The 115,343-nt window shown below is 40.7% G+C and carries 115 protein-coding genes and 1 pseudogene (2 of these 116 running past the window's edge); 72 read left to right on the top strand and 44 right to left on the bottom strand.

The window, feature by feature from the left end; translation table 11 throughout:
- From GYM62_RS10625 to GYM62_RS10535, 19 genes are all read left to right on the top strand, one after another.
- On the top strand, positions 1-3,796 hold the 3' portion of the coding sequence (locus GYM62_RS10625) for a CusA/CzcA family heavy metal efflux RND transporter (RefSeq protein WP_219956391.1). It extends 581 nt beyond the left edge of the window; the window shows 3,796 of its 4,377 coding nt (coding positions 582-4,377); the start codon falls outside the window, past its left edge; its stop codon occupies positions 3,794-3,796.
- Positions 3,797-3,811: 15 nt separating this feature from the next.
- A complete protein-coding gene (locus tag GYM62_RS10620) occupies positions 3,812-5,014 on the top strand; it encodes an efflux RND transporter periplasmic adaptor subunit (protein ID WP_219956390.1) in 1,203 nt (400 codons plus the stop codon).
- A 14-nt stretch (positions 5,015-5,028) separates the two neighbouring features.
- Positions 5,029-5,445 (top strand): Fur family transcriptional regulator, encoded by a 417-nt coding sequence (locus tag GYM62_RS10615; protein ID WP_219956389.1) that lies wholly within the window; start codon positions 5,029-5,031, stop codon positions 5,443-5,445.
- 94 nt (positions 5,446-5,539) lie between these two features.
- Positions 5,540-5,875, top strand: a complete 336-nt coding sequence (locus tag GYM62_RS10610; RefSeq protein ID WP_219956388.1) for a YnfA family protein — start codon at positions 5,540-5,542, stop codon at positions 5,873-5,875.
- 10 nt (positions 5,876-5,885) lie between these two features.
- The gene (locus tag GYM62_RS10605) at positions 5,886-6,191 is read left to right on the top strand and encodes a hypothetical protein (protein WP_219956387.1); all 306 of its coding nucleotides are present in this window, start codon (positions 5,886-5,888) and stop codon (positions 6,189-6,191) included.
- Positions 6,192-6,208: 17 nt separating this feature from the next.
- Positions 6,209-6,826 carry a hypothetical protein gene (locus tag GYM62_RS10600; protein WP_219956386.1) on the top strand — a complete coding sequence of 206 codons (618 nt, stop codon included), beginning with the start codon at positions 6,209-6,211 and terminating at the stop codon, positions 6,824-6,826.
- Positions 6,827-6,839: 13 nt separating this feature from the next.
- Positions 6,840-8,792, top strand: coding sequence for a heavy metal translocating P-type ATPase (locus tag GYM62_RS10595; protein ID WP_219956385.1), 1,953 nt, complete (start codon positions 6,840-6,842; stop codon positions 8,790-8,792).
- Positions 8,793-8,832: 40 nt separating this feature from the next.
- The gene (locus GYM62_RS10590; RefSeq protein ID WP_219956384.1) at positions 8,833-9,291 is read left to right on the top strand and encodes an RteC domain-containing protein; all 459 of its coding nucleotides are present in this window, start codon (positions 8,833-8,835) and stop codon (positions 9,289-9,291) included.
- Entirely contained in the window at positions 9,260-9,682 is a 423-nt protein-coding gene (locus tag GYM62_RS10585) for an RteC domain-containing protein (protein WP_219956383.1), read from the top strand. Before GYM62_RS10590 ends, GYM62_RS10585 begins: the two co-directional genes overlap by 32 nt.
- Positions 9,683-9,771: 89 nt before the next feature.
- Entirely contained in the window at positions 9,772-10,053 is a 282-nt protein-coding gene (locus GYM62_RS10580; RefSeq protein ID WP_219956382.1) for a helix-turn-helix domain-containing protein, read from the top strand.
- Positions 10,054-10,203: 150 nt separating this feature from the next.
- The gene (locus GYM62_RS10575) at positions 10,204-10,830 is read left to right on the top strand and encodes a hypothetical protein (RefSeq protein ID WP_219956381.1); all 627 of its coding nucleotides are present in this window, start codon (positions 10,204-10,206) and stop codon (positions 10,828-10,830) included.
- The gene (locus tag GYM62_RS10570) at positions 10,742-11,476 is read left to right on the top strand and encodes an AAA family ATPase (RefSeq protein WP_370627620.1); all 735 of its coding nucleotides are present in this window, start codon (positions 10,742-10,744) and stop codon (positions 11,474-11,476) included. Before GYM62_RS10575 ends, GYM62_RS10570 begins: the two co-directional genes overlap by 89 nt.
- A 132-nt stretch (positions 11,477-11,608) precedes the next feature.
- A complete protein-coding gene (locus GYM62_RS10565; protein ID WP_084121506.1) occupies positions 11,609-12,703 on the top strand; it encodes a Fic family protein in 1,095 nt (364 codons plus the stop codon).
- A gap of 3 nt (positions 12,704-12,706) precedes the next feature.
- A complete protein-coding gene (locus tag GYM62_RS10560) occupies positions 12,707-13,159 on the top strand; it encodes an HNH endonuclease signature motif containing protein (RefSeq protein ID WP_219956380.1) in 453 nt (150 codons plus the stop codon).
- Positions 13,134-13,388 (top strand): hypothetical protein, encoded by a 255-nt coding sequence (locus tag GYM62_RS10555; RefSeq protein ID WP_219956379.1) that lies wholly within the window; start codon positions 13,134-13,136, stop codon positions 13,386-13,388. The genes GYM62_RS10560 and GYM62_RS10555 overlap by 26 nt, the downstream gene beginning before the upstream one ends.
- Positions 13,366-13,842 carry a hypothetical protein gene (locus GYM62_RS10550; RefSeq protein WP_219956378.1) on the top strand — a complete coding sequence of 159 codons (477 nt, stop codon included), beginning with the start codon at positions 13,366-13,368 and terminating at the stop codon, positions 13,840-13,842. Before GYM62_RS10555 ends, GYM62_RS10550 begins: the two co-directional genes overlap by 23 nt.
- Before the next feature lie 72 nt (positions 13,843-13,914).
- Positions 13,915-14,160, top strand: coding sequence for a hypothetical protein (locus GYM62_RS10545; protein ID WP_219956377.1), 246 nt, complete (start codon positions 13,915-13,917; stop codon positions 14,158-14,160).
- A 953-nt stretch (positions 14,161-15,113) separates the two neighbouring features.
- On the top strand, positions 15,114-15,731 hold the full coding sequence (locus GYM62_RS10540; RefSeq protein WP_219956376.1) for a hypothetical protein: 618 nt from the start codon (positions 15,114-15,116) through the stop codon (positions 15,729-15,731).
- Positions 15,732-15,989: 258 nt separating this feature from the next.
- Positions 15,990-16,412: a hypothetical protein gene (locus GYM62_RS10535; protein WP_219956375.1), complete on the top strand. Its 423-nt coding sequence runs from the start codon at positions 15,990-15,992 to the stop codon at positions 16,410-16,412.
- Between the two features lie 64 nt (positions 16,413-16,476).
- On the opposite strand, the gene GYM62_RS10530 is transcribed toward GYM62_RS10535, so the two are convergent.
- The 4 genes from GYM62_RS10530 to GYM62_RS10520 are packed head-to-tail and all read right to left on the bottom strand — an operon-like array spanning position 16,477 to position 18,098.
- A complete protein-coding gene (locus tag GYM62_RS10530; RefSeq protein WP_084121501.1) occupies positions 16,477-16,686 on the bottom strand; it encodes a hypothetical protein in 210 nt (69 codons plus the stop codon).
- Positions 16,679-16,909 (bottom strand): hypothetical protein, encoded by a 231-nt coding sequence (locus GYM62_RS21010; RefSeq protein ID WP_084121500.1) that lies wholly within the window; start codon positions 16,907-16,909, stop codon positions 16,679-16,681. Before GYM62_RS21010 ends, GYM62_RS10530 begins: the two co-directional genes overlap by 8 nt.
- Positions 16,906-17,313: a DUF5675 family protein gene (locus GYM62_RS21005; protein ID WP_084121499.1), complete on the bottom strand. Its 408-nt coding sequence runs from the start codon at positions 17,311-17,313 to the stop codon at positions 16,906-16,908. The genes GYM62_RS21010 and GYM62_RS21005 overlap by 4 nt, the downstream gene beginning before the upstream one ends.
- An 11-nt stretch (positions 17,314-17,324) precedes the next feature.
- Positions 17,325-18,098 (bottom strand): hypothetical protein, encoded by a 774-nt coding sequence (locus GYM62_RS10520; protein WP_084121498.1) that lies wholly within the window; start codon positions 18,096-18,098, stop codon positions 17,325-17,327.
- Between the two features lie 764 nt (positions 18,099-18,862).
- On the opposite strand from GYM62_RS10520, the gene GYM62_RS10515 reads away from it, so the two are divergent.
- On the top strand, positions 18,863-19,096 hold the full coding sequence (locus GYM62_RS10515) for a GIY-YIG nuclease family protein (RefSeq protein ID WP_219956374.1): 234 nt from the start codon (positions 18,863-18,865) through the stop codon (positions 19,094-19,096).
- Positions 19,097-19,421: 325 nt separating this feature from the next.
- Here the strand turns inward: GYM62_RS10515 and GYM62_RS10510 are convergent, their stop codons facing one another.
- The 5 genes and pseudogenes from GYM62_RS10510 to GYM62_RS10490 all read right to left on the bottom strand — a co-directional run bounded on the left by GYM62_RS10510 (position 19,422) and on the right by GYM62_RS10490 (position 24,807).
- Positions 19,422-20,342, bottom strand: a complete 921-nt coding sequence (locus GYM62_RS10510; RefSeq protein WP_219956373.1) for an IS1595 family transposase — start codon at positions 20,340-20,342, stop codon at positions 19,422-19,424.
- A gap of 122 nt (positions 20,343-20,464) precedes the next feature.
- Positions 20,465-21,390: pseudogene (locus GYM62_RS10505) on the bottom strand (IS1595 family transposase).
- Positions 21,391-21,975: 585 nt separating this feature from the next.
- Positions 21,976-22,998, bottom strand: a complete 1,023-nt coding sequence (locus GYM62_RS10500; protein WP_219956372.1) for a hypothetical protein — start codon at positions 22,996-22,998, stop codon at positions 21,976-21,978.
- A gap of 342 nt (positions 22,999-23,340) precedes the next feature.
- A complete protein-coding gene (locus GYM62_RS10495) occupies positions 23,341-24,501 on the bottom strand; it encodes a DUF4221 family protein (RefSeq protein ID WP_219956371.1) in 1,161 nt (386 codons plus the stop codon).
- Between the two features lie 66 nt (positions 24,502-24,567).
- Positions 24,568-24,807 (bottom strand): hypothetical protein, encoded by a 240-nt coding sequence (locus GYM62_RS10490; protein WP_219956370.1) that lies wholly within the window; start codon positions 24,805-24,807, stop codon positions 24,568-24,570.
- A gap of 1,538 nt (positions 24,808-26,345) precedes the next feature.
- Here GYM62_RS10490 and GYM62_RS10485 point away from each other — a divergent pair.
- From GYM62_RS10485 to GYM62_RS10470, 4 genes are all read left to right on the top strand, one after another.
- Entirely contained in the window at positions 26,346-26,798 is a 453-nt protein-coding gene (locus GYM62_RS10485) for a hypothetical protein (protein ID WP_255590330.1), read from the top strand.
- Positions 26,791-27,747, top strand: a complete 957-nt coding sequence (locus tag GYM62_RS10480; RefSeq protein WP_219956369.1) for a nucleotidyl transferase AbiEii/AbiGii toxin family protein — start codon at positions 26,791-26,793, stop codon at positions 27,745-27,747. Before GYM62_RS10485 ends, GYM62_RS10480 begins: the two co-directional genes overlap by 8 nt.
- Before the next feature lie 755 nt (positions 27,748-28,502).
- Positions 28,503-29,300, top strand: a complete 798-nt coding sequence (locus GYM62_RS10475) for a hypothetical protein (RefSeq protein ID WP_219956368.1) — start codon at positions 28,503-28,505, stop codon at positions 29,298-29,300.
- A complete protein-coding gene (locus tag GYM62_RS10470) occupies positions 29,300-32,461 on the top strand; it encodes a DEAD/DEAH box helicase (protein WP_219956367.1) in 3,162 nt (1,053 codons plus the stop codon). Before GYM62_RS10475 ends, GYM62_RS10470 begins: the two co-directional genes overlap by 1 nt.
- Before the next feature lie 372 nt (positions 32,462-32,833).
- Here the strand turns inward: GYM62_RS10470 and GYM62_RS10465 are convergent, their stop codons facing one another.
- Entirely contained in the window at positions 32,834-37,114 is a 4,281-nt protein-coding gene (locus GYM62_RS10465; protein WP_219956366.1) for an NACHT domain-containing protein, read from the bottom strand.
- Between the two features lie 1,297 nt (positions 37,115-38,411).
- Between GYM62_RS10465 and GYM62_RS10460 the strand changes: the two genes are divergently transcribed.
- From GYM62_RS10460 to GYM62_RS10445, 4 genes are all read left to right on the top strand, one after another.
- Positions 38,412-38,759 carry a hypothetical protein gene (locus GYM62_RS10460; RefSeq protein WP_219956365.1) on the top strand — a complete coding sequence of 116 codons (348 nt, stop codon included), beginning with the start codon at positions 38,412-38,414 and terminating at the stop codon, positions 38,757-38,759.
- 194 nt (positions 38,760-38,953) lie between these two features.
- Positions 38,954-41,851, top strand: coding sequence for a class I SAM-dependent DNA methyltransferase (locus tag GYM62_RS10455; RefSeq protein WP_219956364.1), 2,898 nt, complete (start codon positions 38,954-38,956; stop codon positions 41,849-41,851).
- Positions 41,805-42,458, top strand: a complete 654-nt coding sequence (locus tag GYM62_RS10450; RefSeq protein ID WP_219956363.1) for a hypothetical protein — start codon at positions 41,805-41,807, stop codon at positions 42,456-42,458. The genes GYM62_RS10455 and GYM62_RS10450 overlap by 47 nt, the downstream gene beginning before the upstream one ends.
- Before the next feature lie 11 nt (positions 42,459-42,469).
- The gene (locus GYM62_RS10445; RefSeq protein WP_219956362.1) at positions 42,470-43,036 is read left to right on the top strand and encodes a hypothetical protein; all 567 of its coding nucleotides are present in this window, start codon (positions 42,470-42,472) and stop codon (positions 43,034-43,036) included.
- Between the two features lie 158 nt (positions 43,037-43,194).
- On the opposite strand, the gene GYM62_RS10440 is transcribed toward GYM62_RS10445, so the two are convergent.
- Positions 43,195-43,428 carry a helix-turn-helix domain-containing protein gene (locus tag GYM62_RS10440; RefSeq protein ID WP_219956361.1) on the bottom strand — a complete coding sequence of 78 codons (234 nt, stop codon included), beginning with the start codon at positions 43,426-43,428 and terminating at the stop codon, positions 43,195-43,197.
- Between the two features lie 842 nt (positions 43,429-44,270).
- Between GYM62_RS10440 and GYM62_RS10435 the strand changes: the two genes are divergently transcribed.
- From GYM62_RS10435 to GYM62_RS10425, 3 genes are read left to right on the top strand one after another with little or no spacing between them, the layout of a single operon-like run.
- Positions 44,271-46,217 (top strand): thioredoxin family protein, encoded by a 1,947-nt coding sequence (locus GYM62_RS10435; protein WP_219956360.1) that lies wholly within the window; start codon positions 44,271-44,273, stop codon positions 46,215-46,217.
- Complete coding sequence (locus tag GYM62_RS10430; RefSeq protein WP_219956359.1) at positions 46,214-49,435, top strand: SusC/RagA family TonB-linked outer membrane protein; 3,222 nt, start codon at positions 46,214-46,216, stop codon at positions 49,433-49,435. The genes GYM62_RS10435 and GYM62_RS10430 overlap by 4 nt, the downstream gene beginning before the upstream one ends.
- A 36-nt stretch (positions 49,436-49,471) precedes the next feature.
- Positions 49,472-50,833 (top strand): RagB/SusD family nutrient uptake outer membrane protein, encoded by a 1,362-nt coding sequence (locus GYM62_RS10425; RefSeq protein ID WP_219956358.1) that lies wholly within the window; start codon positions 49,472-49,474, stop codon positions 50,831-50,833.
- A gap of 115 nt (positions 50,834-50,948) precedes the next feature.
- On the opposite strand, the gene GYM62_RS10420 is transcribed toward GYM62_RS10425, so the two are convergent.
- Together GYM62_RS10420 and GYM62_RS10415 are read right to left on the bottom strand one after the other, a co-directional pair.
- Positions 50,949-51,200, bottom strand: coding sequence for a hypothetical protein (locus GYM62_RS10420; protein ID WP_219956357.1), 252 nt, complete (start codon positions 51,198-51,200; stop codon positions 50,949-50,951).
- Positions 51,201-52,793: 1,593 nt separating this feature from the next.
- Entirely contained in the window at positions 52,794-53,174 is a 381-nt protein-coding gene (locus GYM62_RS10415; protein ID WP_219956356.1) for a MauE/DoxX family redox-associated membrane protein, read from the bottom strand.
- A 292-nt stretch (positions 53,175-53,466) separates the two neighbouring features.
- Here GYM62_RS10415 and GYM62_RS10410 point away from each other — a divergent pair, with 292 nt between their 5' ends.
- The 10 genes from GYM62_RS10410 to GYM62_RS10365 all read left to right on the top strand — a co-directional run bounded on the left by GYM62_RS10410 (position 53,467) and on the right by GYM62_RS10365 (position 59,362).
- Entirely contained in the window at positions 53,467-54,054 is a 588-nt protein-coding gene (locus GYM62_RS10410; protein WP_219959369.1) for a Crp/Fnr family transcriptional regulator, read from the top strand.
- Positions 54,051-54,947 carry a hypothetical protein gene (locus tag GYM62_RS10405; protein WP_219959368.1) on the top strand — a complete coding sequence of 299 codons (897 nt, stop codon included), beginning with the start codon at positions 54,051-54,053 and terminating at the stop codon, positions 54,945-54,947. The genes GYM62_RS10410 and GYM62_RS10405 overlap by 4 nt, the downstream gene beginning before the upstream one ends.
- 11 nt (positions 54,948-54,958) lie before the next feature.
- A complete protein-coding gene (locus tag GYM62_RS10400) occupies positions 54,959-55,153 on the top strand; it encodes a hypothetical protein (protein ID WP_219959367.1) in 195 nt (64 codons plus the stop codon).
- Between the two features lie 342 nt (positions 55,154-55,495).
- Positions 55,496-56,140 (top strand): DUF6266 family protein, encoded by a 645-nt coding sequence (locus GYM62_RS10395; RefSeq protein WP_219959366.1) that lies wholly within the window; start codon positions 55,496-55,498, stop codon positions 56,138-56,140.
- Between the two features lie 124 nt (positions 56,141-56,264).
- Entirely contained in the window at positions 56,265-57,014 is a 750-nt protein-coding gene (locus GYM62_RS10390) for a hypothetical protein (protein WP_219959365.1), read from the top strand.
- 125 nt (positions 57,015-57,139) lie between these two features.
- Positions 57,140-57,442: a hypothetical protein gene (locus GYM62_RS10385; protein ID WP_219959364.1), complete on the top strand. Its 303-nt coding sequence runs from the start codon at positions 57,140-57,142 to the stop codon at positions 57,440-57,442.
- A complete protein-coding gene (locus tag GYM62_RS10380) occupies positions 57,418-57,645 on the top strand; it encodes a hypothetical protein (RefSeq protein ID WP_219957383.1) in 228 nt (75 codons plus the stop codon). Before GYM62_RS10385 ends, GYM62_RS10380 begins: the two co-directional genes overlap by 25 nt.
- 34 nt (positions 57,646-57,679) lie before the next feature.
- Positions 57,680-57,931 (top strand): hypothetical protein, encoded by a 252-nt coding sequence (locus tag GYM62_RS10375; protein WP_219957382.1) that lies wholly within the window; start codon positions 57,680-57,682, stop codon positions 57,929-57,931.
- A gap of 234 nt (positions 57,932-58,165) precedes the next feature.
- Positions 58,166-58,663 (top strand): N-acetylmuramoyl-L-alanine amidase, encoded by a 498-nt coding sequence (locus tag GYM62_RS10370; RefSeq protein ID WP_219959363.1) that lies wholly within the window; start codon positions 58,166-58,168, stop codon positions 58,661-58,663.
- 417 nt (positions 58,664-59,080) lie between these two features.
- Positions 59,081-59,362, top strand: a complete 282-nt coding sequence (locus tag GYM62_RS10365) for a hypothetical protein (protein ID WP_219959362.1) — start codon at positions 59,081-59,083, stop codon at positions 59,360-59,362.
- A 512-nt stretch (positions 59,363-59,874) separates the two neighbouring features.
- On the opposite strand, the gene GYM62_RS10360 is transcribed toward GYM62_RS10365, so the two are convergent.
- The 3 genes from GYM62_RS10360 to GYM62_RS10350 all read right to left on the bottom strand — a co-directional run bounded on the left by GYM62_RS10360 (position 59,875) and on the right by GYM62_RS10350 (position 61,736).
- Positions 59,875-60,336 (bottom strand): IS30 family transposase, encoded by a 462-nt coding sequence (locus tag GYM62_RS10360; protein WP_219959361.1) that lies wholly within the window; start codon positions 60,334-60,336, stop codon positions 59,875-59,877.
- Between the two features lie 44 nt (positions 60,337-60,380).
- Positions 60,381-60,695 (bottom strand): helix-turn-helix domain-containing protein, encoded by a 315-nt coding sequence (locus GYM62_RS10355; RefSeq protein WP_219959360.1) that lies wholly within the window; start codon positions 60,693-60,695, stop codon positions 60,381-60,383.
- Positions 60,696-61,292: 597 nt separating this feature from the next.
- Positions 61,293-61,736 (bottom strand): DoxX family protein, encoded by a 444-nt coding sequence (locus GYM62_RS10350; protein ID WP_144605312.1) that lies wholly within the window; start codon positions 61,734-61,736, stop codon positions 61,293-61,295.
- Positions 61,737-62,179: 443 nt separating this feature from the next.
- Here GYM62_RS10350 and GYM62_RS10345 point away from each other — a divergent pair, with 443 nt between their 5' ends.
- From GYM62_RS10345 to GYM62_RS10325, 5 genes are all read left to right on the top strand, one after another.
- Positions 62,180-63,016, top strand: a complete 837-nt coding sequence (locus GYM62_RS10345; protein ID WP_219959359.1) for an alpha/beta hydrolase — start codon at positions 62,180-62,182, stop codon at positions 63,014-63,016.
- A 103-nt stretch (positions 63,017-63,119) separates the two neighbouring features.
- Positions 63,120-63,620, top strand: coding sequence for a hypothetical protein (locus GYM62_RS10340; protein ID WP_219959358.1), 501 nt, complete (start codon positions 63,120-63,122; stop codon positions 63,618-63,620).
- Positions 63,617-65,437: a M64 family metallopeptidase gene (locus tag GYM62_RS10335; protein WP_255590673.1), complete on the top strand. Its 1,821-nt coding sequence runs from the start codon at positions 63,617-63,619 to the stop codon at positions 65,435-65,437. The genes GYM62_RS10340 and GYM62_RS10335 overlap by 4 nt, the downstream gene beginning before the upstream one ends.
- A 356-nt stretch (positions 65,438-65,793) precedes the next feature.
- Entirely contained in the window at positions 65,794-66,492 is a 699-nt protein-coding gene (locus GYM62_RS10330; protein WP_219959356.1) for a response regulator transcription factor, read from the top strand.
- Between the two features lie 12 nt (positions 66,493-66,504).
- The gene (locus GYM62_RS10325) at positions 66,505-67,953 is read left to right on the top strand and encodes a HAMP domain-containing sensor histidine kinase (RefSeq protein WP_219959355.1); all 1,449 of its coding nucleotides are present in this window, start codon (positions 66,505-66,507) and stop codon (positions 67,951-67,953) included.
- A gap of 79 nt (positions 67,954-68,032) precedes the next feature.
- Here the strand turns inward: GYM62_RS10325 and GYM62_RS10320 are convergent, their stop codons facing one another.
- Genes GYM62_RS10320 through GYM62_RS10305 form a run of 4 tightly spaced genes read right to left on the bottom strand, consistent with a single transcriptional unit; the run spans position 68,033 to position 70,441 of the window.
- Positions 68,033-68,479, bottom strand: a complete 447-nt coding sequence (locus tag GYM62_RS10320) for a DM13 domain-containing protein (protein ID WP_219959354.1) — start codon at positions 68,477-68,479, stop codon at positions 68,033-68,035.
- Positions 68,476-69,102, bottom strand: a complete 627-nt coding sequence (locus GYM62_RS10315) for a Crp/Fnr family transcriptional regulator (protein WP_219959353.1) — start codon at positions 69,100-69,102, stop codon at positions 68,476-68,478. The genes GYM62_RS10320 and GYM62_RS10315 overlap by 4 nt, the downstream gene beginning before the upstream one ends.
- Entirely contained in the window at positions 69,095-69,988 is an 894-nt protein-coding gene (locus GYM62_RS10310) for a hypothetical protein (protein WP_219959352.1), read from the bottom strand. Before GYM62_RS10310 ends, GYM62_RS10315 begins: the two co-directional genes overlap by 8 nt.
- Before the next feature lie 3 nt (positions 69,989-69,991).
- Positions 69,992-70,441 carry a DM13 domain-containing protein gene (locus GYM62_RS10305; RefSeq protein ID WP_219959351.1) on the bottom strand — a complete coding sequence of 150 codons (450 nt, stop codon included), beginning with the start codon at positions 70,439-70,441 and terminating at the stop codon, positions 69,992-69,994.
- A gap of 183 nt (positions 70,442-70,624) precedes the next feature.
- Between GYM62_RS10305 and GYM62_RS10300 the strand changes: the two genes are divergently transcribed.
- Positions 70,625-71,008: a DUF4174 domain-containing protein gene (locus tag GYM62_RS10300; RefSeq protein WP_219959350.1), complete on the top strand. Its 384-nt coding sequence runs from the start codon at positions 70,625-70,627 to the stop codon at positions 71,006-71,008.
- Between the two features lie 75 nt (positions 71,009-71,083).
- Here GYM62_RS10300 and dinB (GYM62_RS10295) read toward each other — a convergent pair whose 3' ends face one another.
- Positions 71,084-72,274: a DNA polymerase IV gene (dinB, locus tag GYM62_RS10295; RefSeq protein WP_219959349.1), complete on the bottom strand. Its 1,191-nt coding sequence runs from the start codon at positions 72,272-72,274 to the stop codon at positions 71,084-71,086.
- Between the two features lie 364 nt (positions 72,275-72,638).
- Here dinB (GYM62_RS10295) and GYM62_RS10290 point away from each other — a divergent pair, with 364 nt between their 5' ends.
- The 7 genes from GYM62_RS10290 (at position 72,639) to GYM62_RS10260 (ending at position 79,051) form a co-directional block, all read left to right on the top strand.
- The gene (locus GYM62_RS10290; protein ID WP_219959348.1) at positions 72,639-73,037 is read left to right on the top strand and encodes a four helix bundle protein; all 399 of its coding nucleotides are present in this window, start codon (positions 72,639-72,641) and stop codon (positions 73,035-73,037) included.
- 201 nt (positions 73,038-73,238) lie between these two features.
- Positions 73,239-73,937, top strand: a complete 699-nt coding sequence (locus GYM62_RS10285) for a LexA family transcriptional regulator (protein WP_219959347.1) — start codon at positions 73,239-73,241, stop codon at positions 73,935-73,937.
- A 100-nt stretch (positions 73,938-74,037) separates the two neighbouring features.
- Positions 74,038-76,689, top strand: coding sequence for a PQQ-dependent sugar dehydrogenase (locus GYM62_RS10280; RefSeq protein WP_219959346.1), 2,652 nt, complete (start codon positions 74,038-74,040; stop codon positions 76,687-76,689).
- A 174-nt stretch (positions 76,690-76,863) separates the two neighbouring features.
- On the top strand, positions 76,864-77,874 hold the full coding sequence (locus tag GYM62_RS10275) for an IS30 family transposase (RefSeq protein WP_219956726.1): 1,011 nt from the start codon (positions 76,864-76,866) through the stop codon (positions 77,872-77,874).
- Between the two features lie 69 nt (positions 77,875-77,943).
- Positions 77,944-78,303 carry a DUF2116 family Zn-ribbon domain-containing protein gene (locus GYM62_RS10270; RefSeq protein WP_219959345.1) on the top strand — a complete coding sequence of 120 codons (360 nt, stop codon included), beginning with the start codon at positions 77,944-77,946 and terminating at the stop codon, positions 78,301-78,303.
- A gap of 45 nt (positions 78,304-78,348) precedes the next feature.
- Positions 78,349-78,768 carry a VOC family protein gene (locus tag GYM62_RS10265; protein ID WP_219959344.1) on the top strand — a complete coding sequence of 140 codons (420 nt, stop codon included), beginning with the start codon at positions 78,349-78,351 and terminating at the stop codon, positions 78,766-78,768.
- Position 78,769: 1 nt separating this feature from the next.
- Positions 78,770-79,051, top strand: a complete 282-nt coding sequence (locus GYM62_RS10260; protein WP_219959343.1) for a GNAT family N-acetyltransferase — start codon at positions 78,770-78,772, stop codon at positions 79,049-79,051.
- Here the strand turns inward: GYM62_RS10260 and GYM62_RS10255 are convergent.
- Positions 79,048-79,305, bottom strand: a complete 258-nt coding sequence (locus tag GYM62_RS10255; protein WP_219959342.1) for a hypothetical protein — start codon at positions 79,303-79,305, stop codon at positions 79,048-79,050. The genes GYM62_RS10260 and GYM62_RS10255 overlap by 4 nt on opposite strands.
- 28 nt (positions 79,306-79,333) lie before the next feature.
- Between GYM62_RS10255 and GYM62_RS10250 the strand changes: the two genes are divergently transcribed.
- The 4 genes from GYM62_RS10250 (at position 79,334) to GYM62_RS10235 (ending at position 83,894) form a co-directional block, all read left to right on the top strand.
- The gene (locus GYM62_RS10250) at positions 79,334-79,741 is read left to right on the top strand and encodes a GNAT family N-acetyltransferase (RefSeq protein WP_219959341.1); all 408 of its coding nucleotides are present in this window, start codon (positions 79,334-79,336) and stop codon (positions 79,739-79,741) included.
- A 47-nt stretch (positions 79,742-79,788) separates the two neighbouring features.
- Positions 79,789-81,072: an amidohydrolase family protein gene (locus GYM62_RS10245; protein WP_219959340.1), complete on the top strand. Its 1,284-nt coding sequence runs from the start codon at positions 79,789-79,791 to the stop codon at positions 81,070-81,072.
- Positions 81,073-81,271: 199 nt separating this feature from the next.
- Positions 81,272-82,789: a S10 family peptidase gene (locus GYM62_RS10240; RefSeq protein WP_219959339.1), complete on the top strand. Its 1,518-nt coding sequence runs from the start codon at positions 81,272-81,274 to the stop codon at positions 82,787-82,789.
- A gap of 13 nt (positions 82,790-82,802) precedes the next feature.
- The gene (locus GYM62_RS10235; protein ID WP_219959338.1) at positions 82,803-83,894 is read left to right on the top strand and encodes a serine hydrolase; all 1,092 of its coding nucleotides are present in this window, start codon (positions 82,803-82,805) and stop codon (positions 83,892-83,894) included.
- 4 nt (positions 83,895-83,898) lie between these two features.
- Here the strand turns inward: GYM62_RS10235 and GYM62_RS10230 are convergent, their stop codons facing one another.
- The 3 genes from GYM62_RS10230 to groES all read right to left on the bottom strand — a co-directional run bounded on the left by GYM62_RS10230 (position 83,899) and on the right by groES (position 86,403).
- Positions 83,899-84,294: a response regulator gene (locus GYM62_RS10230; RefSeq protein WP_219959337.1), complete on the bottom strand. Its 396-nt coding sequence runs from the start codon at positions 84,292-84,294 to the stop codon at positions 83,899-83,901.
- Positions 84,295-84,459: 165 nt separating this feature from the next.
- Positions 84,460-86,088 carry a chaperonin GroEL gene (groL, locus tag GYM62_RS10225; protein WP_091655178.1) on the bottom strand — a complete coding sequence of 543 codons (1,629 nt, stop codon included), beginning with the start codon at positions 86,086-86,088 and terminating at the stop codon, positions 84,460-84,462.
- Positions 86,089-86,124: 36 nt separating this feature from the next.
- The gene (groES, locus tag GYM62_RS10220; RefSeq protein WP_091655179.1) at positions 86,125-86,403 is read right to left on the bottom strand and encodes a co-chaperone GroES; all 279 of its coding nucleotides are present in this window, start codon (positions 86,401-86,403) and stop codon (positions 86,125-86,127) included.
- A gap of 221 nt (positions 86,404-86,624) precedes the next feature.
- On the opposite strand from groES, the gene GYM62_RS10215 reads away from it, so the two are divergent.
- A complete protein-coding gene (locus tag GYM62_RS10215) occupies positions 86,625-87,335 on the top strand; it encodes a hypothetical protein (RefSeq protein ID WP_219959336.1) in 711 nt (236 codons plus the stop codon).
- An 11-nt stretch (positions 87,336-87,346) separates the two neighbouring features.
- Here the strand turns inward: GYM62_RS10215 and GYM62_RS10210 are convergent, their stop codons facing one another.
- From GYM62_RS10210 to GYM62_RS10170, 9 genes are all read right to left on the bottom strand, one after another.
- Complete coding sequence (locus GYM62_RS10210) at positions 87,347-88,276, bottom strand: sterol desaturase family protein (protein WP_219959335.1); 930 nt, start codon at positions 88,274-88,276, stop codon at positions 87,347-87,349.
- A 145-nt stretch (positions 88,277-88,421) separates the two neighbouring features.
- Positions 88,422-88,781: a preprotein translocase subunit SecG gene (secG, locus tag GYM62_RS10205; protein ID WP_091655182.1), complete on the bottom strand. Its 360-nt coding sequence runs from the start codon at positions 88,779-88,781 to the stop codon at positions 88,422-88,424.
- A 10-nt stretch (positions 88,782-88,791) separates the two neighbouring features.
- Entirely contained in the window at positions 88,792-89,538 is a 747-nt protein-coding gene (locus GYM62_RS10200; protein WP_219959334.1) for a hypothetical protein, read from the bottom strand.
- Positions 89,539-89,569: 31 nt separating this feature from the next.
- Positions 89,570-90,109 (bottom strand): LptE family protein, encoded by a 540-nt coding sequence (locus GYM62_RS10195; RefSeq protein ID WP_219959333.1) that lies wholly within the window; start codon positions 90,107-90,109, stop codon positions 89,570-89,572.
- On the bottom strand, positions 90,093-91,388 hold the full coding sequence (locus tag GYM62_RS10190) for a sigma-54-dependent Fis family transcriptional regulator (protein ID WP_219959332.1): 1,296 nt from the start codon (positions 91,386-91,388) through the stop codon (positions 90,093-90,095). Before GYM62_RS10190 ends, GYM62_RS10195 begins: the two co-directional genes overlap by 17 nt.
- Positions 91,385-92,863, bottom strand: a complete 1,479-nt coding sequence (miaB, locus tag GYM62_RS10185) for a tRNA (N6-isopentenyl adenosine(37)-C2)-methylthiotransferase MiaB (RefSeq protein ID WP_219959331.1) — start codon at positions 92,861-92,863, stop codon at positions 91,385-91,387. The genes GYM62_RS10190 and miaB overlap by 4 nt, the downstream gene beginning before the upstream one ends.
- An 85-nt stretch (positions 92,864-92,948) precedes the next feature.
- Positions 92,949-94,049, bottom strand: a complete 1,101-nt coding sequence (dinB, locus tag GYM62_RS10180) for a DNA polymerase IV (RefSeq protein ID WP_255590671.1) — start codon at positions 94,047-94,049, stop codon at positions 92,949-92,951.
- The gene (locus tag GYM62_RS10175) at positions 94,039-95,274 is read right to left on the bottom strand and encodes an anthranilate synthase component I family protein (RefSeq protein ID WP_219959330.1); all 1,236 of its coding nucleotides are present in this window, start codon (positions 95,272-95,274) and stop codon (positions 94,039-94,041) included. Before GYM62_RS10175 ends, dinB (GYM62_RS10180) begins: the two co-directional genes overlap by 11 nt.
- A gap of 56 nt (positions 95,275-95,330) precedes the next feature.
- On the bottom strand, positions 95,331-96,053 hold the full coding sequence (locus GYM62_RS10170) for a YceI family protein (RefSeq protein WP_219959329.1): 723 nt from the start codon (positions 96,051-96,053) through the stop codon (positions 95,331-95,333).
- 125 nt (positions 96,054-96,178) lie between these two features.
- Here GYM62_RS10170 and GYM62_RS10165 point away from each other — a divergent pair, with 125 nt between their 5' ends.
- From GYM62_RS10165 to GYM62_RS10135, 7 genes are all read left to right on the top strand, one after another.
- Positions 96,179-96,700: a gamma carbonic anhydrase family protein gene (locus tag GYM62_RS10165; RefSeq protein ID WP_219959328.1), complete on the top strand. Its 522-nt coding sequence runs from the start codon at positions 96,179-96,181 to the stop codon at positions 96,698-96,700.
- Between the two features lie 81 nt (positions 96,701-96,781).
- The gene (locus GYM62_RS10160; protein WP_219959327.1) at positions 96,782-97,303 is read left to right on the top strand and encodes a hypothetical protein; all 522 of its coding nucleotides are present in this window, start codon (positions 96,782-96,784) and stop codon (positions 97,301-97,303) included.
- A gap of 105 nt (positions 97,304-97,408) precedes the next feature.
- Positions 97,409-98,122, top strand: coding sequence for an esterase family protein (locus GYM62_RS10155; protein ID WP_219959326.1), 714 nt, complete (start codon positions 97,409-97,411; stop codon positions 98,120-98,122).
- A gap of 19 nt (positions 98,123-98,141) precedes the next feature.
- Positions 98,142-99,098: a RimK family alpha-L-glutamate ligase gene (locus GYM62_RS10150; protein WP_091655190.1), complete on the top strand. Its 957-nt coding sequence runs from the start codon at positions 98,142-98,144 to the stop codon at positions 99,096-99,098.
- 18 nt (positions 99,099-99,116) lie between these two features.
- A complete protein-coding gene (locus GYM62_RS10145; RefSeq protein ID WP_219959325.1) occupies positions 99,117-100,235 on the top strand; it encodes a carboxylate-amine ligase in 1,119 nt (372 codons plus the stop codon).
- Positions 100,236-100,277: 42 nt separating this feature from the next.
- Complete coding sequence (locus GYM62_RS10140; protein WP_255590670.1) at positions 100,278-101,108, top strand: type 1 glutamine amidotransferase; 831 nt, start codon at positions 100,278-100,280, stop codon at positions 101,106-101,108.
- 4 nt (positions 101,109-101,112) lie between these two features.
- The gene (locus tag GYM62_RS10135; RefSeq protein ID WP_219959324.1) at positions 101,113-102,303 is read left to right on the top strand and encodes a hypothetical protein; all 1,191 of its coding nucleotides are present in this window, start codon (positions 101,113-101,115) and stop codon (positions 102,301-102,303) included.
- Positions 102,304-102,419: 116 nt separating this feature from the next.
- On the opposite strand, the gene pyrE is transcribed toward GYM62_RS10135, so the two are convergent.
- Entirely contained in the window at positions 102,420-103,064 is a 645-nt protein-coding gene (pyrE, locus tag GYM62_RS10130; protein WP_091655192.1) for an orotate phosphoribosyltransferase, read from the bottom strand.
- Between the two features lie 96 nt (positions 103,065-103,160).
- Between pyrE and GYM62_RS10125 the strand changes: the two genes are divergently transcribed.
- Positions 103,161-103,838: an NUDIX hydrolase gene (locus tag GYM62_RS10125; protein ID WP_219959323.1), complete on the top strand. Its 678-nt coding sequence runs from the start codon at positions 103,161-103,163 to the stop codon at positions 103,836-103,838.
- On the opposite strand, the gene coaD is transcribed toward GYM62_RS10125, so the two are convergent.
- Genes coaD through GYM62_RS10105 form a run of 4 tightly spaced genes read right to left on the bottom strand, consistent with a single transcriptional unit; the run spans position 103,835 to position 106,265 of the window.
- Positions 103,835-104,290: a pantetheine-phosphate adenylyltransferase gene (coaD, locus tag GYM62_RS10120; protein WP_091655194.1), complete on the bottom strand. Its 456-nt coding sequence runs from the start codon at positions 104,288-104,290 to the stop codon at positions 103,835-103,837. The two genes, GYM62_RS10125 and coaD, sit on opposite strands and share 4 nt — an antisense overlap.
- Positions 104,291-104,292: 2 nt before the next feature.
- Positions 104,293-105,111 carry a DUF3822 family protein gene (locus GYM62_RS10115; protein ID WP_219959322.1) on the bottom strand — a complete coding sequence of 273 codons (819 nt, stop codon included), beginning with the start codon at positions 105,109-105,111 and terminating at the stop codon, positions 104,293-104,295.
- A gap of 13 nt (positions 105,112-105,124) precedes the next feature.
- Entirely contained in the window at positions 105,125-105,706 is a 582-nt protein-coding gene (locus tag GYM62_RS10110; RefSeq protein ID WP_219959321.1) for a hypothetical protein, read from the bottom strand.
- A gap of 49 nt (positions 105,707-105,755) precedes the next feature.
- Positions 105,756-106,265: an NUDIX domain-containing protein gene (locus tag GYM62_RS10105; RefSeq protein WP_091655197.1), complete on the bottom strand. Its 510-nt coding sequence runs from the start codon at positions 106,263-106,265 to the stop codon at positions 105,756-105,758.
- Positions 106,266-106,279: 14 nt separating this feature from the next.
- Here GYM62_RS10105 and GYM62_RS10100 point away from each other — a divergent pair, with 14 nt between their 5' ends.
- From GYM62_RS10100 to GYM62_RS10080, 5 genes are all read left to right on the top strand, one after another.
- The gene (locus tag GYM62_RS10100) at positions 106,280-107,719 is read left to right on the top strand and encodes an ATP-dependent RecD-like DNA helicase (protein WP_219959320.1); all 1,440 of its coding nucleotides are present in this window, start codon (positions 106,280-106,282) and stop codon (positions 107,717-107,719) included.
- Positions 107,720-107,844: 125 nt separating this feature from the next.
- A complete protein-coding gene (locus GYM62_RS10095; protein WP_091655199.1) occupies positions 107,845-108,240 on the top strand; it encodes a DUF1573 domain-containing protein in 396 nt (131 codons plus the stop codon).
- A 72-nt stretch (positions 108,241-108,312) separates the two neighbouring features.
- Entirely contained in the window at positions 108,313-109,062 is a 750-nt protein-coding gene (locus GYM62_RS10090; RefSeq protein WP_219959319.1) for a TerC family protein, read from the top strand.
- Positions 109,063-109,108: 46 nt separating this feature from the next.
- Positions 109,109-110,854 (top strand): ABC transporter ATP-binding protein, encoded by a 1,746-nt coding sequence (locus GYM62_RS10085; protein ID WP_219959318.1) that lies wholly within the window; start codon positions 109,109-109,111, stop codon positions 110,852-110,854.
- An 81-nt stretch (positions 110,855-110,935) separates the two neighbouring features.
- Positions 110,936-111,448 carry a UpxY family transcription antiterminator gene (locus tag GYM62_RS10080; protein WP_219959317.1) on the top strand — a complete coding sequence of 171 codons (513 nt, stop codon included), beginning with the start codon at positions 110,936-110,938 and terminating at the stop codon, positions 111,446-111,448.
- 26 nt (positions 111,449-111,474) lie between these two features.
- On the opposite strand, the gene GYM62_RS10075 is transcribed toward GYM62_RS10080, so the two are convergent.
- The 5 genes from GYM62_RS10075 to ligA all read right to left on the bottom strand — a co-directional run.
- Entirely contained in the window at positions 111,475-112,179 is a 705-nt protein-coding gene (locus GYM62_RS10075) for a hypothetical protein (RefSeq protein ID WP_219959316.1), read from the bottom strand.
- A gap of 125 nt (positions 112,180-112,304) precedes the next feature.
- On the bottom strand, positions 112,305-112,493 hold the full coding sequence (gene xseB / locus GYM62_RS10070) for an exodeoxyribonuclease VII small subunit (RefSeq protein ID WP_219959315.1): 189 nt from the start codon (positions 112,491-112,493) through the stop codon (positions 112,305-112,307).
- Positions 112,490-113,803 (bottom strand): exodeoxyribonuclease VII large subunit, encoded by a 1,314-nt coding sequence (xseA, locus tag GYM62_RS10065; RefSeq protein WP_219959314.1) that lies wholly within the window; start codon positions 113,801-113,803, stop codon positions 112,490-112,492. The genes xseB and xseA overlap by 4 nt, the downstream gene beginning before the upstream one ends.
- Before the next feature lie 2 nt (positions 113,804-113,805).
- Positions 113,806-114,669 carry a 4-hydroxy-tetrahydrodipicolinate synthase gene (gene dapA, locus GYM62_RS10060; protein ID WP_219959313.1) on the bottom strand — a complete coding sequence of 288 codons (864 nt, stop codon included), beginning with the start codon at positions 114,667-114,669 and terminating at the stop codon, positions 113,806-113,808.
- A 72-nt stretch (positions 114,670-114,741) separates the two neighbouring features.
- Positions 114,742-115,343, bottom strand: the end of a protein-coding gene (ligA, locus tag GYM62_RS10055) for an NAD-dependent DNA ligase LigA (protein ID WP_219959312.1). The gene runs 1,852 nt beyond the window's last position; only the last 602 of its 2,454 coding nucleotides appear in the window; its start codon lies off the right edge, out of view; it ends in the stop codon at positions 114,742-114,744.

The following is a 115,343-nucleotide window of genomic DNA, read 5'->3' as shown; positions in this document are numbered from 1 at the left end:
CATAGACCCGGACAGGCTCAAGGCCATGAACGTCTCCATTGCAGATATTTTTCAGGCTTTGGAAGAAAACAATGAAAACACCGGAGGTGCTTATATCGAGAAAAACCTCAATGCCTACTTTATCCGAAGTGAAGGCTTGGTGGGCGACTTGGACGACATCCGAAACATGCTTGTTAAAAGCAATGAAGATGGTATCCCTGTCCTCATAAAAGATGTGGCCAAAGTACAGCTTGGTAGTGCCGTTCGATATGGAGCTACTACCCGCAATGGTGAAGGCGAGGTAGTTAGTGCCATTGTGATGATGTTGAAAGGAGAAAACTCAGCTGAAGTTATCGAGAACGTAAAAAGCCGGATTGCGGAAATCCGCAAAACATTGCCGGAAGGCGTTACAATAGAACCATTTCTCGACCGCACCAAACTGGTCGATACCGCCATAGGGACGGTAACCAAAAACCTGACTGAAGGGGCTTTAATTGTGATTTTCGTACTGCTCTTGTTGTTGGGCAACCTCCGGGCAGGTCTCATAGTTGCTTCGGTCATTCCCCTTGCGCTCATCTTCGCCTTTGGCATGATGAACCTCTTTGGCGTGTCGGGTAATCTGATGAGCCTCGGGGCAATTGACTTTGGCCTCATTGTGGACGGAGCGGTGATCATTGTTGAAGCCACACTGCACCACTTAGGTTTGCTAAAGCTGGGCAGGAAACTCACCCAGCAGGAAATGGACATGGAAGTGTATCAATCTGCCAGCAAGATCCGAAATTCAGCCGCATTCGGGGAAATCATCATTTTAATCGTTTATCTCCCCATTTTGGCTTTAGTGGGTGTAGAAGGCAAGATGTTCGGCCCAATGGCGCAAACCGTAAGCTTTGCCATTCTTGGGGCTTTTATTCTTTCACTCACTTATGTGCCCATGATGTCAGCACTTGTACTAAGCAAAAAAACTAAATACAAGCCCAATATTTCCGATAAGATCATGGCCTTTTTTCACCGCCTCTACGATCCTGCCATCCGATGGGCCATGCACAAACGACCACTGATGTTAGGTGTTGCACTTGGATTGTTTGGGGTATCGCTTTGGGTATTTTCCAATATGGGCGGTGAGTTTGTACCTACCCTGGAGGAGGGCGACTTTGCCGTTGAGACCAGGGTAATTACCGGAAGCTCTCTTCAAAATACCATACAGGCTACTACCCAGGCAGAGAAGATTTTATTGGAACAGTTTCCCGAAGTGAAGCAGGTGGTCTCAAAGGTTGGCGCTGGTGAAATCCCTACCGATCCTATGCCCGTGGAAGCTGCTGACATGATGGTGATTCTGAAAAACAAAGATGAATGGGTTTCAGCCTCTAACCGGGAAGAATTGGCCAACAAAATGGCCGAAGCATTGGAGGTCATTCCGGGTGTTACTTTCGGATTCCAGCAGCCCATCCAGATGAGGTTCAATGAGTTGATGACAGGTGTGCGCCAGGATGTAGCTGTGAAAATTTACGGGGAAGATCTCAACGAGCTTTCGGAATACGCCCAACAAATCGGCCGGCTTGCTTCAAATGTAGAAGGCGCAGAGGATTTGTATATCGAGGAGGTAACAGGTGTTCCGCAAATCGTCATCAGCTACAAAAGAGAGCAATTGGCCAAATACGGACTAAGCATCCGGGATGTAAACCGCTCGGTGCAAGCGGCCTTTGCCGGGGCTTCCGCAGGCCTGGTGTATGAAAATGAAAGACGCTTTGACCTGGTGGTCAGACTGGATAAAACCAACCGGGAGGATGTGGAATCAGTTCGCAACCTGTATATCGCCCGTAAAGACGGTCACCAGATACCGCTCTACCAGGTGGCAGAAGTGGAAATTAAGGAAGGCCCTTACCAGATCCAGCGGGACGACACCCGCAGACGAATCATTGTGGCTTTCAACGTGCGTAACCGGGATGTTGAAAGCATAGTCACAGAACTTCGGCAGAAAATTGATGAGTCGGTGGTGCTTGCTCCGGGCTACACTGTAACCTATGGAGGCCAGTTTGAAAACCTGGTGGAAGCCCGTGAGCGACTCGCTTTTGCCGTACCGTTAGCCTTGCTGCTGATTTTTGTGTTGCTCTATTTCACCTTTGGTTCCATTAAGCAGGGCATCCTCATTTTTACAGCCATCCCACTTTCGGCCATAGGGGGTATTTTTGCCTTATGGTTCAGGGACATGCCTTTCAGCATTTCCGCGGGGGTCGGTTTTATTGCCTTGTTTGGGGTAGCCGTTTTGAATGGGATTGTACTCATCAGTGAGTTCAACCACCTGAAAAAGGACGGTATCACCGATATTTTCGAGCGGATTTACAAAGGCACGAGAGTGCGTCTGCGCCCGGTGATCATGACGGCAGCCGTGGCGTCCCTGGGCTTTTTGCCTATGGCGCTTTCCCAATCGGGCGGTGCGGAAGTACAACGTCCACTGGCCACTGTGGTAATTGGCGGCTTAATTACGGCTACCTTCTTAACGCTTGTGGTGCTGCCCATCCTTTACTACTATTTTGAAAGAGGAATAAAAGTAAAACCGGGAGCAGTAGCACCTTTGTTGATCATCGGCCTGCTTTTCTTCCAGTTTACGGAAGTAAAGGCGCAGGAATCACCGGCCAACTACCAATCGCTGGATGAGGCGATTCAAATAGCTATACAGAACAATCCTAACCTGAAAGCAGCAGACCTGCAAACCCAGCAGGAACGGGCGCTAAAAGGGGCAAGTTGGAATCTGTCTAAGACCAGTTTCAGCCTCACGCACGGGCAGTACAACAGTATTTACAATAATGACAACCAGTTCAATATTTCACAATCCATAGCCTTTCCAACGGTTTATACCAACCAAAGCAAGTTGGCCAAAGCGAGAATGGAAGCAAGCGAATGGCGAAAAAGTGCTACGCAAAATGAACTGGTGCAGCAGGTAAAGGCAACCTGGTATTTCCTCTGGCTGGAGAAAAGCAAAAGACAACTGTTACTGGAGCAGGACAGCATTTACCAACGCTTCGTAAGGGCTGCCGCCCTTCGCTACGAAACAGGGGAAAGCAACCTGTTGGAAAAGGCCACAGCCGAATCGCAGGTAGCTGAAATCAAGGCTATGTTACAGCAAAACCAGTCAGATATTGAAATTTACCAGACACAGCTGCAAACCCTGCTTAACCTGGAAAATCCAGTGGACATCACAGTTGGCAAGCTCGAAGTACGGGAAAGCACTGTCCTTCTTGATACCACAAGTATTGCCAACAACCCTACCCTGGCATGGTTCCGGCAACAAATAGAAGTAGCCGAAAGGGAAAAGTCGGTGGAAAAGTCAAGGCTGCTACCCGACCTGACAATGGGGTACTTCAATCAGTCGCTGAACGGCCCTAATCAAGATCTGGATGGCAATCCGGTCACTTTCTCTTCCAGCGACCGCTTCACAGGTTTTCAGGTGGGTATAGCCATTCCCCTTTTTGGAGCAAAGGCACAAGGCTCGGTCATCAAAGCTGCTGAACTCAGAAAACAGGAAAGTGAGGCAAGGCTGCAAGCTATAACCAATGAACTGCAAGGCAGATTCAGGTCGCTCTTTCAGCAGTACCAAAAGTTTCAAACCAGTCTGGATTATTACGAGCAAAACGCCCTGCCTCAGGCAGAGCTAATTCTTAAACAAGCGCAAAAGGGGTTTGAAAGCGGGGAAATTGGCTATGTGGAATATATTCAGGGACTCAATCGTGCTTTAACTGTCCGGTTTAATTACCTGGACATCCTCAACCAATACAATCAAACCATTATCGAGATCGAGTTCATTTCAGGTGTTCAATAAAAAAAGAAATCAACAATGAAAAATACATTCAAATACATTAGTAAAATTTCGATGGCCCTTCTCTTAGGAATGGCTATAACATCCTGTGGATCAAAAAATGAGGAGGCCACAGAAGAACATCACGAAGAAGGTGAAAATACAGTGGAACTGTCGCAGGCGCAATTTGAGCAGGCAGGTATTAAAATAGGAAAGGTAGAACAGCGGATTATTGGCTCAGAACTTCGGGTCAATGGAGTTATTGACGTGCCTCCGCAAAGCAATGTTTCTATCAATATGCCCTATGGAGGCTTTGTGAAATATACTGAGATGCTGCCCGGCACAAAGGTGAAAAAAGGGCAGTTGTTGGTGGTGATTGAAAACCCGGAGTTCATTCAATTTCAACAGGACTATTTGGAAAGCCTCGCCAACCGGGACTTTCTGAAAGCGGAGTTCGAACGTCAAGAGGAATTGTACAAGGAGAAAGTGGCTTCCGGCAAGAACTATCAGCAGGCGAAAAGCGACTATCTGGCCAATGAAGCCCGTATCAAAAGCATGGAGGAAAGGCTGAAATTAATCGGCTTCAGCATCCCCAAGATCAAAGAAGGTACCGTTTCTGCGTCCGTCAACATCTATTCTCCGGTAACAGGCGCTGTTCGTGAGGTGTTCACCAATGTGGGCAAATACATCAACCCACAGGACGTGATCATGGACATTACCAACTCGGAAGACCTGCACGTGGAACTCACCGTTTATGAGAATGATGTACCACGGGTCAAAGAAGGTCAGCGCATCCGTTTTGCCCTGGCGAATGCTCCCGATGAGTGGCGGGAGGCCGAAGTATTCCTGGTGGGCAGTGGAGTTAGGGAAGACCGTTCGGTAACTGTGCACGGACATTTGAAACAAATGTATGAAGATTTGAAACCAGGTATGTATGTGGCGGCCAAAGTGGAAACTGATAGCAATGAAGTCTGGGCTGTTCCGGAGGAATCCATTGTGCGGTTTGGTGGCAAGCAGTACGTTTTTTCATATGCGGGTAAGAAATCAGAGAACGGTGAAACCGTGCACGATTTTGAAATGCTGGAAGTCATCAAGGGATATACCGAAGACGGTTATACACAGATTTCTTTGGCCGATACAGCGGAGGACTTGAGCAACATTCAACTGGTCACCAAAGGTGCCTTCACCTTGTTGGCTAAAGCCAAAAATACCGAAGAAGAAGGAGGAGGACACGGGCATTAAAATGAAGGACACGTATGATCAAGGAACTCGAAAATAAACTCAAAGAAAAGGACATCCGGCCAACAGCCATGCGGCTGTTGGTACTGGAAGCCCTGTCCGGTCAGGAGGCGGCCATCAGCCTTTCCGACCTGGAAAAAGCATTTGAAAAATCGGACAGGGTGACACTATTCCGCACCCTGAAGACTTTCCAGGAAAACGGACTGGTACACAGCATCGATGACGGTACCGGAGCTCCTAAATACGCCCTCTGCGAAGAAGGCTGTGAATGCAATATTGAACGGGACTTGCATGTGCATTTCCATTGCCGGGTGTGCAGCGAGACCTTCTGTTTGCCCAAATACAAAATCCCGGAAATTAATCTACCGACCAACTTCAATGGAGAAGAAGCCAACTTGGTGGTAAAGGGGGGTTGCGGAAAGTGTGCAGGTTGAAAATTGCAATGACTGTGCATTGGGTTTACACGTATTTTCAGGTAAAGCACTTAACGAGATGAGATCCAATACAAACTATTAACAACAATAGAATATGATCGTGATCCTTAAATCAATCAGCATTTTCATACTGGCCGGGTTATGCGAAATAGGCGGTGGATACATGATCTGGCTCACCCTGAAGGAAGGCAAGCCTTGGTGGGTAGGAGCTTTAGGGGGCATCATCCTGGTTGGCTATGGTGTGGTGGCCACCTGGCAGCCGGCTCACTTTGGACGGGTGTATGCAGCTTATGGCGGCATTTTTATCATCATGGCCATTCTATGGGGATGGAAAGTAGATGGTATCGTGCCGGATAAATATGACCTGATCGGAGGAGCTGTTGCCCTCCTCGGGATGCTCATTATCATGTATGCTCCCAGGACTTCTTAAAACTAATACAATGGACGAAAATAAAATCAGTTGCAAGCTCGCTACTCCAGAACTGAGGCAAAGAAAAGCTACAGTGATTGCCTCATTAAAGGAGATGGTATTGGAAAAACAGGAACTAGTCAATGGGTTCATGTACAAGTTTGACGGCTCGGATCAAACACTGGACCTACTCAACGACTTCATCAAAACCGAACGGCTTTGCTGTGACTTTTTCACTTTCAGTCTTACGATTGCTAATCAGGATTCCCCGGTCTGGCTTGAATTAGCAGGCCCGGAAGGCGTAAAGGCATTTATCGAAAACGAGATTGAATTTTAGAATTTAACCAAGGAATCATGACCACCTTGCTCACCGGTACCATCATGCTAAGCCTCCTCCACGGACTGATTCCAAGCCACTGGTTGCCGGTGCTGGCACTGAAAGAAAAGTTTGGCTGGCAAGGTAGCAAGACGGTTCGCATTGCGGCTATGGCAGCTTTGGCTCATTCGCTGAGTACCTTTCTGCTGGGCGTGTTTCTGGGCTTATTCAGCCTTTCACTGGCAGAAACGCTTAACAGTTACACCCGTTGGGTCATTCCTGCTTTGCTCATTGCCATAGGGTTCTATTTCATCATCCAACACCACAGACACCATCATTTTCACTTCAATGAAAAGCAAAAGCTGGACCAGGCCGGAGCAACACAAGTAGTGACCTTGCTGGTATTTATGATGTTTCTTTCCCCCTGCCTGGAAATTGAAGCCTACTTTCTGATGGCAGGGACTCATGGATGGCCGATGATCCTGACCGTGGGCTTGCTCTACACCATCGTTTCCGTGTTAGGGATCACCTTTTGGGTGTACCTCGCCCAGAAAGGCCTGCACCGTTTCAACTGGCACAGGCTGGAGCATAATACCGGGCTGGTTTCGGGGTGCATCCTCATTGTCACGGGCATCATTTCCTTTTTCACACATTAAAACAGACAAGCGTATGACTAATACTAACAATATAGACAACAAAGCCTGCTGCAGCACCGACCAGCATCCGGACAAACCAAAAAAGCAGGAGGAAAAAACCTCCTCCAGTTTCCTGCAAACCTGGGGAAGTGGTATTGTAAGCCTTGTCATTCTGCTTGCAGGAATAGCCGCTGATCAATGGGGACAGCCTGCATTTTTCCAGGGATGGATCCGCATAGGCTGGTATGTGCTGGCCTATTTGCCTGTGGGTTGGCCGGTATTGGTCAAAGGCTGGAAGTCCATACTGAAAGGTGATGTGTTCACTGAATTTTTCCTCATGGGCATAGCCACTCTGGGAGCTTTTGCCATAGGCGAATATCCTGAGGCGGTGGCGGTGATGCTTTTCTATGCCATCGGGGAGCTGTTTCAGGATGCAGCAGTGAACAGGGCCAAACGCAACATCAAAGCCCTGCTGGACATACGCCCGGATTCGGCCTCTGTATATAGAAGCGGGCAAATGGTGTCCGTACACCCGGAAGAAGTACAAATTGGGGAAACCATACAGGTGAAACCCGGAGAAAAAGTACCGCTCGATGGGGAAATGATCAGTGAAAAAAGCAGCTTCAATACTTCCGCCCTGACTGGTGAAAGTAAACCTGCCACCTACAACAAAGGAGAAAATGTGCTGGCTGGGATGGTGAATCTCGACAGGCTGATTGAGCTGAAAGTAACCAGACGGTTCAACGAAAGTTCACTTGCCCGCATCTTGGAGCTGGTGCAGAACGCCACCGCCCGCAAGGCAAAAACCGAGCAGTTCATCCGTAAGTTTGCACGGGTTTACACACCCATTGTTACCTTTCTGGCAGTGGGATTGACCTTCCTGCCTTACTTTTTTGTAGAAAACTATGTGTTTGAAGACTGGCTTTACCGGGCATTAATCTTTTTGGTGATCTCATGTCCCTGTGCGCTTGTCATTTCTATTCCACTTGGTTATTTCGGAGGGATTGGGGCAGCTTCCCGCAAAGGCATATTATTCAAAGGTTCCAACTTTCTTGACCTCATGACCAGAGTGAACACCGTGGTGATGGACAAAACAGGTACGTTGACCAAGGGAGTGTTTGAAGTTCAGAAAGCCGTGACCATGGACGGAATTACTACAGATTGGCTTAGTCTGGCGGCTGCTATGGAAAGCAAATCCACCCATCCCATCGCAAAAGCCATTACAGAATATACTAAAAAGCAAGGCAAAGAAATTTCAGAACCCGAGCAACAGGAAGAAATAGCCGGGCACGGTCTGAAAGGAAAAGTAAATGGTAAGCATGTGCTCATCGGCAATCAAAAGCTGATGGACAAGGAGGGGATCGTTACCTGTGCTGATGCTGCCGGAGAGGTTAATACCGTCATCCATATAGCCGTTGACCAAAAATATGCCGGTTACCTGGTGATAGCAGATGAACTCAAAGAGGATGCCTCACAGGCCATAGAAGCCATACGCAAATCAGGGGTTCGGGAACTGATCATGCTGTCCGGAGATAAGGACGCTGTGACCCAGCAAGTGGCAAAAACACTTGGTATAGACAAGGCATTTGGCGACTTGCAGCCCGAACAAAAGGTACAGAAAGTGGAAGAATTGAAAAAAGACGCCAACCGTGTCATCGCCTTTGTGGGAGACGGCATCAATGATGCCCCTGTATTGGCACTGGCCGATGTGGGCATGGCCATGGGCGGCCTGGGCAGTGATGCCGCCATCGAGACGGCCGATGTGGTCATCCAGACCGACCAGCCTTCCAAAATTGCCACGGCCATCCAGCTCGGCAAGCAAACCAAACGGATCGTATGGCAAAATATCAGCCTGGCCTTTGGGGTGAAGCTCATTGTGTTGGCACTGGGAGCCGGAGGCCTGGCTACCATGTGGGAAGCTGTATTTGCCGATGTGGGTGTGGCACTGTTGGCGATATTGAATGCGGTAAGGATACAGCGAAACTAAGAATACTTTAAGCTATGAAAATAACAAACTCACTTTTTAAATGTCTGAAATTTACAACCACCTATTTGAAGATTTAGAGGACAAGCTTAGAATGATTGATCTGGAAGAAGACAACATTCTCAAAAAATCAGAGCAAAGTTTTCAGACAGCCCTTCAGGCCATCAACCAGTTGAGAGATGATTTGCAACAGAAGCCATTGGTTTCACAAAACGATGAAATCTCGTTTTTCAAGGAGATCAAACCCAAGTTCATCAGCAAGCTGATCTATCATCTGAGTGTGTTCAATATCGAAACTAACAAGCCCAATGGAGGAATCAAGGTTAGACGTAAGTATTATCAAAACGAACTGGACAAGCTCAAACGTTACTTTGATAACAACCTGGAATTTTACCGCTACTACCGCACCCACAGCAACTATCTGGATCACAAATACTTTGTCTGTGGCAAGCAAGATATACGGCTAACCCTTGATTCATTTTTTTTTCGAGACAGACCCTAATTTCTCCACCAGCCACGACTTTAAGGTCTCCAACATCCTGGCCAATGACTTACTCAACGTCTATTTGGAAGATGAACTGAATAAGCTTGACCTGAGAGATATGGCCAACGGAAAATCACAAGTTGAGCCGAAGGGGAAATTGGTTTGGACAGAATCCAAAGTCTCTCTTATCGAACTGATGTATGCCCTCCAGGCTCGTAGAGTGTTCAACAATGGCACTGCGGATCTGAAAGAAGTTGCAGCATTTTTTGAAGACACCTTTGGTATCGAATTGGGGCAATATCATCGTACTTTCCTCGAAATTCGCATCCGCAAGACCGGACGTACCAAGTTTCTGGACTCCCTCCAGGAAAGTATCATTCGTAGAATGGATGAAGCTGATGAAAAATAGGATATAATCTTTCCGAACTTCGGATTAGCTTGTGAATAAAACCCACTAAACGGGAACATCTTCGCTGTTCAATAAACATTTGTTAAGATATGGCAGCAGAAGTAATTACCACAGACGACCTGCGTGAGTTCAAGATCGAGCTCCTGGAAGACCTCAAAAGATTACTCAAAGAACATTCCGGTCAGCCTACAAAGAAATGGCTAAAATCCTATGAAGTCCGTAAACTCCTGGACATTTCGCCAGGCACCTTGCAGAACCTGCGGGTGAACGGCACATTGCCTTTTACCAAGATCGGGGGCGTAATCTACTATGACTATACCGACATTCAGTCCATGCTCCAGTCCAATAAGTTTCAGAACCGCTTGAGGTAAAGCACATGGCCGGGCATGAACTACATCAGGCACCTTTCCGCAGCGTTCCAGCAGATGGATGCAGATACCAGGCTCACGCCCTACCATATCAGTCTGTATATGGCCTTGTTCAGGCGGTGGAACCTCAACTTTTTCAAGAACCCGATATCCGTGTCGCGGGACGAGTTGATGAGGTTGTCAAAAATCGGTTCGGTGAACACCTACACCAAGTGCCTGAAACAGTTGGATCAATTCGGGTATATCCGTTATGAACCGTCATACAATCCGCATCGGGGCAGCCTCATTTACCTGTACAGTTTTGATAAAGGTGATGATAAGGGTACTGATACAGGCAGTGAAATAGCTGTGAGACCTTATACAAACAATACAAACCCTTTAAACAATGAAAACGAAACAAACTTGGGTAAGCGAGCTAAAAATTTTGAGACAAGTTCAAATGATTCGGAAATGAAGAAAGAGAAAAGTTCCGCTAAAAGAGAAAGAATGACCGGCTATGGCCCGGACATTCCACCTCTGGAAGAACATGTCAAAATCTACTTTGATGAAAAAGGATATCCTTCATTGGAGGCCGAGAAGTTCTACAACTACTTTCAGAGCAATGGCTGGCTGGTAGGTGGCCGTTCCAAAATGAAAGACTGGAAAGCAGCCGCCCGCAACTGGATGCTGAACGCCCAAAAATTTAATGCCTATGCAAAAGATCAGCGAAACCATCAGCCAGGTCCTAAACCCGGAAACCTCCACTCAGGAACCGGCAAAGACTATGGCGAGCCACTCTAAGTCTTGCTCAGAGAGTGTTCAAAGCAACATCATCCAATTCGACAAATGCCTTGAATTTATGGAGAAAGCAGGCAAGGCCTACACCAGTCCAAAATTCCGGATATGGAAGGAAGACCACTTGATTATATTCAAACTTCTGGTCTACTTCTACCAGGACAAACCCAATGCTGAAAAGCACGGCATTGACTTACACAAAGGCATCCTGCTGACCGGTCCGGTCGGTTGTGGCAAAACCTCCCTGATGACCCTGCTTCGCTTCATGCTCGCACCCAAAGAACAGTACATTATCAAATCCGCTCGTGACATCACCCTGGAATTCATACAGGACGGCTATCCAGTTATCAACAAATATTCTAAGTCAGCCTTTCAGCAAACAGGTGGAGAGCTGGCCCCAAAAGCGTTTTGCTTCGATGATTTAGGTGTAGAATCAAACATCAAATATTATGGAAATGAAACAAATGTGATGGCCGAGATTCTTTTGAGCCGCTATGATATGTTCATCAGCCGCCACATGCTCACGCATGCCACGACCAACCTTTCCGCCAGTGAGATAGAGAACTGTTATGGGAATAGGGTTAGATCAAGGATGAGGGAGATGATGAATGTAATAGCTTTTGAGAAGGAGGCCAAGGACAAAAGGATATGACGTGTCCCTTAGTGGTACATGTGCAGATTTTCATGTCCCGTTTTTAATGTTTTTGTCTCATGTCCCATCACGGTACATATAACTTGTTTCATGTCCCAATTTTTGTATTTTTGTCTCATGTAATTAATAGGAATGAAGAATATCGATCCATCGAAACCACTCAATGATTTGCCTCTTCTACCTCCTCCGGTGGAAAAAGTAGAGACTATCCAAATCCTCAAACAGGAGAGTAAAGCTGCTGTTGCCCTTGCAGAGCTGAAGGGATTGGCAAGGACCTTGCCCAACCAGGGTATTTTGATCAATGCCATTGTACTCAAAGAAGCACAGGCTAGCTCAGAGGTGGAGAACATCATTACCACGCATGACAAGCTCTATCAGGCTCTGGCAGCCAAGTCGATGACAATTGATCCTTCGACCAAGGAAGTCCTACGGTACAGGGAAGCCCTGCTCTATGGTTTTGAGGAGATTAAAAAGAAAGGCTTCCTAAACACCAATGGTATTGTCCGGATTCAATCCATATTGGAAGAGAATGAGGCCGGAATTAGACAACTACCTGGTACTTCCCTAAAAAACGATCTGACGGGTAAAACCATCTATACACCACCGGACGATAAAGAAACAATAGTCAGACTGATGAAAAATCTGGAAGACTTTATCAATGATGAACCCGATAGAATGTCTCCCCTGATCAGGATGGCCATACAACACTACCAGTTTGAGAGCATCCATCCATTCTATGATGGAAATGGCCGGACGGGCAGGATTATTAACGTGCTTTACCTCATCCTTCACAATCTGTTGGAAATACCCATGCTGTACCTCAGTGGCTACATTATAGGCCACAAAGGAGCTTACTACAAATTGCTACAAGAGGTGAGGACTAAAGACAATTGGGAAGGTTGGATATTGTTTATGCTTAAGGCCATTGAGGATACTGCGACAAAGGCCATTTCCCAGATCCATGGGATCAACAGCATCTTCAATGAGATTCAGGATAAGGTAAAAAATGAAGCCCCTAAAATCTACTCGAAAGACTTGATCGAACAATTGTTTGTTCACCCCTATACCAAAATAGAATATATCTCCAATGGGCTGGGCGTAGAAAGAAAAGCCGCTTCCAGGTACTTAAAGACTTTGGAATCCATTGGAATCCTAAAACTCGAACCTATCGGGAAAGAGAATATTTTCATCAACCAGCAATTGTACCAACTACTGAAGCAAAGTTAGACCATGGCCAAAGCTCGAAAATCCATACCCCAAAAAACGAAATCTCTATTACAACAAGAGGTTAATTCCCAGTGCCCAATCTGTGATGATCAGAATGTGGATCATTTTGAAATTCATCATATTGACGAAATTCCCGAAAACAATTCCCCTGACAACCTTTTGATGCTTTGCCCGATTTGCCATTCCAAGATTACAAAAGGTGATATTAGTGAGGAGGAGGTCAAACAAATCAAGAACTATCTTATGATTAAAGCTAAAGGCAAATCCAGTGCAAAGTCATCAAATACCATCAACATCAAAGGCAATGTGTCCAACTCTACAGTGGCCAATTCGATCAGTGCACAGACCATTGTTTATAAATCCAGAAGCAAACCAAAGATGGAATTCGCTGATGGTGCCATAGGTAAAAAAGCGGAATTGAAAAAACTATGTGAAGCATCTGATAGATCGATATAACGAATACAAGGAAGGCGATGTTGGTAAATCCAAAATGAACTATGCTGCCATTTGGGGCATCATCAAAAAGGAATTTAAAGCCAGTGCCTACCAAGTCCCAGAAGCCCAGTTTGAGGCTCTATGTTTGTTCCTCCAGCATCGCATCGACAATACAAAGCAAGGCAGGATCAACAGAGGGAAAGGCTTTAAGAACTATTCAACATTTGATGAAATCTATGGTGGAGAGTAAGCAGAGCAATCTTGATTGGCTGAAAAAAAGATGCCCAATTCGTCCTAAAAAGTGGCATACTGAAAAGGTTCTCAGAATAAATGAAATTGAGAACTATAGGTTCTATTCTCGGAATTCAACAAAGACTTACAGAGGAATCATTAGTCCGCTAGATATAAAAGGTATTCAATACGCCTATGCTTATAACGATGAGAGTGATATTACCTGGATTGACTTATTGAACAATTTGAAAAGGTTTAAGGATATTCGTCATTCAAACATGACTCATGAAGAGTTGATCGAGCACGCCCAAAGTGATTACAACGAATCCAGAACGGTTTCAAAGTTTGGCTCTCTTTATTTTACTACCACCGGTCAGCACAGAATGGCTTTGTGCAAATTTCTCGATTTGGAAAAAGTTACAGTCCAGATTAACGAGTATACCTTTGATCAAGAAAAATTTAATGCCTATTAGGCTAGAAAGAAATTTGTAAAACAGCTGTTAGATAGAGGTCTAATTTCTGAGGAATTATTAGAATCAGAAATAATGAGTTTTGAACACGGCATAAGCCTGAATATCCGAGGAGTTTTCATCATGATGGGAGACCAAATATTTGATGGGCTTATAAACCTTTACGATGGCCTTAGCACGAACAAAGTATTAATCACTTTTGAATCCTTGATTTATGGTAAGCCTTCTACTTTCAATAATGATGTCAGAAGCCAATCTGATTTACTTCAATTCAAGTACTTTTTAAGAAAGTGTAAAGCGGAATTACTGAGTGATGTCTAACATACATCATGATCTCCTTCAAAGAGAAGCGAATTAAGGTCAATCCCTTACCGAAGATAGTCTCTCCCCACACCCCTGTGCCTCCAGCCTGCTCATTCCGCTGCGCTGCACTCACAAGCTTCCAGCACCGCACAGCAAGAGTAGCCCGTTATTCCATTCCACTTCGCTCCATTCCATACCGTGCCACACTTGCTTTTCCCAACCCTGACCCCACGCAGGAAAAGCGGTGTTCGTCTTCCGCCCTCGGCATAGCATCATGCCAGGCCACCACAGCCCATTTTTTGAAAGGGTCTATTTTCTAAGGTCAAAAAATAAGCTGTGTTGCCTTACAGGTCTCCGCTAAAGCTCCGAGCCTGTCATGCTGCTTGCAACTCGGTTGTCATCCTCACGGCAGCCTACTCTGTCTTTTTTGCCGCTTCTCTTCGTTTCGTTGCGCTTGCCAGGCTTTGCAGGAATTGTTTAATTGAAAGCGGTCTGCTTCAGCTTGGCAGTGCTCACTGCACTTCGTTCAGCCGCAAAAAATCCACCGGCTGCCAGTGTTTTTGCTCGCCTGCGGGTCGCTGCGGGCTGCGGGACTGTCATGCTTTTTGCACCAACCCCGGTTCCCAACACACAGGTAATCGCTTATACCCGGCCAACGCTCAAAAGGCAAAAAATCACGCCAGCCCTTGTGTAGTTCCGTTCCATTCCGGGCTTTTGTGGAGGATCAAATTACAAAAGCCCTGCATTCCACTTCACACATAGCAAGCCCCCGCAGTGCGTACCTCACTGCTTTCCGGTCTAGCCCCCTTGCTCCACTCGCAGACGGCTCGCAAGCCTCCGCTCGTTCCTCTCTTCGGCTGGCTTGGCCGTTCGTCCATTACGCTGCGCTCCACAGCCTCCGTCCAGCCGTTTTGGTTTTCCTGCGTTCCCGCACTAAATTCAATTTCCACAGCTAACAATATTGATAATTTATGAATTGTAGAACCAGAAAAAGAAAGGAAGAACTCAACCGAAAATTTTATATTCAACCCGTTAACTACTTAAAACTTCTTAATGGTCAACACAAACAAGGCTGTTGTGGGGCATTGGATGACAAATACTACATCTTTTCGTATAGACCCAGGGGTGATTATGACGCTCAATCGAAATACTTTTTTGTCGGTACTCATTGTGCCAATGAATTTCTAGATATTATCAAACACGACCCACTTCCTCTTTTTAATCCTTTAATACATGAGCAGGGGAATCACTCTCCAGGCAACAGTAATTCTTCCGGATCCAAGGACAAAGCATTAATACATCCCTTCAATCGGGAGCTACTTACTGCTACTAATATGCTCTGTATTTCATGGAATATTATTCCTGAGACTCGCTTGGAAAGCTTTATCAGTTTTACACGAAGAAGACCAGATAACCCTAATTACAACGGCATAGAGATGTTTAATAGGATTGTGGCAAAAGATGCCAGAAAAAGAACCCTCAGAAAAATGATCGATGAATTAAGAGAAACCAATGACCTGAAGGAAATGAGATTTGACTTACTAAACCAACATCTTGACATGAATGGGATCGAAAATCATATTGGTTGACGAAACCGAACAAAAACAAAGAGTGCAGCTAATTTAGGCGGGCCCCGCAAGGCCAACCCTGATCAAGACCATCAAGGTCAAGCCCTCCGGGTTTTTGAAAAAATCTCCACCCTCTGGGTAGTATTTTTCCAAAAAACCTTGACTGCCCTGTCCATGCCCACCTGGCAAAAGGCTTTCTCTTTTCTTTTTTTCCCTTTTTTCTTTTCTCTTTTGAAATGTGTGCGAAGCGGAGCGAGCAAAACTTTAAATGCTCATATTATGCACACTTTTCAGATCAAAACTTATCGAAAAAACTCCACCAGCTCTAAGCCTCATTTCTTCATTCTTTCCAAAGGACTGAATGCGGGAAAGCCGCTCGAAACCCCTTGTCCCAATTGCTTCACCATCAACACAGAATCGGAGGAGGCACGGAACTTTTATTTCTGGCTCTCTTACGGTCTTTGGCAGGCACGGGCGTTCACGCCATACCTGACCGGTTCTGTTGTCCCATTCATCAGGATAGGTGATGCCAGGACAGTATTGCTGGCAGGGCAGGAAAAGGCTTTGAAAGACCGTAGGAAGTACCTGAAGTCCTTAGCTCTCCTTCAGGACTTTGAGAAGAAAGCCAAGATTCTCCAAAAGCAGGTGGAGCTTGTGAAGCAGGTAAAGAGAGCCATCATGTTTCAGATACTCCTGAAATGAAAAAAGGCCCCATGAGGAGGCCTTTTCAGTGAGAGGAACACAAACTTTCCCGACTTTGCGGGAATCACATCCCCTTCGGAGGTGGATGTTTTCTTTTGAACCGTTGGAATAGCACCTTTAGCAGAATGGACACGGTAAAGCTCACTACCGCTCCAACAGCAGCTAATACACAGGTGTGGAGGATATCCCCGGAGCTGATATTCACCAGGACACTCAGCAACGTGCCTCCGGCAGTTCCTGCCTTCGTGCCTCCTCCACTTACCAGGTTAGCCATCTTTCCTGTCCGCTTTTGCACCATCCTCTACAGTCACCTGACTGACTGCAGTCAGTACCGTCCCACCTACGGTGAGATAGCCGCCCAGGGCAACTATTCCGGCCGGTAAACTGATTGGTGCTGCCAACAGAGCGCCACCAGCTGCCGCTAGTGCCAAACCCACGTTTCGGAGCACTTTGAAAAACTTGGGTGTTGGGGCTTTCGCCCTTTCTATGATCGTCATACGCTTTTTGCTTTTTGAATATTGAGAAATACATTTTCGCCTCTTTCCATGGCCTCAAACACAAGTGTTTTCAGCCTGGAATCGGCAGTTTTGGAATCCGTCCCTTTACCTGGACCGATGACCTTTGAAACCGGGGCTATACAGCCCTTCAGTTCCTTCAGGGCGTCATTGGCAGGGTGAAAAAGGATGCCGCTTCTATTGGGTACATTTTTCACCAGCAAATGCCAGCCCCGTTTATCGGTGTATCGCTTTACAAGCTCATACCTCCCTTCCGGGATGCTCGATACCATCCGCTGGTTTTCCCTCCAGGGAAGCTCGATGGTGGAGCAGACCAGCTGCTCACCATCACGGAGCTTTCCGTTGGTTCCCTCCGGATAATAGCTTCTTGTGAGAATCAATTCCATCCGAACCAAAATTAGGTTTGCTGAACTGCAGGAGCACCATCAATAGCCACCAACGCCAGGGCGTTGTAGGAGCCGTTTTTTAGTGGGTAGAAGCTACCGTTCACTTCCTGATAGAACTCCACACCAAAAACCAGCATTAGTGCCTTGGTACTGTTTGCAGGCAAACCATTGGACAGGTTCACCGCAGCTTCCGCCTGTGGCCCGATTTCAATCTCTCCACTTTCAGAAGCAACCAGGGTGAAGTCATCGGCCTCAAAATCAATCTCCACCGCAGCAGATACAAATTTCAGGTGCGTAGCACCTTGAGGCGCAGCAATGGTATTTTGGGGAACAAAGCCCGGCACATTGACTACAGCTTCACCAGTAGCTCTGTCAATACTTGCGTCAAATGGCACATATATTGTAGCTCCCAGACGGCCATTTGCATTGAATTCAAAGCCCTGCAAAAGCTCCAGCTCACCATCGAGAACGTTCCGTTCTCCACGGGCACTGGTTGCATCCGCTTTGATCACCTTCACCATTTCTTTGGTCAGTCTGGAGGTCAACCGACTGTCAGAGGTACGCAGAAGTAGCGGCCTAAAGGCCGTTCTCAAAGTCCGTCCGGCTGCACCGGCACGGCCAAACTCAGCACCGTTTTCACGGGTACGCTGAAAAGCCGGATCATTCTGGATCCGGTCTTTGTCCACCCCACCCTTTTCCCGGGCCAGGTAGCCATCTTTCGTTTTGTAAAAGGACATGTCACCGACTTTGCCCTTCAACTTGATAATCCCAGCTTGTCTTGCCATATCATTTGAATTTTGATTTGTTGCTTCGTTGCAACTCTTCGAAAATCCGATAATTACGAAGGGCAGACAAAAAACAGGTTCCGGTTAGGAACATTGAATACCGTTTATTCCGAATGGTTCAAAATGAACTGCCAATGGCATTCCGTATATTTACAGTACACCAAAAGCATACATGAAGTATAGATAAAGTATGATCGAAACCAAACGAGCCTGTATTTATCCAAAAGACGTGCAGCGGATCACTGGCAAGAGTGAACGATACGGCAGGAAGCTCCTTAACAGGATTAGGGAGGAGCTTGCTAAAGAGTCACACCAGTTCGTGAGCGTAAACGAATTTTGCGAATTCACTGGCCTTGCACCGTCCATTGTAGAGCGCTACATCACCGATTGACCTTGCCAGATGAAGGCAGTCAAACGGCACTAAAATCTATCGCCAGTTACCAATAAAATTTAGCACTTTTTGCCACGATTTGAACCCAAAAAGCGGGCTTTTTTGTATATTTACAAAGGTTTCGGAGTTCACCAAATGCACTCAAACCAGTTCGAATAAATTGAGAACTGAACGGTGAACCCGCTGAAATTACGTTTTGTAACTTACTGATACATAAAGATTTGCACGGGGTGGTTGTAATCCTGACATCCCGACATTATAATTAGAAAGGCGGCGGTTAGCATGTCCTGACTATGGTCAGGATGGTCGTGCTAACAAAGTCAGGTTCACCTTGGCAATTTTAAAAAGTCTCTCTTTAAAATATTTTTTGTTTATGGAGTTTGTAGTCTACATACTTTTTTCAGAAAGGCTCGGCAAGTATTATGTTGGCCAGACATCTGATCTAGATAAACGATTAAAAAGGCATAATTCTGGAATAGAGCGATTTACCCGGTTAGGTACTCCTTGGGTTTTGGTTCACTCTGAATTGACTAATTCAAGAGCTGAAGCAATGAAATTAGAAAAGAAAATCAAAAATTTGGGTGCGAAGAGATATTTGGAATTGTAGAAAAGGCGGCGGTTAGCATGTCCTGACTATGGTCAGGATGGTCGTCCTGACAAAGTCAGGATCACCCCGACATAATAATTAGAAAGGTGGCGGTTAGCATGTCCTGACTCTGGTTTGAGAGGTCGTCATGACAAAGTCAGGATCACCCCGACAAATAGCTTTAGTACGGTTTTTCTAAAAAATTCAAAAAATCAAAAAAAAGCAGTCGTTCTGGCTGCCTTCTATTCTTGATAAACAGTAAAAGAAATTTTTACCAATTCGGATGCTTTTTCATCCAATAGTCTAGAGATACTCTTCCTGATCCGTAAAAAAAATATGACTATTTTTAATGTTGCACGTATGGATAGACAGCCGCGATAATCAGCCTGTCAAATAATTTTTCTCCAAAGTATCTTCTGTTGAGCTTGTAAGCAAATTCATCGAAGTAGTTCTGCAGGTATTTTTCTGAAACTATGTGATATATCCCGAGGAGATTTTTCTTCAGGTTACTTATTGCTGTGTGTACCCAATTGAGTGTTCCATTTGTTGAATCCTTGGAGGATTTCACTTTGATGTGCTCCTCTACCATTTTCTCCAGATCGACATATGCGGTGTTTTTGTCGGTAAATAAAACCGAGGACGAATCCACGGTGGTTTCCACAAACTGTTTCACCGAATCACTGGTCACATCCTTAAGTATTTTCATTTTGAAAAAGCCACAATGGCTTCCTTTCTTACCCGAATCAGGATCTTCCAAAGGAGTGGATTCGCAAGCTACTGCAACAATCGCCTGTTTCTGACTACCCTTTCCTCGCTTTAGCTGTTCCTGAACTCTTTTACGGGTTGCCTTTTCTACATAGGCCTCGTCGTATTCCACCATCCCCTTGAGCAAATAAAGACCATCCCGTTTGCCCATGACTACTCTAATCTTATTCATCAGACTGAATGCTGTTTGGTATCGTTTAAGTCCAAGTTGTCTTTGGAACTCCAAGCAAGAAAAGCCTTTCTTGGTAGCTGACATCAACAGAAACGCAGTAAACCAGGTATGCAGCGACAGGTTGCTGGGCTCCATCACCGTTCCGGCTTTTAAAGAAGTTCTCCTTCGACAAACACTACATTCGAAGAACTTCCTGCCCGAAAACCAATAGTGCTTAGGGAATCCCTTACAGATTTTGCAGTAAATCCCTGCTTTTTGACGATAGTTTTTCAGAAAGATCTCACAACTTTCCTCATTTGGAAAGTGATGGATAAAATCTATGATATTCATGGGCTTTTGTATTTTTACACAAGTACCGCTTATCTTAATGACTACGGAAACTAATGTCACTAACTGCCTAAGAATATTTGGCTACGTGCATGATTCCGAACAGTCATAAAAAAAAATTATGACTATTCGTAATGTTGCACGTATGGATAGACCGCCGCGATAATCAGCCTGTCAAATAATTTTTCTCCAAAGTATCTTCTGTTGAGCTTGTAAGCAAATTCATCCAAGTAGTTTTGCAGATATTTTTCTGAAACCATGTGATATATCCCGAGGAGATTTTTCTTCAGGTTACTTATTGCTGTGTGTACCCAATTGAGTGTTCCATTTGTTGAATCCTTGGAAGATTTCACTTTGATGTGCTCCTCTACCATTTTTTCCAGATCGACATACGCGGTGTTTTTGTCGGTAAATAAAACCGAGGACGAATCCACGGTGGTTTCCACAAACTGTTTCACCGAATCACTGGTCACATCCTTAAGTATTTTCATTTTGAAAAAGCCACAATGGCTTCCTTTCTTACCGGAATCAGGATCTTCCAAAGGAGTGGATTCGCAAGCTACTGCAACAATCGCCTGTTTCTGACTACCCTTTCCTCGCTTTAGCTGTTCCTGAACCCTTTTACGGGTTGCCTTTTCCACATAGGCCTCGTCGTATTCAACCATCCCCTTGAGCAAATAAAGACCATCCCGTTTGCCCATGACTCTCTAATCTTATGCATCAGACTGAAAGCTGTTTGGTATCGTTTAAGTCCAAGCTGTCTTTGGAACTCCAGGCAAGAAAAGCCTTTCTTGGTAGCTGACATCAACAGAAACGCAGTAAACCAGGTATGAAGCGACAGGTTGCTGGCCTCCATCACCGTTCCGGCTTTTAAAGAAGTTCTCCTTCGACAAACACTACATTCGAAGAACTTCCTGCCCGAAAACCAATAGTGCTTAGGGAATCCCTTACAGGTTTTGCAGTAAATCCCTGCTTTTTGACGAAAGTCTTTCAGAAAGATCTCACAACTTTCCTCATTTGGAAAGTGATGGATAAAATCTATGATATTCATGGGCTTGTGTATTTTTCCACAAGTACCGCTTATCTTCATGACTACGGAAACTAATGTCACTAGCTGTCTAAGAATATTTGGCTACGTGCATGATTCCGAACAGTCATAAAAAAAATATTTCGGTTTAGGTTTTAAGGAAATAGAAGAAAAAAATTTTTCCTTAAAATTGGAAGCGGTTTCAAAGGTCGTTCAGTCTTTGGCAATGGTAGCATTAAACTAGTAGCCACTCTTGTCTAAAACCAATGATCTGTGTGAAGAAGTCTTGCCTCTGTCACGGATGCTTATTTAGACAAATTTATCCCATTTTTGAAGAGGAGGTTTCGGATAAGCTTTATCTCATGACAAAAGGTTATTTTTTGGGTTGCTATGAAAAATTGGGATTTGAATTGGTGGAAAATAGAGTGCAATCCCCGGTCAAGAAAAAAATATGGTATCCATCCGACGAAGCCATATTTTAAATTACTATGTATGTTGGAAGGACGAATATCTTGTTCCTTATTAAATTCCTAAAATTCCAACTCTTATCCCAAAAAATTCGATTTTTGTATTTCTATGCCTTGTACGTAATTAATCTCATTTCCACTATTAATGTAATTTGATTTGATCAATATTTAAAAACTCTATTTTAGTTAGACCTATTGAGTCCTGAAATCTATAGGGATTGTTATATTGATCAAAAGCTACAATATCACGATTTAAAAATCCAGACCTTAATAAGGTTCCTGATAAAGTATAAATTGAAATGAAGTATTTAAATGAATGATTATCTTCTGATCTATTAAGTAATTTTGAAATTTTATAAATTTTGTCATCTAGAGCAAAAATTCTTTCTATCTTATTAGGAGAAATTATCGAATCTGTTTTTAGGGAATCTTTGTTTATTAAATTGTTATGAATGAGCTTTTTAGTCTCTATTTTTATCTTAAATGAATCGGAATTTTCAATACTTTTAAACTCTAAATCCTTTGTGTTTGAAGTAAGAATACTATAGTTGTTTTTAATTGACATAAGAAAGTAATCCTCAAATGAACCATTAAAAGTTATGGCATCTTGATTGAATAGCTTACATTCAGAAAAAATAAACCTATAAACCTTAAATGAATTACTTTGCAAATCATTATGACCGATTAATAGCTCACCATTATCTAAAAAAGTATGTTTAGTATTATGCATAAAAAATGAGGGACTATTAATACAACTTTTAGATTCCGTGAAATTGGATAAATTGAATTCCACAATTTCTTTATTAAAAAAAAGGAATAATTTGTCCTTTTTTTGCAATGAAAATAAACAAACATTATTTCTCGTTCTTATACCGTTAGATTCAGAAGAATTTGAGTATGATTTTTTGAAAATTTGCTCACCTTTTCTATTAAAAATCAAAATCATTGACTCGCCAGGTTTAAAAACAATTAAATTAGAGTTGTGAGTATAAAATTTTGGAAAGGAAATTTCGTTGATATTTTCCGTATTTGGAAAAACAGAATCGAAATCAAATAAATATTCATCGGATAGAATTTTTGGCTCATCACATGATACGCCTATAATTCCAAAGATAAGAATTCCCAAAATAAACGTTTTAAGATTTTTCATTCTAAAATGAGCCATTCACCTTCCTGAAATTTCAGAATTGATGAATTTAATATATTATAATTTAGTGAATTATTTGTAGAGTCATGAAAAATAGGCGTTGTTGTAGGAAAGGAGTTTTTAAATAGCTTAAATTTCACTTTATTTTTTGTGGAGACTAAAATGTTAATATCTTTTCCTGATATATAACTCTTTGAATATTCAACTGCCGACAAGAAACAATTTGAACAGGCATCTAGATCAATAAAAAGTATGTCATTTTTGTTTCCCATATTAAAATTTTCAACATAGTCAGTTAAAGAATTTTTATCTGGAACGGATGAACAGGAACTTATTATTAAAAAGCCATAAAAAAGCCATTTAAAATTCAAAGATATCATATTGGACATATTCATCAGAGAGACCTTCATAATCTTTGTTTGTAAGTGGGATATACAATCCATCAATTGCTACGAATGAAGAATAATGAAAATATTTATTTGAGGGAAATTCAACTTGTTTTATTAGATTGAAATTATTATCATAAACCAAGACTGCAAACTTATTTTTGCTATTATCTTTGGTAGATCGATCTTCTTCGGTTAGATTTCTTTGGATTATAAAAAATCTATAATAAACATCTCTATATTTATCGTAAAGTAATCTCGCGTAAGAATTTTGTGAAACTACAAATTTATATTGTTCATTAAATGGATTTCCAGGAGGAAGTTCAACAAATCCTTGAAAATCGGGTGTTCCACATAACCTTTTACTAATGAGTATATTGTTTGAATTATAGATGTAAATGGTATCTGAAAGTGGAAAGCTATAAATTGTTGAATCTCCCTTAATTGTTTTTAAGGTGAATGAGTGGTGAGATGTAGCAATTTTTGAAAAGTATTCATTAGGGTATTTAATATTAGAAATTGGACTTATTGTATCCGATTTCAAATCCCATTTGAAATTTGTAATCACATCCTTTGGTAAAGGATTATATATGTCGACATACATTTGAATAGTTGAAAAATATATATTTCCGTCTCTATAAAGGCTAGGATTTGAGGGAGAGGTAATATGATTTAAAATATATTGACCTTCTTGCGCCTCCTCTAAAACATCATAAATTTTCCCTTTTTCATCAACTTTTTTCCCAACATTGTTTATGAGCAAAGTTCCATTGAAATTATATTGAGGAAATATAAAAATCGAATCCTCATTATGGTAAAAAAAACTGTGAGCAATAAATCTCGTGTCTAGACTCAAATCATTAATACTTATCCTTTTTTCTAATTTTTTGTTGCCAAGATCGTAAAAATCAAGACTATTATATATTTTATTTAGATTTATCAGAAGTTCTCTATCATTTTCGTCTTCAATCACCTGTATCCAATTGAACTGATACGTCGATACGGAATCAAGGGAAATACTTATTGACTCTTTGAGATATTTTTTGTATTGGGAAGAATTTTCTGAATCTTTGTTAGTGGTGCAAGAATATATTAAAAATAATATAGTTATGTTAAGATATGTAGAAATTCTCATTTTCTATTAGGATTTGAAAAATTATGGAGATAGAAAACCTTCTATCTCCATTTAAATTTAGTCGACTTAGTTAGGATATGAGCCTTCACATCCTGTGTTTGGACCTGCACAACCTCCAAAATCAGTTTCTGTACTAAAAATATAAGTTCTTCCGTCACAAACGTATACATCTGGACCTCCAGGAGAATATGAGGCGTGACAGCTTCCCCCTCCTTCTCCTCCTATGTCTGCAAATCCTTGACTAAATCCAAAAATGGTTGTAAGTCCTAAAGCGAAAACTAGAGTTACTCTCTTAAAATGTTTCATAGTTTATTAAAATTAAGTTCACGGCAAAAATTGTTTTATTTTCAAATAAAAAAAACGTAAACGAATTTTTTTTTTATTTTTTTTCGGGGAAAATTTAATCTACTATTGCGAATAGGAGTTTCTTTTTTTGCTTTGAACTAAATCCAAGAAATTTGAATGATTATACCGACTCAGAGCTTTCTTTGTTTCGCTCATTTTGGCATTAGAAATTCTTTGTTTTTCTACAGGGACAGTCTGCATACGTTCAATCTTTCCGCTATTTTGGATTTCACCAGTTCTGGATATTTGTGGCTTAAACAGTGAACAATTGATATCATAGGTGAATTCTTCGAACTGTATTTTCATATAATTTGTCACCATTCACCAGTCAAAGGTGAATTTGACCCAATTAATAGTCATCAGTCCAATTATAACACCTCACTGAGGAGTAACTTTCACCCAACTTTCAGTCATTCCCATTTCCTGGTTTACAACATCAGCTTTCAGCCAGCCCACTATGTATATTAGAATCTACTTTTCTTTGGTATAGTTTTCTACTGCATCTAGAACCTCATCATAGGATATTTCTTTAAAGATTCCATTGATATCTATATCCAATACTCATCCTATTTTGCTGCATCACCTTATTGCAGACTGAATGGCCACTTTGGTATTCCGTATTGGCCGGTAACCTTTAGCTGTAGGTGAGAAAAGCCAGTAATACTATATGTTCCATTTAGATTTTGACCCCCTTTTATCCAACCCTTCTGACTATGAAACTGAGACACCCAAAATCAAAAGACGAACATTTTTGCTAGTTTTTGTTTGCCTTCGTTCAAAAGTAAAGTTTTTCAATTTTTTTTACCTGAAGATTTAAGTTGAATTTCAACGGTTTATATTCCGGATTCAAGGGGGGGTAGAAGGGGGGGGATGCAAATCCTACCCAGCATCCAATTGAACTTCAGAGATGATTGGGAAGAAATACGATAGTGGGGGAAAAGCCTAAATATTTTGCGACAGTCTTTTGATCCATGAATTGGTTTGTGTGGATCATCTTGAAAATTGCCTGTTAGGTAAAATTCCTTTCCAAGCCAAATCGTCCCCAACTCTAACCTAGTAGAAGTAGGAATACAGTCTTATATAAGACCAGTAACTAAAATGAAAAGGGGGGTTATCCTGTCTTAAACAAATTGGTTTAATAAAGAAGGGTTAAATGTCGATTTGGTTTCGTCCTGAAGGCCAAAATAACATAATGAGCCTCCTTGCTTTTTGAAGACAACATTCAATTTCAAGATTTAAATTGCTAATGTAACAGTAAAAATGCAGCTAACACGGAATGTAAATTAGTGGCTTTTTACTTTTTTATTTGCATGAATTTTTAATAAAAAAATTGACAAAAAGTCAGAACCGTGGTATATTTGGGCATTATGGATACCTTGCAAAAATTAAAGCGTCATTTGCGTCGGGGAAAGGTGTATCGCCGTTCTGATCTAGAACGGTGGTCTAGTTCTGTGGATCGTCATTTGAAACAACTTTTGAACAATGGGACTTTGCAAAAAATGTCGCAAGGGGTTTACTATTATCCAAAGGAAACGGTATTCGGTGCAGCTCCACCGGACGAGTCCGCTCTTGTTCGATCTTTCCTGAAGGATGATGAGTTCTTAATCACCTCTCCTAATGCCTACAATGCACTAGAGGTAGGTACTACACAGCTGTACAACAAGCGTGTCGTGTATAATCACAAACGTCATGGTGAGTTTGATCTTGGCGGGCGGAAGTTCTTTTTCCACATGAAGCCCCGGTTTCCAAAAAAAGTAACTCCTGAGTTTCTGCTGGTTGATTTAATCAATAATTTGGACACCTTAGCTGAAGACAAAATGGCTGTACTTTCAAGAGCAAAAGAAAGGGCAGCAAAGCTTGATCCTGTAAAATTGAAACGGATAGTTTATACTTACGGAGGCTCACGGGCAAAGAAAGTTTTTTTACCAATCGTAGAAGATCAACATGCCTGAACAATATCTGCATGAGCGCAAAGACTTTATTGATCTTCTGAGAATTCTTGAAAAAGAAACGGGCATCCAAATCCAATTGATAGAAAAAGATTATTGGATCATGCATGTACTGCATGGCCTCAAAAAGCAGGGATTTGAGTTCGAGTTAAAGGGAGGGACGTCCCTGTCTAAGGGGTTCCAGATTATTCATCGCTTTTCTGAGGACATTGATATCCATATCAAAGCTCCTGCTGATTTGGGAGTGAATGAAAACCCAAAAAGCGATAAGCCCAAAGCCATTCAATCGAGAAAGGATTTCTATGACTGGTTGGCCAAAAATATTTCGATAGATGGGGTCATTAATATCAAAAGAGATGCTGATTTTGACGATACCGATAAATACAGAAGTGGTGGAATCCGCCTGTTTTATGAAGCCCAGACAGGTTACTTAGAGGGTATAAAAGAAGGTATTCTACTGGAAGCTGGCTTTGATACCGTTACTCCAAATACTCAGCTTCTGATTAGCTCTTGGGCGTATGATAAAGCTTCGGAAAACTCTAAAGTTAAGATTATTGACAACAGGGCTTTTGATGTGGTTTGCTATCATCCAGGATATACCTTTGTTGAAAAACTCCAAACAGTAGCAACAAAGTATCGGATGGAACAAGAAACCGGAATTAAGAAAGCTAATCTGATGAGGCAATATTATGATTTATATTGCCTTTTAGAAGTTCCCGAAGTTTTGGAATTCATCGGCACTGAAGCTTATTTTGAGCATAAAAAAGCTCGCTTTCCTAAGAAAGACCTTGAAATTCCTATTTCAGAGAATGAGGCATTTCTTCTTATCAATCCTGATCAAAGATCTGATTTTGAGACACGGTATAAGGCCACAGAAGCCTTGTACTATAAGGGGCAACCGCAGTTTGGTGATTTGCTAGAAAGAATAGCTCAGAAAATTGAGAAGCTATAATTATTTTATATGGATATACGCTTTCTTACCAGTATTGATAAAAATACGGCCTATTGTTTGCTAAAAGGATCAGAATCCCGAAGCTTCGCCTGCTTTGGCTGGGTCTACTGTCTTCCTTCTCAATGAGTAAAGGAGATTTGGCCAATAGTAAGATTCCGGAAAATCATTTCCTATATCCCTCGCCAGATAATTAAAAAAATCTAATTTCAAAATGGTTGGATTGGGTAGGACACAATAGGCTTAAACCAGAAGAGGCTTATAGTCCCTATCCGGAGATGGGTATACCTTGTGATATTTACCCCTCTTCCTATTCAGCCATTGTCCGGATCAAGATCTTTTTCCCACATCAACTAAAAGTAAGATTCAACGAGATAGAATCCCAAGCTTGGATGTTTCCTATGTTGATAAAGTCAAAATTAATAGCGTTTTAACCTATGGAATTGATTTTTCCCCCAAAAAATACCCCATACAGGGTATTTTTTTTATATCCAAAAATCCTTTTCTTACAAAGGTCTTTTATTTCCTGAATGTAAGCCAACTCTTTTCTTGATCTTATCTTTCTCTACTTTCCCTCGGCTGTGAAGGAGGGAGGAGATCAACTATTAAATTTCACCAATTGACAATGAGTAAATCCTATCTCATTTTGTATTTGATTTTTAGATGCCTTAAGAAAGAGGTAAGTTTATGAGTTCTATCAGACAAAATAGAGATATTATCTAGAAAAACTTTATCAACACATTGGTAATTAGTGTTTTATGAATATACTTTTTGAAAACATTGAGAGTCTGAGTAGAAATTATCAAGGGATTGCCATAGAAGAGGAGGATTGTCGACAACACCTGCAGGGCCCCGTCATGGAGAACCTGCAAGACCGTGAGGAATGGCAAGATTCTTTAGATCGGTTAAGGGCGCTGAGGGATGAAACAGGGTTTGATGCAAATGAAGGGCTCATGGCTGATATTCAAGCATTAGAGAATGAAGAAATACAAGTTCAACAGTTCCGGGTTGGAGAAGCTTATGCGGAGGTAATTTTAGAACAGGAATTTGTTTGCCGTTTTCATTGGAATGAGAAACGGGATGCTAGAAATCCAAAGGGGAATAAAAACGGAGCAGACTTAGTCGGATTTATTGAAGTTGATAGTCAGGTTCTTTTCCTTTTTGGTGAGGTTAAAACTTCTTCCGAAACAGCCAATCGTCCCCCTCAAGTTATGACTGGATCTGGTGGTATAGAAGGCCAGTTGAGGGATATATACAATGACAGGCGCAAAAGGCAAATTTTGATCAGCTACCTTCAAAATAAAATGAGACATTTTCCGGCTGAACACCAATTCAGGACAGATTTCGATGCTAGTTTTAGAGCTTATTATAGTATGGATAATTACCATCTTGTTGGTGTTTTAGTCAGAGATGTGGAACATGATGAGAGGGATGTTTCCTTAAGCTATGGTAGGTTAAGAAGCCATGTTTTGGAACCTAAAGGCATAAAACTTTTGGCGATGTACCTTCCCATTCCCAAAGAGGATTGGGGGCAGATCATAAATAATAAAGATTAATGAGCATACAAGTGAAATATAACTATCTCGAACAAGCATACCCTGATATGCTTGAGGGGATCGGTATGCTCATTCAAAAAGGAAAGCTAGCCAATCGGTTTGATCAAGTAAACTTGACAGATGGGGATTTGGCACAGCTAGAGAAGGCCAAGGAATTATGCGAGTTAAGAATTATCGAGCTTTGGGATGTTCGGGACTCTGCTGAATTTAAAGCTTTGTGCTCCGTTTACTTCGATATTGCCAGTCAAATTCCGATAAATATTGAGAATGAATATTTTATACTTGGTCAGTTCAAGCTAATCGCATTCGGCTATTTGGGAGAGCATTGGCACTTTGTAAAGCAGTATCTCAAAGGACTTGACGGTCAAATCCAATCGCTGGAGCTTGGAGAAAGCTGGAACAATAGAATTTTGACGGTTTCCTTCAAGGCAATTGTTCATTTGGTCAAAAAAGAGAATTGGCGTGACATAAGTCAGGCAGTAGAGCTTATCAATCAATTAAGAAGTGAGCAAAACCAGTTTGAGAATAATTTTTTAGATCAGGTAAATGAGGAAAGCCGCCCTTATGGAGCTGCTGAACTGGTATCCTTGTATCACTTCGCCAAGAGTATTGATATCCTGGGACAGTATTTATTAGAGGGGCGACCCTTAGAGCCTGAAGATCAGTTGCGATACCATTTACAAATTTCTGGAGAGTACGCCCATAAATCAGGCAATATTAGTTTGGGCCTATTATATCAATTTTTTGAAGCATTTGCTGTTAAAATTGTTCGGAATACAATCTGGTACAACACCAGAGGGATCAACAATTGGGTAACGACCTTCAATCGATTCATCAGTCGGCAAGAACAGGGAAGGTTTGAATTGCTCTACCCACAGAAAGAGTCCATTTTGGAAGGGCAATTGCTCAATCCTGCACATCGGGCCATTGTTGTCAATCTTCCTACATCGAGCGGAAAAACCTTAATAGCGGAATACCGCATTTTACAGGCATTAAATCAATTTAGGGAGCATGGCGGTTGGGTTGCTTATGTGGTGCCAACAAAAGCATTGGCGAATCAGGTTTACAACCAACTCAAACGGGATTTAGGTAATATCGGCTTAAGGATTGAAAAAGCTAGCGGTGCCATTGAATTGGATGGTTTTGAGCAGCACCTCATTGAAGAGAGTGGAAATCAAACTACGTTTGATGTATTGGTAACCACCTACGAGAAAATGAACCTGCTCGTCAGGCAAGGTCTCGGCACCACCACTGTTCGCCCATTGGTTTTGACTGTGGTGGATGAAGCCCATAATATTGAAGAAAAGCAAAGGGGCTTAAACCTGGAATTTTTACTTTCCACAATTAAAAACGACTGTGAGGAGGCGAATTTCTTGTTGATGACTCCTGATATTTCCAACTCCGAGGATGTGGTAAATTGGCTCGCTGGTGATCGAGGACAGGTAATCAATTTGGAGTTGGATTGGTGGCAGCCAAATGAACGAGTGATCGGTGCCATTCAGGTAGAAGGAAGAGGAAGGGACTATGATTATCTTCTGAAGACCCTCCATACAGATAAGGGTACATATGAAGTTGGGGACGCTATTCCTTTAGGAAAAGGAGATTCTGCAGAAACAGCCTCAGAGGCGAGAGGGTCAAAAGTGAAAATCACGAAAGCTGTAGCCGCCAAATTTCTAAACCTTGATTCTCCAATTATTGTCTTAGCATCTGACCCCAACGAAACCTATAGTATTGCGGAAACTCTCTATGAAAAATCCATTGATGACTTTGCACAGGATGAGGATGTCGATTTATTGATGAAATTAGTTCAAAGTGAACTGGGGGATAATTTTCCCTTAGCTAGGTTTTTAAAAAGAAGGATTGCCGTACATAGCGCTGCATTGCCCGATGAGATTCGATTTCTGATTGAAGATTTGATGTCCAATGAGAAACTGCAGGCTTTGGTTGCTACTACCACCATTGCACAAGGAATCAATTTCCCTGTATCAGCTGTGATAATGGGTGCTTACAATTATCCATATTCAGGACCTATGCCAGTCCGTGATTTCTGGAATTTGGTTGGGAGAGTGGGTAGAGCCGGTCAAGACACTATGGGCTGGGTGGGGATGGCCGTTAGAAATGATAATGATTTACAAGAGGTTTCTACCTATATCACATCGGCCTCTGGGGCATTATTATCACAATTGGAGAAAGCTATCGACAATGCTTTAAGACATGCTGATTTTGGCTTTGAAAGGTGGCTTTTTGTTGATGAAAGATGGTCTGCCATCCTTCAATACATATCGCATCTCAGGAAGCAGATACAAAGTCAAGAACTCTTTTTAGCCCAATTAGAACAAAAGTTGCAGGGAACTTTAGGCTACCGGCAGTTGCCTATTGATAAGAAAAACTTTTTAAGAGATAATATTAGAAGATATGCGAGTTCTATTTCCTTAGCTGATGCAAAGATGTCAGATGCAACAGGTTTTTCATCAGTTTCAGTAAGGCAAATGATTGGCAAACTGGCTACATCAGGAATTTCTCCAAGTGATTGGAATAGAAATCAACTTTTTTCAGAGCAAAATCAAAGTATGCAGAAACTCGTAGGCATAATGTTAAGTACCTATGAAATAAAAAAATCAATAGAAGAACTAAGTTCCGGAGAAAGATCCTTAGACCAATCGAGTATTGCGAGAATGATCATAGATTGGGTTAATGGTCAGAATATATCAGCAATAGCACATAGGTTTTACCCAAATGAAGATATAAACATAGCTATTCAAATGGCGACCAAGGCTTTGTACAAAGTAGTGGCAAACTCAGCAACTTGGGGGCTAGCTGCTATGCAAAAAATGCCAACAAGCGGTGTGGATTGGGATAGTCTTTCTGAGGTTGATAAAAAACGGATGGCTAATCTCCCTGCTTACCTGCACTATGGTGTCAATACAGACGAAGGGGTGCTGATGAGGAAAAACAATGTCCCGAGAAGTATTGCCAACAGGATTGGTCAATTATATAATACAGCTGTAGAAGGGGAAATATTTTCTCAACCATCCGATTCTGTAAGCAATTGGCTGAGCAGTCAAAGTCTGGAAACATGGGAAAGTGTGCGACCTGCTGGATCAAGACTAAGCGGTCAAGAATATAAACGAGTTTGGGAAAAATTGAATGGTATAAATTGATGCTAAACTTAAATTAAGAAAACTAATTAGAGGAGAATATCTTCAAATGCTTTCTGTTTCCTTATCCTGAAAACAAGTCCGGATGGTCCAGAATTTCTGAATCTAATTTCGCTCGATCACCTTCTCCTTAAGGAAAAGGAGGGATGAGATAGGAAAGCCAATTACAAATGGGTAAGGATAGTAGGTGGGATTGTAAATGACTCCCAGTCCAATTTATGATTTGACTACTCCTAGATGGGAAGCCAATTGAATTTGGTTGGAAAATATGGGTGATATTACAAATCCTATCAAATCAAGTCAGAGGTTCGACTACGCTCGGATCGGAGGAGAATCCTCCCTTAATCCTAACATTTTCGCAGTGTTTTCTATATTTTAATTCAATACCTTTTCCATGGCTTCAAGTGCTTTATATCTTATTGAAGGAATACCAAGAAGTTTATCGAAACAGTCTAATGCCGTCTTTTGCTCTTCGCGGTATTTAAAAGGCTCAAGCCTTAGTCTGGAATAAATTGCTAATACCAGGACCAATGGTTCATCACCAAAATAAGCCTTTTTACTCATATCAACTTGTTCCGGAATATTCATTTTTACAAGTAAATCCAAACATTCTTTTGGATATAAAGATGAACACTCTGTCAAAAACTCCAACAGGTATCTTGGATCGTTACTGAATTGATCGGTAGCAATATATTTTTCCATGAAGCTGTAAAGCTCTCCAAAGTTTTCAATTTTAAACACCCTTAGCACTAGCCCAGAAAATTCGTGAGAAAGATCGAATTCGCTATGTGACAAACATCTTTCCAAAACTTGCACTGATCGCTGATCAACTATATCATCCTTAATCAAAAAACTTTCTGCTACCTCGATGGCACATTCTATCGCTTTCTGGCCCAGCCCCATAAAACGGTCATACATTTTGAAATCATTAATATGATCAAAGAGCCAGCTGTTTACAAAAAAGTAGCATTTATCATATAATTCTTCGTGCAATAGCATTTCTTCAAAATAGAAACCCATTCTATCATGGAACTTATTGTTAAAATACTGTGCAGGATTGATGGAACATTCTAATACCCGTGAATCTTTTTGGGCGATAAGCTTCTTGAAAATTACGAAGGAACGTTCGATATCAAAGTGGTTCAAGTAGGCAAGATGAAACATTACACCTGCCAGAATTGTAGTTGATGGATTATTTTGGGGATCAATAGCGAATTCAATCGTAGAGAGCACGTCCTCCTTGTAGTTTGGATAATCGAACAGGTAAAACAAGTTATAAATCGCTGATCCTCTTGGTGTATTGATAAAATCTGAAATCGGATGATTAGGGTTTAGCAAATCATCGCGATATCCTTCTGATTTGGCAATTCCAATCAAGAAATCCTTGATATCTTCAGTAACCTGCTTCGTGTCGATTAGGTATTTAATATGCCAAGTAACATAAAGAGTAAATTCTCTGTTTAAGGATAGCTTTATTTCCCTTCTAACAAGGTTGGCGACCTCTTTAGGGTCATATTTTGCCTTGATCAATGCAGATATACCATGAGAGATGTAACGATAAGATATACCCTTTTCATTAAACAGCTGCCCAATAAAATTACAGAAATGTTCGGGACGCCTTTCCACCACGCTTTCAAAAGATCTAGAATGCTCAAGTAAACCTCCTTTGAAAAAATCAGCAGATTTAAAATCCTCATCAATTTTCCGCATACTTTTTAACCAGGCATCGTAACTGAATTTGTTAAAATTCGCATTCGATAATGGGGAACCTACACCCCCAAACCTACTATTGCCACTATCCAGAGCTCTGTTATGATCGATTCGTCCAAAACGTCTTTCCAATACAATATATATTAGCTTTAACTCACGATCTTTTTCCAGAACTATTTCGGGAAGTGCTTTTAAAAACAAGTACTTTTTTCGGCCGATGGTGAGGCTAAATTTCTTCTTTCCATTTTCTTCATATTTCCATATCTCATAGGGATGGGTGATATTTAGTAGTAGTTTTTTAACCCTTTGGTATTGCCTTAGATCAAAAAGAGATATGGCTTTAGCAATCATTCTGCGAATGTTTAGCTGAAAAAAATCATCTTTCCCCATCAGACCATTCTTGGCTTCGATGATCAATAGTAGTTGGTAGATTTCCTCAATAAATTCACTACTCCTATCCCGCATCAATTTTGTTAAAAGAGTGAGCAAAGCAACATAGTTCGTCGAGGAATGTTTTTGGATAAGTTCTTTAAGTACTTTTCTTTCGCACGTGCTGTAATATTTAAGCAGGTAAAAATCTATTGATTTTTCATCTTCGCTGTCTTTATATAATAATCCGTTATCAAGCTGATAGGAGCCTAGCAGTTCGGAGGTAATTCCTAAATATTCAAAATAATAGGCGTGTTTGGTTTCTTCCAGAATTTCTAATTGAACAGAGAGCAAAAATTCAGCGGTCTTTTGAGGGTTTTGTTGATACAAATTATCAATAATTCTATCAAAGCGATGGTCGAATCTAAAATGTTTAGTACGGCTTTTTGTCTTCAATATTACTGGCTTGAGCTTTCCAAATACATATTCCAGATTAAAAGGAGCTATTTTTTTTAAAGTCTCAAAATACCAAAGTTCTGTATTCTCATCGTATAGAAAGTAGTTATCAAAATAGGGTAAAAGTTTGGCATCCCAGTTTTTGACACTCGGTATAATGTCTGCTATAAACTTATTTTTTTCTCCAAAATTGCCATTTTCTAAATGATCCAAAACAAGCTTTGCATTATGGTTGATGTTTCGGTAAAGAATTCTGAACACATCATTTTGATTACCATAAAGCAGATGATTTGAAATAAAAAACTCGATCCAACCTTTTGAATTGAATAAGTCAAGAAACAATTTCCCATATTCATTCGCTAGCATATCACATACCAGCTCTTTCTCCTTCTGCGATGGATTTTCTACAAGTCCAAGTTCAAGTATAAATAAATATTTGATATGATACCTGATCTGGTCGTGATCAATTATATTTTTATAGAGCTCTATATATTTTTTATGATCGGCCTCCCTAAGGTACTCAATAACGGTCTTGATCAAAGACCTGATATACAGGTTCTGTCCTTCCTCAAAAATATAGTCGATCAGATTTCTGTCGGAGATTACGAACCATCGAGCCAGATAATACTCATAAAATGATTGATGAAAGAAAGAAAGTTTACTTTCGTTCTGTACCAGGATTTCATGGGATACTAGATAACTTATTTCTGGTTTGAATTCTTCTAGATATTTCAGCTCAATTAGATTTGGATGCTGTTCATACATCCTTTTCACAATTGCATTTAGGCATTCGGTGAGCAATAGTTCTCTCGGGATCATCACTTGACTCCATAATTCGGAATAGAGTTTAGTCAATGAGATCCTTGACTGTTTCTGCAACAGTTGCTCTAAATTTGGAATTTTGGTGAAAAGTTCAAGATTATAAGGTATCGTAAGCAGTTCGATCAGAAGTTTATTTTTTGTTTCGAGTTTAAGTAGCTTTAAAATGTCTGTTACTTCCGTCTCAGACAACTTTCCAACCTCAATCTGCTTGATAACATGTGTGTCATTGAATTTTCTCAGATCGGCATCGTAATCAAGATCGAAACTCCGGGTCGAGATTATAATTCTTGCATTTGGCAGCTTGAGCAGTTCCTGAATAAGCTTTATATATGTCTTTAGCCATCTCCTGTCCGATGATAAGGTTTGGGACAGTGCGTCTAATTGGTCAAGTACAACTACAAATTTTTCACCTTTGTCCCGAAGTGTGTTAAAAAGTTCATTGAATGATGCTAAATCGGTAAACAGCTGTTTAGCAAGGCCGTCCAAATTTACATCATAAAACTGGTCACACTTGATAGCAAGGACATTATATTCGTTTTCATTTGCCAATTGATAATAGACATCATGCAGAATTGTTGTTTTACCAACCCCTTTTTTACCTTTTACGACAAGCATCTTTTCTAAAATCTCCTTGCCAGGCAAATCCCTCTTTACCCATGTTACAATTTCCTGAATTGCTGGCCTCTCTACATGTGCTAGCTTATTCTTCGAAAAGTAATTTTTGAGGTTCCTAACATAGTTCGAAGCAGATAAAATTTCTTGATTCAGGTCAAACTTTTTGCCGACTACAGCACTGTGAATATCTCTTACTGCGTTTTTTATTTCTATTTCAAAGGCTTCATCATACAGGCCGAAGGTTTTTAATTCATCGATAAGATCGGCTCCATCCATAAGTTTGATGCAATCATTTGGTAATCCAAAGGTGTTTATCTGCCTATGCTTCCAACTTGCCCACCATTTGTGCTCTTGGATACTTAACTTTCCGGGCAAGCAAAGTATCCAATTGCTGACCTTAAAATCACTTGAACCTATAGCAGTCTTAAAGGATTTCCTTACCTGAGCCTTTTGTGACTCCTCGATACCGTTGACAAAAAACTTGCATTGGATGACCTTTATTGGTTGGTTTTGAATATCTCCAATAAATACATCGACTCCACCGTCACCGATATCAACCCGAACCGATTTCACGCATTCCCCCTTAAATTTATGTTTGAATAGCGTAGTACAGATGTCTTCAAATTTGCTTCGGGCACCAGCTATGGTGTATCTATTGACAAGGGATACCCATTCTTCGATCATATATGTTTATAATTGGTCAATTCCCATAAATGGATTGGTAAGAACCTTTTAAATAGACCTGCAACTACAGATGGTGAGTGAGGTTTATTCAAAAATAACCAATTCAGAAAATAAAGCGAAAAAATGATTTCAACACTGTTTTTTTAAAAATCCCGCCCATTGCACTAATAGAAAGACTATGGACAGATATCCAAAACCCTCAACTCAAATCAACACCTTCACACTCCCGTCAAAAAAAATCTCCCTTCGCCCTCACTTTTTTCAATTTTACCCCAAAAAATACCCACTACCCGGTATTTTTTCTTCTCCAAAATTCCCTTTCTTAGCAAAACGAAGGGTTTGATAATCTGGCAAATCGATTGTGGGATAAACCCCTTTGGATTTCTAGTCTTAAATTCTCCACTGAATGATCGCCTTCTCTTCAAGGAAGCCTGTTCTGCAGGATTGAGGGGAAGGGAGGGATGAGGTAGAAGCAAGGAAGCTTTTGATAATCAGTGAGAGCAAACTGGAGAAGTGCCATGGGATTACCTATATTGGATTCTCCATTTCATGATCGCCCTCTTTTTAAGGAGAGGGGTGGGGTGAGGTAAATCAAAGGAGGCTCCAACCGCTCCCGAAAAACATCGACAGGAAGTAGTTATTGCTGGAAGCATGCGGGCTAGGAGAAAAGGGTAAATTGCATTCCGATGGCTATCAGGATGGAAAGGATAGCAGGGTAAGACAAGGCGTTGAAAAATCTTTTCGAATATGATTTTAGCCTTGGGCCGGGATGCAGGGCGGCCAAATCCCACCCTATCAAATCAATGATTTTACGGTGTTCTACCTGTTAATTAGTTAGTTAATTGAATTTGTTTATAAATATTTTATAGCAAGTATTCCAGGTTTTTGGGATGTTGTTCCTCATGATCCAATCCCCGTTGAGTCCACGTGGAAAAAGTTCGTCAAAAGTGCGAACGGTAAAGTAGTATCGGATATCCTTCCTTCTGCACCAAATTTCAATAACGCAGATTTTATTTTCCCGGATGCCAAAGTGGTTTGTGAACTTAAAGAAATTCAAACTGAGTTTTTGGACACAGACAAAGCCTATGTAGGTCTAGAAAAGCTTCACGAGAGGCTTTTTACCGAAAATCCAAAATGAAAGCCGAAATTATTAGGAGGAACAGAAGATTACCCACCTTGGTTTATCGAAGATTTTTTTCGTCTAGCTCGCCCTTCGATCGCTCGAATTATTAAAAAAGCAAATGTTCAAATTCGTGAAACTAAAAATCACTTTTCTATAACTGAATCTACTGGGGTTTTGATTTTTGTAAATGACGGATTCACTGGACTTCCAGTAGATATTGTTGCAGCACTTTGCGGAGATATTTTAACTCAATCTTATAGTTCAATAGATTATTTTCTTTACCTAACAGTCAATAGATATGTCGAAATCGTAGATTCTAATAAACCAAAATTACTTTGGGTGCCTTCATATAGCTCTAGAGCCAATGATTCCTTGGTTGATTTCATTGATGATTTGGGAAGAAAATGGTTTGATTTTCTAGAAAAAGAAATCGGTCCTTTTAATTCACGTACTGAAACAGGTGCTCGAGATGTTCTAATAAATTCGAAAGCAATTATACTTCCGAAGGAAGAAAAAAAATAAAGTAACAGAATACAAAGTATCCAGCTTGACAAAGTCTTAAGGAAAGATATGACAATAATTGAAAATAATTTTTGACTTCTGATGTCAAAACTCTGTATCTGCATCATTTTTGAGAGTAAGGTTATTTTTTAGAGTAGTTTGGGAGGTATAAAATTCTATTTTTGCCTATTAACTGAGTGTAAATGATGGAAAAAATGTTTCGTAAATTCCTAAATAATTTGGGTTTCTCTCAAGATGAAATTCATAAGGGGTTGAAAAACAGTCAGTTTGAGTATTCGATCCATCAAGACAAACTTTCGGTAAAATATGTCATTGTATCAGGTGAGTCTGATATTTACGATTCTCATAAACGTCTATGGAATAAGAATCTGGATCCTGTGTTCGTCGCAGTTTCTGAGAAAAAAACCTATTTAATCAACGCAAAGGAAAAGCCTGATAAAGAAAAGCCTCTTAAGAAATCCATATGCATAGAAAGTTTCGATTATGGACTCAATTCAAAAGGATACGAGAATATAGATGATCTTGTATTTTCGAAATCAGCTATCGATGCGGCTTATTTTTTTGAATATGTATGTAAACACCGGAGGAAGAATAATAGAACTGTTGACAAGGATCTTCTTTTAAACTTACTGGAATTAAAAAGTGATTTGGTCAAAAATGGAAATGATCAAATCATACATTTACTGATTCTTAGGTGCTTATTTATTAAGTATTTGGAGGATAGAGGGATTTTCAATGAAAATTATTTGTTGGATGTTCTGGAAAGTAGAGATCCGCAACAACTAATCGCTGCTTTTGAAAAAGTGGCGAGGATTAATGGGGATATTTTCAAATACGATGCAGAGTTTGATGGTTCACAAATTGAAACTGTTTACCTACATAAACTTTCTTTATTTTTTAAGACTGATTATAAGTCTGGACAATTTTCGCTTTTCCCTTATCAGTTTGATAATATTCCTATACAGCTAATAAGCCATGTTTACGAAGCATTTTTGAAAAGTAGTACCAAGAAAGGGGACGGTATATATTACACCCCTGATTTTCTGGTAGATTTTATGCTTTCGCAATCATTTGACGAAAAGCTCAAAAATAACCCAAAATCGACTATTTTGGATCCTGCGGTAGGGTCGGGCGCATTTCTCGTCCAGGCCTTTCAGATGATTCAAAAATCTTATGGTCGCGGGTTGGACTATGAAGAAAAAAAGAGAATACTTCAGACACAGCTTTTTGGTATCGATATAGATCGGAATGCCTTACAAATTGCAGCATTTAGCCTTTACTTAGCTCTTCTTGAAGAGGAGTCTTCCGATTTTATCAGAGAGAAAATTGAGCAGGAGAATCCAATTCTTCCAAGCTTAATTGGAGAGACTTTGATTGCTGGAAATACTATATTGGAAGACCTGTTTACGGATAAAGTTTTTGATTGCATCGCCTCTAATCCGCCTTGGGGTTCTGTCCCCATCGGATCCTCTGATCCAAAAGTTAACCAAGTATATCTTCAGGAAAGAGCGGCAATTGATAATAAATCTGGTGAATACCCAGAATATAGTTATGTGGCGGATTATGAAAGATCTCAGGCATTTATCACGAGGGTATCAAAGTGGGGGGGGCTTAATACTGTATATGTCATGGTAGTTAAGAACTCTATTTTCTTAAATGACAAGACACTAGATTTCCGAAAGGACATATTAGAGAAATATCAGATTAAGACCTTTTACGAGCTTTCCCATTACAATGAAATTCTGTTCAAAAAATCAGTAATTGGGAATGTCCAAGGGCAGCAGGTCGAGGTGGGTGCAAGCGAACCCTGCGTTGTTCTTATTTTCAGGAATAAAACTACAGAGGATAATACACTACGATATATTTCACCAAAGCTTACGGAATTCGCAAGACATTTTGAATTGATACATTATACAAGCTCTGATCTTTTTGAACTGAAGCAGGCTGAATTTATTGAGTATGATTCGCTTTGGAAGGTTCTAGTCAATTCGGATTTAGAGGCACATGATTTAATCGTAAATAAGCTTCTAAAACAAAAAAAATTAAAGGTTGATGCAAGAAGAGGATTACAACCCAAAGGGGAAATGAAGCCTAAAGGTGCTCCCATTTGGAAACAAATTATTACACCACAAGATTTTGTACAATATCAAATCATAAGTGACTTAGAATTATTTAATTGGAACCAGGACCTTCATAGGGCTAGAGAAGAGTCTGTATTTAGGGGGGAGAGAATCGTGTTTCCAATTGGTCCAACTAAGCAAGATGGATACCTACTGCGAGGTCTTTTCTTAAAAGAAGAAGTCCTCTTCAAGGACAATATGATTTCCATAAAACTTAGTGATTGTAATGATAATATTGGGAATTACTCACCTCAACTTGGAGTATTTAATTCACAACTAATAGGATTTATTATTTATCAACTATCTGTTCAATGGGGAAAAGGTAAAACTTGGGTAAATCTGAGAAATGAAGATATTGAGAATTTGCCATTTAAAGTAATAGGAGATACTAAAGTTGCAGATGAAATGACGCAGCTTGTGCACAGAATACAGAATAAAAAAACCAAAGGAAGTGATTTTGAAAGTGAAATTCTTCATCTCAATGAATTGGTTTTTGACCTATACGGTTTATTAGAATATGAAAAGGAAATCATTCGGGAGTTTTACGAAGTCCGCGTCAATAGAGCAGGCAAGAATGATCTTACAGTCTTACCATCTGATATCAATGCATATTGGATAGCTTTTAAAGATGCTTACTCACTATTATTGTCAAAAAATAAAACCATCAATGCAAGCTACCATATTTCTAAAAACCTAGGGGTGGTCATCTGCATTTCTATTACTGATAAAGAGAATGAGACTGAACTTCTGAAAAACCCTCAACTATCCATTGTGAATTTTGTAAAAGGCCAACAATTGGCTATTACCGATTCCATTAGAATTCTGTTTGAAGAAAAGGTTAAAATTTACGATAAAGAACAAGGCAAGTTTTATATCATTAAAAGTAATCAATTCAAAGACTGGACGATAAGACAGGCTATGAAAGATGCCAAAGAGGAAATTGAGGCGTTCATTAATTATTTGCCAGCCTAAGAGTTCTAGCCAAGCTGAGTTTATCGCTAACAATCTTTCCAATCTAGGATACACCTCTAAACAGGAAATAATTGAAAAACTATATTTATTCTCTCTCATTGGGGCATATGATCGAATCGATAAGACGATTAGTACAGAGAATGATATTAGGGATAGGTTTTGCGATGACCTTTTTAATAATGAAAAATCCCCTTTAAGAAAATGGCTTCAAATTAAAGTTATTTACCTTAACTGGGAAAATTGGAGCTTTGCCGGCGATGGAACTAAAGTACGTTCTGACTTCTCGTTTAAATTTTCAGGAATGGAATTTATTGTTGAGTGCAAAAGATTGAAGAGCGCAGATAACGCATATATTAATGACGGGCTGAACCGCTTTATTACTTTACAATATGCAGAAGGGGATGAAATAGCTGGAATGATTGGATTTGTTATCTCAGGAGATCAAGCCACTATTAGCATTGCTTTACAAAGTAAGATTCAGGCCTTAGCTCATACCCTCTCGATCAATCCTTCAACTTCAACTTCATTTTTCAACTCCTTCCACCAAAGATCTGATACTTCGATTATAGGGCTGTATCATATGTTTTTTGATTTTAAAGTCCATTAAAAAAAGTAGGTATGAGTGAGAACAGAGATATGACGTTAAGACAAGTTTTACTTCAAAATTTTTCTATTGCAGAAACGGAAATGTATTTAGGATATCTCCTTAATCATGAGGAAATAGAATTTATTAAAATGACAGCCACAGAAGTATTAAAAAATATGCCTCAAACAGCGTTCAATTGTACGAAAATATCTGCTATTTGGGCAGCCATTATTCAAGATAACTCTACTATACCTGTGGCCGTTATTTGTGGTGATTTACAATTTATGGATAGAAAAGTTTTCGTTTGTAATGGCCCCCTTCCTGATCCAGAATTGGGTAACTTTGAAGACTTGATGTGGAATGGACATTGTTGGCTAGAATTTGGAGGCTTAATTGCAGATGCTTCATTTTTTCGAACAATTTATTTTGGTGATGTTCCAACCCAATTAAGAGCCAAAGTAATTGAAAAATTTGGAGAAGGGCGCGGTTCATTAATTGGGAATTCTCATCTTTTGAAAATGTATGACCTTACTTATTCACCTAAGTATTGTTTGAATAATCGTCAAGTTGATGCGATAATTAATGGAATAGAGAGATAAATAATTTACGTTTTATCTTTTCCAACAACCCTCTTCCCCTCCTCACTAATCACACACCTCTACTCTAGACTTTTTCGTACGCTAAGATTTATTGACCATTAATTAATCCTCCAGGGTTTAAATTTTGAAAAAAAATATTTCGGCGTATTAAATAAATACTATAGGGGGTTCTCAGGTATAAAATCCTTCGGAGAACATTGGAGTTCTTTTGCCAGTGTATTGAGATGATTGAGGTTATATTTACTTGCGCTATTTGGACTCTCTATTTGACCAATAAATCCTTCTGTTACTCCAAGTATAGCTGCTATATCCCTTTGTCCAAGTTCCCGATATTCTCGGAATTCTTTAACTTTTTGAATAACAGCTAATTCGAATTTTGATTTTTTTGCCATCAGTTCTTGCAAATACCAAAATCTCTTGTACTTTTACGCTTAGTTATTGCTAAGCAAATTTCTGTGTTATAACAGTTTTTTGTTTATTCGTGATTCTTTACTTGGAGTAATATCCATATGAGCATCGCACTTGACGTCTCGATACCGAAACCTAGGAAATTTCGAAGAACACGGGATAGTAAGTGGATTGCTCACGCCATTGGCGTGGGCTCTTCTTATCCGTGTTCGAGGTCTATCCTAGGTACCTGGTATCGGTAGGTTGAGTTCCACGCCTCCTTTTTTGGCATGGTCTCAACTTGGACATAGTTATAACCCAAGTATCATGGAACAGACCTTGATTTTTTCTGGATTGACTTATTTCCCGGGAAGGAATTTTCGGAAGAGATCTTTGTCTCAGCCTTTTGTTTCTTGGTTCATGAAATTATTCATTCAGGGAATCAGCCCATTGGATCGGCTCTTTCCCCGTAAACCCAAACAGCCTATTTAATCCTATTTTTTCTCCCTGATTGCGCCCAAAAGGACTTTGTATTCTCCGGCGGGCCTATCCACACGAATCGGGGAGTGACGATACTGTCGACTGTCGACTGCCGACCGTCGACTGAAAGATAAGCCTTCCGCTGCAGAGGATTTTCGCTTATCACATTTAATCAATTTCTAATCAAGACCGACCAGTCCTAAAGACATATGGGAGTTGGAATGGGAGAGCTATATCCTATAAAGAATTTGTTGGTTACCATCAACTTGCTGTTTAGGCATTTCAGCTTTCAGAATTCTAATTTCTGATTTTCCCTTCCGTCTCCGTGCTTCCGTCTCCGGTCTTCGGTCTTCCAACTCTTTTGAGCATGAAAAAAAATCTATACACATGCTTCCTGGTCCCGATAGCTATCGGGATGCTATGCCTTGTCGGGAGGTACCTAGTGGCATCGGATAAAGTTGCCGATTCACCCGGTGCAGATTTTCCTCATAGGTCTGTGCCCTATCGGGGCGGGGATTCCCGCTCCGAATTTACCCAACCAGATATAGTTGGTTTAGTTGAACGCGACCCTGATTCGGGTGCAGGGGAGGAGGGAGTGATCCTCCAGCCCGCCCCGCTCAGGGTTTTTTCAGCTCATCAGAATCAAAAAGCATCCCCGAAAAAAGCCAGGGCGCTAAGCCCAGAACCCAATTTCCTTCCATTTGATTTCTTGCCAGGTGCATCCTCTCTGGAACTGGACGGAGGACCGCTACCCTTACAAATAGATGGGCAAAAGGATACTTCCTCGCCTGATGCAGTCATCTGGGGGAGGCTCACCGAGTATGGTAGCAGGGATCAAATTCGACTCCAGATTTATCCGGAGTACTTTTTTGATTCTCCAAAAGCGCCCGGTGCCAACCTCCTTTTTCTCCCTCTGAAACTGGGCAACTTGATGGAAGGAGCCTATCCCAAATCCCGCTCTTTTCAGTACAATTTATCCACGGACAATCAGCCCCAATGGATCTCTTTATCCTTGGGTGAATCGGTTCCTTTTATCCACCGCTTCCGAATAGATCCCGGAGATACCGTCCAGGTTTTTCTTAACCTGGAATCCAATTCCCTGGTTTTTGCAGGTCCTTCTGCACTGAAATTTCGACTGCAACAGGAATTAAACAGGCTGGAGGAAGAATTTCAGGTAAGGACTCCACCGATACTTTGGACCGAAAATCCCGATCTGGTCTTGGCCGACTCTACCTACGCCGCCCAATACCGGGAGGCTCAATCCACTGCGGGTCCCTTATTGACGTTTCAGGCACGAAACCGGCAAGTTCTGGATGAATTGGCCAGCCGAAATTTGTATCAATCCGATGAATTGATAGCCCAATCCTGGAAACTCATTGACTCCTATAAGGATCAGCTCCCAATAGGGCTTTTGGATTTCTTTAAAATGGAGGTGGAACTCCGGGAATGGAAAAAACACCTACTCAGCATCAACAGCCATCTATTGTATGCCAATCGTGAAAAAGACAGCACGGAATTCCAGGCAGCGGTAGTTCGATTGGCCCAGAATCAGCTCCAAAAATTACAGCCTGTCTTGGAGAAGCCCATGAGCCCCCATTCGGCCGAAATGATGGATCTATTGGAGGTGCAATCCAGAATCAAAGCAGGTGTCGCCCAACAAAGTAGGTATCTCCATGATCCGATTGAGGATCCCTATTGGAACAGCAAATTACTCGTCCGATTATTTTACCAGAGTTACGAACAAATCCCCAATGCCACCCAATACCTGAGCGAACAGCTTGGAATGCTGGAGGACTCAGCATACAAAGACTGGCTGGAAGTCCTACTCGAATTAAAGGGGACAGGTAAAAAGGTCTCCGGTTTTGAGTTTTTTGACAAAAACGGCACCATCAAAACCCTGGAGGAAATCGCAGAAGGGGATCTGATTCTGCTTGAATTTTGGATTACCGGATGCAAGGCCTGTTTGGCTTTTAATGAAAATACACTCACCGCTGTCAAGGAAGAATTTGGAATGGATTCCCGAATTCAGGTAATCACTGTTTCGGCAGATTTTACCGAGGCGCTTTGGTTATCCAGTCTGGAATCAGGCAAATACACCCAGGAAGAGTTTACCAATCTCTATACCGGATCTCTCAACCGAAAACACCCCTTCCTCCTCCAATACGGAATAAGTTCTTTTCCCAACCGGATTTTACTGGATGGAAAGGGGAGAATCATTCAGGCCTCCCAAGTTCCTTTTTTGGCTGAAGAGCTGATTCCACTGTTGAAAAAACATCTCAATAATTCCCCATCCAAACCCCAATCCATCTTATGAAAAAGTTTCTATTTACTTGGCTGGTCGGAGCATTTTTGATCCTGCAAGGACCGGCATTCGCACAGGAAATAATTCGGGGAACCGTCCTCGACCAATCCACCATGGAACCCCTCCCTGGGGCTACAGTTCGAGTGGAAGGAGCGCAAAACCTGGAAATTACCGATGAAAATGGGCAATTTTCCCTTACCCTTTCCGAAGGTAACTACCAGTTGACCGTTAGTTTTATCGGTTTTGGAACGCAAACCGTCGACTTATCTATTCCACTTAAAGAAGAAATCCGGATTGTCCTTGTACCTAGTGATATGGAGCTTCAGGGGGTGGAGGTAGTCGCTACCGGCTATCAAGAATTGCCCAAGGAGCGGGTGACGGGCTCCTTTGTTTCAGTCGATGAAGAATTATTAAACCGTAGTGTAAGCCCGGATATCCTTTCCCGCCTTGAAAATGTGACTTCAGGCCTATTGATCAATCCCAGAGCAGGAGTGGAGGACAGAATTTCCATCAGGGGCAAGAGTACCTTTTTTGCCAATTCTCAGCCCTTGATCGTAGTGGACAATTTTCCTTATGATGGACCCTTGGAAAATATCAATCCAAATGATGTGGAGCAGGTGACCGTGCTTCGGGATGCCGCTGCGGCCTCCATCTGGGGAGCTCGTGCGGGGAATGGAGTAATCGTCATAACCACCAAAAATGGGCGATATAATCAGCCGCTAAAGGTTTCATTCAATGCCAATACCCGGCTTTTCGAAAAGCCGGATGCCTTCTATGCCCAAAACATGAGTCCGGCGGACTTTCTGGAAGTAGAAGAGCTGCTCTATTCCCGAAATTTTTACAACAGCGCTCTCAATTCCCGAAATCAGGATGCCATTACTCCGGGGGTTGAGTTGTTTCATGCCCTGAAAAACGGAGAAATCACACAGGAGGAAGCAGATCGCCAATTGGCGTTTCTTCGTGCTCAGGATCTGAGGCAGGATATCAATCGTTATATCTATCAGCCTCAGCTGGACCAACAGTATGCTTTGCAAGTATCCGGAGGGGACCAAAGACAACGCTACGGGATTTCCCTGGGCTACGACCAAAGCCGGGAAAACATTCAGGGGAACGACAGGCATAGAATCACTTTTAAGGGAAACCAAGAATTTAAATTTTGGAAAGAGCGGTTGACCTTTTCCAATCAGATTGCTTTGATCAGAAATAAAGCGACAACCCGTAATCAAGGGCTGAATGGGTTGATTTTTACGGGATTGACCGAAACTTATCCCTATGCTCGATTGGCAGATGCGCAGGGGAATCCCCTCCCCGTAGTCAGAAACTTCAGGCAGCGCTTTGTTCAGGAAGCAGCGCAACAGGGATTGTTAAATTGGGAATATTTCCCTTTAAAAGATATCGGAGAGTCAGTCAATTCCACGACTTCCAATGAATTTCGCTGGACCAGTGCACTGATTTTTCAGCCCCTAAAAAGCCTGAGTGTGGAGCTCAGCTACCAATATTGGGCAAATAATCAGCTTGGCGAGAACTTCAACAGCCCGGAGAGCTATTTTTCCAGAAATCTCATCAATACCTATACCCAAATCCGGGAAGACGGTTCCTTGGTTTACCCGGTTCCTTTAGGTGCAATTTTAAACCGAAACTCCAATGAAGGGGAAAGCCATCAGTTTCGAAGTTTGATCCGATATTCCCTGAAGACCGGTAATCACCAACTCAATGTTCTAGGGGGATTCGAAGCAAAGGACTATCAGTTGAATTCCTATTCGACCAGGTATTACGGATACAGTCCCCAATTAGCCAGCACGATTCCGGTGGATTACCTTAATCCCTATCCTTTTTTCTATAATCCATCCCTTTCACAGGTGATTCCCTTTGGTTCTGGATTGGGAGATCTGACAGACCGTTTTCTTTCCTATTATGGAAATGCCGGATATACATTCGACAATAAAGTTGATTTGACTGCCAGTTTCAGAAAGGATCAGTCAAACCTTTTTGGGGTAAGGGCCAATCAACGCGGAGTTCCTCTCTATTCCCTGGGCCTGGGCTGGACGATCAGCGAAATGGATTTCTTCAAGTGGGACCAGCTTCCTTTCTTAAAAATCAGATCATCCTATGGGTACAACGGGAATATTGACAAAACATTAACTGGTGAGACTACAGCCTTGTTTTTGACCAGTTCTTTCTTCGGGTTTAATCCGGGGCTTCCTTATGCACGGATACTCAATCCACCATATCCCGACTTAAGTTGGGAAAGAATAGAAATTGTAAATCTTGGATTGGACTTTGAAAGCAAAAATGCAAGACTTTCTGGTTCTGTAGAATACTACATCAAAAATGGGGTGGATTTAATTGCAGACACACAGCTTCCCCCGTCCAGTGGTTTGGAATCATTTCGGGGAAATTCAGCCAATACTAGGGGTACTGGCTGGGATATTATTTTGAATTCTGTCAATGTACAACGAAGCTTGACCTGGTCTTCCCAGCTACTTTTCAGTACCAATCGGGAAACAGTTACCCGGTATCTTTTGGAAGAGCCTATTTCAAGTGTGCTATCCAATGGCGGGGTCGGTTTTGGAAGGGTCTATCCGGTAGAGGGTTATCCCTTATACGCGATGTTTAGCTACCCTTGGGCGGGGCTTAATCCGGATAACGGAAACCCACAGGGATTTTTAGACGGCAGTCCATCCGAGGATTTTACGGCTATAATCCGGGAATCCGGAATCAATGATTTAGTATTTCATGGTTCTGCCCGGCCTACAGTTTTTGGGGCATTGAGAAATACCTTTGCCTGGAAAGGCTTGTCACTCTCTTTCAATATCTCCTATAAACTGGGCTATTACTACAGGAGAAATTCTGTGCTTTACAATTCCCTACTTCGTGGAAATCCCGGACATGCTGATTATGCTCTTCGTTGGCAAAATCCTGGAGATGAACAGATAACAAACGTTCCATCTATTCCCGGCAACCCCAACCTGAATAGAGATAATCTATACCGGTTTTCCGAGGTTTTGGTGGAAAAAGGGGACCATATCCGATTCCAGGATATCAATGTGACCTATCGCTTTGCTGATTTTCCGGGTGGAAAAAAGCGCATGCTCTCCAATCTGGAAATCTATTCCTATATCAACAACCTAGGTATCCTTTGGAAAGCATCCGATGATCCTTTGGATCCCGAATTTAGGAACCTCAATCCCATGCGCTCCTTTTCCTTGGGCCTTCGGGGAACATTTTAAGCCATTACCCAGCGAAAAACATTTAAAAACTTTGTTATGAAAAACTCTGTCAAAAATAAAATTTGGTTAATTGCAATCCCACTGCTTATGGCTTGTTCAGGATTTTTGGAGGAACGACCCAATAAGGGCATTCTGATCCCTACTACAGAAGCGGATATCCGGGCTTTGCTGGACAATGATAGCGAGCTTAATTTGGTACCGGGATTTGGACTGCTTTCTTCTGACGATCTGGTGATCACAGATGGGGGTTGGGCCTCTTTAAGAACTGAGGAAGAACAAAATGCCTATTTATGGAGGGAAGAAATCTGGCCGACTACAGGAGCTGCAGATTGGTCAAGGATTTATCGGGTCATTTTTATTGCCAATGTGGTCTTGGATCAAATTGAAAAACTACCGGAAACCCAAGAGCTGACTAAAATGAGAGCAGAAGCCCTATTTCACCGGGCACATGCGCATTTTATGCTAGCACAACTATTTTCCCCCGCCTATTTCCAAGGACTTAATGATCAAGAACCCGGCATTCCTCTTCGATTGAATTCTGAAATATTGGAGCGATCCCCACGAGTTTCACTTCAGAGCTATTATTCCCAAGTACTACACGATTTGGATCAAGCTTTCATTTCTTTGCCACTTCTTGATCCGATTAAAACAAGGCCTTCCCAATTGGCGGTAAAAGCCCTTCTGGCAAGGATTTACCTGACCATTGGAAATTATGAAATGGCGGAGGAGGCAGCTGATTGGGTAATCAATCGTCAAGAAGTTAGCTTGATTTCCTATGCCAATCTCAATCCTAATGCAGCCTATCCTTTTGAGAAATACAATGATGAGGTGATATTCCATACGGTATTGATCTCAGCGGGATTTTCCGGGGTATCTAACATTCAGGTTTGGGTCAACCCTGAATTGATGGAAAAATACCGAGAGGGGGATTTGAGAAAAACCTTATATACCCAGCTTAGACCCAACGGAGGATACACCTTTAAAGGACAATATTCCGGAAATTTTTCCCGGTTCGGGGGGCTGGCACTGGATGAGATCCAACTTATTAAAGCAGAATGCCTTGCAAGAAGAAACCAAACTGGAGAGGCATTAGGCCTAATGAACCAATTCCTGGAGACAAGATATTTAGCCGATCAGTACGAGCCCAAGGATGAAAATAATTCGATGGAAATTCTAAAGTGGATAGTAGAAGAAAAAAGAAAGAGTTTGGTATATCGGGGGCTGAACTGGATAGATCTCAGGAGGTTAAATGCCGAGCCGGAATTTCAACGTGTTTTAACCCGTGAAATCAACGGTGAAACAGTGATTTTGAATCCGCTTTCCAAGAAATATGTACTTCCTATCCCAGAAAATGAGTTGGCCTTAAATCCAATACCTCAAACAGACAGAAGAGATTAATTAATTCTGGGATGACAGGAATTGCTTGAGGTGAATCCTTCATTTAAAAAAATAGGAGCAAGCTCCATCCGTAAAAATCTCAAAGCAATTGGGGAGGCCTGGCCTCCCCGTCCTCTCATCTTAAATCGATGAAAGTACCTTGTTGTACCACATTTCCATTGGGAGCATCATATAGACAATCCCCGGTTTGGTCACAAATATAATCGACACCAGGCTCTAAGCTGGTGACATCGATAAACTGCCCTGGATTCTCAGGATCTTCAGCAAAGACCTGCATGGGCTGTGGATTGGCGAAATTCATCGCCATGGCTAAAGTTGCCCCCAGCACCAAAGCCAGTGCGGGAAGCAGTTTTGCTAGTTTATTCATTGTATTGGACCCTTTTTTAACGCATCAAAAAGGGACAAACCGTTTTGGTTGTTTGCCTACTCTAACAAGGGTTTTCGGCATCTCCCTGGAGGAGGTTCACCGGACACCAATCAGTCTCTTAGCCCTGACTGTCAAGAGAAATGAGCCTCCTTTTTTTAAATTCTTTTACCTCATTTTTTGCAGCCTTACTTGCAGGTTTTCAGGCTGCCGGGCCAGCCTCCACAGCTGGCCCTCTTTTTCCTTTAACCTTTGAGGTTTTCCAAACCTCGAAGGTTTTGGTAATTGGAAAAGAAACTTAAAAATGAATGCTGAAAATCAGGGTAGCCATTTGGCGTAATGGGAGAAATAATTCATTCAAAATGAGCCATTTGGCGGGTTTTTAACAAAAAAATTGAGTTTGAGTCTTGGAAAACCCTCCAAGGGTTTCCAATCCCTTGGAGGCTTATTGGGTTGGGAAGGTTTTTAAAAAACACCCAATTTGGATTTCGTCTTCTTCCGCCACGGCGGACAGGTTTTTGCTGGCATGGTGATATTGTATCCAGACAAAGCCCTTTGCTCCTCGGATCCATGACAGGAGTCGGGAGCAATTCCGAGGTCTTATCGTAGGATTTGTAATCCGAAGAAATCTTTAGGAGTTTGCCATAAATTGAAGTATGAACATAATTTTTATTGACCCGCCAACTCATTAAATCCTCTGGATGGTTGATAAAGGTTTTTGGTTCCATCTTGCTGGCATTGAGTCATCGTTTTCAAATGTAGCGATTGCGCCAGCGCTGGGTTGGTTACCGTTCCTATTTATACCCTGGGCTGCACCCAGGGCTAATAAATTACGCTCCTTTGGAGCTTTTGATACGAATACGATCAGAGGCCTATCTTGCCGAAGGCATTTCTTCCTTATATCTTGAAAATTATCTTTTAAATATTTCGCCGCAGGCGTATTTCTAAGCTCCTTGGATCCACGACAGGAGTCGGGAGCAATTCCGAGGTCTTATCGTAGGATTTGTAATCCGAAGAAATCTTTAGGAGTTTGCCATGATTTGGGGTATGGACATAATTTATATTGACCCGCCAATTCAATAAATCCTATGGATGGTTGATAAAGGTTTTTGGTTCCATCTTGCTGGCATTGAGTCATCGTTTTCAAATGTAGCGATTGCGCCAGCGCTGGGGATGGTTGGTGACTTTATTTCCAGGGGTTAAAACCCCTGCCTGTCCGCCGTGGCGGGGCTATTGAAAAGTTAAAGCCTTTCAGGCTTTGAGTACCATCGAGCTTTAAGTTAAGTTAAGTCGCTTAGCGACGATTGGTCTCCTAGCCCCACCACGGTGGGCGGGCAGAGATTTCAATCTCTGGAAATTAAACTTATCTTCTTACAGGCGTATTTCTACCTTCTTCCATACCTACGGCATGGAGAGAATATTTTAAATCTTTTTTCTACCGAGCTAAAATCCCTACGGGATAAATATTTCGCCGTAAACGAAGTAACTAATAACCAATAACTAGTTCCTTGATTACCCAATTACCCAATTACACAAATACTCATTCTTCTAAGGGTTCGAGTCCCTCCATCCGCAAACCAATCACCGAGATTAGAATCAAAAGGAATTAAAAATTAGGTGCTCAAGCCAACCCATGGATTCTAGAAATCCGGCACAACTACAGGGTACCCTGGGAAAAGCTCCCACCCAAATCAAGCCAACATAGGTAGTAAATACCGAGAGCACCAAAGCACTCGCCAATAATCCCCACCATCGGCTTGATACAAGTACCAACATCCCTGCCAAGATTAATTCGATCGATGGTACCACCCACACCAAAACCTCCTCCAGTTCATTGGGCATTGGTTGATTGAGCATGGCCTTTCTGGTGCTTTCCAAATTGAGTAACTTCTCAAGTCCGGTATAGGTCCATACAATAACCAAGACAATCAGGATTCCCAACCTGACCGGTCCAAAATTCAAATCAACTTTTTTCATGCTGTAAGTATTTATGACAGTAAAAGTCAAGTCAATCAAACTTACAATTTAGAACTGGTTGAAAACCAAGTCATTTGGCGCATTTCGAAAAAAAGTATGTTAAAAACGCGCCATTTGGCGTGTTTTTAACAAAAAAATATCCGCCTAAACCAAAACCATTAGGATTTTTTAGTTTTCAAACTTTATTTTTCAGCATAAACTTTAGTCATACACCGAAATAAACTGCAAGGAATCGGGTATGTACAGCCTGATTAACACTTTTATTGTCTCACTTTTTTAACCCCTTAATGCTGTGGAAACATACATTAAACAGATGAAGCAGGACTACGATAGTATTCTTCCTGTTTCAGAAGACCTGTATCGGTCTATCTCCCTTTTTCTGGATTTGAAAAGAAGAAAAAGAGGCGAGGTTTTGAAACCTTCCGGTTCAGTGGAAACGCTCAGCCGATATATCTGCGAGGGATATGTCGGAATTTATTATCCTCAAAAAGAAGAGATACATCTCCGCTATGTCTTAAGCCCCACGGATACGGTCTTTGATATGCATTCCTATCTATCTGAGGAAAAATCCTTGGTTGAAATCAGGGCATTGACGGATATTCTGTTTTTTGAATTCCCCAAGGAAGCTGAAATTAAAGTGGTCAGCGAATTCCCCGAATTTGCTCAATTGGGTATTTTGATTAATCACAGAATTCAGCAAAGGCTGGATCGGCAGAATGCCATTCTGAGAATGGATTTTAAAGATGGGTATCCTGCCTTCATACAATCCCATCCAGGTATAGAGTTTTATCTTAAAAATTGGGATTGGGCCAGTTTGTTTCAATGCAGCCTGAGAACAGTCAGCAGAGTGCTGAATAGTCGGAAAGGAGGGGGATCATGAATAACAGTTTGATCAGCTTTCCTGCTGCCCTGAGTATTTCAGTTAGAGAATTGGATCACTCTACTTTAAAATGGGCTTGGTCTCAGCAACTTTTTGATAGTCCGGCTTTTGTTGAGCAGTATAGATTATACAAGATCAACTGGTTTGCTTCTTACTTATATCCCGAGTTGGATCCTGAAAAACTGGAATTGCTCACCCGGTTTTTCTTATGTCTTTTTTTGATTGATGATTACATGGATCAAGTGTCACTGAAGGAGGCAGCTGGCTTGGTTTCAGGTTTGAAGCGTAAACCGAACCCTCTTAAGAACGGGGTATTTGAGACTTTGATCAAAGAAACCTTACAACTCAAAAAGCTTATTGGATTCCATTATAACACTTCCTGGGTGGAGAATTTTGAAAACCATTGGTTTGATTACCTGGAGGGTTTGGAATGGGAATTGGCCATAAAAATCGGAGGTGTATTTCCTGAAATCAGAGACTATCAGTTGATGCGACCTCATAGTTCAGGAGTTTTTCTCGCCTTGATGGTGCTATCCGAGGAGGAAGTTCCCGCATCCTGCAGAAAAGCTAGAATAGAGCAGGATGTAGCCAGATTTATCTGTCTTTCCAATGATTTGGCCTCTTTGGAAAAGGAAAGGAAACAAAATGACCCTATCAATGAACTCCTGATTCGGGAACAATTCCAGGATTCTGAATCTGTAAGGAATATGGTATTTCGGGAATTGGAGCGTTTGGGAAAGCGAATCAAAGAAGAAGGATTGCTACTTCAAAAAGAATCCGCTGTTGAAGGTCTTTGGGTAGAAAAAGTCTGGTTACTCCTTGGAGGCTGCCAAGCTTGGTCTTTCGAAAATATGCGCTACAGTAAGGGACTGAATGGGACAATTCGCTTTTGAAAGGAGGAATTATGTTTAAGAAAAGATGTGTCATATATCCCAAAGATGTGCAACTGATCACAGGCAGAAGTGAACGCTATGGTCATTCTTTATTGAGCAAAATCCGAAAGTTTTACAGGAAGAAATCCCATCAGTATGTCACTTTAGATGAGTTTTCAGAATTCTCCGGAATCCCATTAGAAGAAGTTGAAAAATATATTGGCTGATAAAAATTGATGGTTGGCGGTTTATCATGACCAACAATACGCCAAGCCTTATCAAGGAGCATGCCTTTCAGCAAAAGGTAAAAACTGAAACTTGAACCTCGAACCATCCCACTTTCAATTACTCAAATACTCGATTACTCAATTCCACAATTACTCATTTTAAAAATAACTGATTAATACAACCTAAAGGAGGATACTCCATACTTTCTTCGGCTCATCTTCGACTCAAGATTGGTTCATCATCGACTTACTGATTACTCCAAGCCGATTTTGAGTGGACGATAACAGGGATTTAACTCAAAGCACATATGCACTATCCTGCCTTTATCAAACATCTATCTTATGGCAAAATCTATAGAATTTCCTTATGGGACGATTTCCGGTAAACTCGGAAATGTGGTATTTTATAAAAGAAACGGTAAAATCTGCGTTAGAAAAAGACCTGAAAAAATAGGGGTTGATCCTTCTCCCAAACAATTATACAATCGCGAGGCCTTTGCTAAAATTAATTCATTTTTAAGACCCATTCGGACTGAACTGGAGTTTGGGTTTTTCTTCCAGGATGGTGATAAGTCCAAACGCTTTGCCAAGGCTGTTTCGCTGGGGCTTAAAAGAGCTGTTTTTCCCGAAGAAGGAATCCCAGTCTTAAAACCAGAAAAGATAATGATAAGTACAGGTGACCTTACGGAGCCGAAAGGACTTAGCCTAAATTGGATTGCAGACAATAAACTCAGTATCCATTGGCAGCCAAATCAATTTGAGGGATTGGCCAAAGAAGGAGACCAATTGTTTTACCTAGCCTATGACCCGGTAGAGAAAAGGAAATGGTCCATTTTGGAAGGGGCTTCCAGAAAAACCGGACTTCAGGAAGTTGAATTCCCATGGACGGGTCCTCTCCAGGGGCAGTTTTATCATTATTTCGCATTCTGTAAGAAAAACCGAAAATCCAGAGAGTTTTCCAATTCAGTCTGTTTTGGAATATTCTGAATTTTAGGAAAAAAATAGCTTTTTCAGCTCATTTCGCATTATCCGCACCAACCGCACATTCGATTGAAAGCCGGAATTCCTTCTCTGATCTTAGCCTCATGTTTAACCTAAAACCCATTTTACTATGGCAAAACAAACAGGAGTAATTACGCTGGAAGGAAGAGTCGGGAGGCTTTCCTTCTATAAAACCAAAGACGGCTATTTGGCCCGCGAAAAAGGAGGCGTCAGCAAATCCAGGATTCTGAATGATCCCAGGTTTGCAAGAACCCGGGAGAATATGCGGGAGTTTGCCGACAATGCCAAGTCTTCCAAATTGATGCGGGATGCATTGAGGCCGGTGATTTCTCAAATAGGGGACAAGCGTCTCAATCAGAGACTGACCCAGTCCTTGATGAGAGTTCTTAAGTCCGACCAGTTCAATGTCCGCGGAGACCGAAGAGTCAAGGATGGAGACTGGGATCTGTTGAAGGACCTGGAACTGAATGCAGGCTCTTCTCTAAGTAGTACGCTTTTCTTTGAGCTGCAATTCAATGAAACTGGTACCAGCTGGGAAGTTCAGCTGCCTGCCTTTGTGCCGAGAGATATGATTGCTGTTCCGAATGGAGCGACGCATTACAAGATTTCGGCAACTGGGGTAGGAGTGGATTTTGATCTGAACTCCAGAACTCTTTCCGGGGATAGCAGTCCGGTTCAATCCGTTTTGGATCCCGCTTTGGCTCAGACTCTGAGTGTAGATAAGAGCCAGTTGGACGGATCCCATTTCGCCTACCTGATCAGTGTGGAGTTTATTCAGATTGTCAACGGGGTGGAATATGCGATCAACAACGGAGCCCATAATGCAGCAAAAATCATCTCTCTGAGCAAGGCTTCCTGATGAGACTGCTGCTGAAGCGAAGGTATACTCCCCGGGGAAGCCTGGGGAGGCTTTTCCTGGGTCAGCGACAGCTATGCTTTATTAGGGAAGCGCCTAAGAATTGCTTTGGATCCAAGTTTTCCTGCATGGAGGAAGGGATCTATGAACTGGAACCCATTCACAGTGAAGCAAGCGGCTGGCAAATTCGGGTAGGGGATAAGGGCTTGATTTTATCCAAGGCGGCTGATCAGTTGCCAGGGAATTCCGAACTCTGTCCGGTAAGTTGTTACCGAGCAGATGGCACTCCATTGTTCACCAAACTGGCCTTTCAAAAATTAATGGATGAGCTGGGAGAATATTGGGGAAGAGGAGAGATCCTCCAGTTGCAGATAGAATCCAAGGCTATTCCCTATTCCTATCAGGCATGTCAGATACCTTCTTACTCCTAACCCTGACTGGGGCGATCATTTCTATCCTCTTATCGGTGATCGCTTATTTTCTCAAGTTTCTGTTTCAGGACTTTAGAAAACTGCAAGAGGATTTTCTGGAAATCAAAGCTAGGCAAGAGAGCCTGAGAGCTGAGATTGACAGAATCTCCGAGGTGTTGCTTTTGCTCAAAAAGCAGCTGATGCGGAAAGCTCGACTTTCTTAAGCACAGATAATTAAACAATACAAATAATAATCACATGGGAATATTTTCAGAAATCAAACAAAGGGCTTTGGCCCCCACACCTCCCTTCTTTAAAAAACTGAAAAGAATTGGGTTGGTAGTAGCTGCTGTAGGTACGGCGGTTTTGACAGCTCCAGGTTCTGTTCCGGCGGCTTTGCTGCTATGGGCAGGGCATGCTGTAACGGCAGGAACTATCCTGGTGACCATCACTCAACTGACAGTGGATGAAAATCAGCTGGAAGAAGAGGATGCATCCTTGACTTATTGATCATCAAGCTGGGCGGGTTTCCTGCCCGGCTTTTTTTGAAACAACAGATGAGAGGGTTGAGAAGCGAGAGACGAGATGCGAGATGCTAGAGACTAGAGACGAGATGCGAGAGACTAGAAGCGAGAAGGGAGAAGCGAGAAGGGAGAAGCGAGAGACGAGAGACGAAAAAGCAGACCATTCAATTACTCAATTAATCAGTTACTCAATTACTCAATCATACAAATACAAAATCACATGATCTCAAAAACCCGATATATCAAACACCTTGTAATTCATTGTTCTGCGGGATATGCAGGCAGAGAAGGAATCGAAAGATTTTGGAAAGAGACACTAAAATGGAAAGTTCCGGGCTATCATTTTTTGATTGAAGTGGATGGCTTAATTCATCAATTGCTACCATTAGACCAAGTCAGTAATGGAGTGAGGGGTTATAATCAGCACGCCATTCATATTTGTTATGTGGGTGGAGTGCATCCTGAAAATGTCCATTTGGCTATGGATACACGGACAGAGCAACAGCAAGCGGGTATTCTAACCTGTATTTTTCAATCCTTAGAATGGGCCAGGCAGTTTCAGGACATCTCAACCATCAAGATTTTAGGACATCGGGACTTTTCGCCTGACAAAAACGGCAATGGAATCATAGAACCTTGGGAACGAATCAAAGAATGCCCCTCCTTTGAAGCGATTTTAGAGTATCAGTGGATTATGAAGAGGGGGAATAGTATTTAAGGCTTTTTGACTCCATCTAGATTCCTAACACCAAAGTAGAAGAGTTAAATCAAACCATTAAAGGCCGAGAAACCTTGACTGAAAATCAACTTGAAAATAAAAAAAAGACCTAAGCGGGAAAGAGATTCCTAGTGGACAAAAGATGTCAGAAAAACAGAAAGGTTTAACGGGTCAAAAGGAAGTGAAGCCAACAAAATCCAGGTCCAAAACAATTTGATGAATTTGTTTTCGTTTTGATGAAACCTCTTACCGAGAGGTGTTTTTGGACTGAATCCGGCCTTGCTCAAGTAAGGTCGGATTTTTCTCTACAAATACACAGCAGGAGCTTGCGTTAATTTGGAAAACGCAAAATTTCAGAAAATTTATTATTACCTGAAATTGATTTGGAAACTTCAGAATCCTTTATTCTTATGTATAATGATGGAATTCTTCTGGAGGTATAAGAGGGGAGGGGCTTATACAGGTCTGGTAATTTTTCACCCTAAATCAACTTTTATTCAGGCAAGGCCAGGATGGATTTATGATAGTCAGTATAAAGAAGTTGAGATCTTTATTCCTGATAGGTTAACAGGATCTACTCAGATGATTTTGGCCAATAAAAAAGGCGAAGGTATCTTCATTTCCATTCCCCTTGGATATTGTAGAAGTGGATCAGGATTCCATGAAAATAGTTTTGGCTTTAAAATCAGGAGAGTATGAACTTGTAGTAACAAGTGGTATAAACTCTTACTTGTTTGATTATCAAGTGAATTAAAGCAGAGGTGGATATTCTTTAACTTTAGATTGCCTTCAAAGAAACAGACCTTACTCAATGCAATTTTAATTTCTCTTAATAAAAAAATGAATGATAAGACTTTGTGCATTACCACATTACCTTTGTTTTATTTGCAGGATGAGAACTGATCTGAAAGTTATTTGTTTCAGCTTGAGGGGAAGTGAAAAGCCAAAAAAATATACAAGAAGTTAATATCTAAGTAGGGAAAGATAGGCTTGTTTCTGCTGAAAAAGTAAAGAAATATTTCGTAATAACCTTATTATTGACTTTAACGTCCTTTCAACGATCCTGTTTTTTTGAGACCCTTACTAATGATCTTGACTTTGACTAATGGAAAATGTTCTTAGAATTTCAAAATAGCCCCATAAAGTTTAATAACTTTTTAATAATCTAATCCTCTGTTTATATTGCTTTTCAAGATTTAATCCATACTATTCTAAGCAGTCACAAAGGTTGAATTCCTAAATACTTTGTTTATTAATTTGAATTTATCCCTGATTCGATGGTTGGTGAAGGCTTTGTCATTATCGAACGTGATTGACTTAAAAAATGAGGAGCCAATTCGTTCGATTCTTCTGGTTATTTTTTGTTCAATGACATCGGCGTTCTTACCCTCTAACTTTTCCAACGTGGTGATCAGAGTAACCCTGTCTACCAGTACCAGAAGTGCGGATTGATGGTTTTTACCCATCATCAGATCAACTTCAATATCACCGATCCGCTGTCTCAGCTCCACAACGGAAGGCCTTTTTTCAATAGAGACTCTCTCTTTTATCAGTCCTCTGGAATCCCTGTAATTCCCTCTTTTACGGTTTCTTTTGCCGTGTCTGAGGTGTTTGTATAATCCTCTATCCTTCCTGAACTGCCTATGGTTAATTTTTTTACCAGCCAGATCCATTGGTAGAGGGTCTCATGGGACACTACCGGTTGGCCATTGACTCTCTACCTGGCGGCAATCAGTTCCGGACTCAGTTTTTCATCTTCCAGCCAGATTCTGCTCTGCTCCTTCATTGCCTCGGTAAACCGTCGGTGTTTGGGTTTGTATTTATGGCGTTCTTGAGCCCGGTTCATTGCTATACGAGCTGAGTAATTTCCTGCACTACGTCCCCGTTTTCCGGTGTTTCTTTTCAGTTCCCTGCTGATGGTACTTTTGTGTACGCCTACCCGACGAGCTATCGCAGTCTGATTGAATCCCTCTTTGTTTAAAACCTCGATTTGATATTTTTGCTCCAGGCTGAGCTGATTGAATTTTTGCATGTCAACACTAATTTAATTATTCAGCCTAAGGAAAGGAAGCCTAGGCTTCCTTTCCTTAAACTAGTAGTGTTGTATTTATCGCTTGAAACTAGGTCCTTAAAATTTTGAAGTAGAAAACTAATTATTTTTGACAGTGGTGATATTTCTACAATTAAAATTAATTATGTTTTTGCCGTGTTTACCAAGGAGAAAAAAGCTAGTATTGAAAAAATGAAAATTAAAATACTTGAAAAAATACAATTTATAGTATTCCTTCAAATTTAAAATTTCATTATTAAATTTTTTTGAAAATCAAAAGGTTAAATGGAATAATAAGTTGATGAGTTATTAGGTGAGCTGAAATTTTGAAAGCCCTATTAATCAATTGAATATCATTGAGTTATGAGTTTTTGTCCAAATCCTGTCACCCCGGTACTGAAAGTTCAATGAAAAGTCGATGATTAGCATGTCTTGATTCTGGTCAGAGAGGTCGTCCTGACAAAGTCAGGATCACTTCGACAATTGGCTTTAATACAGTTTTTCTATAAAAGACAAAAAATCAAAAAAGGCAGTCGTTCTGACTGCCTTCTTTTCTTGATAAATAGTAAAAGAAATTTTTTACCAATTCGGATGCTTTTTCATCCAATAGTCTAGAGATACTCTTCCTGATCCGTAAAAGAGAAAAACAAAAAGCAGAATCAATACAATTAGGGAAAGTTCAAATTCCAAGTTGTTGGAAACAGAGAGAAATCCCTGCTCTATGTTGACGAAAAACACAGCTACAAAGAGAATGGGTAACTGAAAAATAATCGCAAATCGAGTTACCAAACCAAGCGCGATCAATAAGCCGCCAACCAAATGTGCAAAAGCTACATAATGAGCCAAAGCAAGATTAAAAAACTGTAGTTCACTATTTTTCATAATCTCTAACAAAGCTCCGGTATTAGAGATAAATAAAATTCCTTTATAAAGAATAAAAAGTCCAAGAGCGATTCTAATGAAGTCTAACCAGCTGGGATGATGTGTGTCAGCCCAATGCTGAATTTTGCCTGAAGTTTCCATAGCTTTTTGGGTTTGTGTAATAAAATTTACAAAAAAATAAAAACATAAACAATTGAAAAATAAGAAGATATGGACTTTTAATTTGGCTTTAAAACAAAAAAAAGAAAGCCCCACCACAGGGCTTTCTAAAGTAATGTCGGGATCAACTAAACTAAGAGAAAAGCCTTACTCTCCGTATGAGCAGTAGGATTTTTCTTTGACATTACCCATTCACATACACGAGATTCGGGATGAGGGTTTAGTTTAGTTTCAGCTTTGTGATCTTTGGGTAAATTACCTGTTTATCGGTCGTTTTTCAGGATCAAAACTCTATTTAGTTTAATTATAAAAATGCCCTTAATCCTGTTTAAATCAAGTTTTTAAAGGTATTTAATTTTATCTTTCGTTGTTTTCAAAGGTAATTTAATTACCTTTTATTCCTAAGTCCTAATATCCTTTGGTATATGCAGCATCTTGAAACATCTTATACTGCTCCTGATGGAGTAAAACTCTATTTACAAGCCTGGATGTCGGGAGCTCCTATAGCTTCCTTACTTTTGATCCATGGTTTGGGAGAGCATAGCGCCAGATATCAAAGCTTGGTTGAGGGCTTGGTAAATTTAGGTGTCTCTGTTTTTACATTTGATGGAAGGGGGCATGGGCAGTCTTCGCGGGATAAGCCAACTGCTTATTTTGATTCCTACGAAACTTATCTGGAAGATATTCATGCCTTGTATGGAAAAGTGAAAGCCTATGTGCCTGGAGTGCCTTCCTTTATTTTTGGGCACAGTATGGGTGGGGGATTGGCAGTTGCTTATGCGCTTAAATTTCAACCGGAAACCCAGGGAATAATCCTTTCAGCCCCAGCAATCAAAGAAGCCGAGGGAACTTTTGCCATCCTGATCGCTATTTCTGGGATTTTAAATAAAATTTTACCCAAACTTCCTGCACTAGCTTTGGATATAAGTGGGATATCCAGAATTCCTGAGGAAGTGGAAAAATATAAAAAGGACCCATTGGTATTTCAGGGAAAAATCCCTGTTCGGACAGGTTACGAACTACTTCAAATGATGCGGTTTATCCAGGGCAATGCTGAAAAATTTAACTTCCCTTTTTTGGTCATGCATGGCACTGCCGACCGCTTAACAAATCCAGAAGGCTCCAAATTGCTTTTTGAAAAATCTCCTTCAAAAGATAAGACCATTGAAATATTGGAAGGAGCTTATCATGAATTGCTCAATGATCTGGATAGGGAGAAGGTTTTGGAGATGATTTTGGAGTGGCTTGAAAAGAGGATATAATTAAAGTTAATTTAAGTTCTGGATTAAAATATTTATGGATTTTAATTTATTAACAGCTATTTCATTTTAAACTTAGGTTTTAATTTGTCTTATTGTTGTTCCGATGCGTAAACTGTTAAGTCTTATATTCATTTTTTCTGTTTTGGCCTGCAAAAGCAAGGTTAATTTACCTGAAGGAAAGCAAGAAGAGGTTTTGGAAGTACCCTCTGAATCAACTCCCGAAATCTTAATTTTGTCCTTACGAATTAATTCAAAAGATTCAGTGAAAATCATTAATACCTTGACCAATGTTGGAAGGCTCAGGGGTAACTTGGATACACCATTGGATTATAATGAAGAGGATTTAAGAGTCTCATTCTTGTCGAAAGATGGGAATGTTTGTGCCCAAAAAATTATCCCTAACCCTTTAATGAAAAGGTATGAATATGCCGCAGGAGATTCTTTAAATATTTTAACCTCTAAGTCAGTAGAGGTGGAGCAGGAAGAATTTTATGTTCGGATTCAGTGGGATGAATGTTTTGAGCTAGTTAGTGTGGATAAATTTTACTCAGGTGAATGGAGAAATTTGAATTTATTACAACTCGATAAACCTAAAATTCAATGAAAAAGTGGCTCTCCATTTCATTAATCATATATTTTTCTATTCAGGCATTATGCTTTTCTCAGGTTTTTCCCATAGAAATACTAAAACAAAGTGGGTCACCAGAAAAAGTGATTAATCTGGTAATTCTAGGTGACGGTTATACCTTGGAGCAACAAGATAAATTTTTGGAAGATGCTTCACGAAATATTTCGGAGATGTTTAAACTTGAACCGTGGAAATCCAAAGAAATGATGTTTAATGTTTACGCGGTTAAAATTGTATCTAATGTATCTGGAGCAGCTACAAGTCCCAATGAACCCATAGATAATTACTTTGGAAGCTCTTATAATACTTCCAATATTGAGCGCTTGTTAACTCCAACCAAGATCAATAAAGTATATTCGGTACTTAATTCCACAATTCCTTTTTTTGATATAGCGCTCCTCATGGTCAATGATCAGCGATACGGAGGTGCAGGAGGAGCTATAGCAACTTTTTCTACTCACCCAGATGCCGTACAAATTATGGTTCATGAAATGGGCCATACTTTCTCAAAGCTTTCTGATGAATATTGGGTTGGAGATTCTTATGCTAGAGAATCCCCGAATATGACAACAAACAATAATCCTGGAACAATACGATGGAGCTCTTTTTTAAACCAAAATGGTGTGGGGATTTTCCCTCATCAGGAATCACCCAGCTGGTATCGACCTCACCAAAATTGCTTGATGAGATTTTTAGGTAGGCCTTTTTGTAGTGTTTGCGAAAATGAGACTTTAAGGATTATAGATCAAGTGACAAAGTCGGAACCACTTTTAAGTCCTGTAGCTTTTTTTGGAGCAGATAAATTGGAAATTTATACGAATGAAAAAGTGAGATTTTTTGATTTAACAAGTCAAGAACCTGAAAGCTGGGCTTGGACTTTTGAAGGGGGAGATCCAAGTTCTAGTACTAGTAAAAATCCAATAGTTAGCTACCAAGAAGAAGGAATTTATTCGGTTACATTGACGAGTAGTAATTCAGTAGGATCTAATTCAATTTCCCGAACTCAATTTATTAAGGTCAAAAAAACAGACGATATTCCACCTACTTTGAAGGTGAAGAATATTGAAGTGGAACTTGATGAAAGTGGGAAAGTTCAAATTTCAGCCAGTGATGTAAATAACGGAACATTTGACAATGTTGCAATAAAGGCGTTGTCTATTTCAAAAAGTTACTTTGATTGTACTGATCTCGGTGAAAATCCAATATTTTTCAAAGCTATTGATGTTAGCGGGAATTCAGATAGCACGGAAGTATTGGTCAATGTTCTAGATAGGTTATCTCCAATAGTAAGAGTCAAGAATTTAGATATTTTTCTCAATGAGGATGGGAAGGCCAGTATTTCTCCAAACGATATAAATGATGGCTCTTATGATAATTGTGAAATAGCTACTTATGCTCTTTCAAAAGACAGTTTTGATATCAAAGATCAAGGTATTAATAATGTGGAACTGATCGTCACAGATTTTAGCGGAAACCAAAGCCGTGGAATGGCGATAGTAAAAGTAGATATATTATTAAGTTTAGATGGTAATGAGAAAAATGGGAAAATAACCCTATTTCCAAATCCAAGTAGTGGGAAAGTTCATATTTCCTATCTTAAAACTATTGATCCTGGTCTATATAAAATTGAAATTATCGATAGTAAAGGAACAATAGTAAAAGAGATAGTTGATTTTCAGAAGGTAAATAATGAAATATTTCTTGACATGGAGGGCTTAAGTTCGGGTACGTATTTGTTAAGGCTAAAATCTTTGAATGGAGTGGAAGTCATTAAATTTCTAATAAATAATTGATTCAAATAGACTTCCCTCATTTGAATGAATTTTGGTGTCACAGTTAGTTTTTTGTCTTATAAATTAATTACAATCTCATTTAAACTTTTAATCAGCTACCTATTGAAGTGGCGAAGGTTATCTAAACTGATATATCAGTTCTAAATGATAAGACCATTGAAATTTTGGAAGGCGCTCATCATGAATTGCTCAATGATCTGGATAGGGAGAAGGTTTTGGAGATGATTTTGGGGTAGGTGAAAAATAGGATTTGAAATAAAGATTGAATTTTTGAAAGTTTCCCTCGATTAAGAATTTTCAGCCTTGTGATACTTTCGTGATCTTTTGGGATTATTTTTCAGCCTAGCAGTGTATCTATGAAAAAAATACTTGTTGTAGAAGATGACCCGAACATCAATGAACTCCTCCAACTTCACCTAAAGGATGAGGGCTATGCAGTGGAAGTAGCTGATCATGGTGGAAAGGGATTTGAAAGAGCCAATAAAGGAGAATTCGACCTCTTAATTTTGGATGTGATGCTTCCTGAGATGAATGGAATACAGATCTGTCAGCGACTCCGTGCTTTGGAAATTTTCACCCCAATTCTGATGCTGACAGCCAAGTCAGAGGAAATAGATAAAGTCATGGGTCTTGAGTCAGGAGCAGATGATTATCTGACCAAACCCTTCAAAATCCGGGAATTTTTGGCTCGGGTCAAAGCTATTCTTCGAAGACAGGAGCTCCAGCTTTTAGCATTGAAAAAAGAAAAAACGCTCATTTCACAGGGACTTTTGGAAATCGATGTAGAAAAACGAAAGGTACAATTCGATCAAAAAAGGGTAGAATTGACTCCCAAGGAATTTGACCTTTTGTATCTCATGGCAAAAAATCCCGGAAGAAGCTACTCAAGAGGGGAGCTGCTGGAATTGATTTGGGGATATGATTTCAGTGGATATGAACATACAGTTAATGCTCATATCAACCGGCTTCGATCCAAAATCGAATCAGATCCCAACAATCCTTCCTACATCTTGACCACTTGGGGCGTAGGTTATCGCTTCAATGACGAACTCTAATCCCCGAAAATCATGAAAAGTCTTTATTGGAGATTATCGCTTTCCTTTATCCTGGTTTTACTTCTGGTTGGTGCCTCCTATATTCTGATAACCACCAAAAATGCCCAGCGGTATTTTCAGGAAACTACCCAAAAACTCAATGCGGAAGTTGCTTCTTATTTAATCAAGGAAGTCAATCCCTTTCAGGATGGTAAAATCAACGAAGAGGCCTTAGTAGTGATTATGCATTCCATGATGGCCGTCAATCCTGGAATTGAGGTGTATTTGTTGAATCCGAAAGGGGAGATTTTATCCTATGTGGTGTTGGATCAATTGGTCAAGTTAAAGGCTGTTGATATCGCACCAGTGGAACAGTTTATATCTGAAGGAGGCAGTGAATTTGTGCTGGGAGATGATCCTCGAAATCCCGGAACGACATCAGTGTTTTCCGCGGCGCCGGTTTATGAAAATGGGGAACTCCAAGGCTATGTTTACATCACTTTGGAAAGTGAAAAATTCGATGCCATCAGCTCTGATTTATTAGGTTCGTATTGGCTAGGGTTGACGCTGAATTCCATCCTCATTACCTTGATCGTAGGGCTATTAATCGGCTTGGTTTTGATAGCTTGGTGGACTAGACACCTTCGAAAAGTAGTCGTGGCTGTGGAAGCTTTCAAAGAAGGAGATTTGCAGTCCAGAGTGCCCCAGTCTACCTCCAATTCTGATTTGGCATTGCTAGGCAAAACCTTCAATTCCATGGCAGATACCATTCTGGATAATATTGAGGAACTCAAAAATGTAGATGCGCTTCGTCGGGAATTGATTGCCAATGTATCCCATGATCTGCGAAATCCTCTGGCGATTATCAATGGCTATGTGGAAACCCTTCAAATTCGGGATGAAAAGCTGACCCCGGATGAAAAACGAAGTTACTACAAAATAATTCTCAACTCGGTTGATAAATTGACCAAACTGGTAACGGATCTATTTGACCTTTCCAAATTGGAGTCTGGACAGATGCAGGTTAAAAAGGAGAAGCTGAAAATCCAGGAATTGCTGGTAGATTCCAGTTTGAAATACGAACTCTTAGCCCAATCCAAAGACATTTCTATCAGTTCTAGTATCTGTGCGAATTTGCCAGTTGTGGAGGCTGATTTGTATTTGATTGATCGGGTAATTCAGAATCTACTGGATAATGCGGTAAAGTACACACCGGATCATGGTCACATCGAATTGGAGGCCTGTAGCGCACCAGGAGGAGTGAAAATACGGGTAAAAAACTCCGGTGAAGGCATTCCAAAGGAAGATTTGGAGTCCATTTTTGATCGATACTATAAGGTAGACAAGGACATGAAGGGGATTGAAGGCTCAGGACTTGGTTTGGCTATTGTTCGAAAAATTCTGGAAATCCATGGTTCTAAAATCCATATTTCATCTGACTCCGAGAGTTACACGGAATTTGAATTCGTGCTGCCTGCCTAAAGCTTTTTCATCAAAAATTAAAAAGCCTCTGTTCAACTTGAACAGAGGCTTTTGTATAAATGCTGATATCACACTTTTTTCAATTCATAGGAGCAAATCCAAATGGGATTCCAGCGGCTCCACACCAAATAATCCCATGCGTAAATTTTTCATCGGGCATTCCCGGAAGGGAAAAAAAGTGCTCTCCAGATTTTCCAACAATCGATACCAATTGATAAGTGGAAGTATTGTTGAGGTTGAGGGATTGGCTGGTAGAAAGATAAACAGTCACCGTTCCAGTGCTAAACTTGGTCGTAAAATCATCCGATAGTCGAATAAAGAACTTGTTGTCTTCATCCCGGACCAACTGAACCATTCCGCGGGTATTGGTAGAACTTTGAGGAGTCAGAGTTCCTGTTTTCAAGACCGCAAAATTTTCGCTAACCTGATTTGAGTCGTCAGGAATAATAGGCTCCATGGAATCTGAGGAACAAGAAAGCATAAATGTTAGGAATGATATTGCGAGCAATTGAATGAAAGTTTTCATGAGTTGGGAGTTTTGAGTTGATGAATGTTTCGGAAAAGAATTCTTCCCCGGCTGTAATTGATTTTGTTTTGGGCTTTCAAGCCTGAGAGGATAGTGGTAACAGTCTGCCGGCTGGTATCCGTCAGCTTGGCAAGTTCTTCATGGGTCAAGGGGAGCTTGAGCAGGGTTTCATCTCCATATTTTTCTCCAAATCGCTCCCCAAGATCTTTGAGTACGGAGATGATTCTAAATTCTGCATCTTGGAATAAGATCCGCTCCAAGCGCAGTCTTGCAGTATGAATTTCTACTTGAAGAGTATGAATGATTCTCAAGAGTTTTTGGTTGGGATTTTCCTCTAGCTGGATCATCTCCACTAGTGTATGGTCCTCCATAGCAAAGGCCGAGTAGGAGAGTCTTTTTTCCGCGCGCTCTTCATAAAATTCACCTAGGAATTCCCCCTGATCTTTGATGGAAAGGAGAGTGCTGTTGCCGGGTTCTTGGGAGCGGACAGTCTTGACCAAGCCCGATTTAATCAGAAAATAGCCTTGAAAGAGTTGGCCTTGTTCCAAAATTTGTTCGCCTTTCTTAAATCGCAGTAGCTGAGGGAATTTGGATTGAGGAAGGGATATGTTTGCTTTATTCATTGGATTTGGGTTTGACTTGATAATAGATTCCAATCGAAAAAGTACCTGCCGAATAGAGGTTTCTTCGAGAGTAAATGAAGTCGGCGTAGTTTCTGTAGTTCAGAGAAAGATGAAAATCTTGATAGACCGGAACAGATGCACCAAAACTATAGCTGGTATATTCTGTCCCATCTCCCCGAACAAAATCCGTTGCAACCAAGACATCATCTACCGAATTGAGCCCTTGAAGGCGACCATTGACCCAAATCTTCCCGGCAATTTGATAGCCCACTTCGAGTCCAATTGCGATTTGATCAGAGAAGGATACGTCCTCATAGGAAGTCCGGAAATTGTAGGAACCGAAAATGCTTCCATATAGTGGTGTATTGGGTATGGCAAAAGAGGTTGAAAGGGTTGTCCAGACATTGAATTCTCCATCACCGGAAGGCAGATTAATGGATTCAAAGTCATTTTGAGTGCTTTGGGCAAAATTATTAGCACGACCAATTGGGATTTCCGGAGCGACAGAAATGGCTAAAGGCAAGTACTTTTTTAGCAAGGCATGCTTAAACTCCAACCTCAGATCGCCCAAACCGCTAACGGTTTCTGTGGTATTAAACCCGTTCCAAATTTGAAGGGGCCAGTTGGCGATTAAGGAGAAGCGTTCGGTCAAGCCGTATTCTCCATAGAAAACCAAAGAATTTTGGGTGAAGGTATTCGTACTGAGTTTTTCTCCTCCCAGTGTGAAATAATCCGAAGAGCTAAAACGATTGAAGCTTAGCTGGTAGAATCCTTCTCTCTTCTCCTTGGTCCATCCACTTTGGGCAAAGCCGGCATTGCAGCAAAGCAAGAAGCTCAATCCGATTCCGAGGATTCGGACCAAGCTTCCTTTTTGAGTGAGCATCATGACTTAATTCAGATTAGCATAGCCAAAAGGAACCCCTACCGAACCGCACCAAAGGATGACATGGGTATACTTGGAGGTGGACATGCCTGCTGGGATGGCAAAGAAATTTTCACCGGCCATCCTTACTGGTCCCAGTGGTAAGAGATTGGGATTTCCATTGGCTGGATCAGGCATAAATTCCATGGAAGTTGATAGAAAAACAGTCACGGTACCTGTTGCCAAAGCAGTATTGAAAGCCTCATTAAATCCCAGGAATTCTTTGCCTTGAGAGTCTGTGACTAAACTTGCATTGCCGGTTGATCCTGCATTGTTTTGATCTACAAAAGTTCCGGATCGAAGTACATTGAGACTGCCAGTTGGCTGGGTAGGGTCGATGACAACAGGGTCATTGTCATCTGTGCAGGATACTAAGCCTAAGAAGGCAATGTAAAAGAGAAGCATTCCTTTTTTCATGGTTTTATTGGTTTTGATTTGAGTCAAAATTGGCCGAAGAGTATCACGAAAAAGTCACGGAAGTTTAAAGCTTTCTATTTTTTGCGAAGCCAAAGAGTAGTTTCTGAAGAATAATTCATGCAAACCAATTGGCTGTTTTTGAGTTGTTTAAATATGTATTGGATCCTTTTAAGTTTAGTTTGTATGAGTTTTTTGCAGCAGCCCAAGTCTTTGGATGATTTTCGTTGGGAAAAGCGGATTATCGTGGTTTTTGATTCTCCCGGCTTTGATCAAACCTGGATAAAAAGTCATCAAAAGGAATTGGAAGAGCGAAAATTACTCTTGGTGCATGTATCGGCTGGAAAGATCCAATGGAAAAATTTGGAAGAGGAATTGGCCGAAAAAAGCTTTGTGAAACTATTGCAAAACTTGAAATCTGGAGAAAACTGGCTGCTGATCGGACTGGATGGTGGAATCAAAAATCAGGGTGCTGGGGCAGTTCCAATGGAATCCCTGATGCGTCAAATAGACTCCATGCCTATGCGGCAGTCCGAGATTCGCAGGATAAATGGAAAAGATGGGATGTAACGCTCAGTAAAACCACCACCAATCTCAAAAATGTTGACCTTTTTTCAGACTTCTCACTTTAAATTTCTCACTTCCTCACACCTCCATCCCATTGAAGGGATAAAACCATCTCCTCCCCACACCCATAGCCACGGCTCGGCAGACGGTTTTATCACCATACTTCACATTTAGCTTGTCGAGCGCTTGATAGAGGTTGATTTGTTCCTGACTGTCTTCGAAAAGCTTGATCTGATAGTTGCCATAGACTAGGTTGCTAAACCGCACCCCGATCAGTCGGATGAGGAGACGACGGCTATACAGTTTTTTGAATAGCTCCTTCACCACGGGCAGGATACTGTGATCTGCTGAAGTGTAGGGAATCCGCTGCTGCATGGTATGCGTCTCAAAGTCAGAATAGCGAATCTTCACACTCACACAGGCGGTGAGCTGCCCCTTTTGGCGAAGTTTCGTAGCGAGTTGCTCCGTCATAGCTACCAGTGTGGCTTCCAGCATCTTGACATCGATGGTATCTTCTTCAAAGGTATTTTCAGAAGAAACGGACTTGGCTTCGGAATAGGGGATTACCGGATTTCGATCGATACCATTCGCTTTTTCCCAGATCATTTTGCCGTTTTTCCCAAAGGTAGCCTCCAGCAATTGGGAGGGCATTTGCTGCAAGGTTAGAACTTTTTTAACACCCATATTATAGAGCGTTTGGGAGGTTTTCTCCCCGATCATGGGGATTTTTCGCACGGATAGGGGAGCTAGGAAGGGTTTTTCCTCTCCATTGGGCACCTGCTTTTCATTGTTGGGCTTGGCTTCGCCGGTGGCCACCTTGGAAACCGTCTTGTTTTCCGATAGTCCCATAGAAATATTCAGCCCGCTCTCTTTGATGATACGCTGCCGGAGCTCGTGGGCGAGTTTGAAGCAACCGAAAAAGCGGTCCATCCCCGTCAGATCTATGTAAAACTCATCAATGGAGGACTTTTCAAAAAGCGGAACTGACTCCTTGATAATCTCAGTGACCTCATGGGATTTTTGGCTGTATTTTTCAAAATCCCCTTTGACGATAATGGCCTCGGGACAGAGTTGTCTTGCTGTCCGCATAGGCATGGCCGAGTGTACGCCAAATCTCCTGGCCTCGTAGCTGCAGGAAGCCACCACTCCCCGGTCACTGGATCCTCCGATTAGGATGGGTTTTCCATTGAGCCTACTGTCAAAAAGCCGCTCCACTGATACGAAAAACGTATCCAAATCCATATGCGCAATACTCCGCTTCCCTTCCATTGCTTTTTGTTAATTTTATTGACATTTTAATGTTTATAATTTAATCATTTTTTATTAGATTTGGGAATGATTGGTAGGGGAAGTGGCGGGAATTGTCGTTGTGTAAAAAGATATGCTTCACTTCGTTCAGCGAGATAGGGTTCTACCGTAGGACTATTTTAAAAAAATATTTGGGTAGCAATACTTAATGGTGAAGATAGGCTTCGCCAGATATGCTTAATCTATTCAACAAAATAGGGTATCTACCCGCAGGGCTATCTTAAGAATTATCTGTGCAGCTATTTTGAATTACAGAAAATAAGATATGGCAATGCCAAGATATTCTTCAATCTATTCAGCGAGAAAGGTTAAAATAGAATTGATCATGAGTGAAAAATCAAAATACATTCCTCTGAAGGAATTGACTATTTACAAATTGTCAAGGGAGCTATCAGCTTTGGGCTGGAAAATTTATAGCCGCTTAGGCTATCAAATGAGAAAAGTTTGGGGAGACCAAATGTTAGAAGCGGTAGATTCAGTAGGTGCGAACATTGCAGAAGGGTATGCTCGTTTTCACTTTCTTGAAAAAGTTAGATTCTATTACATTTCTCGTGCGTCTCTTTCTGAAGGAGTTGAGCATTGGATTGACTTGGGGTTTGAAAGAAAAATTGTGGATGAAAAAGAGTACCGAGAGATTTTCTCAATCTCAAAGAGCTTACAAATGAAACTGAATCAACAGATAAAGATAGCTTATGATGCAAAAGATAAAAACTCTTCAAAGTAATCATTTATCGGCTTGAATATCTTATGAAAATATCTGCGCAGCTATCTTGAATTAAAGAAAATAAGATATGGCTTCGCCAAGATATGCTTCAATCTGTTCAACGAGATAGGATATCTGCCCGCAGGGCTATCTTAAAAAATATCTGCGCAGCTATCTTGAAAATAGCTTACCCATTGTTATCTCTTAGAAATTCAGAAAAATATGCTCATCCATTTAAATATCAAATTCCTCCGAAAGAAAAAAGCGCTCACTCAAGAGTCCTTATCTGAAGCTTTAGGTATTTCCCGCTCCAAACTGGCTGGATACGAACTCACCATTACTCCTCCTTTGGATATTTTGGTGAAAATCTCCGAGTATTTTGGAGTTTCTCTCGATATCCTAATCAAAGAAGATTTGTCTTCTTATTCTGAATACAAGCTCCGCGAACTGCTAGAAACAGATCAGTTTCTCCGGGGAAGAAAACTACGGATTCTTTCTACCACAGTAGATGCGGATGGTCGGGAATTGATAGAGGTGGTTTCCCAGCGGGCAAAAGCAAGTTACTTAGCTGGTTTTGCAGATCCTGAGTTTATCTCTGAATTGCCTCGATTTTCTTTGCCCTTTTTGCCAACAGATAAAAAACACCGCGTTTTTCAAGTTGACGGGGACTCCATGCTGCCTATTCCGGACGGTTCCTGGATCATCTGTGAATACATAGACGATTGGCTGAATATCAAAGATGGAGAGCGCTATGTCATCGTCACCGAACAGGATGGAGTGACCTTTAAAATCGCCTACAATCGAATTCAATCTGAACAGAAACTCCTGCTCTGTTCATCCAATCCCATCTATTCTCCTTTCGAAGTGGAAATTGAGCAGGTTAGAGAGGTTTGGAGGTATAGACTGTTAATGAGTGAGTAAGATTTTACGGAATCGTTTCCATTCATTTCCACCATCGGTCCTAGCCTTTTGACAAGTCCTTTTTATCTTAATGGCTCAATAAATCTCAAAGACCTATTTCATGAATTTTAGATTCCTTGCCGCCCTCTTACTTTTGGGAAGTTCGCTCTGGGCATGTGCAGAAAAAGATATAGACCCTTTTGCTACAGTAAAACCTGATGAAAGCCGATTCACCAAAATTCCTCTGGTGGAAAAATTGGATGAACCTATGGAGTTAGAGGTTTTTGATAATGGGGATGTACTATTTATAGAAAGGGCCGGTAAACTGAAACTATACGAAGCCGCAAGCGGAGAAACTACCGTGGTTGGAGAACTGAATGTTTATTTGGAGCATGAAGATGGCTTGTTGGGACTGGCGAAGGATCCTAATTTCAACCAAAACAACTGGATTTATCTCTATTATGCCCCAAAAGAATACAGTCCGGATGTGAATCGGCTTTCCCGCTTTGAGTTCAAAGAAAATCGTCTCGACCTCGCTTCTGAAAAAATAATGCTGGAAATCCCTGTATTCAGAGGATGCTGTCATTCCGGTGGTTCCATAGAGTTTGATGTCAATGGCCTTTTGTTCCTCTCTACCGGGGATGATACCACTCCTTTTGAATCGGATAATTACAATCCCATCGATGAGCGACAGGATAGACCTGCCAATGTTGATGCTCAAAAAACTTCTGGCAATTCCAACGACTTAAGAGGTGCCATCATCCGGATCAAACCAGAAGCCGATGGGTCTTATAGCATCCCTGAAGGAAACTTATTTCCTCCCGGAACTCCCAATACTCGGCCAGAGATCTATGTGATGGGTAATAGAAATCCTTACAGAATATCCTTGGATCAGCATAATGGTAATCTTTTTTGGGGGGAGGTTGGACCTGATGCATCAGTTGATTCTATGAGAAGGGGACCAAAAGGACATGATGAAATCAATTTGGCAAGAAAGCCTGGTTTTTATGGCTGGCCATTTTTCGTAGGAAATAATAAACCGTATTGGAAATATGATTTTGCAAGCCAGGAAAGCCTATTTGAATTTGATCCAGGTGCTCCCGTCAATACATCTCCCAATAATACGGGATTGGAAAAGTTGCCTCCAGCGCAGCCAGCTTTAATTTGGTACCCTTATGATGAGTCTATAGAGTTTCCTATGCTGGAAACAGGCGGAAGAAATGCCATGGCAGGACCGGTGTATTATCGTGAGGATTTTGACAAGTCAGAAGTTCGTTTTCCAGGCTATTATAATGGAAAGCTATTCATATTCGACTGGATGCGAAATTGGATTTTCACAGTATCCTTAACTGAAAACTACGAATATGACACCATGGAACGCTTCATGCCTTCCACGGTTTTTGATAAGCCCATAGATATGCAGTTTGCGAAAGATGGATCGCTGTATGTCCTGGAATATGGGACCTATTGGAGAGCACAAAATGATGATTCGGGTCTCTATAGAATAGAGTTTGCAGCTGGAAATAGAAAGCCTGTTGCCAAGGCTTCTGCAGCAAATACTACCGGAGCATTACCTTTGAAAGTGCAATTCCAAGGGGATCAAAGCTTGGATTTTGATCCGGAAGATCAATTGAGTTATGAGTGGGATTTCGGAGATGGAAGTCCAAAGGCCAAGGAGGTAAATCCTATCCATGTATATGAAAAAGCAGGAGTTTATCTGGCGACTTTGACTGTGAGCGATACAGAAGGGGAGCAAAGCCAAGCTTCAGTGGAAATTAGAGCGGGAAATGCAAGACCCAATGTGAATATCAACTGGAATGGAAATCAAAGTTTTTATTTCCCTGGAAAAGTGACTTACCAAGTTTCTGTGCAGGATTTAGAGGATGGAGCTATCTCCGATGAGGCAGTGAATTTTTCTATTGACTTTATTGCTGGTGGTTATGATTTGATTCAAGCTGGTCATCAGGAAGAGAAGGTTAGTGTGGGAGAGAATTACATCACCCAAGCGGGTTGCAAAGCTTGCCACGCAATCGAAAATGAATCCGTGGGACCTACCTATAGGGATGTGTCTTCGAAATATAAAGGGCAAACGGATGCGAAATCCTACCTCGTCAACAAAATCAGAAATGGTGGGGGAGGTGTCTGGGGTGAGCGTACCATGCCGGGCCATACGCATCTTCCAGTTGATCAGGTGGAAGCTATGGTAGACTTTATTCTAAGGCTTGAGGATCCTTCTTATGGAAAAGTAAGCCTACCACTGAAAGGTGAATTTGCGATAGAACAACAATCCAATCCAGAAGGCTACTACTTAATTCAAGCATCCTACACTGATCAGGGAGCAAATGGCATACAACCTTTGATGGGGGCCGCTCAGCTTTTGTTGAGGAATCCTATAGTCAAGGCGGTGGAAGCTGATCTTTTCGAGCATACTGCCAAGGCCAATGCCAATGGGCTGAATTTTGTGAGATTCACCAAAAATAATTCTTGGATTGCCTTTGAAGATTTGGATTTAAAGGGGATCAAGCAAATTGAATTATTGGTAAATCCTGCTGGAATTACAGGCTTGTTGGAGTTGAGACAAGGCTCCGTTGCCGGTCCTTTAATTGGATCCTCGGCTCTCCTCAAACAAGGAGATAAAAAGGGATATTTCTCCATAAAGGTACCTATCAAGCAAACTGACGAAATTGGGGATCTATATCTAGTTTTGAGAACTGAGTCAGGTATTTCTATCTGGAATACTTTCAACCTGGATACTATCCGATTTATTGAATGAGTTATTGACTCAATCCTAAATATTTCCTCATTGCGACTCCATTTTTCGGGTCGCGATGAGGATTCCTTTTAAAAGAGGGGCTTCCCAGATTCAAGTAATAAGTGCAACACTAAAGGTTTAAGGAAGGAAGCCTAGGCTTCCTTCCTTAGGCTGAAGAATTAAATTAGTGTTGTCATGCAGAAATTCAATCATCTCAGCCCAGAGCAAAGGTACCAAATCGAAATTTTAATCAAACAAGGGGTGACTCAGACCGGTATTGCCCGAGCTTTAGGAGTTCATAAAAGCACCATTTGTCGGGAGCTTCGTCGGAACACGGGTCTACGCGGGCGCAATGCGGGTGAATATGTCGCTCGTGTCGCTCAAAACAGAACCGATGAACGGCATAAGCTTAAACCCAAGAATATCCGTTTCAAGGCTGAGCTAAAGGAACAAGCTCGAGTTTGGCTCAAGGAGGAAAAACTGAGTCCGGAATTGATTGCTGCCAAATGGGAATTGGATGGAAACCCGGGCGTGTCCCATGAAACCATTTATCAATGGATTTGGAAAGCCAAGAAAAGTAAGCATTGGTCATTGACCAGAGATCGGGAGCTTTATAAATGCCTCCGCCATGGGAAAAGAAAGCGAAAAAGAGGCAATTACAGAGATTCCAGAGGAATCATAAAGGAAAGAGTGCCTATTGAACAACGACCTGCTGTTGTAGCCCTAAGGGAGCGAATAGGCGATATAGAAGTCGATCTGATGATGGGTAAGAACCACCAGTCTGCTCTTCTGGTCTTGGTAGATAGGGCTACCCTGATTACCACTATGGAGAAATTATCCGGTAAGAATGCTGATGCTATTGAACAGAAATTAGCTAAGCGAATCCAAAGGATTGGGCCTTCCTTTTTCAAATCGATCACCTTTGATAATGACATGGCTTTTGCAAACCATCACTTGATTCGAGACAAATACAATATCCCAACCTACTTTACTCGGCCGTATACTTCGCAGGATAAAGGAACTGTCGAAAACAGAATAGGATTGATTAGAGCTTTCTTACCTAAAAAAACTGACCTCAATGAAATCTCAACAGAACAAATACAAGCAATCGAGGCTAAAATCAATAACAGACCCGTTAGAAAGTTTAATTACCTTAGTCCAATACAAAAACTCAAACAAAAATTAGGTGTTGCACTTATAAGTTGAACACGGCCTTTATTTTTTGGACTTTTTCAAACTAATTTTCTAAATTCAATTAGCTTTTTAATAGAAACTATGGAAAATAAAACCTGTCTCAATTGTGGAGAGCCCATTCGTGGACGAGTCGACAAAAAATTCTGCGATGATCAATGCCGGAATAATTACAATTACCATCAATATGCAGACGCCAATAATCTGATGAGAAGGATAAATCATACTTTAAAGAAGAACAGAAATATTCTGGAATCATTGATACCACAAGGAGAAGATCTTGCGAAAGCGCCTAAGGAGAAGTTGGTTCGGGAAGGTTTTCAGTTCAAATATTCCACTCACTCCTATGAAACCAAAAAAGGGAGTGTTTATACCTATTGTTATGATTACGGTTACCTCCCTTTAGAAGGAGATTGGTTTTTGATTGTTCGGGTAAAAGAATAGGCGCTCTGTCGCATTTTGGCTAACTTCTACCCAAATAGAAATATCATGAAAGGAAAAGTAACTGGAATAGGCGGGCTGTTTTTCAAGGTTAAGAATCCAGAGCAGACCAAAGCCTGGTATGAAAAGCATTTGGGAATGCCAACAGATCAATATGGGATGACATTTGAATGGATAAGTGCGAAGGAACCGGAGAAAAAAGGTTTTACTCAGTGGTCTCCAATGAGCGATTCCACTGATTATTTTAAGCCTTCGGAAAAGGATTTTATGATCAACTATCGGGTAGAAAACCTCAAAGAACTGGTGGAGGAATTAAAGGCTAATGGAGTACAGGTCTTAGACGAAATTGAGGAATTTGAGTATGGTAAATTCGTTCATATTCTCGATCCGGATGGTCACAGCATTGAGCTTTGGGAGCCAAAGGACGAGGTTTATAATTCAATCATTCAAGTAAGAGTAAAAAGTTAATATGGAAATTCAACATCAGTTTGATGGAAAGAGAGGTTCTTTTTTTATGGAGGAGGCAGCCAAAAGATTTGCAGAAATGGTTTATGTCATGGCGGGGGAATCGAAATTGATCATTGAGCATACTGAGGTGGATCAATCTCTAAAGGGTCAGGGGATAGGAGAAAAGTTGCTGGAAGAGCTGGTTCAATATGTGCGGTCCAAAAACATAAAAGTCATTCCACTTTGTCCATTTGCAAAAGCTACCTTCAGAAAAAGAGAGGATCTTCGGGATGTTTTGTCCTAACTGAAAAGCAGAACTAGTCCAAAGCCTATAAGTATAATCAAAGCAATGATGAACCAAATTTTTCTGTTCAGCAATTTTGCCTCTGATCTTTTTTGAGTTCGAAAAATGATGGCTTCTTTTAATTGAAGCTCTTCAGCATTTTTCCCGCTTCTGGCTTTCAACTCTAATTTTCCTTGAGGTCTAATCCTTCCTAAATCGTGATTATCTTTAAAAGATTGTGCAGCCTGTCTACTGAAACCTGCGCCTCCTGTCATATCGGTTAATTTAATTTTTAGTAAAATAATGATTTCATTTCAAATTGAAGATATAGTTTCTCTTGAAGAGTTTATTGCTGTGCTGAACAGTTCAGGTCTTGCAGAAAGGAGGCCTATGGATAAACCAAACCAACTTCAAAAAATGCTGATCGGCTCAAACTTGATAATTACCGCTAGGGATTCCGGGAAACTTGTAGGGATTTTGAGAGCGCTTTCCGATTTTTCCTACCGGTGCTTTATTGCAGATCTTGCAGTAGAAAAAGCCTACCAAAAGCAGGGGCTTGGCAAAAAATTAATCCAAATGGCTCGATCCACATCAGCAGATGCTAGACTTTTTTTATTTGCGGCAGAGGGAGCAATTACCTTTTATGAGAAGCTTGGCTTTCAATTACATGACCATTGCTACCAGTTGAAACCAGAAGATGATTTGAGCTGATTTAGTCCGAATTTGCTATATTCCCATACCCAAAAATACCCCACCTTATGAGAAAACAAATTTTACTAGGGATTGCTTGTTTGATTTCATCTTATGCATTTGCCCAAAAGACTTTCATTCATGCTGGAAGGCTGATCGATGTGAAAGAAATGAGGGTTTTGACAGAACAAACCATCATTGTGGAAGATGGAAAAATCACTTCTGTGACTAAGGGATATCAAAGTCCTGGAAGTTCGGATCAAGCTATTGATCTGAAAAATGCTACTGTTTTGCCTGGATTGATGGATATGCATGTGCACATAGAAGGAGAGACCAGTCCCACCCGTTATATTGATGGCTTTAGAGATAATGAAGCAGATGTCGCTTTTAAGTCCCTCCCTTTGGCGGAAAGAACCTTGATGGCGGGATTCACTACTGTCCGGGATTTGGGAGGTTCTGGAGTCAATATAGCCCTACGGGATGCCATTGCAGCCGGTAGAGTCAAAGGGCCAAGAATTTTTACAGCCGGAAAAGCCATTTCACCGACAGGAGGACATGCAGATCCAACCAACGGAATGAAAAGGGATTTGATGGAAGATCCGGGACCGGTTTGGGGCGTAATTAATGGACCTTATGAAGCAAGAAAGGCAGTAAGGCAAATGGTGAAATACGGAGCAGATGTGATTAAAGTAACGGCTACAGGAGGCGTACTTTCTGTTGCGCGGGACGGTTCAGCTCCTCAGTTTCAATTGGATGAACTGGAAGCAGTGGTGCAAACGGCTAAAGACTTTGGAATTCATGTGGCAGCTCATGCCCATGGGGACGAAGGAATGCAGCGTGCGGTAAAAGCTGGGGTTTATTCGATTGAACATGGTACTTTGATGTCTGAAGCAACCATGAAGTTGATGAAGGAAAAAGGAACTTGGTACGTGCCAACTATTACGGCAGGAATGTCAGCTGCTGCTTTTGCAGAAATTCCGGGATATTATCCTCCAGTAGTAGCAGAAAAAGCGAGAAGGATTGGAGCTCAGATCCAAGATACTTTCGGAAAGGCCTATAAAAGTGGGGTGAAAATCGCTTTCGGATCTGATGCAGGGGTTTATCCGCACGGAGAAAATTACAGAGAATTTGTCTATATGGTTGAGGCAGGAATGCCAGCAATGGAAGCTCTGAAATCGGCAACCCTTACCAATGCGGTTTTTATGAAAATTGAAGACAAATTAGGCTCGATTGAGACTGGAAAAATTGCCGATATCATTGCTGTGAAAGGTAATCCTGATCAGGATATCTCTGTCATGAAAAATGTGGTTTTTGTGATGAAAGAAGGAAAGGTTTATAAGGCTGAATTATGAAATTAGAAGGCTGAAAAGGCAGTGCCAGTTGGCAGTACCCAGTAGGCAGTAAGCAGTAGGCAATCTCGGAGAACGATGAATCTGAAATTAGAAAGAGTTCTCAGGAGATTTTAAATTATCAATGATCAACCACCAATTTTCAATAGACAATAACCATTAACCAATAAACCATTAACCAATAACTCAACAATCCATAATCATGTACTTAGTATCCAGATTAAGACTAGTTTTCCTTTTTACCTTTATTTCAACCTTCACTTTTGCTCAGGAGAAGGCTCATGAATCCAAAGAGCTTCCCAAAGCTCAGGTGTTTGAAAGTAAACAGACTGTCACCATTGACGGCAAGGTTATCAACCTTCAGGCAAAGGCAGGAACCCTAGAACTGAAGGACGAGAACAATAAGCCTATCGCCCTTTTTGGTTTTACTGCTTACTTTAAAGAAAATGGAGGAAAAAATAGACCCATCGTTTTCGCCTATAACGGAGGCCCTGGTTCATCGTCTTACTGGTTGCACATGGGTATCATGGGACCCAAAAGAATTGTTGTCGACGATCCGAATTACAACCAAGGCGCTCCCTATCAACTAGTCAATAATGAATTCTCCATACTGGATGTAGCAGACGTGGTCATGATGGATCCTGTTGGCACAGGTCTTTCCGTACCCATTGGAGATGCAACAGGGAAGGATTTTTGGGGAGTGGATCAAGATATCCGATCTGTCAGCTTGTTTATCATGCAATTTCTTAAGGCTCATGATAGGCTAAATTCTCCTAAATATATCCTTGGTGAGAGTTATGGGACTTTCAGAAATGCAGGCGTGATGAATTACCTGCTAAATAAGGGATATGCCTTGAATGGTGTGATTATGGTTTCAGCCGTATTTGACTTGAGATCACTGTTTTTTGCTCCTAATGAGGATTTATCCTATATCGTGTATTTGCCTACTATGGCCGCTACTGCTTGGTATCATAATAAGATAGAAAGGAAACAGTCGGACTTGTATGCATTCGTGGAAGAAGTGAGAGGGTTTACAGAAAATCATTATATGCCGGCCTTATTTAAAGGAAACAGAATATCTGATACTGAAAAAAATCAGGTTGCTGCAAGTCTTGAATCTTATACTGGAGTCTCTGCAGATATTTGGAAAAGAGCTGATTTGAAAATTACAGCCGGTGAATTTTTCCAGGAATTATTGCGCGATGAAAAGAACACAGTGGGACGACTGGATTCCAGATACAAAGGAATCAATATCGATCCAATGTCAATGGATTCCTTTACAGATCCTCAAAGTGATGCCATCTCTCCTGCTTATACTATGGGCTTTCTAGACTACTTTCATGGAGCTTTGGGAGTAAGTAAGGATTTACTCTATGCTACTTCAGCGTATTCCAAAGAAGGCTTCAAATGGGACTGGAAGCATCAGGGCAATAACTTTTGGGGAGCAGATGCAGCTGTCACCACAGTTCCTGATATGACAGAAGCCCTGAGTAAGGATCCAAATGTGAAGATATTGATCATGAATGGATATTATGATTTAGCAACTGTCTTCTATGGCGTGGAGCATAGTATTTCTCATATAGATCTCCCGAAGTCAGCAACTGACAGAATTATCATGGAATACTATGAAGCCGGACATATGATGTACACACATTTGCCGTCTGCGAAGAAATTTAGAGAAGATTTGAAGGCATTTATTGAAGATACTTTGAGAAAATAAAGTAGATTTCCACATGATAAAATTCAAGTTTTTCAAAGCCCTGTTATTGAGCGGGGCTTTTTTTCAATTAGTAACTGGCTTGGTTCAGGCACAGTCATCATCTCTTTATTTTCCGCCTATCAATTCTGAGGATTGGGAAAAAATGTCAATTTCTGAAGCAGGTTTTGACCAGGAGAAAATGGGTGAATTTTTGAATTGGCTGAGTGAAACAGATACCAGAGCTTTTCTGATTTTAAAAGATGGCAAGATTGTCATAGAAGAGTATTGGGGCAATAAACTGACAGGATTGGGTCAGATGGATGCTAACTCTTATTGGTATTGGGCTTCTGCCGGCAAAACTCTTACTGCTACTTTGATCGGAATAGCTGAAGAGCAAAAACTATTAAAACTCAAAGATAGGTCTCAAAAATACTTGGGGACGGGCTGGACCTCATTAAGTCAAAAACAGGAGAAGAAAATACGTTTGATTCACCACCTTACCATGACTACAGGCTTGAATGATCAAGTTTCAAATTTAGATGATACTACGCCCTCATCCTTTCAGTATTTGGCCGATCCAGGCAAGCGCTGGACTTATCACAATGCTACTTATACAGTTCTGGATAAAGTGATTGAAGCATCCACTGGAATGGATATGCAGGAATACTTTCGGGCAAACATCGGAGATAAAATCGGCATGAAGGGTTTTTGGCAAAAGACCGGACAAAACAATGTCTTTTTCAGTACGCCTAGGAGTATGGGCAGGTTTGGACTATTGCTTTTGGCCAATGGAAGTTGGGATGGAAATAAATTATGGGAAGGACAGTTTTTTAAGGATATGATCCAACCATCTCAGCAGCTGAACCCAAGCTATGGATACTTGACTTGGCTGAATGGAGAGAGTTCATATCTATTACCAGGAAGTCAAACAAGACTGCCGGGAAGTCTGATTAAAAGTGCTCCGGATGATATGTATCAGGCTATGGGAAAAAATGGACAGTTCTTGATGGTTGTACCATCCCAAAATCTGGTGATTGTTAGAGTAGGGGGAGCTCCGGGAAATCTTCCGGTTCCATTTTTATTGGCAAGACAAATTTGGGATAAGCTAGGACCCATACTAAAGTAAAATTTTAGTCCTCGGAATCGTTTCTTGAAAGTTGATAGTTGATTTTCTCCATGGTTAGTGGTTTTTCGATAAATCCACTAACTACTTCATAATCCATAGCCTTTTGCCTATCCTGAAAATCAATGGAGCTGGAAAGGATGACTATTTTATCTTTTCTTTTCGGAAATTTTTCCAGATAAAAATTCAAAAACTCCCATCCGTTCATAACGGGCATGTTAATGTCCAAAAAAATCATGATTTGTTGGTCTGTTGGGAGTTCGGCTATTGCCATTAAAGCTTCTTCACCTTCTAGAAACTGGTAAATGTGCTTGGAGATATCCGTCTTTCCTAACAGCCGTTTATTGATCAGATTATTTATCGGATCATCGTCCACAAGAAAAATCGCTTCGAAATGGATCATGTTGGCAAAAGTAACTAATCAGGCTGTATATAGCCCAAAATACAATTATTCCTACTGTCAGAAAAAACTTTAGGAGCCTTTTTTCAAAAATGATTTTACAGGCACTCAAAATCAGGACAATAAAAAAGGAGGCCGAAGCCTCCTTTTAAATTTTATGGGGTTGAATTACATCATTCCACCCATTCCTCCGCCGCCCATTGGAGGCATTGCAGGACCATCTTCTTTAACGTCTGCTACTACACATTCGGTAGTCAAAAGCAATGCTGCGATTGAAGCCGCATTTTCCAAAGCAAGTCTGGTTACCTTAGTTGGGTCGATTACCCCCGCTGCGAATAGATCTTCATATTGATCTGTTCTCGCATTGTAACCATAGTTTCCTTTGTTTTCTCTGATCTTATTGATTACTACAGAAGGCTCGCCACCTGCGTTCAATACGATAGTTCTCAAAGGAGACTCAATTGCCTGTCTGATGATATTGATACCCGTGTCTTGGTCTTCGTTGGATCCTTTCAAATCCGCCAAAGCATCAACAGCTCTTACAAGAGCTACACCACCACCCACTACTACACCTTCTTGTACAGCAGCTCTGGTAGCATGCAATGCATCATCTACACGGTCTTTCTTCTCTTTCATTTCTACTTCTGTTGCAGCTCCGATATATAGGATAGCTACACCACCAGAAAGTTTAGCAAGTCTTTCCTGCAACTTCTCTCTGTCATAGTCAGAAGTAGTTTTTTCTATTTGAGCTTTGATCTCAGCGATTCTACCCTTGATTGCATTTGGATCACCAGCACCGTTTACCACAGTAGTGTTGTCCTTGTCGATGTTGATTTTCTCAGCACGACCCAACATATCAACAGTAGCATTCTCTAATTTGAATCCTCTCTCTTCAGAGATTACAGTACCGCCAGTAAGGATAGCGATGTCTTCCAACATTGCTTTTCTTCTGTCACCGAAACCAGGAGCTTTAACAGCAGCCACTTTCAGAGCACCTCTGATTTTGTTAACTACTAGAGTTGCCAATGCTTCTCCGTCTACATCTTCAGAAATAATTACCAAAGGCTTGCCGGACTGTGCAACTGGCTCCAATACTGGAAGCAACTCCTTCATGGAAGAAATCTTCTTATCATAAATCAAGATATAAGGAGATTCCAATTCAGCTTCCATTTTCTCAGTGTTGGTCACAAAGTATGGAGAAAGGTAACCTCTGTCAAACTGCATACCTTCTACAGTTTTAACTTCAGTTTCAGTACCTTTTGCTTCTTCTACAGTGATTACACCGTCTTTTCCAACTTTGTCCATCGCATCAGAAATCATCTGACCGATTTCTTCGTCGTTGTTAGCGGATACAGTAGCTACCTGAGCTATTTCTTTAGAGGTAGAAATCTCTTTGGAGTTTTCTTTCAATCTGGCAACTACAGCAGCTACCGCCTTGTCAATACCTCTTTTCAAATCCATGGGGTTAGCACCCGCAGCTACGTTTTTGATACCTACGTTGAAAATTGACTGAGCCAAAACAGTTGCAGTAGTAGTACCGTCACCTGCGTTATCAGCAGTTTTGGAAGCTACTTCTTTCACCAACTGAGCGCCCATATTTTCGATAGGCTCTTCCAATTCGATTTCTTTTGCTACAGATACACCATCTTTAGTAATGGTAGGTGCACCGAATTTTTTATCAATGATTACGTTTCTTCCTTTTGGACCAAGCGTAACTTTCACAGCGTCTGCCAAAGCATCAACGCCTTTTTTCAGTCTGTCTCTTGCGTCTGTATCGAAAAATAGTTCTTTAGCCATTTTCTTGATTTTTTAGTGTTTGTTCTTGTTGAATGATTAAAGGATCGCGAAAATGTCAGATTCTCTCATAATAAGGTAATCTGCACCATCTACGTTGAGTTCAGTACCGGAATACTTTCCGTACAAAACAGTGTCTCCAACTTTTACAGTCAAGGGCTCATCTTTTTTACCATTGCCAACTGCTACTACGGTACCTCTTTGAGGCTTCTCCTTGGCAGTGTCCGGGATGTAAAGACCGGATGCGGTTTTCTCTTCAGCTGCAGCAGGTTCTACTAGAACTCTGTCCGCAAGAGGCTTGATGTTCACTTTTGACATAGTTATGAAATTGTTTAAAGGTTAGTTTAAAATTCTATACTCCCTAATGAGCGATTCCTGTGCCAAGGGAGTTTTTCATGAAAAGTCTGACAAATCGGCTACATCCTGTCAGGTAGAGGACTGCCAATTCGAATTTTGAGCTACTTTTTGTCTGCCAAAATTTCCAAAAATGCTGGATAAAATGTCAGAATTCTGTAAATTTTCGTAAACCTATGTTGCCTATGAAAACATTGTCGAAAAACTGGATGACAGAAGGGCTGATTGATTTCGAATATAAGAAGTATCAATTGCTAGCCTATTTGCAGGAAACAGAAAAGCAGTTTAAAGCGGTTCGCCTGTATCCGCATTTAGGGGAGTTGATTGAGCATCATCGAAACCTCAATGAGTTTAAATCCGGGAAAAAGTCTATCTCTGACTTCTTTCCCAAGGCTCTTTCACATGTGGATTTGAAGCAAGTTAAACTTCACTACAAGGACCTGGAGAAAGAAGATCAGGTGCTGCAGGAGGTTAACCAAATTGCGGATTTCGCATTGCCTAGCATTGAGAAAAAAATCGTGGAGGGAAGAAATATCTATGATTATGTGGAAGATCAAGTGGAGTTTGAACCAGTAGGAATTCAGCCGATTTACAACAGGGAAGGCTTTGTTTTTCTGACAAGAGAGAAAGACTCTGATGTCTATGCATACAGGTATAAATCCAGTTTGCTCCAACTTGCAGGAGAAAAATTCCGAAGTATCAGCTTATGGCTTTTGGGTGTTTTTCAGAAAACCCTTGTCAAGACATTGGAAATGCTCAAATTGGAATTAATCCGGGAGGTAAAAGAATTGCCCAATCCAGCTACCTGGAGAATACATTCCCACCAGGCTTTTCCCATTGATGAAACGTTGATACCTATCAGTAAAAGGCTATTGCTTCAAAAAGTCAATTCATAAAAAAAGGAGGCCTAACTGGCCTCCACTAATTCTTTTTTCTTATCTATTTCCTTTTCTACAGGAACCAACTTTTTCTCTCGGTTGGCTATTACTTCAGCCCCAGGCTTGTCAAATAATATTCTCCAGGCTTCCTTAAAGCTTTGAGCTTTTCTTAAGTCTGAGAAAATATCTCTCCATTCATGAAATACCAGGTAAATAGGATTGTAAGAAGTTACCGGCTTGGTAATTCCATAATTAGGTCTTTCGCCTTCTGGCATGAAAGTACCAAACATTCGGTCCCAAATAATGAAGGTTGAACCATAGTTTTTATCCAAATAATGCTCATCACTAGCGTGGTGAACTCGGTGATGGGAAGGAGTGGTGAAAATGAATTCAACTACCGGGTGAAGTTTTTTGATGTATTCTGTATGGATCCAGAACTGATAGAGAACTGCTATTTGATGGCAAATGAAGAATACAAATGGATCAAAACCCATGAACATCACAGGGAAAAAGAAAATGATTTTAATATGCTGTGTCCATCCCAAACGAAAGGAAACGGATAAGTTATATTTAGATGAATTGTGATGCGTGATGTGTGTAGCCCACCAGAATCTCTGTTCATGTGCAACTCTATGTGCCCAATACCTGGCAAAGTCAATTGCGATAAAGCAAAGGATAAAAGACCACCAAGTCGCCGGGATTTTGAAAGGGGAGATGTTGTAGAAGAACAAAGCAGAACCAAAGGTGGCCAATTTGATCATCGCGCTGATGCCTACATTGACAAAACCAATAGTGGCTGCCGCAAAGAAATCTTTGGCGTCGTATGAATCTTTCTTTTGATACCAGCTAATTCCCCATTCTAAGAATACCAGGAAAAACATGATCGGAGCAGCCCATAAAATGAGATTAGGCCAGCTTTCTAGATTAAGATCCTCCACTCGGAGTGTTTGATTATTCATAAAGGATAATTTGGTTGAAGCAGCAGATTTTAAAGAACGGTGATTAGCTATCCGCTGAAAAAACGCTTATCTACTAAATTAAATAAAAAAGTCCGCCTTATGAAGGCGGACTCTAATTATATTCTTAAATGGTCTTAATTTTCCATTATTGGTTGGAACTGCTGTCCGGAGTGGTAGTCTCGGCTGGAAGAACGCTTTCACCCTCGGTATCTCCGAATGCCGGAGCAACTACTTGCTGCTTCGCACTTTCAATATTTGGTGATGCGAACTGATTTGGCTGGCTTCCAGTGTAGAAAGCTGAAGATGCCAAGGAAAGAACCAAAATTGCAATTGCCAATACCCAAGTGGCTTTTTCAAGTACATTCCCTGTACGAGTTACACCCATGATTTGGGAAGCACTTCCACCGAAAGCTGCCCCAACTCCACCTTTAGAATTTTGTCCTAAAATCACAAGGATCAAAAGAACTGCTAAGATTAGGATAATGGTGATTAATAAGGTAAACATATATTTTTAATTAAGATTTTTTCAGATTTTCAATCAAGTCCGCAAAGTAAGCCCTTTTATCCGGAAACTTCAAACTCAATTTCTTATAAATTTCAATGGCTTTTGCCTGTTTATCTTGCTTTACCAAGAGTTTGGCATATGATTCTGAAATCAGATTGTCATTAATTTTAGTGCTTTCTGCAGCAAGATTTTCTGTATTTTGATTGGCCTCTATTTCTTTAATGGTAGCCAGCTTGATATCCTTTTTGCTGAACGCCTTAATCAGGTCAATTTGTTCCTGCTTTTTGGAATCGAGAATTTGCTTCTTCTCTTTCTTTTTGATCGTTTCGATCAAATCTTCTCCCGCTCCCAGTCTTTTAACTCGCTTTTTAGGCTTTTCAGGGCTTTTTGGCTTCTCAGGTTGGGGAGCAGTACCTTTCAATTGATCACCCAATGCTTTTAAAGACTGGGTTCTGCTCGCTTGATCAGGTTTTTCAGGCTGGTCTTCCGGAAGAAGATCGTCTTTTCTGGACCCTGTATCGCTTGCACTTATTTTTTGTTCTATCAGTTTTTTCAACCAAATCCTATCCGGACTGGTGATTGCAGCCATTCCCAAAGCGCTAGATTTGGATTTCTTTTGAAATTCATACCTGGCTATCAAAACATGAGGGATTTGAAAATAAGGAAAGTTTTCCTGCACCTTCTTCAATTGGAGGATATCACTCTTCTCCAAGGAGTCGGCTTTTTGGATTATTTCTTGAAATTGGCTGGCGTTCACTTTCTGGCTTTTGGGTGAAAATATAGAAAATTTACCAATTTGCTACAGTTGCAGTAAATACATCCTGTATGATGTTTTTGAAAATTTCCTCGATTAACTGACTTTCTACATCCAAAAAGGTAGTATTTCTCGAGTCATAATCCTGGAAAAAGGAAAAACTTCTTTTAAGATTTTCTTCTTCATTGGTTAGGTTGATATAATCAACTTCTACTGAAATGGTTAACCGCATTTGTCCAGCTCTATCAGGCACGTTTGGATCCCCACTAGATACCGCTGCTTGTGGTGTGAGTGTATAACTTTTGATTGCTCCGGAAAATTGCAAATCTCCATTACTCCTTACTAATTCCAGTTGGGTATTCCTCTGATAATATTCTTTCAGACTTTCTGTAAATAGCTGCTCCATATTTGCCGGACCACCACCAGAATCGTTGAAGAAATTATCAACAGAGAATGTCTTCACCAATTCATAATTAATGTTGGTTCCGGTAAAGCTGTATTTGACCGAGCAGCTTTGGAATAATAGAAAAATCAATCCCAGTACTAGGCCAAGGTTCTTATTGATCAATTTCATATTGCTTGATTTTTCTGTAAAGGGTCCTTTCAGATATTCCCAAATCGCTCGCCGCATACTTTCTTTTATTGTTATGCTTTCTTAACGCCCGAAGAATCATTTCCTTTTCCTTTTTCTCCAAAGAAAGTGAATTGTCATCTTCTTCGTGAATAATATCTTCAATTGCTTCGTCCTCGTACTCATCGGTATCTACAGAAGAGGGCTTCTGAGATTCTAGTACCAGTGGAACATTGTAATTGGGACTGTTGTCGCTTTTGTTTTCAGCCGGAGCTAAATTGCTCTCCATATCCTCAAACAGCCCGCTGTGTTTTTGAATTATACTTTGGTTTAAACCACCGCTTTGATAAGACTCCAATACCAATTTTTTGAGCTCATTCATGTCCTTTTTCATATCAAAAAGAACCTTGTAAAGAATATCTCTTTCTGAAAAATCCATCCCTTCGCTTTTTCCCTGATTATTAGGGAGCGTCATAGGGAGGCGGGAATTTTCTGCTGGTAAATACCTGGATAAGGTTTCTGCATCTACCTCTCTTTGCTCTTCCAAGAGGGAAATTTGTTCAGCAATATTTTTCAGCTGCCTGATATTTCCGGGGAAAGGATAGCGCATCAATAAGGTTTGCGCCTGCTCATCCAGAGAAATAGGCTTAACATGATATTTTTCAGAAAAGTCAGAGGTAAATTTTCTAAAAAGTAAAACCACGTCCTCTCCACGCTCTCTCAAAGGCGGGACATAAATTGGAACAGTGTTTAACCTGTAGTAAAGGTCTTCCCTGAATTTTCCTTTTTCTACTGCCTTTAATAAATTGACATTGGTGGCAGTGATGACGCGGACATTCGTCTTCTGGACTTTTGAAGAACCCACTTTAATGAATTCCCCATTTTCTAAAACCCGAAGTAATCTCGCCTGTGTTCCCAATGGCATTTCTCCTATTTCATCCAAGAAAATAGATCCTCCGTCTGTTACCTCGAAATAGCCTTTTCTAGCTTCATGAGCTCCGGTAAATGATCCTTTTTCGTGACCAAATAATTCAGAATCAATGGTTCCTTCCGGAATCGCTCCGCAGTTGATCGCGATAAACTTTCCATGCTTTCTGGTAGAAATGGAATGGATGATTTTTGAAAAACTCTCCTTACCGCTCCCACTTTCTCCGGTAATCAAGACCGTCATATCTGTAGGAGCAGCCTGCATTGCTACTTGAATGGCATGGTTCAGTAGGGGACTGTTTCCTATGATTCCAAACCGGAGTTTGACGCTATGTATCTCTTGGGCTGTGATCATGCAAAGTTTGGATTTACTTCCAAAACTTCTCCGAACAGTGTTGCGGGAGAGCAGTCTGTAATTTTCACTTTGACATAGTCACCTATTTTCAACCCTGCAGCTGGTACGATGACTACCTTATTTGCAGAATTTCTACCTTTCAGCTCATCCTGAGACTTTTTAGAAGTCCCTTCGATCAATATTATTTGTTCTTTCCCTAAATCCAGCTTGTTTCTTTCAAATGAAATCTGACTTTGCTTGGAAATGATTTCTGCCAATCTTCTTTTCTTGACATCCAAAGGAATGTCATCTTCATATTTCTTAGCGGCTAGAGTTCCTGGTCTTTCAGAATAGTAGAACATGTAGGAAAAGTCATATTTCACTATATCCATCATGGTCAAGGTATCCTGATGCTCTTCTTCAGTTTCGGTACAGAAACCTGCAATCATATCAGAAGAGATACCGCATTCCTCACCAAGGATTTCACGGATAGCCTGCACTCTATTCAAATACCATTCTCTATCGTAAGTTCTGTTCATAAGTTCAAGAACCCGGCTGTTTCCTGATTGAACAGGCAAGTGAATGTATTTACAGATATTGTCGTGCTTTTTAATGGTATACAACACCTCATCAGTAATATCCTTAGGGTGGGAGGTAGAAAATCTTACTCTCAAAAGAGGACTCACTTGGGCAACCATCTCCAACAAATTGGCAAAATTGACCACCTCTGTGACATCACCTTCTTTTTTATTGAGACGTGCTTTGTTGTTTTCTTCAGGAGACCATTTGTAGGAATCTACATTTTGACCTAAAAGTGTGACTTCTTTATAACCCTTATTAAAAAGATCCTGAGCTTCTGCAACAATAGAATGTGGGTCCCTACTTCTTTCTCTTCCTCTAGTAAATGGTACCACGCAGAAGGAACACATATTATCACAACCTCTCATGATAGAGATGAAGGCCGTCACTCCGTTGGAATTTAACCTTACTGGTGCAATATCGGCATAGGTTTCCTCTCTGGATAAAAAGGTGTTTACCCCTTTTCTTCCATCCTCAGCAGCATTGACTAAGTTAGGCAAGTCTCTGTAAGCATCCGGACCGACTACTACGTCTACTATTTTTTCTTCCTCAAGTAATTTATCCTTCAGACGCTCAGCCATACAGCCTAAGACGCCAATAGTCATTTCAGGCTTATGTTTTTTAACAGCATTGAAATGATTCAATCTGTTTCGGACTGTTTGCTCGGCTTTTTCACGGATAGAGCAGGTATTCAAAAAGACCACATCAGCCTGCTGAAAATCCGAAGTCGTATCGTACCCATTTTCTTTCATGATGGAAGCCACGATTTCTGAGTCAGAAAAATTCATCTGACAGCCATAGCTCTCAATGTAGATTTTCTTGGATTTACCGGTATTTTCCTCAACGGTGGTTTTATAATCGACTGCTTGCTCCTCTTCTCCAGTGATAATGTCGATATCTTTGATCAGTTGGTCCATGTAGTATTTTGAATCTTAAGGGATGCGAAATTAACAAAAAGCGGACAAAATGGCAGATTTCTTAACGATATTTATTAATAAGTGTTTATTCAAATGGAATCCTCAATTGCTCTCCAAAATGAGTCTGTTCTTCTGTAATGTTGAGGTTGGAAACTCCCAAGCCCAGTAAGCGCACCGCTTTGGGGATTTCTTCCTGGTAAAGTAATTCCTTTGCTATCTCCCAAATCAGTTCTTTTTCAGGATATTGTTCCAAGGTTTTACTTCGAGTTTGCTGGGTAAAATCAGAATATTTCAGTTTCAAAGTAATCGTTCTGCCTTTGACTCCGGACTTCTCCAGCCTTCGCATAACTTCTTCAAAAATTGGAAAAAGTTGTTCTTCCATCTCCTGAACCGTAATCAAATCCCGGTCAAATGTATTTTCTGCGCTTAGAGATTTTCTGATTCTATGAGGCTGAACCTCGGAGAGATGGATTCCTCTCACAATGTTATAATAGTGTAAGCCTGATTTTCCGAATTTTTTGGTTAAAAACTGAAGGGAAAAGTCCTTAAGATCTTTGCCGTTATGAATCCCGAGTTTTTGCATCTTTTCGGTTGTGACCTTTCCAATTCCGAAAAACTTCCCAATCGGTAACTTTTCTAAAAATTCTTCAGCATCTTCTGGAAGGATGACCGCTTGTCCATTTGGCTTATTGAGATCGGAGGCAATTTTCGCCAGAAATTTATTGTAAGAAACCCCAGCGGAGGCATTCAAGCCGGTTGCCTCTTTGATTTTTGCCCGGATTTGCCTAGCTATTAGAATGGCGGACTTGATGTCTTTTTTATTTTCTGTGACATCCAGAAAGGCTTCGTCCAAGGAAAGGGGTTCTACCAAATCTGTGTATTCGTAGAAAATCTCACGAATTTGATATGAAATCTCGCGGTATCTATCAAACCTGGCTTTGGCAAAGATGAGATGAGGGCACTTTCTTGATGCCAATACGGAAGACATGGCCGAGTGAATTCCATATTTTCTAGCCTCGTAGCTGGCAGCAGCCACTACGCCACGCGCGGCATTTCCACCAACTACCAGCGGTTTGCCTCTCCATTCCGGATGATCCAACTGCTCCACTGAAGCATAAAAGGCATCCATATCCACATGGATGATTTTTCTGATTTTTGTTTGCTCTATGCTGTTTTCAAGATCCACGTAATACCTCTAAAAGCGCGCTGGCCTTGAGCAGACACTCCTCGTATTCCTGCTCTGCTTCCGCATCAATGGTGATGGCGCTACCTACTGCAAAATACAGTTTCTTAGTTTCTAAATCAGTAACTATACTCCGGATAATGACTGAAAAATCGAAATCTCCGTTTTCCTGAATTATTCCCAAAGCGCCGGAAAACCAGCCTCTTTGGAAGTTTTCAAATTTTTCGATCAGCTCCATGGTGCTGATTTTTGGTGCACCAGTCATACTTCCCATGGGGAAGGTCGCCTGAAGAATCTCCTTCAGGCCTATTTTTGGTAAAAGATTCGATTGAACAGTACTGATCATCTGATGAACTTTCGGAAATGAGTATACACCAAATAGTTCAGGTACATGAACAGATCCAATCTGAGAGACTTTGGATAGATCATTGCGCATCAAATCGGTGATCATCAGATTTTCTGCTCTTTCTTTTTCACTTTGAAGCAGGATTCTTTTGTTAGCTTCATCTTCCTCTTTATTCTTTCCTCGTTTGGAAGTTCCTTTGATGGGCTGGGCAATCAATCTGGATGCTTCTTTTTTCAAGAATCGCTCAGGAGATGCCGAGATTAGGTACTTTTCCTTGGACTTAAAAAGGCCTGAGAATGGCATAGGTGAAAGCTGCATGAGTTTGAAAAAACTGATAATTGGGTCAAGTTTTTCGAAAGAAGCTTGGTATGCTATGCAGTAATTCATCTCATAGGTATTTCCTTCTATGATTTCATTTTGAATTGCTTCAAAAGCGCGGATGTACTCCTCTTTCGAAGTCAAAGCTTGAATCTCTGTAGGGGTAGAGTCAATTTTAGGGTTTGACCCTTCCATTGATTTTTCAGGTAGAGCTTGGTTAGAATAGATTTTGTCTCCGTCCCAGGTGATTCTGAGTTCAGCTTTGAAAAAAGTTAGATCAGGAACTTTGACTAAAATAGGATTCTTGCTGCTGAGTTTTTCCAGCTGATTTTTGTAATCGTAAGAAATGATTCCTGCTGCAGGGTAATTTGAATCTTCCCATAAAGAATCATCCTCTAAAGCAGTATTACCTGCCAGAATTTGATCCGGAAAAGTGCCCTCGGGATAGTCATGCCCGTTTCCGAACGTAAGACAATAAAAAGCATAATTCTGGTCAATCCATTTGATCAGCTTTTCAATGACTTGATCCGATTGGATGGGATATTCAAAAAGGTCGTTTTTCACAGATACAAAAAAAAGAGGAATTCGTTCGAATTCCTCTTTTTAAGATTAATTTCTGATTAGTTAGCTTTTACGTCCAACTGCAAAGAAACAGTGTTATAAATAAACTGATCTTTTGCTTTGTCTACTGCATTGGCTTCGTCACCATAGGATAATCCCCAAGCTGTTCTGTCAATGTTGAATCCAGCTTTTGCCATTACCGCACCATTTTCAATAGTTACAGCAGCAGGGAATTTGATGTTTTTGGTAGTTCCTCTCATGGTCAAATTACCGCTAATCCAATGAGTTGGGTTTTCTGGAGAAAGCTCAGAAGCTGCCTTAGGAGTGTTGTCAGTCTCGAATTGCTCCTGATCTGCTACCATGTCGCCAGCGGCAAATGGTTCTACGCCTGTGATTTCAAATGTTGCTGTTGGATAGTTTGCAGCATCAAAGAAATCTGCGGATTGCAAGTGTCCCCAAAGTTTTCCGTAATCTTCTGAGCCATCTTCCAAATCTTCGATTTTCAATCCTTTGATGTCAAAAGTGAAAGATCCACCTGTGATTTCTGAACCTTGAACAGTCAAAGTACCAGTTGTAGCAGGAATTTTACCGAAATGCTGGCCTGCAGGCTTGTAACCTCTCCAAGCGATAGAAGTAGAGGCAGGATCCAAAGATAGGGTAGAACCTTCACCTTCAGCTACTTCCTGAGCATCGGTAGTTTCTACTGTGTCACCTGGTTTGCTACAAGCGAATGTAATCATTGCAGCGGCTAAGAATAGTCCGGTTTGTTTGATAAACTTCATAATGGTTTGATTTAGTTTCTTTATTTGATGTATATACACGGAAACTCAAAATTGGTTAAAAAGTTCACGGAGTTCAAAAAAAATTATCAATTTTTGTTTTTGAGTCAAACAAAAGCCCGAAAGTGATGAAAGCATTGATTATGGAAGTGAACGGTAAATCTCCACAAATGGGGAAAGAATGTTGGTTGGCACCTAATGCCACCTTGGTAGGAGATGTGATCATGGGAGATAATTGCACAGTATGGTTTAATGCCGTCATTCGTGGAGATGTTCATGAGATCAGAATTGGAAATGATACCAATATTCAGGATGGAGCAGTAATTCACTGTACCTATAAAAAAGCTGGTACATATATAGGTAATCGGGTTTCCATTGCCCATAATGCCATTGTTCATGGATGTACAATTCATGATGATGTTTTGATTGGAATGGGGGCTGTGGTGATGGATGGAGCTATTGTGCATTCTGGAGCCGTGATTGCTGCTGGAGCAATCGTATTAGCCAATACGGTTGTTGAGGCCAACAGTATTTATGCGGGCATGCCAGCCAAAAAGGTAAAAGATACCGGACCTGAAATGTTGGAAGTTATTGAGCGTACTGCCAAAAATTATCCCATGTACTCCAAATGGTTTTCAAAAAATGAGTGAGTTAACCGGATTTTTTTGATTTGGATCATTTTTAAAAGCGGCTGATTTTCTTACTTTTAACAAACTTTTAAACTACTTTTTATGACTAAGTTATTGGATTTTGTAGGCAAGAAAAACCACTTAATAATTTTGTTTGCCTTGGTAATTCTCTTCAACGTTCTCCTGTCTTTTTTTATGCCAAAAGATCAGGCTCTTGACCTAAAGTTCGCTTATACTTTCGGAGAGGCCTACCAATCGATTGAAACCATGGATCTGGAAACCAGGCAAATTTACCGTCTTGGAGTTTGGACGCTGGATTTTCCTTACATGATTTTGTATTCTCTGGCGTTCTATGGTCTACTGTTTAAAATCTGGGGAAATAGGGGATTCATCAAGCTTCCTTTTCTGATTGCATTAATGGATTTGGGCGAAAACCTTTTGGTAATAAAGATTTTAAATTCTTTTCCTGATGTGAATAAAAGTATGGCGATTTTGGCCTCTGTTTTTACGACTTCGAAATGGATTTTAGTGGGTGTACTAATGCTTTTTATCTTGGGAGGCCTTTTTAAAATTCTACATTCTAAAGCCCTTTCCAAAGAGGAGAGGGAGGAAGTCAAGGCATAATTCATTCTTTCAATACTCTTTCTCTGAGGTTCTTTGCTTTTGGGGAAATTTTTGAATAGTTTTTACCAATAGACCTATCAACTCATCAGGTCTATTTGATTATTTATGAAAGAAGAATATATAAAGTGGTATTCGCCAAACCTTCACAGGGATGTGCAAATGCTGGTTTTTGGTCATGCAGGATATCCTGTTGTAGTTTTTCCAACTTCCAAAGGCTCGTTTCACGAAAATAAGGACATGGGTTTGATCGGCTCAGCTCATTGGTATTTGGAGCAGGGTTTGATTCAGATTTACTGTCCTGAGAGTAATGATGCTCAGTCTTTTTATAATAAAAATATACACCCTCACGATAGAATTCAGAATCATATAGCTTATGATAAAATGATTTGTCATGAAATCGTGGAAAGGATCAGACTGAATACCTCAGTAGCAAAAGTGGTCATGGCGGGATGTAGTTTTGGAGGATATCATGCTGCCAATTTCGCTTTTCGGCATCCCGGCTATGTGAGCCATATGTTCAGTATGTCTGGGGCATTCAATATCCGGGATTTTATGGACGGATATCATCATGATGATATTTATTACAATAGTCCTCTAGAATACCTACCCGGCTTGATGGATGGGGAGCTCTGGAATATGGACATAGTTTTAGGCACTTCCAATTGGGATATCTGCTTTGATGCTAATCTCAAGCTTAATGAATGCCTGAAAAACAAGAATTTGAATCATTGGCTGGATGTGAGGCAAGAGCGTCATCACGACTGGCCTTTGTGGAAAGAAATGTTTCCCCATTATCTCAGTAGAATAAAATTTAATTAACCCTTTGGTATAAATAGCAATGAAAAAAATCGGAATACTTTTCGGAATGGAAGATACTTTTCCTCATGCTTTTGTGGAGAGAGTCAATCAAAAGGCAGAAAAAGGCATAGTCGCTGAAGCTGTCAAAATTGATAAGGTAGTACAAAATCAACTGACTGATTACGCTGTCATTATAGATAGAATATCTCAGGACGTACCCTTTTACAGAGCATATTTGAAAAATGCTGCTTTGACCGGCACCGCAGTGATCAATAATCCTTTTTGGTGGAGTGCAGACGATAAATTCTTTAATAATTGCCTAGCAGATCAGTTGGGAGTTCCATTGCCGAAAACTGTTTTATTACCGTCAGCTGAACACCCAACAGACACTACCAGTAAGTCATTTAGAAATCTGGCAGCTCCTCTGGACTGGGATTCCATGTTCAATTACATAGGCTTTCCGGCTTACATGAAACCTTACGCAGGTGGAGGCTGGAAAAATGTTTATAGATTGGAAAACAAAGAAGAGTTTTTTCAAAAGCATCCTGAGACCGGGCAATTGGTGATGTTGCTGCAGGAAGAAATTGTGTTTGATGAATACTTCAGAGTCTATTGTTTGGGAGGAAAGGCTGTTCGAATCATGCAGTATGAACCCCGAAATCCTCATCATCTTCGCTATGTAATTGATGGGCCTCCTGCCTCCAAAAAGCTATTGGCAAAAGTGAAGGAATATACCCTAGCTCTATGTAAAGGATTGGGATACGATTTTAATACCGTGGAATTTGCTGTTCGGGACGGAATCCCTTATGCTATTGATTTCGGTAACCCTGCACCAGATGCAGATATCAATTCGGTTGGTCAGGAAAACTTTGACTGGGTAGTGGAAGAGGCTGCGAAAATGGCGATCAGCTACGCCAAAGCCCAAAAGCCGGGGAAGATGAATCTTACTTGGGGAACTTTCATGAGAAATTCTGTAGAAGCAGCCAAGCGCTTCTAAAACTCAAACCAAAAGCCTATGTGCGCTTCAATCAAAAAGCTTCCCCCCTTTACCTTGGGCGTGGAAGAAGAGTATCAAATCATAGATCCCAAAACCAGAGATCTCAGGTCCCATATGTCCAAAATTGTGGATGGAGGGAAGATAGTGCTTAGGGAACAGGTGAAGGCTGAGATGCATCAATCTGTGGTCGAGGTTGGAACCAATATCTGTAAAAACGTAGGAGAGGCCAGAAAGGAAGTTTCTTATTTGAGGAATAAAATCTCCGAATTGGCAGCAAAACAAGACTTGGTAGTAGGTGCCGCGAGTACACATCCATTTGCTAAGTGGCAAGATCAGGAGATTACTGATGATCCGCGCTACCATAATATTGTGAATGAGCTGAAGGATATTGCCAGGTCCAACTTAATCTTTGGACTTCATGTGCATGTGGGAATAGAAAATAGAGAAGTAGCCCTTCAATTGATGAATCAGGCTTGCTATTTTTTGCCCCATATTTACGCATTGACTACAAATTCACCCTTTTGGGAAGGAAGAAATACGGGATTCAAAGCTTTTAGAGCCAAGGTTTTCGCTAAGTTCCCGAGAACCGGATTACCGGAATACTTTGATTCGGTACAGTCTTATGACAACTTTCTGGAAATCCTCGTCAAAACCAATTGCATAGATAATCCCAAGAAAATCTGGTGGGATTTGCGCATGCATCCATTTTTCAGCACAATAGAATTCCGTATTTGTGACATGTGCCTTACGGTTGATGAGACAATTTGCATCGTAGCCATTATTCAAGCGGTAGTGGCTAAGCTTTACAAGCTTTTGATGAGCAATACCAGCTTTAATATTTACCGAATTGCACTGATTAGAGAAAACAAATTCAGGGCTGCCCGAAATGGAATAGAGGGACAGTTGATTGATTTTGGCAAGAAGACCGAGGTGCCTACTACCGAACTGATCATGGAATTGCTTGATTTTATTGATGATGTGGTAGATGAGTTGGGAAGCAGAAACGAAATCGAATATGTGCATACCATTTTGAAAAATGGAACAGGCGCTGATCAGCAATTGGCTGTTTTTGAAAAGACCAATGATTTAAAGCAAGTAGTCGATTATATCACGGGCAAGTTTAACCAAGGGATCTAATCATTTGCGTACCTTTGTAGCTGGAATTTAAATGAATTAAAGGTGGGTAAGCGAAAGTTGCAATTGGCTATTTTGGATATGTATGATGGGGAACCCAATCAGGGAATGCGCTGTATCCGAGAAATCGTGGAGCGCTTTTCCAAGGAAGTTACCTATAAGATATTTGATGTAAGAGGAAAGGCTGAGATTCCTGAAATCAGGGATTTCGACCTGTTTATTTCCACGGGAGGTCCAGGGAATCCACTGGAAGGAAATGGCTATTGGGACTTGAAATACTATGATTTTTTGGACCAGGTTTGGATTTGGAATCAAAACCATAGTAAAAAGAAATACCTACTGTTGATTTGCCACTCTTTCCAGATGGCCTGCAAGCACTTTGGTTTGGGGGAGATTACGATGAGAAAGTCTACCTCTTTTGGTGTAATGACTATTCATAAAACTGCCGATGGGATCAAAGATCCATTGTTCCAGAATCTTCCCAATCCTTTTTGGGCTGTGGACAGCCGGGATTTTCAGGTTGTTCAGCCGAAAATGAGAAAATTCAAACTTTTGGGTTCTCAAGTGATCGCTTTGGAGAAAATCCGAAATCACGTAGAGTATGAGCGAGCCTTGATGGCTATTCGATTTTCTGAGGAAATTGTGGGAACTCAATTTCACCCGGAAGCAGATCCAGTTTCCTTTTTAAACCATCTAAAAAAACCTGATGTAAGGGAGAAAATAATTGCATTAAAAGGTAAGGGTAAGTTTAGAAGCATGTTGGAGGATTTGGTTGACGAAGAGAAAATCTACAAAACCAATGAAACATTGATTCCGAATTTCCTTGCTAATTCAATTCGAAAATTGACCAATCGCTCCGTGGAAGTGATGATATAATAATATGATAGAAAAATTCAGGCGTTTATTTAATCAGCATTTTTCAGAGGAATCTTACGCTGAATTTTTAAATTCCATTGACAGGGATTTTGATCATAGGCCGACTTTTAGAATCGCGGAAACTCCTTTTTTTATCCCAGAGGAGTTTCAAAAGCAATTGATTGAAGCGAGTCAGGAGGTTATTCGATTCATCAAAAGGCCTGATTTCAAGCAATTGACCCAAAAAGCGATTGACCTGAATGTTTCTGTGCCCAATGAGGATGCACATACCCAGTTTTTGGCCATTGACTTTGGTGTCTGCATGGAGGATGGGAAATTGACTCCCAAACTGATTGAAGTACAGGGTTTCCCTTCTGTATTTAATTTTCAATATAACCTGAATCAAAAATTTCAAAGGACCTATCCATTCCTTTCCGAATTGACACCCTATTTCCCTGGAGTAGATTCTGAAAAGTATTTAGAAATTCTCAAAAAAGTGGTCCTCGGGGTACATAAGCCGGAAGAAGTAATTTTATTGGAAATCGAACCTGAAAAGCAGAATACTAAAATTGATTTTTATTACTGCAAAAAGGATTTGGAAGTACCATTTGTTTGCGTTACTCAAATTAGAAAAGAGGGAAAGAAATTATTTTATACAGACGACAAGGGGAAAGAAATTCAGATAAAGAGAATCTACAATCGGGTAATCTTTGACGAACTCAATGCCAGACCTGATTTAAAGATGCAATTCAGCTTTGAAGAGGAATTGGATGTGGAGTGGGCAGGACACCCTAATTGGTATACAAGAATCTCAAAATTCATTTTACCATATCTGAGTGGGCCGTACTTTATTGAGACCACCTTGCTAAGTGAGTTAAAGGAAATTCCTGAGGACTTGGAAAATTACGTATTAAAGCCTCTTTTTTCTTTTTCTGGAGCCGGAGTAATATTCAATGTGAGGAAGGAGGATATTGAAAAAGTGAAGCAGAAGGATTTGTATATTCTTCAAAAGAAAGTGCAATATGAACCCGTAATTCAATCTCCAACAGGAGGAGTAAAAGTAGAAGTAAGAGTCTTGGCGCTTTGGCCAGAAAATGATGAATCTCCAACTTTAGTGGGGAATTTGTCCAGGTTAAGTAGGGGAGAAATGATAGGAGTGAAGTTTAACAAAGACAAAGATTGGGTAGGAGGTTCAATTGGATTTTTCGAAAAGTAAATGCCTGTCTTTGTGTTTTTGAATCCTAAAAGGTTTGAAAGTCCCTAAAAAAGAAAGTCAAAGCCTGAGAAGACTTTGACTTTTTCATTAGAGAATAAAGTGTCCCATATTGGTGCTTAAGGGGTCCAGTTAGCAGGATCTTTTCTCCAAGTTTCAAGGGATTTTAAAACCTCATCACTGATATACTTCTTTTCTACAGCTCTAGGTAACATGGCTTCATAATTTGACAATACCACCAATTTGATCCCTGCTTCCTCGAAATTATCATCCGCAACAGAGAATCCATAGCTAAATATTGCTACCATCCCCATTACTTCAAATCCGGCATTTTTCAAATCCTGTACCGCTTTCAAGGAACTTCCCCCTGTAGATACCAAATCCTCAACGACCACTACTTTTTGTCCCGGTGTTACTTTTCCCTCTATCATGTTTTCCATTCCATGTCCTTTAGGTTTGGAACGCACATAGATAAATGGAAGCTTCAGATCATTGGCAATCAGTGCTCCTTGTGGAATACCTGCAGTAGCAACTCCCGCAATGGCTTCTGCTTCCGGATAAAAATGTTGGATACTTTTCACCAGGTTTTCCTTTATCAAATCTCTGACAGCGGGGAAAGAAAGTGAAAGTCTATTGTCACAATAGATGGGGGATTTCCATCCTGAGGCCCAGGTAAAGGGCTTTTCGGGTTGAAGTCGGATAGCTTGGATTTGCAAGAGTTGGTCTGCTACTTCAGCAGCAATTGAAGAGTCTAAAATTTCCATGCTTCAAAAATAAGTGAATATGATGGTTTCGGGTTGTGGTAAGTGATTTTTTTATGCATTTTTGGCGCTTACCCAATCAACAGTACTGATTCTTCCATGAGAATTTTTGTAAATGATAAACCAATGGATTTGATCGGTTTCGAAGATCTGAATCCTAAGAAGAAGTTTGATGCAATTTTTTCGGATTCTGAAGAACTTCCGCCTGCAAGTCAGTGGCAGGAAGACATCCTTTTTCAGGAGCCCTCACATGATTTGATTATCAAAATCCTCTATCAACTTCGTACCCGTAAACTCAAAGATCTGGACTCTGTCACTTTGGTAAGCAGGAATAAGGATGAGTTGAAAAAATTTGTCAAGAGTAGATTTTCCATAATCAAAGCAGCAGGGGGTATAGTGACCAAAAAGAATCAGATTCTACTCATTTTTAGACTAGGTAAATGGGATTTTCCGAAGGGGAAATTTGAAAAGGGCGAAACCCCTAAAGAATGTGCTGTCAGAGAGGTGGAAGAGGAATGCGCCATTCATGTTAAGGCTGGAAAACCTATTTGTAATACTTGGCATACCTATACTCAAAACCGAAAGAGTATTTTAAAGAAAACCTATTGGTTTGCGATGGAGTGCGTATCTGATACTGAGATGAAGCCTCAAAAAGAAGAGGGTATTGATGACATTCGCTGGTTTCCGGAAGCAGAGACAAAAACAGCTTTAATCAATTCATATCCTTCAATGAGATGGCTTTTCAAGCATTTTCTCAAAGAGCACTTTAAGCATTAAATAGAGTAGGGTAGAAACTCGCTCACATCGCCACCATATCTATGTACCTCACGAATGACAGTAGAGGAGATTGCTGCGAATTGAGGGGTGGTGATTAAAAAAACGGTTTCCAGATCTTCGTTGAGGTAGCGATTCATCTGAGAAATGGTATTTTCATATTCAAAGTCTGTAGTATTTCTCAGACCTCTTATTAAAAAGTTTGCTCCGTGTTTTTTGGCTAAAGTAGAGGTCAGTTCATTGTAAACAATCACTTTCACATTAGGCATATCTACATAAACAGATTCAATTTTTTCCACCATCAGATCAATATCGAAGTATCGATTTTTTTTGGTTGAATTGTAACCGATCCCGATAATAACCTCATCAAAAATATCCAGGCTGCGGATGACAATGTCATGATGCCCTTTGGTGTAAGGATCAAAAGAACCGGGGAAGATTGCTACTTTGCTCATAATTAAAGGTATTGCCAAGAGACCTCAAATAGCCCCAGATCTTTTAAATGTTTGAATCCATGGGAATAATTTTGGTTTGCATGAGGAACCAGAATTCTGAAGTTTTGAAAATATTGTTTCCCCCAGTTTTCGGTGATTTCGCTTTTTGCAGGGATTCCAAAAACACTGATTCTCACATGATTTCTGTCGTAATGCAGTTGCTCTATCAGGATTAGAACATATTTTAAAATATCCTCCTTAGACTGAATCTCAAACAAGTTGAATGTACTAAGCTCCTGATCAGTAAATGCCGCCACATACATTTGCTTCCCAAATACATTGACGATTATTTCCTGCCCGATCAGGTTGAATCTTTCCTTGAAAAGGTAAGAAAGGAATGAACAGGATCCATGATAGAAACTGAGATCTGAAAATCTGGCTTCCAGATGCTTCTTCATTTTTTCATCTACATAGGAAAGCACTTGCAAATTATTGCTATCCAATGGAGTGTTGAAGTAAAAGGCGTTATCCGGAACTTCCTTGGAAAAACTTAAGAATTGAGCTTCATTTCCTGAGGAGTATAATACTCCGGGAACCAAGCTGAATCCTGGGTGGTGAATGAATAATCTGGCCGGCACATCCAATCGTAGCAATGGATCAGTTAGGATTAATTGATCCAAGCTTTTAATGTCCAACTTTGGGTAATAGTGAATTCCCGTGTTGGATTGATTTTGATCTTTTGCGAAGATGACCAAAAAGTCGGGATACAAAAAAAGTGATAAACTTGCTGTATCCTCTACATCAAACTTATCACTTTTGAATACTTTGAGAGTATTTTCCAAAATTAGGAGGGGATTATTTCCAGTTACCTTCAGTAGAAGCGTCAGTTCTGGATCCTACTCTTAATGCTTTTTCGTTGTTGTTTAATCTTCTCTCAGGATTAATCGGAGCAGGGTCTCTGATTTCAAATACGTTGATTTGATAGTTGTTTCTTTCGATTTTATCTGCAAAGAACTCAAATGTCTTACCACCAGAACCAGGAACAACAGCCAGAGCCTCTAGGTTGAAGTCAGGATATTTTCTTTCGTTGAACAAAGAGTCCATCACATTTACCGAACCTAAGGTATCGAAAGTCACAGTAGTTTCTTCCTTACCGTAATCCAATAATTTGGTAGTTTCAGTTCTTTGTACCAACCAGATTTCACCGTTTTGGATGAAGTTTTTCAAATCATTCCAGTTGTCAGCATACTTACCGTTAGATGCTTGGTAAGCCAACTGTGCATCGCGAAGCATTTGTAGTTTTTCGATGATTGCACTTTCGATAAGAGCGATTCTTTTCTCTTCTTCTACGACATCATCTACGCCTTTATAGAGGAGATAGCCAAGAGCAATTGCTACTGCGAAGAAAACAAAGGATAATACTTTGGTTAAATTCATTTTGTTGAAATTTTAAAATCTGGGTAAGGTTGAAGGTTTTTAAAACGTGCTATTTTAGATAATTATTTTCAAAATTAAAATATCCTTTCCACAATCCTAAGTCCTTTAGGGAATTAATTCCCCAAAAGATTTGATGAACTGACTCTGGAGGCAATGAACGGAGCTCTGAAATGGACATCCATGCAATTTCGGTAATTATTTGGTGATTATCCTCTAATTCTGGGTCTTTTCCCAATTTTACTTGCCCTGAGCCCGATTTTACTTCGAAAAACAGCTCAATTGCGTGTAAAGGTGGGCGTAAAAACTCGTGAACGAAAAGAAAATCCCCGATTTCTACTGTCAAGCCGGTCTCTTCTGCGAATTCGCGCTTCAGATTATTTTTAGCATCGGAACCGTAATTCATACCACCTCCCGGAACTGACCAAAATATTCTGTCGTCTCCCATCAAATGACGAATCATTAAGATTTTTTCATCCTGAATAAAAATCCCATTTACTCTAGTTCGAAGTTGATTGCCAAATTTTGATGTGATTTCCTTACCGATTTTGTCTTGCTTCATGTACTTTCGTCAATATGGGTAAAGATAGTCAAGCTGCTTGGAAGGCCTCAGAATTGATCCGGAAAAATTTCCCCTTTGATCCCACTTCCGGTCAGTCTTCTTTTTTCCAAAAAATGGATGCCTTTCTTTCCTTGGAACCAGGGGAAAAGCCTTGTTTTGTTTTGAGAGGATATGCCGGAACCGGAAAAACTTCGGTGATTTCTGCTTTGGTTCAAAGCCTTCCCAAACTAAAAATGAGATCTCTTTTATTGGCACCTACCGGAAGAGCTGCCAAAGTAATGAGTAATTATAGTGGAAAGGCTGCCTATACCATTCATAAGATTATCTATAAGCCAAAAGGTGAAATGGGGGCTCTATCCAATGGCTTTGTTCTACAAAAAAATTATTACAAAGACACTGTATTTATTGTAGATGAATCTTCTATGCTGGCAGATGATGGCGGAATGTCGGGAAATTTGCTGGGAGATTTGATTCGCTTTGTTTTTAGTGAAGAAAGTAACCGATTGATATTGGTGGGAGATACAGCCCAACTTCCTCCTGTGGGCTCAGAATACAGTCCTGCATTGGATTCTAATTACCTCACTCGCTATTTCCGATTGCAAACAGATCAGATTGAATTGACCGAGGTTATGCGCCAAAGGTTGGAGTCAGGTATACTATTTAATGCCACCCAATTGAGAGATCAGGTTTTGAAAGAAAAGCCTGCTGTTCAGATCATGACTTCTCAATTCCGTGATATTTTCAAGATGACTGGGGAAAAATTGGAGGATGGATTACGCTATGCTTATGACAAGTACGGGACTGAAAACACAGTAATCGTCACTCGGTCCAACAAGAATGCAGTTCAATACAATTTGTACATACGAAAGGTCATTCACTTTTTTGAAGATGAGATCAGCTCAGGTGATTTACTAATGATCGTGAAAAACAATTACACCTATATGGCTGATTCGGATAGGGTCAACTTTTTAGCAAATGGGGATATGGCGGAAATCATGAAGATCCGCTCCTTTGAGGAGCTTTATGGCTTACGCTTTGCGACTTTGGAATTACGTCTTCTGGATTATCCAGAAGAACCACACTTTGAGGCAAAAGTCATTTTAGACACGCTTTATTCACCCAGCCCCTCATTGACAAGGGAGCAATATAAAAGTTTGTATGAGCAGGTTTCTGAGGACTATGCAGATATAGCAAATAAAACTGAGCGGATGGAGATGATCCGAAAAGATCCCTATTTGAATGCATTACAAGTTAAGTTCGCCTATGCTTTGACTTGCCATAAAGCGCAAGGAGGGCAATGGAAGGCAGTTTTTGTAGATCAAGGCTATTTGCCTGATGATACTGTGGATAAAGACTTCATCCGATGGTTATATACTGCAGTCACTAGATCCTCTGAGGAATTGTATTTAGTGAATTTTTCCCAAGGCTTCTTTGTTAAGAATTCAGGTATTTAGAAAACTTAACATTCCCTTTCCATGAATTTTGGCAAGGTATTTTCGGATATTTGATGAAAGCTTTAGAAATTTAGCCTCAAAGAGTAATTAGAATTAAAAATTTGAACTCAACAATTAACATAATCATGAAAAAATTAGGATTGATCTTGACCCTCTTTGCAATGGTTTTTGCTTTCCAGGCGAATGCTCAAAGCGAATCTGGAGCAGTAATTACCTTCAAAGAAAAATCAGTGGATTTCGGTGATATTACCCAAGGTGACAAGGTTTCCCATACTTTCGAACTGACGAATACCGGTACTACTCCATTGATTATTTCCAATGTAGCGGCTACTTGTGGCTGTACGGTTCCTTCTTGGCCTAAAGATCCGATTGCTCCAGGTGCGAAAGCAAAAATCGAAGTATCCTTCAACTCAGCTGGAAAAATGGGTAAGCAAAACTCAGTAGTGAGAATTTATTCAAATGCTTCTGAGCCAATCGAAAAAGTATCTTTGATTTCTAACGTTTTGCCTAAAACGAAGTAATAAACTTAGTAAAGCATGGAAAGCCTGTCTTAACTTTAGACAGGCTTTTTTGTGCCCAAAAATTACCCCACTATGGAAATATTCATGCAGTCCGAAACCTGGATCGCACTTCTCACTCTGACATTTCTGGAAATAGTATTAGGTGTAGACAACATCATATTTATTTCCATTGTATCCAATAAGCTACCGGAAGCTCAGCAGCCCAAAGCAAGAAATTTAGGATTGACTCTGGCTTTGGTTTTTAGGATAGGCCTATTATTAGGGATTTCTTATATAATACGATTCACCCAGCCACTATTGACGGTTTTTGAATATGATTTCAGTGGAAGGGATTTGATATTACTTTTAGGAGGTTTATTCCTTCTTTTTAAATCTACTATGGAAATTCACCATAAAATGGAAGGGGATCCTCAGGAAATAAAAGCTAATACTGGGAAGAGCTTTGGTTCAGTCATCGCTCAAATAGTATTCTTGGATATCATCTTTTCATTTGACAGTATTTTGACTGCGGTTGGCTTAGTGGATCATGTGATCATCATGATTATTGCGGTTGTAATCTCTTTGGGAATAATGATGGCATTTGCCGGGAAAATCAGTCGCTTTATCAACCAACACCCAACTTTACAAATTCTTGCATTATCCTTTCTGATATTGATTGGCTTTATGCTGTTCTTGGAAGGCTTTCACCAAGAAGTTCCAAAAGGATACATCTATTTCGCAGTATTCTTTTCTTTGAGTGTGGAGTTGTTGAATATTCGAGTAAGAAAGAAATCAACTGATCCAGTAGAGTTAAAACCAAGATTAAAAGAAGAAGAAAATTGATTTGGAACCCCGGAAGTGATTTCGGGGTTTTCTTTTTTTTACACCCATGCAACAGAAATCAGAAAGAAAAGTAACCATTGGTCAGGTTTTTACCACCATCATCTGGCCCCGTAGAAAACACCTGTTTTTAGGTCTTTTTCTCATCATCATTAGTAGGCTATCAGGCTTGGTCCTTCCCGGTGCCAGTAAATATTTGGTGGATGATGTCATTCCTTCCAATGATTTGAACTTGCTCAAATGGCTGATTATTGCGGTGGTAGTTGCCATTGTAATTCAATCGGTGACATCTTATGCCTTGACTCAGATTTTATCTGTGGAGGCACAAAACCTCATTGCGAAGCTCCGGTCTAAAGTTCAAAGTCATATCATCAAATTGCCCATTCGCTTTTTTGACAATGCAAAGACCGGAGAACTTGTATCTAGAATCATGTCTGATGTGGAAGGTGTAAGAAATCTTGTGGGAACCGGTTTTGCTCAAATGATAGGAGGAGTGATTACCTCAGTCATTTCGCTGGTTTTATTAATAAGCATTAGTCCCTTGATGACTTTGTATGTCTTGGTTCCGGTAGCAATATTCGGTTTGGTTTCCTTAAAAGCATTTGGACGGATCAGACCGATTTTTAGAGAAAGAGGCAAAATTAATGCTCAGGTTACAGGCAGGCTTACCGAAACCCTGGGAGGAATTCGAGTGATCAAAGGCTTCAATGCTGAAGCTCAGGAAATAAAAACTTTCCAACAGGGTGTAGATGAGTTGTTCCAAAACGTGAAAGCGAGTTTGACAGCAACTTCTTTTGTGACCTCAGCAGGCACCTTACTTTTGGGACTGGCTTCTGCTGGCATTATGGGTATCGGAGGTTGGATGATCATGGAAGGGGACATCACGTTCGGAGATTTTCTGGCTTTCACGCTCTATCTAGGTTTCATGATAGCACCTATTGTACAAATGTCAAATATAGGTTCCCAACTTACTGAGGCCTTCGCAGGCCTTGATAGGACAGAGGAAATCATGAATACTCCTTTGGAATCTGATGATAAAGAAAGAACCATTGAACTTGAAAGCATTCAAGGGGATATTCGTTTTGAAGACGTTTCCTTTGCCTATGAATCAGGAAAAGATGTAATCAAGAATATCAATTTCCACGCACCGGCTGGAACAGTAACAGCATTGGTTGGTTCTTCTGGTTCGGGCAAAACCACTATAGCAGGTCTTGCGGCCACATTTTTAAATCCGGATTCTGGAAATATATACTTAGATAATCAAGACTTGCAAAAAGTAAGTTTGGAGTCCTTCCGGTCCAAATTAGGGGTTGTATTACAGGATGATTTTCTTTTTGAAGGAACCATTCGGGAAAACATTCTTTTCCCGAGACCTGATGCTACCGAAGAGCAATTACAGCAAGCGGTTCATGCCGCCTATGTACAGGAATTTTCGGATCGTTTCGAAGATGGGTTGGATACCTTGATAGGGGAGCGGGGTGTGAAGCTTTCAGGTGGGCAGAGGCAAAGAATAGCCATTGCCAGAGCAATATTGGCAGATCCTAAAATTTTGATTTTGGATGAGGCAACTTCAAATCTGGATACCGAGTCAGAAACCTTAATTCAAGCTTCTTTGAAAGAACTAATGAAGGGGAGAACTACCTTTGTAATCGCACATAGATTAAGCACTATTCGACAAGCTGATCAAATATTGGTGATAGAGCATGGGGAAATAGCAGAGAGAGGAAAGCATGAAGACCTGATCAGCAAAGAGGGACGCTATTATCAATTGTATACCTATCAGGCAAGAATCTAAATTTGGACTTGAAAACTCAGGTTTATTCATGGGGAGAAGATAGGATTTTGTAGATTTGAAGTCCCAAAACAAATTTTAGAGATGAGTGATTTGAAATGGTATGTGATGTATACGGCTTCACGTTCCGAAAAAAAGGTGGCCACAAGATTAAGAGAAAAGGGTTGGGAAGTTTATTTGCCTCTGGTCACTGAGTTAAGACAATGGTCTGACAGAAAAAAGAAAGTAGAAAAAGCCCTATTCAACGGTTATGTTTTCGTAAAAACCCAGAGAAACCAACTTTGGGAATGTCTTCAAGTACCGGGAGCAGTGAAGTTTGTTCATTTTTCCGGGCAGCATGCCACAGTGAGGGAAGAGGACCTGGATATTATCAAAAGAGTTGTAGAAACCGGTGTTGCTGTCGAGACAGATGGTTCGGAAATTGAACCGGGAGAAAAAGTTCAAGTGATTGGAGGAGCACTACAAAATATGATAGGGGAGTGCGTGGAGAAAGGAAATAAAGATTATTTCATGATTAGGATTCCGGGAATTTATCAGAATATGCTTATATCTATCCCAAGGAAATTTTTGCAAGTCATTCCAGAAAAAGTTCAATGAAAAAAGGCCGGTTTAACCGGCCTTTTTTAGTCTTTATTTTTTGGTAAAATATAGCGTCTAAATACGATTTGAGCCTGAAATAGATGGTCCGCAAACCGATTGAATCCGACATTGCCATCTATGTTATCCGTAAATGTCAAAAGCATAGTGCCTTCTCCGGCTATATCGGAATAAGGACCAACCCTATAACTTAACCCTGCTCTTACGGGCACGTACGCCGTGGTCAAGCTTTCATTGGTAGGTCGCTCGTCTGGGCTGTAAGATTTTGTTTGTTTGGTTGATACAGCCATTACACCTATTCCAGCCCCTCCGTAGATATTAAACCTGCTCCTATGCATATGATTGCTAAAAGGGATTAGGTTAATACTTGGCATGACATCCAGATAGAAGGTTGAACCTTTAGCCGTAAAAGCAGCTTCATTTTGTCTCCAAATTTCCTGAATTGTCAAATTGGCATTGCCGCTACTGGCAATTGATTGGTATCCCACCGTATACCGAAGGTCAAAAACCTGAGATAGCTTTTTGGTCCAGGCTACTGAAAGAGAAGGCAAAATCTCAAAGCCTATGGTCCGGTAAGGTCCTCCATTATCAATATAAGAAAACGATGGACCAGCGCCCACAGTCAAGATATTGTTTCTGGAAATCCTTTCTTTATAAAAGTTCTGGCTGTAAGAATTTGAAGATATCACCAAAAATAAAAGTGCCAGAAATAGTTGAAATACTTTTTTCATCACGTCTCAAAGAGCTTAAAGCTCAATTAATTCTTTTGCAAATTTGGCAACAAAAATGCCAAGTACCTGAAAGATGGCTTATTAAAAACTCGAATATCTGAAAATTATTGTTCCAGATGCCAAAATCAGGCTTCTTCAAAAGCCTTTTGAATCTCCTCCTCGGTAGTTTTTAGCTTCTTTTTACAAAAGCTGACCAATTCTGTCGCCTCTTTCACCAATTCGGAAAGTTCATCTACACTCTTTTTGCCTTCTTCTAATTGTGCCAATATGAGCTCTATGCGCTCCAATGCCTGCTGATAATTTAAATCCTTCATAGTTCTTTGATATCAGTGATTGTACTTTTAATCTTTTTTTGATTGCTTACTGTAAGAATCTCCTGTCCTTTTTCAAGATCCTTTACCAAATGAATAGGAACCCCATCCAACTCTGTTCGAGTGTAACCTCTTTCAAAAATTGCTTTGGGATCTAAGCTTTTCAAGCTTTTCACAAGATGTTCTAATTTTTGACCATTAGACAAGATTTGCTGGGAGGCTGCCTTTTTTAAAGCCTGATGGAGTTGCTCCAGACGAAATGACTGTGTATTGAGATTTGTAGACAAATTCGCTTTGATCCTGTCTTTTTTGGCATTTAGCCTTTCTTTCTCCAAGGTCAGCCTATTCTGAACTGCAGTTTTTAATCTTAAATTCTGTTGATGTAGTAGATTGTCAGCGAGCTTGATGTTTTGTCTGGTTAGCCTGTCCAATCTTGTCAGGGCTATTCCTAAATTTTCCTCAAAAATTCTGAATCCTGAAAGTAGAAATTCAGCCACTGCTGTTGGAGTTTTTAATTTGGTATGGGCAACCAAATCTGCAACTGTTTCATCCCTTTCATGTCCTATGCCGGTAAAGACAGGCAAAGAAGAGTTGGCTATTTTGGCCGCTAGCCTATAGTCATCAAAGCAATCTAAATCCAACTGTGCACCCCCACCTCTGATGATAATTATAGCTTCCAATCCTAACCTTTCTTTCAATTCCTCGACTTTATCCAAAGCATTAATTAAGCTGGAAACAGCCTCGTTCCCTTGCATCATAGAAGGTATCAGCGTATGGTAAATTTTATATCGCTGTGGGTTATGTTCTAATTGATTGATAAAATCACCATATCCAGCAGCAGTGGGGCTACTGATAATGCCTATTTTTTGAATGACTTGTGGAAAAGTCCGGGAAGCATTTAGCCTGAGTAGATCTTCTTTGGTTAGACGATCGATTGTTTCCTGACGGATTCTAGCTCTTTCACCCAAGGAGAAAGAAGCATCAATGTCTTTCACATTCAGGCTTAATCCATAAACAGGGTGAAAGGTGATCTGGATTTGAGCCAAGACTTTCATCCCATTTTTGATTCCTGTTCCGGTCAAACTTTCAAAACGGGAAGCTATGCTACGGTAAGTAAACTGCCAGCAATTGCAACGGATTTTAGCCAAGACTTGATTCCCCTGTTTTTCTGCCAATTCAAAATACGCATGTCCTTGAGGAGCCTGTCTGAAATCAGCGATTTCACCGATCACCCAATAGGTAGGTTCCAACTGATTTTCCAATGTGGATTTGATCAGCTCTCCCAGCTCCTGTATGGATAGCGCTTGCTGCATCTTTATTTGAATTTTTGGGCAGCCGCCTTGATCAATTGATTCAATTCCATACTAGCTCTTAGCATTGGCAGACGAACTTGATCATCACAAATTCCCAGATGGCATAGCAGGTTTTTGATTCCCACAGGATTTCCTTCTTTATACATCAGGTCATTAATTTCTAAAAGTGAAAAAGCCGCTTCTTTACTTTCAGAGTCCGTTCCGTGACATAATTTATGAAAGGTTTCAGGAAGGGCATTCGCCAAAACTGAAATGACTCCAACTCCTCCTATACCATACAGAGCTTTGGTCATTAGGTCATCTCCGGAGATAAGTAAGAAATCCTGAGGCTTACCAGCTGCAATGCGCATGCACTGCTCCAAATTCCCGCTAGCTTCTTTAATTCCTATGATATTTGGATGATTTGCTAAGCTAAGTGTGGTTTCTGCACTCAAATTGGACATGGTTCTTCCCGGTACATTATAAAGAATAACCGGAACAGGGCATTCATCAGCGATAGCTCGATAATGTGCAATGATGCCTGCCTGACTTGGCTTATTATAGTAGGGGCTTACTGATAAAATAGCATCGATTCCAGTAAAATCTGTATTTGCGATTTCATCCAAAACTGCCTGCGTGTTATTCCCTCCAATTCCATAAACTACAGGAACTCTTTCAGCATTATATTTTAGACAAGCTGCCAACACTTGTTTTTTCTCTGTTGTATTCAAAGTGGCAACTTCCCCCGTAGTTCCTAATGCTACCAGGTAATCAACTCCACCTTTGATAGTGTGATCAATGAGTTTTTCCAATCCATTGTAATCAATGGTATAATCATCATTAAAAGGAGTGGCCAGTGCCACACCCGTACCGTAAAATTGGTTCATTGCTTTTCGAATTTGGAGGTGCAAAGATAATTGCTTCCTCGTGGTTTGGTTCTACCTTAAATAAAATAGGAATTATTCCTGAATCATTGAAAGAAACTCTTCCTCTGAAATCAATGGAATACCTAATTTTTGGGCTTTATCCTTTTTGCTCGGCCCCATTCCTTCACCTTCTATAATAAAATCCAGATTTTTGGAAACGGAAGAAATGTATTGCCCTCCGTGGGCTTGAACGAAATCAACAATCTCATCCCGCTTAAAGTTTACCAATTTGCCTGAAGCTAATATCTTCTTTCCGGCTAGGGATTGACTTGCAGGCTCTTGATCCGCATGTTCTACCTCGAATTTGAGACCTAAATCTCTCAACTGCTGAAGTATTCTCTGATGTTCAGGATTAGCAAAAAACTCTTGGATACTTTGAACCAAAGTGCTTCCCACGCCATTAATCTCCAATAATTCCTCCTCAGTCGCTTCTTGCAACTTGTCCAAGGTTTTGAAGTGTCTAGCCAAAAGCTGGGCTGTATTTTCTCCAATATTTCGAATTCCGATGGCAAACAAAACTTTTTCAAAAGGTTGGTTTTTGGAGGCCTTGATACCCTCCAGCATATTGGAAATAACTCCTTCCTGAAAGGTGTTGGCCTTCAATTTTTTGATTCGCTCCCGAAGTTCATCCGGTA

This window comes from Algoriphagus sp. NBT04N3, from assembly GCF_019443765.1.
Classification (GTDB): domain Bacteria; phylum Bacteroidota; class Bacteroidia; order Cytophagales; family Cyclobacteriaceae; genus Algoriphagus; species Algoriphagus ornithinivorans.
This window is presented reverse-complemented; position numbering and strand designations above follow the sequence as displayed.

Bases quoted from the DNA above. Each gene is read 5' to 3' on its own strand.
- GYM62_RS10620 (WP_219956390.1), top strand. From the start codon at position 3,812: ATGAAAAATACATTCAAATACATTAGTAAAATTTCGATGGCCCTTCTC.
- GYM62_RS10615 (WP_219956389.1), top strand. From the start codon at position 5,029: ATGATCAAGGAACTCGAAAATAAACTCAAAGAAAAGGACATCCGGCCA.
- GYM62_RS10610 (WP_219956388.1), top strand. From the start codon at position 5,540: ATGATCGTGATCCTTAAATCAATCAGCATTTTCATACTGGCCGGGTTA.
- GYM62_RS10605 (WP_219956387.1), top strand. From the start codon at position 5,886: ATGGACGAAAATAAAATCAGTTGCAAGCTCGCTACTCCAGAACTGAGG.
- GYM62_RS10600 (WP_219956386.1), top strand. From the start codon at position 6,209: ATGACCACCTTGCTCACCGGTACCATCATGCTAAGCCTCCTCCACGGA.
- GYM62_RS10595 (WP_219956385.1), top strand. From the start codon at position 6,840: ATGACTAATACTAACAATATAGACAACAAAGCCTGCTGCAGCACCGAC.
- GYM62_RS10590 (WP_219956384.1), top strand. From the start codon at position 8,833: ATGTCTGAAATTTACAACCACCTATTTGAAGATTTAGAGGACAAGCTT.
- GYM62_RS10580 (WP_219956382.1), top strand. From the start codon at position 9,772: ATGGCAGCAGAAGTAATTACCACAGACGACCTGCGTGAGTTCAAGATC.
- GYM62_RS10570 (WP_370627620.1), top strand. From the start codon at position 10,742: ATGCAAAAGATCAGCGAAACCATCAGCCAGGTCCTAAACCCGGAAACC.
- GYM62_RS10565 (WP_084121506.1), top strand. From the start codon at position 11,609: ATGAAGAATATCGATCCATCGAAACCACTCAATGATTTGCCTCTTCTA.
- GYM62_RS10560 (WP_219956380.1), top strand. From the start codon at position 12,707: ATGGCCAAAGCTCGAAAATCCATACCCCAAAAAACGAAATCTCTATTA.
- GYM62_RS10550 (WP_219956378.1), top strand. From the start codon at position 13,366: ATGAAATCTATGGTGGAGAGTAAGCAGAGCAATCTTGATTGGCTGAAA.
- GYM62_RS10545 (WP_219956377.1), top strand. From the start codon at position 13,915: ATGAGTTTTGAACACGGCATAAGCCTGAATATCCGAGGAGTTTTCATC.
- GYM62_RS10540 (WP_219956376.1), top strand. From the start codon at position 15,114: ATGAATTGTAGAACCAGAAAAAGAAAGGAAGAACTCAACCGAAAATTT.
- GYM62_RS10535 (WP_219956375.1), top strand. From the start codon at position 15,990: ATGCACACTTTTCAGATCAAAACTTATCGAAAAAACTCCACCAGCTCT.
- GYM62_RS10530 (WP_084121501.1), bottom strand. From the start codon at position 16,686: ATGGCTAACCTGGTAAGTGGAGGAGGCACGAAGGCAGGAACTGCCGGA.
- GYM62_RS21010 (WP_084121500.1), bottom strand. From the start codon at position 16,909: ATGACGATCATAGAAAGGGCGAAAGCCCCAACACCCAAGTTTTTCAAA.
- GYM62_RS21005 (WP_084121499.1), bottom strand. From the start codon at position 17,313: ATGGAATTGATTCTCACAAGAAGCTATTATCCGGAGGGAACCAACGGA.
- GYM62_RS10520 (WP_084121498.1), bottom strand. From the start codon at position 18,098: ATGGCAAGACAAGCTGGGATTATCAAGTTGAAGGGCAAAGTCGGTGAC.
- GYM62_RS10515 (WP_219956374.1), top strand. From the start codon at position 18,863: ATGGAGTTTGTAGTCTACATACTTTTTTCAGAAAGGCTCGGCAAGTAT.
- GYM62_RS10510 (WP_219956373.1), bottom strand. From the start codon at position 20,342: ATGAATATCATAGATTTTATCCATCACTTTCCAAATGAGGAAAGTTGT.
- GYM62_RS10500 (WP_219956372.1), bottom strand. From the start codon at position 22,998: ATGGCTCATTTTAGAATGAAAAATCTTAAAACGTTTATTTTGGGAATT.
- GYM62_RS10495 (WP_219956371.1), bottom strand. From the start codon at position 24,501: ATGAGAATTTCTACATATCTTAACATAACTATATTATTTTTAATATAT.
- GYM62_RS10490 (WP_219956370.1), bottom strand. From the start codon at position 24,807: ATGAAACATTTTAAGAGAGTAACTCTAGTTTTCGCTTTAGGACTTACA.
- GYM62_RS10485 (WP_255590330.1), top strand. From the start codon at position 26,346: ATGTCGCAAGGGGTTTACTATTATCCAAAGGAAACGGTATTCGGTGCA.
- GYM62_RS10480 (WP_219956369.1), top strand. From the start codon at position 26,791: ATGCCTGAACAATATCTGCATGAGCGCAAAGACTTTATTGATCTTCTG.
- GYM62_RS10475 (WP_219956368.1), top strand. From the start codon at position 28,503: ATGAATATACTTTTTGAAAACATTGAGAGTCTGAGTAGAAATTATCAA.
- GYM62_RS10470 (WP_219956367.1), top strand. From the start codon at position 29,300: ATGAGCATACAAGTGAAATATAACTATCTCGAACAAGCATACCCTGAT.
- GYM62_RS10465 (WP_219956366.1), bottom strand. From the start codon at position 37,114: ATGATCGAAGAATGGGTATCCCTTGTCAATAGATACACCATAGCTGGT.
- GYM62_RS10455 (WP_219956364.1), top strand. From the start codon at position 38,954: ATGTTTCGTAAATTCCTAAATAATTTGGGTTTCTCTCAAGATGAAATT.
- GYM62_RS10450 (WP_219956363.1), top strand. From the start codon at position 41,805: ATGCCAAAGAGGAAATTGAGGCGTTCATTAATTATTTGCCAGCCTAAG.
- GYM62_RS10445 (WP_219956362.1), top strand. From the start codon at position 42,470: ATGAGTGAGAACAGAGATATGACGTTAAGACAAGTTTTACTTCAAAAT.
- GYM62_RS10440 (WP_219956361.1), bottom strand. From the start codon at position 43,428: ATGGCAAAAAAATCAAAATTCGAATTAGCTGTTATTCAAAAAGTTAAA.
- GYM62_RS10435 (WP_219956360.1), top strand. From the start codon at position 44,271: ATGAAAAAAAATCTATACACATGCTTCCTGGTCCCGATAGCTATCGGG.
- GYM62_RS10430 (WP_219956359.1), top strand. From the start codon at position 46,214: ATGAAAAAGTTTCTATTTACTTGGCTGGTCGGAGCATTTTTGATCCTG.
- GYM62_RS10425 (WP_219956358.1), top strand. From the start codon at position 49,472: ATGAAAAACTCTGTCAAAAATAAAATTTGGTTAATTGCAATCCCACTG.
- GYM62_RS10420 (WP_219956357.1), bottom strand. From the start codon at position 51,200: ATGAATAAACTAGCAAAACTGCTTCCCGCACTGGCTTTGGTGCTGGGG.
- GYM62_RS10415 (WP_219956356.1), bottom strand. From the start codon at position 53,174: ATGAAAAAAGTTGATTTGAATTTTGGACCGGTCAGGTTGGGAATCCTG.
- GYM62_RS10405 (WP_219959368.1), top strand. From the start codon at position 54,051: ATGAATAACAGTTTGATCAGCTTTCCTGCTGCCCTGAGTATTTCAGTT.
- GYM62_RS10400 (WP_219959367.1), top strand. From the start codon at position 54,959: ATGTTTAAGAAAAGATGTGTCATATATCCCAAAGATGTGCAACTGATC.
- GYM62_RS10395 (WP_219959366.1), top strand. From the start codon at position 55,496: ATGGCAAAATCTATAGAATTTCCTTATGGGACGATTTCCGGTAAACTC.
- GYM62_RS10390 (WP_219959365.1), top strand. From the start codon at position 56,265: ATGGCAAAACAAACAGGAGTAATTACGCTGGAAGGAAGAGTCGGGAGG.
- GYM62_RS10385 (WP_219959364.1), top strand. From the start codon at position 57,140: ATGGAGGAAGGGATCTATGAACTGGAACCCATTCACAGTGAAGCAAGC.
- GYM62_RS10380 (WP_219957383.1), top strand. From the start codon at position 57,418: ATGTCAGATACCTTCTTACTCCTAACCCTGACTGGGGCGATCATTTCT.
- GYM62_RS10375 (WP_219957382.1), top strand. From the start codon at position 57,680: ATGGGAATATTTTCAGAAATCAAACAAAGGGCTTTGGCCCCCACACCT.
- GYM62_RS10370 (WP_219959363.1), top strand. From the start codon at position 58,166: ATGATCTCAAAAACCCGATATATCAAACACCTTGTAATTCATTGTTCT.
- GYM62_RS10365 (WP_219959362.1), top strand. From the start codon at position 59,081: ATGATGGAATTCTTCTGGAGGTATAAGAGGGGAGGGGCTTATACAGGT.
- GYM62_RS10360 (WP_219959361.1), bottom strand. From the start codon at position 60,336: ATGGATCTGGCTGGTAAAAAAATTAACCATAGGCAGTTCAGGAAGGAT.
- GYM62_RS10355 (WP_219959360.1), bottom strand. From the start codon at position 60,695: ATGCAAAAATTCAATCAGCTCAGCCTGGAGCAAAAATATCAAATCGAG.
- GYM62_RS10350 (WP_144605312.1), bottom strand. From the start codon at position 61,736: ATGGAAACTTCAGGCAAAATTCAGCATTGGGCTGACACACATCATCCC.
- GYM62_RS10345 (WP_219959359.1), top strand. From the start codon at position 62,180: ATGCAGCATCTTGAAACATCTTATACTGCTCCTGATGGAGTAAAACTC.
- GYM62_RS10340 (WP_219959358.1), top strand. From the start codon at position 63,120: ATGCGTAAACTGTTAAGTCTTATATTCATTTTTTCTGTTTTGGCCTGC.
- GYM62_RS10335 (WP_255590673.1), top strand. From the start codon at position 63,617: ATGAAAAAGTGGCTCTCCATTTCATTAATCATATATTTTTCTATTCAG.
- GYM62_RS10330 (WP_219959356.1), top strand. From the start codon at position 65,794: ATGAAAAAAATACTTGTTGTAGAAGATGACCCGAACATCAATGAACTC.
- GYM62_RS10325 (WP_219959355.1), top strand. From the start codon at position 66,505: ATGAAAAGTCTTTATTGGAGATTATCGCTTTCCTTTATCCTGGTTTTA.
- GYM62_RS10320 (WP_219959354.1), bottom strand. From the start codon at position 68,479: ATGAAAACTTTCATTCAATTGCTCGCAATATCATTCCTAACATTTATG.
- GYM62_RS10315 (WP_219959353.1), bottom strand. From the start codon at position 69,102: ATGAATAAAGCAAACATATCCCTTCCTCAATCCAAATTCCCTCAGCTA.
- GYM62_RS10310 (WP_219959352.1), bottom strand. From the start codon at position 69,988: ATGATGCTCACTCAAAAAGGAAGCTTGGTCCGAATCCTCGGAATCGGA.
- GYM62_RS10305 (WP_219959351.1), bottom strand. From the start codon at position 70,441: ATGAAAAAAGGAATGCTTCTCTTTTACATTGCCTTCTTAGGCTTAGTA.
- GYM62_RS10300 (WP_219959350.1), top strand. From the start codon at position 70,625: ATGAGTTTTTTGCAGCAGCCCAAGTCTTTGGATGATTTTCGTTGGGAA.
- dinB (WP_219959349.1), bottom strand. From the start codon at position 72,274: ATGGAAGGGAAGCGGAGTATTGCGCATATGGATTTGGATACGTTTTTC.
- GYM62_RS10290 (WP_219959348.1), top strand. From the start codon at position 72,639: ATGAGTGAAAAATCAAAATACATTCCTCTGAAGGAATTGACTATTTAC.
- GYM62_RS10285 (WP_219959347.1), top strand. From the start codon at position 73,239: ATGCTCATCCATTTAAATATCAAATTCCTCCGAAAGAAAAAAGCGCTC.
- GYM62_RS10280 (WP_219959346.1), top strand. From the start codon at position 74,038: ATGAATTTTAGATTCCTTGCCGCCCTCTTACTTTTGGGAAGTTCGCTC.
- GYM62_RS10275 (WP_219956726.1), top strand. From the start codon at position 76,864: ATGCAGAAATTCAATCATCTCAGCCCAGAGCAAAGGTACCAAATCGAA.
- GYM62_RS10270 (WP_219959345.1), top strand. From the start codon at position 77,944: ATGGAAAATAAAACCTGTCTCAATTGTGGAGAGCCCATTCGTGGACGA.
- GYM62_RS10265 (WP_219959344.1), top strand. From the start codon at position 78,349: ATGAAAGGAAAAGTAACTGGAATAGGCGGGCTGTTTTTCAAGGTTAAG.
- GYM62_RS10260 (WP_219959343.1), top strand. From the start codon at position 78,770: ATGGAAATTCAACATCAGTTTGATGGAAAGAGAGGTTCTTTTTTTATG.
- GYM62_RS10255 (WP_219959342.1), bottom strand. From the start codon at position 79,305: ATGACAGGAGGCGCAGGTTTCAGTAGACAGGCTGCACAATCTTTTAAA.
- GYM62_RS10250 (WP_219959341.1), top strand. From the start codon at position 79,334: ATGATTTCATTTCAAATTGAAGATATAGTTTCTCTTGAAGAGTTTATT.
- GYM62_RS10245 (WP_219959340.1), top strand. From the start codon at position 79,789: ATGAGAAAACAAATTTTACTAGGGATTGCTTGTTTGATTTCATCTTAT.
- GYM62_RS10240 (WP_219959339.1), top strand. From the start codon at position 81,272: ATGTACTTAGTATCCAGATTAAGACTAGTTTTCCTTTTTACCTTTATT.
- GYM62_RS10235 (WP_219959338.1), top strand. From the start codon at position 82,803: ATGATAAAATTCAAGTTTTTCAAAGCCCTGTTATTGAGCGGGGCTTTT.
- GYM62_RS10230 (WP_219959337.1), bottom strand. From the start codon at position 84,294: ATGATCCATTTCGAAGCGATTTTTCTTGTGGACGATGATCCGATAAAT.
- groL (WP_091655178.1), bottom strand. From the start codon at position 86,088: ATGGCTAAAGAACTATTTTTCGATACAGACGCAAGAGACAGACTGAAA.
- groES (WP_091655179.1), bottom strand. From the start codon at position 86,403: ATGTCAAAAGTGAACATCAAGCCTCTTGCGGACAGAGTTCTAGTAGAA.
- GYM62_RS10215 (WP_219959336.1), top strand. From the start codon at position 86,625: ATGAAAACATTGTCGAAAAACTGGATGACAGAAGGGCTGATTGATTTC.
- GYM62_RS10210 (WP_219959335.1), bottom strand. From the start codon at position 88,276: ATGAATAATCAAACACTCCGAGTGGAGGATCTTAATCTAGAAAGCTGG.
- secG (WP_091655182.1), bottom strand. From the start codon at position 88,781: ATGTTTACCTTATTAATCACCATTATCCTAATCTTAGCAGTTCTTTTG.
- GYM62_RS10195 (WP_219959333.1), bottom strand. From the start codon at position 90,109: ATGAAATTGATCAATAAGAACCTTGGCCTAGTACTGGGATTGATTTTT.
- GYM62_RS10190 (WP_219959332.1), bottom strand. From the start codon at position 91,388: ATGATCACAGCCCAAGAGATACATAGCGTCAAACTCCGGTTTGGAATC.
- miaB (WP_219959331.1), bottom strand. From the start codon at position 92,863: ATGGACCAACTGATCAAAGATATCGACATTATCACTGGAGAAGAGGAG.
- GYM62_RS10170 (WP_219959329.1), bottom strand. From the start codon at position 96,053: ATGAAGTTTATCAAACAAACCGGACTATTCTTAGCCGCTGCAATGATT.
- GYM62_RS10165 (WP_219959328.1), top strand. From the start codon at position 96,179: ATGAAAGCATTGATTATGGAAGTGAACGGTAAATCTCCACAAATGGGG.
- GYM62_RS10160 (WP_219959327.1), top strand. From the start codon at position 96,782: ATGACTAAGTTATTGGATTTTGTAGGCAAGAAAAACCACTTAATAATT.
- GYM62_RS10155 (WP_219959326.1), top strand. From the start codon at position 97,409: ATGAAAGAAGAATATATAAAGTGGTATTCGCCAAACCTTCACAGGGAT.
- GYM62_RS10150 (WP_091655190.1), top strand. From the start codon at position 98,142: ATGAAAAAAATCGGAATACTTTTCGGAATGGAAGATACTTTTCCTCAT.
- GYM62_RS10145 (WP_219959325.1), top strand. From the start codon at position 99,117: ATGTGCGCTTCAATCAAAAAGCTTCCCCCCTTTACCTTGGGCGTGGAA.
- GYM62_RS10135 (WP_219959324.1), top strand. From the start codon at position 101,113: ATGATAGAAAAATTCAGGCGTTTATTTAATCAGCATTTTTCAGAGGAA.
- pyrE (WP_091655192.1), bottom strand. From the start codon at position 103,064: ATGGAAATTTTAGACTCTTCAATTGCTGCTGAAGTAGCAGACCAACTC.
- GYM62_RS10125 (WP_219959323.1), top strand. From the start codon at position 103,161: ATGAGAATTTTTGTAAATGATAAACCAATGGATTTGATCGGTTTCGAA.
- coaD (WP_091655194.1), bottom strand. From the start codon at position 104,290: ATGAGCAAAGTAGCAATCTTCCCCGGTTCTTTTGATCCTTACACCAAA.
- GYM62_RS10110 (WP_219959321.1), bottom strand. From the start codon at position 105,706: ATGAATTTAACCAAAGTATTATCCTTTGTTTTCTTCGCAGTAGCAATT.
- GYM62_RS10105 (WP_091655197.1), bottom strand. From the start codon at position 106,265: ATGAAGCAAGACAAAATCGGTAAGGAAATCACATCAAAATTTGGCAAT.
- GYM62_RS10100 (WP_219959320.1), top strand. From the start codon at position 106,280: ATGGGTAAAGATAGTCAAGCTGCTTGGAAGGCCTCAGAATTGATCCGG.
- GYM62_RS10095 (WP_091655199.1), top strand. From the start codon at position 107,845: ATGAAAAAATTAGGATTGATCTTGACCCTCTTTGCAATGGTTTTTGCT.
- GYM62_RS10090 (WP_219959319.1), top strand. From the start codon at position 108,313: ATGGAAATATTCATGCAGTCCGAAACCTGGATCGCACTTCTCACTCTG.
- GYM62_RS10085 (WP_219959318.1), top strand. From the start codon at position 109,109: ATGCAACAGAAATCAGAAAGAAAAGTAACCATTGGTCAGGTTTTTACC.
- GYM62_RS10080 (WP_219959317.1), top strand. From the start codon at position 110,936: ATGAGTGATTTGAAATGGTATGTGATGTATACGGCTTCACGTTCCGAA.
- GYM62_RS10075 (WP_219959316.1), bottom strand. From the start codon at position 112,179: ATGAAAAAAGTATTTCAACTATTTCTGGCACTTTTATTTTTGGTGATA.
- xseB (WP_219959315.1), bottom strand. From the start codon at position 112,493: ATGAAGGATTTAAATTATCAGCAGGCATTGGAGCGCATAGAGCTCATA.
- xseA (WP_219959314.1), bottom strand. From the start codon at position 113,803: ATGCAGCAAGCGCTATCCATACAGGAGCTGGGAGAGCTGATCAAATCC.
- dapA (WP_219959313.1), bottom strand. From the start codon at position 114,669: ATGAACCAATTTTACGGTACGGGTGTGGCACTGGCCACTCCTTTTAAT.